Source organism: Nonomuraea sp. 10N515B, assembly GCF_052245915.1.
Classification (GTDB): Bacteria; Actinomycetota; Actinomycetes; order Streptosporangiales; family Streptosporangiaceae; genus Nonomuraea.
The window spans coordinates 1-105,512 of record NZ_JBQQBQ010000035.1; the positions used below are offsets into that span (position 1 = coordinate 1).

General features: G+C 68.9%; 101 protein-coding genes. 61 read left to right on the forward strand and 40 right to left on the reverse strand.

What is annotated here, in order from left to right; all coding sequences use genetic code 11:
- Nucleotides 1-398: 398 nt before the first annotated feature.
- Both ACTWQA_RS37555 and ACTWQA_RS37560 read right to left on the reverse strand, forming a co-directional pair.
- The gene (locus tag ACTWQA_RS37555; protein ID WP_443163699.1) at nucleotides 399-1,655 is read right to left on the reverse strand and encodes an AAA family ATPase; all 1,257 of its coding nucleotides are present in this window, start codon (nucleotides 1,653-1,655) and stop codon (nucleotides 399-401) included.
- A complete protein-coding gene (locus ACTWQA_RS37560; protein WP_443163700.1) occupies nucleotides 1,652-3,238 on the reverse strand; it encodes a hypothetical protein in 1,587 nt (528 codons plus the stop codon). The genes ACTWQA_RS37555 and ACTWQA_RS37560 overlap by 4 nt, the downstream gene beginning before the upstream one ends.
- Nucleotides 3,239-3,489: 251 nt before the next feature.
- On the opposite strand from ACTWQA_RS37560, the gene ACTWQA_RS37565 reads away from it, so the two are divergent.
- From ACTWQA_RS37565 to ACTWQA_RS37585, 5 genes are all read left to right on the forward strand, one after another.
- Complete coding sequence (locus tag ACTWQA_RS37565; RefSeq protein WP_443163701.1) at nucleotides 3,490-3,735, forward strand: hypothetical protein; 246 nt, start codon at nucleotides 3,490-3,492, stop codon at nucleotides 3,733-3,735.
- Between the two features lie 35 nt (nucleotides 3,736-3,770).
- The gene (locus tag ACTWQA_RS37570) at nucleotides 3,771-4,019 is read left to right on the forward strand and encodes a hypothetical protein (protein WP_443163789.1); all 249 of its coding nucleotides are present in this window, start codon (nucleotides 3,771-3,773) and stop codon (nucleotides 4,017-4,019) included.
- A gap of 70 nt (nucleotides 4,020-4,089) precedes the next feature.
- The gene (locus ACTWQA_RS37575; RefSeq protein WP_443163702.1) at nucleotides 4,090-4,224 is read left to right on the forward strand and encodes a hypothetical protein; all 135 of its coding nucleotides are present in this window, start codon (nucleotides 4,090-4,092) and stop codon (nucleotides 4,222-4,224) included.
- Between the two features lie 483 nt (nucleotides 4,225-4,707).
- Complete coding sequence (locus ACTWQA_RS37580) at nucleotides 4,708-5,073, forward strand: type II toxin-antitoxin system RelE/ParE family toxin (protein ID WP_443163703.1); 366 nt, start codon at nucleotides 4,708-4,710, stop codon at nucleotides 5,071-5,073.
- A complete protein-coding gene (locus ACTWQA_RS37585; RefSeq protein WP_443163704.1) occupies nucleotides 5,070-5,387 on the forward strand; it encodes a helix-turn-helix domain-containing protein in 318 nt (105 codons plus the stop codon). The genes ACTWQA_RS37580 and ACTWQA_RS37585 overlap by 4 nt, the downstream gene beginning before the upstream one ends.
- A gap of 104 nt (nucleotides 5,388-5,491) precedes the next feature.
- On the opposite strand, the gene ACTWQA_RS37590 is transcribed toward ACTWQA_RS37585, so the two are convergent.
- Both ACTWQA_RS37590 and ACTWQA_RS37595 read right to left on the reverse strand, forming a co-directional pair.
- On the reverse strand, nucleotides 5,492-5,812 hold the full coding sequence (locus ACTWQA_RS37590) for a DUF6247 family protein (RefSeq protein ID WP_443163705.1): 321 nt from the start codon (nucleotides 5,810-5,812) through the stop codon (nucleotides 5,492-5,494).
- Between the two features lie 151 nt (nucleotides 5,813-5,963).
- The gene (locus ACTWQA_RS37595) at nucleotides 5,964-6,737 is read right to left on the reverse strand and encodes a hypothetical protein (RefSeq protein ID WP_443163706.1); all 774 of its coding nucleotides are present in this window, start codon (nucleotides 6,735-6,737) and stop codon (nucleotides 5,964-5,966) included.
- A 283-nt stretch (nucleotides 6,738-7,020) separates the two neighbouring features.
- On the opposite strand from ACTWQA_RS37595, the gene ACTWQA_RS37600 reads away from it, so the two are divergent.
- The 3 genes from ACTWQA_RS37600 to ACTWQA_RS37610 all read left to right on the forward strand — a co-directional run bounded on the left by ACTWQA_RS37600 (nucleotide 7,021) and on the right by ACTWQA_RS37610 (nucleotide 13,011).
- A complete protein-coding gene (locus ACTWQA_RS37600; RefSeq protein WP_443163707.1) occupies nucleotides 7,021-8,778 on the forward strand; it encodes an RNA ligase family protein in 1,758 nt (585 codons plus the stop codon).
- A complete protein-coding gene (locus ACTWQA_RS37605; protein ID WP_443163708.1) occupies nucleotides 8,778-11,585 on the forward strand; it encodes a poly(A) polymerase in 2,808 nt (935 codons plus the stop codon). Before ACTWQA_RS37600 ends, ACTWQA_RS37605 begins: the two co-directional genes overlap by 1 nt.
- Nucleotides 11,586-12,237: 652 nt before the next feature.
- Entirely contained in the window at nucleotides 12,238-13,011 is a 774-nt protein-coding gene (locus tag ACTWQA_RS37610; protein WP_443163709.1) for a hypothetical protein, read from the forward strand.
- A gap of 143 nt (nucleotides 13,012-13,154) precedes the next feature.
- Here ACTWQA_RS37610 and ACTWQA_RS37615 read toward each other — a convergent pair whose 3' ends face one another.
- From ACTWQA_RS37615 to ACTWQA_RS37635, 5 genes are all read right to left on the reverse strand, one after another.
- Nucleotides 13,155-13,796 (reverse strand): nucleotidyl transferase AbiEii/AbiGii toxin family protein, encoded by a 642-nt coding sequence (locus ACTWQA_RS37615; protein WP_443163710.1) that lies wholly within the window; start codon nucleotides 13,794-13,796, stop codon nucleotides 13,155-13,157.
- Entirely contained in the window at nucleotides 13,796-14,116 is a 321-nt protein-coding gene (locus ACTWQA_RS37620) for a hypothetical protein (RefSeq protein WP_443163711.1), read from the reverse strand. Before ACTWQA_RS37620 ends, ACTWQA_RS37615 begins: the two co-directional genes overlap by 1 nt.
- Nucleotides 14,117-14,429: 313 nt before the next feature.
- Nucleotides 14,430-15,593, reverse strand: a complete 1,164-nt coding sequence (locus tag ACTWQA_RS37625) for a trypsin-like serine peptidase (RefSeq protein WP_443163712.1) — start codon at nucleotides 15,591-15,593, stop codon at nucleotides 14,430-14,432.
- Nucleotides 15,594-15,802: 209 nt separating this feature from the next.
- Nucleotides 15,803-16,990, reverse strand: coding sequence for a trypsin-like serine peptidase (locus ACTWQA_RS37630; RefSeq protein WP_443163713.1), 1,188 nt, complete (start codon nucleotides 16,988-16,990; stop codon nucleotides 15,803-15,805).
- Between the two features lie 283 nt (nucleotides 16,991-17,273).
- Complete coding sequence (locus ACTWQA_RS37635; RefSeq protein ID WP_443163714.1) at nucleotides 17,274-18,395, reverse strand: trypsin-like serine peptidase; 1,122 nt, start codon at nucleotides 18,393-18,395, stop codon at nucleotides 17,274-17,276.
- 284 nt (nucleotides 18,396-18,679) lie between these two features.
- On the opposite strand from ACTWQA_RS37635, the gene ACTWQA_RS37640 reads away from it, so the two are divergent.
- From ACTWQA_RS37640 to ACTWQA_RS37665, 6 genes are all read left to right on the forward strand, one after another.
- Nucleotides 18,680-20,122, forward strand: coding sequence for an acetyl-CoA synthetase (locus ACTWQA_RS37640; RefSeq protein ID WP_443163715.1), 1,443 nt, complete (start codon nucleotides 18,680-18,682; stop codon nucleotides 20,120-20,122).
- 95 nt (nucleotides 20,123-20,217) lie between these two features.
- Complete coding sequence (locus ACTWQA_RS37645) at nucleotides 20,218-20,472, forward strand: hypothetical protein (protein ID WP_443163716.1); 255 nt, start codon at nucleotides 20,218-20,220, stop codon at nucleotides 20,470-20,472.
- The gene (locus tag ACTWQA_RS37650; protein ID WP_443163717.1) at nucleotides 20,459-20,884 is read left to right on the forward strand and encodes a type II toxin-antitoxin system VapC family toxin; all 426 of its coding nucleotides are present in this window, start codon (nucleotides 20,459-20,461) and stop codon (nucleotides 20,882-20,884) included. Before ACTWQA_RS37645 ends, ACTWQA_RS37650 begins: the two co-directional genes overlap by 14 nt.
- A 46-nt stretch (nucleotides 20,885-20,930) precedes the next feature.
- Nucleotides 20,931-21,827, forward strand: a complete 897-nt coding sequence (locus ACTWQA_RS37655) for a hypothetical protein (RefSeq protein WP_443163718.1) — start codon at nucleotides 20,931-20,933, stop codon at nucleotides 21,825-21,827.
- Nucleotides 21,828-21,860: 33 nt separating this feature from the next.
- Nucleotides 21,861-22,817, forward strand: coding sequence for a zinc-binding dehydrogenase (locus tag ACTWQA_RS37660; RefSeq protein ID WP_443163719.1), 957 nt, complete (start codon nucleotides 21,861-21,863; stop codon nucleotides 22,815-22,817).
- Between the two features lie 74 nt (nucleotides 22,818-22,891).
- Complete coding sequence (locus tag ACTWQA_RS37665) at nucleotides 22,892-23,743, forward strand: oxygenase MpaB family protein (RefSeq protein ID WP_443163720.1); 852 nt, start codon at nucleotides 22,892-22,894, stop codon at nucleotides 23,741-23,743.
- A gap of 14 nt (nucleotides 23,744-23,757) precedes the next feature.
- On the opposite strand, the gene ACTWQA_RS37670 is transcribed toward ACTWQA_RS37665, so the two are convergent.
- The 6 genes from ACTWQA_RS37670 to ACTWQA_RS37695 form a co-directional block, all read right to left on the reverse strand.
- Complete coding sequence (locus ACTWQA_RS37670; protein ID WP_443163721.1) at nucleotides 23,758-24,498, reverse strand: helix-turn-helix transcriptional regulator; 741 nt, start codon at nucleotides 24,496-24,498, stop codon at nucleotides 23,758-23,760.
- A complete protein-coding gene (locus tag ACTWQA_RS37675) occupies nucleotides 24,495-25,298 on the reverse strand; it encodes a DUF4097 family beta strand repeat-containing protein (RefSeq protein WP_305916791.1) in 804 nt (267 codons plus the stop codon). The genes ACTWQA_RS37670 and ACTWQA_RS37675 overlap by 4 nt, the downstream gene beginning before the upstream one ends.
- A gap of 90 nt (nucleotides 25,299-25,388) precedes the next feature.
- Nucleotides 25,389-25,568, reverse strand: a complete 180-nt coding sequence (locus ACTWQA_RS37680) for a DUF6104 family protein (RefSeq protein WP_305916790.1) — start codon at nucleotides 25,566-25,568, stop codon at nucleotides 25,389-25,391.
- A gap of 10 nt (nucleotides 25,569-25,578) precedes the next feature.
- Nucleotides 25,579-26,811 (reverse strand): Fic family protein, encoded by a 1,233-nt coding sequence (locus ACTWQA_RS37685; RefSeq protein ID WP_443163722.1) that lies wholly within the window; start codon nucleotides 26,809-26,811, stop codon nucleotides 25,579-25,581.
- A 166-nt stretch (nucleotides 26,812-26,977) separates the two neighbouring features.
- Nucleotides 26,978-30,616 (reverse strand): multifunctional oxoglutarate decarboxylase/oxoglutarate dehydrogenase thiamine pyrophosphate-binding subunit/dihydrolipoyllysine-residue succinyltransferase subunit, encoded by a 3,639-nt coding sequence (locus ACTWQA_RS37690; protein WP_443163723.1) that lies wholly within the window; start codon nucleotides 30,614-30,616, stop codon nucleotides 26,978-26,980.
- 204 nt (nucleotides 30,617-30,820) lie between these two features.
- Nucleotides 30,821-31,465 carry a B3/B4 domain-containing protein gene (locus tag ACTWQA_RS37695; RefSeq protein ID WP_443163724.1) on the reverse strand — a complete coding sequence of 215 codons (645 nt, stop codon included), beginning with the start codon at nucleotides 31,463-31,465 and terminating at the stop codon, nucleotides 30,821-30,823.
- Nucleotides 31,466-31,541: 76 nt separating this feature from the next.
- On the opposite strand from ACTWQA_RS37695, the gene ACTWQA_RS37700 reads away from it, so the two are divergent.
- Together ACTWQA_RS37700 and ACTWQA_RS37705 are read left to right on the forward strand one after the other, a co-directional pair.
- Entirely contained in the window at nucleotides 31,542-32,108 is a 567-nt protein-coding gene (locus ACTWQA_RS37700) for a helix-turn-helix domain-containing protein (protein ID WP_443163725.1), read from the forward strand.
- Nucleotides 32,105-33,607, forward strand: a complete 1,503-nt coding sequence (locus ACTWQA_RS37705; RefSeq protein WP_443163726.1) for an MFS transporter — start codon at nucleotides 32,105-32,107, stop codon at nucleotides 33,605-33,607. The genes ACTWQA_RS37700 and ACTWQA_RS37705 overlap by 4 nt, the downstream gene beginning before the upstream one ends.
- Here the strand turns inward: ACTWQA_RS37705 and ACTWQA_RS37710 are convergent.
- The gene (locus tag ACTWQA_RS37710; RefSeq protein WP_443163727.1) at nucleotides 33,555-34,400 is read right to left on the reverse strand and encodes a glutathione S-transferase family protein; all 846 of its coding nucleotides are present in this window, start codon (nucleotides 34,398-34,400) and stop codon (nucleotides 33,555-33,557) included. The genes ACTWQA_RS37705 and ACTWQA_RS37710 overlap by 53 nt on opposite strands.
- 46 nt (nucleotides 34,401-34,446) lie before the next feature.
- Here ACTWQA_RS37710 and ACTWQA_RS37715 point away from each other — a divergent pair, with 46 nt between their 5' ends.
- From ACTWQA_RS37715 to ACTWQA_RS37750, 8 genes are all read left to right on the forward strand, one after another.
- A complete protein-coding gene (locus ACTWQA_RS37715) occupies nucleotides 34,447-35,511 on the forward strand; it encodes an MBL fold metallo-hydrolase (protein WP_443163728.1) in 1,065 nt (354 codons plus the stop codon).
- A 58-nt stretch (nucleotides 35,512-35,569) separates the two neighbouring features.
- Nucleotides 35,570-36,442, forward strand: a complete 873-nt coding sequence (locus tag ACTWQA_RS37720; RefSeq protein ID WP_443163729.1) for an SDR family oxidoreductase — start codon at nucleotides 35,570-35,572, stop codon at nucleotides 36,440-36,442.
- A 198-nt stretch (nucleotides 36,443-36,640) separates the two neighbouring features.
- A complete protein-coding gene (locus ACTWQA_RS37725; protein WP_443163730.1) occupies nucleotides 36,641-37,798 on the forward strand; it encodes an ROK family transcriptional regulator in 1,158 nt (385 codons plus the stop codon).
- Between the two features lie 17 nt (nucleotides 37,799-37,815).
- Nucleotides 37,816-39,300, forward strand: coding sequence for a sugar ABC transporter ATP-binding protein (locus tag ACTWQA_RS37730; RefSeq protein WP_443163731.1), 1,485 nt, complete (start codon nucleotides 37,816-37,818; stop codon nucleotides 39,298-39,300).
- On the forward strand, nucleotides 39,300-40,304 hold the full coding sequence (locus ACTWQA_RS37735; protein ID WP_305916779.1) for an ABC transporter permease: 1,005 nt from the start codon (nucleotides 39,300-39,302) through the stop codon (nucleotides 40,302-40,304). Before ACTWQA_RS37730 ends, ACTWQA_RS37735 begins: the two co-directional genes overlap by 1 nt.
- Complete coding sequence (locus ACTWQA_RS37740; protein WP_443163732.1) at nucleotides 40,301-41,347, forward strand: ABC transporter substrate-binding protein; 1,047 nt, start codon at nucleotides 40,301-40,303, stop codon at nucleotides 41,345-41,347. The genes ACTWQA_RS37735 and ACTWQA_RS37740 overlap by 4 nt, the downstream gene beginning before the upstream one ends.
- A gap of 11 nt (nucleotides 41,348-41,358) precedes the next feature.
- A complete protein-coding gene (locus ACTWQA_RS37745; protein WP_443163733.1) occupies nucleotides 41,359-42,516 on the forward strand; it encodes a Gfo/Idh/MocA family protein in 1,158 nt (385 codons plus the stop codon).
- Nucleotides 42,517-42,519: 3 nt separating this feature from the next.
- Nucleotides 42,520-43,524: a sugar phosphate isomerase/epimerase family protein gene (locus ACTWQA_RS37750; protein ID WP_443163734.1), complete on the forward strand. Its 1,005-nt coding sequence runs from the start codon at nucleotides 42,520-42,522 to the stop codon at nucleotides 43,522-43,524.
- Nucleotides 43,525-43,587: 63 nt separating this feature from the next.
- On the opposite strand, the gene ACTWQA_RS37755 is transcribed toward ACTWQA_RS37750, so the two are convergent.
- Genes ACTWQA_RS37755 through ACTWQA_RS37765 form a run of 3 tightly spaced genes read right to left on the reverse strand, consistent with a single transcriptional unit; the run spans nucleotide 43,588 to nucleotide 45,371 of the window.
- Nucleotides 43,588-44,676: a Zn-dependent alcohol dehydrogenase gene (locus tag ACTWQA_RS37755; protein WP_443163735.1), complete on the reverse strand. Its 1,089-nt coding sequence runs from the start codon at nucleotides 44,674-44,676 to the stop codon at nucleotides 43,588-43,590.
- 54 nt (nucleotides 44,677-44,730) lie between these two features.
- Nucleotides 44,731-44,922 (reverse strand): ferredoxin, encoded by a 192-nt coding sequence (locus ACTWQA_RS37760; RefSeq protein ID WP_305916774.1) that lies wholly within the window; start codon nucleotides 44,920-44,922, stop codon nucleotides 44,731-44,733.
- Nucleotides 44,919-45,371 (reverse strand): pyridoxamine 5'-phosphate oxidase family protein, encoded by a 453-nt coding sequence (locus ACTWQA_RS37765; RefSeq protein WP_443163736.1) that lies wholly within the window; start codon nucleotides 45,369-45,371, stop codon nucleotides 44,919-44,921. Before ACTWQA_RS37765 ends, ACTWQA_RS37760 begins: the two co-directional genes overlap by 4 nt.
- 79 nt (nucleotides 45,372-45,450) lie before the next feature.
- Here ACTWQA_RS37765 and ACTWQA_RS37770 point away from each other — a divergent pair, with 79 nt between their 5' ends.
- Nucleotides 45,451-46,086 (forward strand): class I SAM-dependent methyltransferase, encoded by a 636-nt coding sequence (locus tag ACTWQA_RS37770; protein WP_443163737.1) that lies wholly within the window; start codon nucleotides 45,451-45,453, stop codon nucleotides 46,084-46,086.
- Between the two features lie 205 nt (nucleotides 46,087-46,291).
- Here ACTWQA_RS37770 and ACTWQA_RS37775 read toward each other — a convergent pair whose 3' ends face one another.
- The 4 genes from ACTWQA_RS37775 to ACTWQA_RS37790 are packed head-to-tail and all read right to left on the reverse strand — an operon-like array spanning nucleotide 46,292 to nucleotide 50,442.
- Nucleotides 46,292-47,485 (reverse strand): DUF1702 family protein, encoded by a 1,194-nt coding sequence (locus ACTWQA_RS37775; protein ID WP_443163738.1) that lies wholly within the window; start codon nucleotides 47,483-47,485, stop codon nucleotides 46,292-46,294.
- Entirely contained in the window at nucleotides 47,439-48,488 is a 1,050-nt protein-coding gene (locus tag ACTWQA_RS37780; protein WP_443163739.1) for a prenyltransferase, read from the reverse strand. The genes ACTWQA_RS37775 and ACTWQA_RS37780 overlap by 47 nt, the downstream gene beginning before the upstream one ends.
- Nucleotides 48,485-49,195, reverse strand: coding sequence for a class I SAM-dependent methyltransferase (locus tag ACTWQA_RS37785; RefSeq protein ID WP_443163740.1), 711 nt, complete (start codon nucleotides 49,193-49,195; stop codon nucleotides 48,485-48,487). The genes ACTWQA_RS37780 and ACTWQA_RS37785 overlap by 4 nt, the downstream gene beginning before the upstream one ends.
- Nucleotides 49,195-50,442: a glycosyltransferase family 4 protein gene (locus ACTWQA_RS37790; RefSeq protein ID WP_305916821.1), complete on the reverse strand. Its 1,248-nt coding sequence runs from the start codon at nucleotides 50,440-50,442 to the stop codon at nucleotides 49,195-49,197. The genes ACTWQA_RS37785 and ACTWQA_RS37790 overlap by 1 nt, the downstream gene beginning before the upstream one ends.
- A 232-nt stretch (nucleotides 50,443-50,674) precedes the next feature.
- Between ACTWQA_RS37790 and ACTWQA_RS37795 the strand changes: the two genes are divergently transcribed.
- A complete protein-coding gene (locus tag ACTWQA_RS37795) occupies nucleotides 50,675-51,703 on the forward strand; it encodes a GDP-mannose 4,6-dehydratase (RefSeq protein ID WP_443163741.1) in 1,029 nt (342 codons plus the stop codon).
- A gap of 35 nt (nucleotides 51,704-51,738) precedes the next feature.
- Nucleotides 51,739-51,987: a hypothetical protein gene (locus ACTWQA_RS37800; RefSeq protein WP_443163742.1), complete on the forward strand. Its 249-nt coding sequence runs from the start codon at nucleotides 51,739-51,741 to the stop codon at nucleotides 51,985-51,987.
- 107 nt (nucleotides 51,988-52,094) lie between these two features.
- On the opposite strand, the gene ACTWQA_RS37805 is transcribed toward ACTWQA_RS37800, so the two are convergent.
- The gene (locus tag ACTWQA_RS37805) at nucleotides 52,095-52,925 is read right to left on the reverse strand and encodes an AraC family transcriptional regulator (protein WP_443163743.1); all 831 of its coding nucleotides are present in this window, start codon (nucleotides 52,923-52,925) and stop codon (nucleotides 52,095-52,097) included.
- Nucleotides 52,926-52,986: 61 nt separating this feature from the next.
- On the opposite strand from ACTWQA_RS37805, the gene ACTWQA_RS37810 reads away from it, so the two are divergent.
- The 4 genes from ACTWQA_RS37810 to ACTWQA_RS37825 all read left to right on the forward strand — a co-directional run bounded on the left by ACTWQA_RS37810 (nucleotide 52,987) and on the right by ACTWQA_RS37825 (nucleotide 55,772).
- The gene (locus tag ACTWQA_RS37810) at nucleotides 52,987-53,568 is read left to right on the forward strand and encodes a helix-turn-helix domain-containing protein (RefSeq protein ID WP_443163744.1); all 582 of its coding nucleotides are present in this window, start codon (nucleotides 52,987-52,989) and stop codon (nucleotides 53,566-53,568) included.
- On the forward strand, nucleotides 53,561-54,397 hold the full coding sequence (locus ACTWQA_RS37815; RefSeq protein ID WP_443163745.1) for an SRPBCC family protein: 837 nt from the start codon (nucleotides 53,561-53,563) through the stop codon (nucleotides 54,395-54,397). The genes ACTWQA_RS37810 and ACTWQA_RS37815 overlap by 8 nt, the downstream gene beginning before the upstream one ends.
- Before the next feature lie 62 nt (nucleotides 54,398-54,459).
- Complete coding sequence (locus ACTWQA_RS37820) at nucleotides 54,460-54,870, forward strand: DUF2000 family protein (protein WP_443163746.1); 411 nt, start codon at nucleotides 54,460-54,462, stop codon at nucleotides 54,868-54,870.
- 194 nt (nucleotides 54,871-55,064) lie between these two features.
- Nucleotides 55,065-55,772, forward strand: a complete 708-nt coding sequence (locus ACTWQA_RS37825; protein ID WP_443163747.1) for a DUF559 domain-containing protein — start codon at nucleotides 55,065-55,067, stop codon at nucleotides 55,770-55,772.
- A 117-nt stretch (nucleotides 55,773-55,889) separates the two neighbouring features.
- Here ACTWQA_RS37825 and ACTWQA_RS37830 read toward each other — a convergent pair whose 3' ends face one another.
- The gene (locus ACTWQA_RS37830) at nucleotides 55,890-57,083 is read right to left on the reverse strand and encodes a cytochrome P450 (RefSeq protein ID WP_443163748.1); all 1,194 of its coding nucleotides are present in this window, start codon (nucleotides 57,081-57,083) and stop codon (nucleotides 55,890-55,892) included.
- Between the two features lie 353 nt (nucleotides 57,084-57,436).
- On the opposite strand from ACTWQA_RS37830, the gene ACTWQA_RS37835 reads away from it, so the two are divergent.
- The 8 genes from ACTWQA_RS37835 (at nucleotide 57,437) to ACTWQA_RS37870 (ending at nucleotide 65,498) form a co-directional block, all read left to right on the forward strand.
- Complete coding sequence (locus ACTWQA_RS37835) at nucleotides 57,437-58,282, forward strand: fumarylacetoacetate hydrolase family protein (protein WP_443163749.1); 846 nt, start codon at nucleotides 57,437-57,439, stop codon at nucleotides 58,280-58,282.
- Entirely contained in the window at nucleotides 58,279-59,580 is a 1,302-nt protein-coding gene (locus ACTWQA_RS37840; RefSeq protein WP_443163750.1) for an L-fuconate dehydratase, read from the forward strand. Before ACTWQA_RS37835 ends, ACTWQA_RS37840 begins: the two co-directional genes overlap by 4 nt.
- Nucleotides 59,577-60,311, forward strand: coding sequence for an SDR family NAD(P)-dependent oxidoreductase (locus ACTWQA_RS37845; RefSeq protein WP_443163751.1), 735 nt, complete (start codon nucleotides 59,577-59,579; stop codon nucleotides 60,309-60,311). The genes ACTWQA_RS37840 and ACTWQA_RS37845 overlap by 4 nt, the downstream gene beginning before the upstream one ends.
- Before the next feature lie 15 nt (nucleotides 60,312-60,326).
- Nucleotides 60,327-61,352, forward strand: a complete 1,026-nt coding sequence (locus ACTWQA_RS37850) for a sugar ABC transporter substrate-binding protein (RefSeq protein WP_443163752.1) — start codon at nucleotides 60,327-60,329, stop codon at nucleotides 61,350-61,352.
- On the forward strand, nucleotides 61,352-62,833 hold the full coding sequence (locus ACTWQA_RS37855; RefSeq protein WP_443163753.1) for a sugar ABC transporter ATP-binding protein: 1,482 nt from the start codon (nucleotides 61,352-61,354) through the stop codon (nucleotides 62,831-62,833). The genes ACTWQA_RS37850 and ACTWQA_RS37855 overlap by 1 nt, the downstream gene beginning before the upstream one ends.
- Before the next feature lie 5 nt (nucleotides 62,834-62,838).
- Complete coding sequence (locus tag ACTWQA_RS37860) at nucleotides 62,839-63,819, forward strand: ABC transporter permease (protein ID WP_443163754.1); 981 nt, start codon at nucleotides 62,839-62,841, stop codon at nucleotides 63,817-63,819.
- Entirely contained in the window at nucleotides 63,816-64,748 is a 933-nt protein-coding gene (locus ACTWQA_RS37865; protein WP_443163755.1) for an aldo/keto reductase, read from the forward strand. The genes ACTWQA_RS37860 and ACTWQA_RS37865 overlap by 4 nt, the downstream gene beginning before the upstream one ends.
- Before the next feature lie 153 nt (nucleotides 64,749-64,901).
- A complete protein-coding gene (locus tag ACTWQA_RS37870; RefSeq protein WP_443163756.1) occupies nucleotides 64,902-65,498 on the forward strand; it encodes a superoxide dismutase family protein in 597 nt (198 codons plus the stop codon).
- A gap of 199 nt (nucleotides 65,499-65,697) precedes the next feature.
- Here the strand turns inward: ACTWQA_RS37870 and ACTWQA_RS37875 are convergent, their stop codons facing one another.
- From ACTWQA_RS37875 to ACTWQA_RS37910, 8 genes are all read right to left on the reverse strand, one after another.
- Nucleotides 65,698-66,156, reverse strand: a complete 459-nt coding sequence (locus ACTWQA_RS37875; RefSeq protein ID WP_443163757.1) for a GNAT family N-acetyltransferase — start codon at nucleotides 66,154-66,156, stop codon at nucleotides 65,698-65,700.
- A 14-nt stretch (nucleotides 66,157-66,170) separates the two neighbouring features.
- On the reverse strand, nucleotides 66,171-66,431 hold the full coding sequence (locus ACTWQA_RS37880; RefSeq protein WP_443163758.1) for a DUF4143 domain-containing protein: 261 nt from the start codon (nucleotides 66,429-66,431) through the stop codon (nucleotides 66,171-66,173).
- Between the two features lie 48 nt (nucleotides 66,432-66,479).
- The gene (locus tag ACTWQA_RS37885) at nucleotides 66,480-67,451 is read right to left on the reverse strand and encodes a DNA polymerase ligase N-terminal domain-containing protein (RefSeq protein ID WP_443163759.1); all 972 of its coding nucleotides are present in this window, start codon (nucleotides 67,449-67,451) and stop codon (nucleotides 66,480-66,482) included.
- 47 nt (nucleotides 67,452-67,498) lie between these two features.
- Nucleotides 67,499-68,179 (reverse strand): FadR/GntR family transcriptional regulator, encoded by a 681-nt coding sequence (locus tag ACTWQA_RS37890; RefSeq protein WP_327589124.1) that lies wholly within the window; start codon nucleotides 68,177-68,179, stop codon nucleotides 67,499-67,501.
- Between the two features lie 25 nt (nucleotides 68,180-68,204).
- A complete protein-coding gene (locus tag ACTWQA_RS37895) occupies nucleotides 68,205-69,242 on the reverse strand; it encodes an MBL fold metallo-hydrolase (RefSeq protein ID WP_443163760.1) in 1,038 nt (345 codons plus the stop codon).
- 33 nt (nucleotides 69,243-69,275) lie between these two features.
- Complete coding sequence (locus ACTWQA_RS37900) at nucleotides 69,276-70,391, reverse strand: steroid 3-ketoacyl-CoA thiolase (RefSeq protein ID WP_443163761.1); 1,116 nt, start codon at nucleotides 70,389-70,391, stop codon at nucleotides 69,276-69,278.
- Nucleotides 70,392-70,444: 53 nt separating this feature from the next.
- Nucleotides 70,445-71,440, reverse strand: coding sequence for a sigma-70 family RNA polymerase sigma factor (locus ACTWQA_RS37905; RefSeq protein ID WP_443163762.1), 996 nt, complete (start codon nucleotides 71,438-71,440; stop codon nucleotides 70,445-70,447).
- Nucleotides 71,441-71,696: 256 nt separating this feature from the next.
- Nucleotides 71,697-72,638: an NADP-dependent oxidoreductase gene (locus tag ACTWQA_RS37910; RefSeq protein WP_443163790.1), complete on the reverse strand. Its 942-nt coding sequence runs from the start codon at nucleotides 72,636-72,638 to the stop codon at nucleotides 71,697-71,699.
- A 77-nt stretch (nucleotides 72,639-72,715) separates the two neighbouring features.
- Here ACTWQA_RS37910 and ACTWQA_RS37915 point away from each other — a divergent pair, with 77 nt between their 5' ends.
- From ACTWQA_RS37915 to ACTWQA_RS37925, 3 genes are all read left to right on the forward strand, one after another.
- Complete coding sequence (locus ACTWQA_RS37915) at nucleotides 72,716-73,678, forward strand: GlxA family transcriptional regulator (RefSeq protein ID WP_443163763.1); 963 nt, start codon at nucleotides 72,716-72,718, stop codon at nucleotides 73,676-73,678.
- Nucleotides 73,679-73,773: 95 nt separating this feature from the next.
- A complete protein-coding gene (locus ACTWQA_RS37920; protein ID WP_327589128.1) occupies nucleotides 73,774-74,268 on the forward strand; it encodes a SigE family RNA polymerase sigma factor in 495 nt (164 codons plus the stop codon).
- Nucleotides 74,265-75,485, forward strand: coding sequence for a hypothetical protein (locus tag ACTWQA_RS37925; protein WP_443163764.1), 1,221 nt, complete (start codon nucleotides 74,265-74,267; stop codon nucleotides 75,483-75,485). The genes ACTWQA_RS37920 and ACTWQA_RS37925 overlap by 4 nt, the downstream gene beginning before the upstream one ends.
- Before the next feature lie 54 nt (nucleotides 75,486-75,539).
- Here ACTWQA_RS37925 and ACTWQA_RS37930 read toward each other — a convergent pair whose 3' ends face one another.
- Nucleotides 75,540-76,193: a TetR family transcriptional regulator gene (locus ACTWQA_RS37930; RefSeq protein WP_443163765.1), complete on the reverse strand. Its 654-nt coding sequence runs from the start codon at nucleotides 76,191-76,193 to the stop codon at nucleotides 75,540-75,542.
- 187 nt (nucleotides 76,194-76,380) lie between these two features.
- On the opposite strand from ACTWQA_RS37930, the gene ACTWQA_RS37935 reads away from it, so the two are divergent.
- Genes ACTWQA_RS37935 through ACTWQA_RS37960 form a run of 6 tightly spaced genes read left to right on the forward strand, consistent with a single transcriptional unit; the run spans nucleotide 76,381 to nucleotide 82,648 of the window.
- Nucleotides 76,381-77,994, forward strand: coding sequence for an AMP-binding protein (locus tag ACTWQA_RS37935; protein ID WP_443163766.1), 1,614 nt, complete (start codon nucleotides 76,381-76,383; stop codon nucleotides 77,992-77,994).
- Complete coding sequence (locus tag ACTWQA_RS37940) at nucleotides 77,994-79,019, forward strand: acyl-CoA dehydrogenase family protein (RefSeq protein WP_443163767.1); 1,026 nt, start codon at nucleotides 77,994-77,996, stop codon at nucleotides 79,017-79,019. Before ACTWQA_RS37935 ends, ACTWQA_RS37940 begins: the two co-directional genes overlap by 1 nt.
- Nucleotides 79,019-80,173: an acyl-CoA dehydrogenase family protein gene (locus tag ACTWQA_RS37945; RefSeq protein ID WP_443163768.1), complete on the forward strand. Its 1,155-nt coding sequence runs from the start codon at nucleotides 79,019-79,021 to the stop codon at nucleotides 80,171-80,173. Before ACTWQA_RS37940 ends, ACTWQA_RS37945 begins: the two co-directional genes overlap by 1 nt.
- Nucleotides 80,170-81,087 (forward strand): bifunctional MaoC family dehydratase N-terminal/OB-fold nucleic acid binding domain-containing protein, encoded by a 918-nt coding sequence (locus ACTWQA_RS37950; RefSeq protein ID WP_443163769.1) that lies wholly within the window; start codon nucleotides 80,170-80,172, stop codon nucleotides 81,085-81,087. Before ACTWQA_RS37945 ends, ACTWQA_RS37950 begins: the two co-directional genes overlap by 4 nt.
- Nucleotides 81,084-81,485 carry a MaoC family dehydratase gene (locus tag ACTWQA_RS37955; RefSeq protein ID WP_305916736.1) on the forward strand — a complete coding sequence of 134 codons (402 nt, stop codon included), beginning with the start codon at nucleotides 81,084-81,086 and terminating at the stop codon, nucleotides 81,483-81,485. Before ACTWQA_RS37950 ends, ACTWQA_RS37955 begins: the two co-directional genes overlap by 4 nt.
- Complete coding sequence (locus ACTWQA_RS37960; protein WP_443163770.1) at nucleotides 81,482-82,648, forward strand: lipid-transfer protein; 1,167 nt, start codon at nucleotides 81,482-81,484, stop codon at nucleotides 82,646-82,648. The genes ACTWQA_RS37955 and ACTWQA_RS37960 overlap by 4 nt, the downstream gene beginning before the upstream one ends.
- A gap of 83 nt (nucleotides 82,649-82,731) precedes the next feature.
- Here the strand turns inward: ACTWQA_RS37960 and ACTWQA_RS37965 are convergent, their stop codons facing one another.
- Entirely contained in the window at nucleotides 82,732-83,205 is a 474-nt protein-coding gene (locus ACTWQA_RS37965; protein ID WP_443163771.1) for a carboxymuconolactone decarboxylase family protein, read from the reverse strand.
- A 138-nt stretch (nucleotides 83,206-83,343) separates the two neighbouring features.
- Between ACTWQA_RS37965 and ACTWQA_RS37970 the strand changes: the two genes are divergently transcribed.
- Nucleotides 83,344-84,231: a sigma-70 family RNA polymerase sigma factor gene (locus tag ACTWQA_RS37970; protein ID WP_443163772.1), complete on the forward strand. Its 888-nt coding sequence runs from the start codon at nucleotides 83,344-83,346 to the stop codon at nucleotides 84,229-84,231.
- On the opposite strand, the gene ACTWQA_RS37975 is transcribed toward ACTWQA_RS37970, so the two are convergent.
- Nucleotides 84,228-85,775: a hypothetical protein gene (locus tag ACTWQA_RS37975; protein ID WP_443163773.1), complete on the reverse strand. Its 1,548-nt coding sequence runs from the start codon at nucleotides 85,773-85,775 to the stop codon at nucleotides 84,228-84,230. The two genes, ACTWQA_RS37970 and ACTWQA_RS37975, sit on opposite strands and share 4 nt — an antisense overlap.
- A gap of 264 nt (nucleotides 85,776-86,039) precedes the next feature.
- On the opposite strand from ACTWQA_RS37975, the gene ACTWQA_RS37980 reads away from it, so the two are divergent.
- Genes ACTWQA_RS37980 through ACTWQA_RS38000 form a run of 5 tightly spaced genes read left to right on the forward strand, consistent with a single transcriptional unit; the run spans nucleotide 86,040 to nucleotide 89,933 of the window.
- Nucleotides 86,040-87,098 (forward strand): ABC transporter ATP-binding protein, encoded by a 1,059-nt coding sequence (locus tag ACTWQA_RS37980; protein WP_443163774.1) that lies wholly within the window; start codon nucleotides 86,040-86,042, stop codon nucleotides 87,096-87,098.
- Nucleotides 87,091-87,771, forward strand: a complete 681-nt coding sequence (locus ACTWQA_RS37985) for an ABC transporter permease (RefSeq protein ID WP_443163775.1) — start codon at nucleotides 87,091-87,093, stop codon at nucleotides 87,769-87,771. The genes ACTWQA_RS37980 and ACTWQA_RS37985 overlap by 8 nt, the downstream gene beginning before the upstream one ends.
- Nucleotides 87,768-88,460, forward strand: coding sequence for an ABC transporter permease (locus ACTWQA_RS37990; RefSeq protein WP_443163776.1), 693 nt, complete (start codon nucleotides 87,768-87,770; stop codon nucleotides 88,458-88,460). Before ACTWQA_RS37985 ends, ACTWQA_RS37990 begins: the two co-directional genes overlap by 4 nt.
- Nucleotides 88,461-88,498: 38 nt before the next feature.
- Nucleotides 88,499-89,431 carry an ABC transporter substrate-binding protein gene (locus ACTWQA_RS37995; RefSeq protein ID WP_443163777.1) on the forward strand — a complete coding sequence of 311 codons (933 nt, stop codon included), beginning with the start codon at nucleotides 88,499-88,501 and terminating at the stop codon, nucleotides 89,429-89,431.
- A gap of 19 nt (nucleotides 89,432-89,450) precedes the next feature.
- Nucleotides 89,451-89,933 (forward strand): flavin reductase family protein, encoded by a 483-nt coding sequence (locus tag ACTWQA_RS38000; protein ID WP_327589143.1) that lies wholly within the window; start codon nucleotides 89,451-89,453, stop codon nucleotides 89,931-89,933.
- Here ACTWQA_RS38000 and ACTWQA_RS38005 read toward each other — a convergent pair.
- Nucleotides 89,912-90,418 carry an SDR family NAD(P)-dependent oxidoreductase gene (locus tag ACTWQA_RS38005; protein ID WP_443163778.1) on the reverse strand — a complete coding sequence of 169 codons (507 nt, stop codon included), beginning with the start codon at nucleotides 90,416-90,418 and terminating at the stop codon, nucleotides 89,912-89,914. The genes ACTWQA_RS38000 and ACTWQA_RS38005 overlap by 22 nt on opposite strands.
- Before the next feature lie 155 nt (nucleotides 90,419-90,573).
- On the opposite strand from ACTWQA_RS38005, the gene ACTWQA_RS38010 reads away from it, so the two are divergent.
- Together ACTWQA_RS38010 and ACTWQA_RS38015 are read left to right on the forward strand one after the other, a co-directional pair.
- The gene (locus ACTWQA_RS38010) at nucleotides 90,574-93,279 is read left to right on the forward strand and encodes a helix-turn-helix transcriptional regulator (RefSeq protein ID WP_443163779.1); all 2,706 of its coding nucleotides are present in this window, start codon (nucleotides 90,574-90,576) and stop codon (nucleotides 93,277-93,279) included.
- Nucleotides 93,280-93,365: 86 nt separating this feature from the next.
- A complete protein-coding gene (locus ACTWQA_RS38015) occupies nucleotides 93,366-95,186 on the forward strand; it encodes a DJ-1/PfpI family protein (protein ID WP_443163780.1) in 1,821 nt (606 codons plus the stop codon).
- Nucleotides 95,187-95,237: 51 nt separating this feature from the next.
- On the opposite strand, the gene ACTWQA_RS38020 is transcribed toward ACTWQA_RS38015, so the two are convergent.
- Nucleotides 95,238-96,215, reverse strand: a complete 978-nt coding sequence (locus tag ACTWQA_RS38020; protein ID WP_443163781.1) for a helix-turn-helix transcriptional regulator — start codon at nucleotides 96,213-96,215, stop codon at nucleotides 95,238-95,240.
- An 85-nt stretch (nucleotides 96,216-96,300) separates the two neighbouring features.
- On the opposite strand from ACTWQA_RS38020, the gene ACTWQA_RS38025 reads away from it, so the two are divergent.
- Entirely contained in the window at nucleotides 96,301-97,035 is a 735-nt protein-coding gene (locus ACTWQA_RS38025) for an SDR family oxidoreductase (protein ID WP_443163782.1), read from the forward strand.
- 111 nt (nucleotides 97,036-97,146) lie between these two features.
- Here ACTWQA_RS38025 and sppA read toward each other — a convergent pair whose 3' ends face one another.
- Nucleotides 97,147-98,844 (reverse strand): signal peptide peptidase SppA, encoded by a 1,698-nt coding sequence (gene sppA / locus ACTWQA_RS38030; RefSeq protein WP_443163783.1) that lies wholly within the window; start codon nucleotides 98,842-98,844, stop codon nucleotides 97,147-97,149.
- Between the two features lie 85 nt (nucleotides 98,845-98,929).
- On the opposite strand from sppA, the gene ACTWQA_RS38035 reads away from it, so the two are divergent.
- Entirely contained in the window at nucleotides 98,930-100,369 is a 1,440-nt protein-coding gene (locus tag ACTWQA_RS38035; protein ID WP_443163784.1) for an ATP-binding protein, read from the forward strand.
- Nucleotides 100,370-100,589: 220 nt separating this feature from the next.
- Here the strand turns inward: ACTWQA_RS38035 and ACTWQA_RS38040 are convergent, their stop codons facing one another.
- Nucleotides 100,590-100,943, reverse strand: coding sequence for a hypothetical protein (locus tag ACTWQA_RS38040; protein WP_443163785.1), 354 nt, complete (start codon nucleotides 100,941-100,943; stop codon nucleotides 100,590-100,592).
- A 221-nt stretch (nucleotides 100,944-101,164) separates the two neighbouring features.
- Between ACTWQA_RS38040 and ACTWQA_RS38045 the strand changes: the two genes are divergently transcribed.
- The 3 genes from ACTWQA_RS38045 to ACTWQA_RS38055 all read left to right on the forward strand — a co-directional run.
- Nucleotides 101,165-101,995: a helix-turn-helix domain-containing protein gene (locus ACTWQA_RS38045; protein WP_443163786.1), complete on the forward strand. Its 831-nt coding sequence runs from the start codon at nucleotides 101,165-101,167 to the stop codon at nucleotides 101,993-101,995.
- Nucleotides 101,985-102,203, forward strand: a complete 219-nt coding sequence (locus ACTWQA_RS38050) for a DUF397 domain-containing protein (RefSeq protein WP_443163787.1) — start codon at nucleotides 101,985-101,987, stop codon at nucleotides 102,201-102,203. The genes ACTWQA_RS38045 and ACTWQA_RS38050 overlap by 11 nt, the downstream gene beginning before the upstream one ends.
- 1,173 nt (nucleotides 102,204-103,376) lie before the next feature.
- The coding region (locus ACTWQA_RS38055; protein ID WP_443163788.1) for a DNRLRE domain-containing protein at nucleotides 103,377-105,512 on the forward strand (2,136 nt) is incomplete at its 3' end.

A 105,512-nucleotide genomic window follows, 5' to 3' on the forward strand; every position in this document is an offset into this window, starting at 1 on the left:
CGGGGACTGCTTGGGGTCCTGCTGTGGTCCTGCCACCTGCTCCAACCTCTTCCAACGGGTGATCAAACTACCCGCGGCTGATAGGTGTTTCGGACCGGGACTGGTTCATTAGCTCTGACGCGGATGGGATCGGCCTGCGACGACCGTGAGCTCCGAATACAGGTAGCGGGCCGATGGTATTTCCATAGAGGTACACCTGGCCGACGGTGCCGGTTTGCTGGCGCGGCTGCGGGCCGAGGAGGAAGCCGCCGAGGCGGCGTTGGCGGTGGTTCGCCACCGTATCGAGATCGCCGAGCGGCTGATGGCTGCGGCGGCGTGGCGGCGGTCACTACCGCCACTACCGCTGCTGGAACAGCGGGCTGCTGAGCCGGCGGGGCCATTTCATGCCAGCGCAGTCTTCAGGTCGAAGGGCGCCATCGTGTTTGCTCTCCGAGCGGAAGCCCATCGCCGGCGCAAACGATCTCCTCGACCTTGCTCCTGGAGATCGCCGGAATCAGTGATGAGCCGTCATCGCTCCGCTCGCACACGATGAGTTCCTCCGGCTTGAGTCGGTCGGCCAGCGCCGGCGAATGAGTGGCGATGATGAACTGCGTCTTCTCACCCGCCTCCCGCACCCGCTCGACCAGCAGTTCCAACGCCTGCGGGTGCAGCCCGTGATCGATCTCCTCGACGCAGGTCAACGCGGGGGGATGCGGGTCGTGCAGCATGGCGAGCAGCCCCAGTAGCCGGATAGTTCCGTAGGAGGCATCCGGCAGTGGCGTCGGCTCACGCAATCCCCGCTCCCGCAGCGTCCCCAGAACAGTGGACCCGACGTGGTCGAATTCGATGGCCTCCAGCTGGGGCAGCACCTCGGCCGCATCGTCCTGCAGTCGCTGCCACAGGTCTGGCTCGTTGGCGCTCAGCCAGAGGAGAAAGGTCGGCAGGTTGGAGGCGTCACTCGCGATGCCCTCCCCGATTCTCATCGGCGCCCGAGTGGGTCTCGCCGCCGCGTGAACATCCACCTCGAAGATCCGAAAACTACCGAGCAGACCGGAGACCTGAGCCGTGATCGGCCCGAACCTCTCATCACTGAGTCTGGGCAGCGTGGACAGCCCGCTGCTCAGCGCCTGGAGGCCGATCCCAGAGTCTTCGGACTTTCCGGTAAGCGGCGCAGAAGTGTCGGAAGGATCCATGGCACGGGTGGTCGCCGACTTGTCCCGCACCGTGATCGTCCGTAGCCGATGCCGTCCCGTGCTGGATTGAAAGATCTCTTCTCGGGCGAGCGGCGTTCCGATGATCCGCAGGTCGTATTCGTCTTGCCGCTCTCCGGGCTCGGGCGACCACGATCCCTTGATCCCGATCCGGATATGCCCAGACGGTACGGTGCCGCCGTGGAACACGAGACGTTCGAATCCACCGCGCTCGTCCAACGCCGGGACGAGATCCGTACGCACGATGTCGGCCAGAAACCGGAATACTTCCAGCACATTCGTCTTACCCGCGCCGTTCGGCCCAACGAGCACGTTGACGGGGCCGAGCGGAAGAGTGACCTGCCGCAGGCTGCGGAAGTTCTCCACCTCCAGAGAGAACAACCGATGATCCGCCACGGTGCTCACCTGCTCCACATCACGCTCGACTTCGCCAGCGGCAACAAGGCTACGCGCGATCATCGTCATTCGCTTCGTGCTGCTCCTCTAAAACCGCAAGCTTGCAGGGTGTCGTCGAGCTGCTGTACATGTGCGTTACCCGCCCATGGCTCGAGACGGGCTCGGGCTCGAAGGAGCTGATCGGTCAGCCGAGCCGAACTGTGTTGTGACGCTATGCCAGCGGCCTCCGTAAGTCTGGCGGCGGCCTCGGGGATCTCCTTGGCGAGAGTCAATGCGCTGGCATACGAGACAAGCGCAAACCCGCGATCCATCTTGAACTGCGGGCCGAGCCCGGCCAAGCATTGCTGAGCCGCCGTGACGGCGGGTCCTGCCTGTCGTAGCTGGACCAGCGCCGAGGCTGCCCTGCACTCCACCGCCGAAGGCGAGATCCAGTACAGGAACGCCGGCTCGCCGTCCTTTGATGTATCGGCAAAGGACACCGCGGTGTGATGCGCGCGGGCGAAACTCGCCACGTCGCCTGCGGTGGCATGCGCCTTGGACAGCGCCGAGTCGCACATGGCCCGCAACAACTTGCTTGGAGAGCGGGTGGCCCAGCTTTGCGCGGCGAAGGCATGGTCCAGAGCAGTGGCGGGTCGCCGTTGATAGACGGCCATAGCACCCAACCAGCAATGGAGGTAGCTGACCAGGGTGGGATCGCCTAGCTCGAGCGCCGCCCGCAGTCCATCGTGCATGGCGTGCTCGGCTGCCCCGTAGTCGAGGAGGTCGTAGGCAAGATATCCGGCCAGCTGTGACATCTGCGCATACGCGGCCAGCATCCGATCGTGCAGCGCTGGGGGCATCGACTCTCGGGAGAGGACCTGTGCGAGCACTGTCCGCTGTCCGTTCACCACCGGCAGCAGCGCCGCCGGCCCATGCTCGTCATCGGCTTGGCGTGCGCGCAAGGTGAGCTTCTCGAACGTGCGCGCAGTCGCCTCATCCACTCGCCATGTGCTGCGCAGGACCCCGGCCAGGCGTTCTTCCTCATCCGGGGTCAGGACGCGCAGAAGGTCCAGTGCCCGGGCGCCGCCGAGCACCAGGGCCAGTTCGAAGAGCAGCTCGCGTCGCTTCACGTCGGTCTCCTCGGCGCCGATGGTGCGCAGCAGGTGCACACACGCCGGAGCGTCCGGGAGCAACCTGTCAGCGGGCGCGGCTGCTGCGCTCGCCTCTATGGTGACACGGCTTGCCGTCTTCAGGGATGGAGGCCGGTTGGCGTCCCGATCTCGGAAGTCTGCTCTGTCGATCAGCTCACGGTCGGTGCTTCGATACGACCCGAAGACCTCATCGCTGATCAAGCTCCGAGCAGCGGTCTGGTAAATCTCCGCCAGCATGACCAGGAGACGTGCAGGCGGCCGCCGACCGGTTTCCGGCCAGGCCTCGAAATCGTAGAGCCGCGCCTCTCGCAAGGAGGCTGTGCCCGCAGGGTCGGCGTCGTTCACCATGGCCACCACATCGGAGGCAGTGCGGCCGTGCGCCAGCCGGCAAAGCCGTAACGGGCTGGCCGCATGAGTGAGCTCGAGAACAGTGGCGATCTGATCCCATGTGAAGCCCTTGGCGCGCAACTGCTTGCTCCAGGAGCGAGCCCACAGCAGCACTCGGCGGCCCTCGCCGGACATCACGCACCCCCTGTCACCTGGGATTGCGTACGCATTGTATATCCGTCATGACACTCTGATCACTCTGATCGCGGCTATAGGGAGGTCAATGCGGGACAGAGGCAGATTCTCCCAGGTCAGCGCCTATAGCGAGCGGGGCGATGATCGAACGCGAGATGGAGATCCACACGGAATGCGTTCACCGGCACCGTACATATGGCGGACCACCACGGGCCGCATCCCCGTTGTCACACGTCCACGGAGGAATCCCCATGCTCGACACCACCACGCCCGCCGTCGTGTGCGTCCCCAGACAACGCGAACCTTGCTCCGTTCAGCGCGAACTCATCGACGCGATGATCGACCTGCACCCTGGCGGGCTGATCTGGCGGCGCACGTTCGCCGGCATCCCTGACCAGATCCCCCATGCTCGCCACTTCGCCCGCTACCTCCTGGCCGACTCCCCCTGCCGCAACGACGCCGAGCTCATCGTCGCCGAGCTCGCCACCAAGCCCTGAAGCACACAAGCAGCGGCAGCCCAAACGGCACGTTCATCGTCGAACTCGCGCGTACTACCACCACCGTCACCGTCGCGGTCTACGACTGCGGCTGGGGAGGCGTCCCCCGCTTCGGCTTGTCGCGGCGGACCAGCGCTCGCCATGGCCGGGGACTCTCCATCGTCGCCGCGATCGCTGACCAGGTCGGGTACGAAGGCGACGACCAGGTGGGCCACAAGGTCTGGGCGGTGATCCACACCTTGCTGACCCCGCTGGCCGTAGTTCGCCAGGCGGACATTCGATAGATCCGCTTTCTTGGCCGCTTTTACCCTGAGGCGAATCAAGCGTTCGTCGGGGGAGGGCCGCCCTATCAGCGTGGGCGGCCACACCCTGGAGTACATCGACCGCAGCCTACTGACCAAAGTCTCCACACCGACCGGCCCCAGCATCAGCTTCGCCTACGACGCCGCGGAGCTGATCATGCGTGCTCATCGTCCCGGGCAGCCTTGAACCTGCCAGCGCCCGATGGAGGTACGGGATCGGGCAGAGTGGAGAATGGCCACGTGTCTACGTTCAGGACGACTATGTGTCCACCGACCTTCGGCCAAATGTCCACGATCATGGCGTCCAAGTGACCACGTCAGCTCCGGAAGTCGTCAGCTGACCATCGACCTGCACCCCGGCGGCCCGACCTGGCGGCGTACCTTCACCAGCACCCTTGGCCAGATCCCCCACGCTCGCCACTTCGCCAGCCCCCCGCTGGCCGACTCCCCCTGCCGCGACGACGCCAAACTCATCGTCGCGGAGCTCGCCATCAAACCCTGAAGTACACAAGCAGTGGCAGCTCAAACGGTACGTTCATCGTCGAGCTCTCGCGTACGACCAGGCGTTCCTGGGCGGCCTGGTTGTCCGCGGTCTGTCCGGCGTGCTGATGGTGACCTCCGACTGCACAAGAGAAGCCTGCAGATGTATACCGTCCGCTATACTCAGCGTGTGGCCTCGGAAGAGTGGGACATCTACATCGTCGATGAGGTGCGCGACTGGATCGAAAAACTGGACGAGGCAACTTATACGCGCGTCGTGCAGGCGATCGACGCGCTAGCCGAAGGCGGGCCAGGGCTGGGGCGACCCCTGGTCGATACGATCACCGCCTCGCGGATCCAGAACTTGAAGGAGCTCCGTCCCGGCACGGTGCGCATTTTGTTCACCTTTGACCCGTGGCGATCCAGTATCTTGCTGGTCGCCGGAGACAAGGCGGGACTGTGGAACGGCTGGTACAGGGAGGCCATTCCACTCGCCGAGCAGCGGTATGAGATCTACTTGAAGGAACGTCGAGCGGAGGAGGAGGGTCGATCATGACCAGCTATGTGCGCTGGAAGGATATTCGCGCCGAATATGTCAGCCGCGCCGGCGGTGAGGAGGCCGTGGAGGCTGGCAAGCAGGAACTCCTGGCCCAGGTTCGAGGACACCGGCTCGCTGAGATCCGCCGTAGCCGGGGGCTGACCCAGCGGGATCTGGCAGAGCGTATGGGAGTTACTAAGGGTCGCATTTCACAGATCGAGCAAGGCAAGATCTCAGGTCAAGATGTCCTGGCGCGCTATGCCGTCGCCCTTGGCGGTCGTCTCCACCAATCGATCTACTTCGATGATGGTGACATCGCGGCCATCGCCTAAGTCCCTTTTTCGTACACCTCCATCAGCGCGGCGAACCCGCTTTCGGTGAGGCTGTCCACCTACTCCTCCGGCGATCTTGCTGCCGAGGATGATCGTGAAGGCCACTACTCGGCAACCTCGTAACCACGTTCGCGTGCAACGTCGGCAAGGCTGCGCCCCGTGGGCCGTTCGCCGTTGCGCAGGCGCTCGACAGTCTCTAGGACGTGGTGCCAGTCATCACGGTCGCGGTTGGCCACGATCGCTGTACGCCACCACCGGGCGAGGAACTCATCCAGGGCAGCCATGGGCACGATAGGAGCGCTGGTCAGCTCCGCGTACTCGGCATCGAATTCAGCGATGTCGTCAGGATGGAACAGGGCTGTCCGGACGCCGGTGAAGGTTTTGTCTGGCATGTGCGGGGCGGGGGCGAGTGGCTGTGCGCTCATGCTGCGGTTCCCTTCAAGTTGGGACCCTTGCCAAGCCAGGTGCGGGCGGTCATGCGGTCCACTCCAGCGCGGCGGGCCATGGTGGCGATCCCTCGATCAGAGCATGTACGAAGTGGCTCCTGCCGCGTGATCCGTTAACCAGGCGACCGGCCTACAGGATGCCGGGCGGCTCCTCGAAATCCGGATGGCATGATGTGAGGAAGGCGAAGGCGGCGGTGGCGTCCTTGGTCCGGTAGAAGTCGACCATCGTGGCGTTGAACTCGGCTCGCCGCGCCGCCGGGACACTGATGGCGTCGATTCCGTGCGCCATCAGGTGCCCGTTCATCATGGTCCGGCCGGTCCGCTTGTTGCTCTCGAAATAGAACAGATGCAGGGCGGCGAATAGAAAATATGCCGTGGCCTGCTCGAAGGGAGATTCGATCTCTGCCAGGATGGCCTCCACTCCACGCGAGAAGATGCGGCGCAGGTTTTCGCCACCTTGCTCCGTCGGCGGTGGCATGTAGCGGCCGTATTCTCCCAGATTGACGCCGGGCGTGAGAGTGAGCGGACCTTCGCCTCGGAAATGCCCCACCTCGAGTGCCTCGCCCTGAGCGATGATCTGCTGGAATCCATCCGAAGTCGGCTTGTCCAGCTTGAACTCCCCGCACTTCACCACTCTGGCGAGTTCTCGTGCGGACTCGGCAAGATTGACCACCTGACGCTCATCGCTGAGTTTTCGCCCACCCACCGTGATGCCGTCCATGAGGGTCTGCACTTCCGGGTAAGTGAAAGGGTTACCCTCCAGAACCGCGGCGTCCCATACGAAACCCGGAAGGGCATGCTGATATCGCCAGACGGCGCGCTCAATCGTGTGCACCCCTACGTCTTGTCTTATGGATGCGCGGTCCCAGTGAAATCCCAAGACCTCTGCCAGCTCGCCTGCCATCGCTACTCCCAGAGTCGACGCGGGATCGGATGGCCTCGCTTGCGCCCCACCCGAGCCAAGGCGCCCAGCCTTTCACGCTCCCTCGGTGATGAAGGCTAGACCGTGTCCTTTCACGATCACGGCTTCCTTGGTAGGGAATCGGCCCTGTGGCCGGGTACGGGGTGGAGCCGCCTGGGCAGCGAGTAGGCGATTCGCCACGACGCGGCCGTCTGATTATTCGATGGAACGACCCTCCAGGCCGCTCGTACAGTGATGCGACCAAGCGTTCGGCGGGGGAGGGATCATGCGCGTGCACTATCCGCGTACCCCTCACCTCCCCTGGTCGCCTGGCGCGACACCGGACGACGTGCGAGCGGGTGACCTGTCCGGGCTGCGCGGGCGAGAGGTCGTGGTCACCGAGAAGCTCGATGGGGAGAACACCACCCTGTACGCCGACGGTCTGCATGCGCGGTCGCTGGACTCCGGGCACCATCCTTCCCGGACATGGATCAAGCAGCTGCAAGGGCGGGTCGGGGTGAGGATCCCGGTGGGGTGGCGGGTGTGCGGGGAGAACCTGTTCGCGCGGCACTCCATCGCCTACCAGGAGTTGGAAAGCTGGTTCTACGGGTTCTCCATCTGGGAGGGGGACCGCTGTCTGGACTGGGACCGTACGGTGGCCTTCCTGCGGGACCTCGGAGTTCCGGCGCCGCCGGTGTTGTGGCGCGGCGTCTTTGATGAGCGGGTGCTGCGGGCGCTTCGACTGGACACGGAGCGGCAGGAAGGGTACGTCGTCCGGACAGTTGAAGGGTTCGGGCGGGCGGAGTTCGGCGGGCGGGTGGCCAAGTGGGTGCGTCCGGCGCACGTGCGGACTGACACCCATTGGATGCACGCCGCCGTTGTGACGAATGGCCTACGGCCGGCCGCGGCACTGTGGGCGGTGCGGTCGGGGGCGGATGTCGATGTCCCTGAGTTGCTGGCCGCGGTGGGTATCGCGGTCGAACGCCCGGACGGAGGTGGGGCGGCGGGCATCCGTGTGGAAGATCCCGCCCACGCCGAGGTTGTGGGCAGGCTCGACCTGATCGGGCGGTACGGGGATGCGCGGCTCGCGGGTGTGCTGGCCACCGTGCTGAACACCATGCCCCGTGCCTGGCTGGCGGCTCGGTTGGCGGGGCCGCTGGGCATGGCGCTGGCGCGGCGGGTCGCGGACCTGGTCGGGCTGCACGCCGGCCTGCACCGGCCGTATCCGGATGAGGATCGGCGTGCCGGGCTCGTACGCATGGCGTCCGCCGTCGATCTGGGAGTGCTGCATGCCGTCGCGGCGGCCGTGCTGGTGGGCCGTACAGACGATGCGGATCGTACGGGCGACCAGGCGCTCGAGCAGGTCGAATGGTCGGCGATGCACGCTGAGGACGCCGGGTTGCTCGAGCCGGAGCCGTTGGAGCCGTTGCGGGCAGGCCTGCGAGAGGCCCTCGCCGGCCTCGGCGCGGAGGTGGTGGACCGGTGCTGGGCTGAGGCGCGTGATGCCTATGCGCGGGGGCGAATTACCACGGTCGATGAGGCCGTGGCGGCGACCTGGCGGTGGCGCTCCGGGCGTTTCCCCCAGCTGGTGCACCTGGTCGGGCCGTCGGGCAGCGGAAAGAGCACGTTCGCGGCGAGTCTGCCCGGCATTGACGTGCATCTATCGCTGGACGACCTGCGCCAGGCCCGGGGCTCGCGGGCGGACCAGCGGGCCAACCAGCAGGTGCTGGCGGAGGGCCTGGACCGGCTCGACGCCGCGCTGTCCGCCGGCGGCACCGTGGTGTGGGATGCGACGTCGCTCAATCAGCACCAGCGCTCCCTGGTGCACGCCGTGGCGCGCCGCCGCGACGCGCTGACGACGCACGCCATCATGGTGGTGGAGGAGGACGAGCTGCACCGGCGCAACACTCGCCGAGCGCACCCGGTGCCGCCGCAGGTGCTCACGGCGCAGGTGCGCCGGTTCGTCCCGCCGTACCCCGGCCAGGCCCACCGCACCTGGTACGTCGGGGCGTCCGGAACCATCGAGGATCGGGGCGGAGCGTGATGCGTACCAGCGAGGAGATCTATCACCGGGTCCGCTGGGACCCGCGGTTCGACCCTTCGCGCTTCGTCCTGGGGGTCGGCCAGCGGGGTGCCGCTCCCAAGCGTGTCCCGCTGCCCGCGTTCGTCCCGGGCGGCGAGATCCCCTGGCATCGGGTGCTGTTCGTGGAGGCGGACGGCGAGGTGGTGTGGGACCGGGCCAGCGGGCTGGACCGTGTCGACGCCTGCGACGCCGGCCGGGTGCGGGAGCCGCGTCGCCTGCGGGCGCCGTTCTTCACGGCCCGGACGCCGCACATCTGGGACGATGGCTGGCGCCCCGGCTCCGGTGGTGCGGTGGCTGCCGCCAAGGCCGTACGGGTCCTGACATGGAACACGCTCTGGGACCGCTACGACAGCGAACGCATCGACACCGCCCGCCGCCGGCCCCTGCTGCTGGCGGCCCTGGAGGAGGCCGACGCGGACATCATCGCGCTGCAAGAGGTCGAGCCCGCGCTGATGTCCATGCTCCTGTCCACCCCGTGGGTACGCGCCCGCTACGCCATCGGCACCGACCCCGACGGCGAGGACGTCGACGCCAGTGGGCTGTTGCTGCTCAGCCGGTTGCCCGTACGGGAGGCGGCCTGGCACGTGCTCGGGCCGTACAAGGCGGTGGCCGCCATCGTCGTGGACACCGCCGAAGGTCCGCTCACGGTCGCCGTCACTCACCTGACCAGCGACCATGCCGACGACGGTCAGGTCAGGCGGCAGGCGGAGATGGCGCAGCTCGCCGAGGGCCTGGCGGGCGTCGAAGGCGACCTGATCTTGGTGGGGGACTTCAACGACGGTACGGATGCGCCCGCGTCCGTGCTCGGGCTCCGGGACGCCTGGACGGAAGCCCACGGATCCGACCAGAGCCCCACCTTCGACCCACACGCCAACCCGCTGGCGGCACTCTCGTCCCTGTCCGGGCGGGCCACGCGGCTGGACCGCATCCTGCTACGCGGGCGACCACGGGTGATCTCGGCGACCCTGCGAGGCAACACACCGACCCCGGAAGGGCTGTACATCTCGGACCACTACGGGGTAGAGGCTGTCCTCGATCTCTCGCCGTCTGACCTCGCCGGGGTGCTCGACGTGCCGCCGACTGCGCGTACGGCCGTCGCCTGGGTGCCGCCGCAGGAGTTGTGGCCGCCGATTCAGCAGGTTCGCCGGGAGCACGATCCGCAGTTCCACCGCTGGCCGCCGCATGTCAACCTCGTCTTCGGCTTCGTACCGGAGTCGGACTTCGAGTCGGCCGCGCCGCTGCTGGCCGCGGCGGCCGCCGAGATCGAGCCCTTCACCGTACGGCTGGAAGGGGTGCGTACCTTCCAGCATCGAGGCGACGTGACCGTCTGGCTCGACCCCGCCGCCGCAGGCCCGGCGCCTTGGACTCGCCTGCATCAAACGCTGGAGCGGAGCTTTCCCCGCTGCAAGGGACGAGCGGAGGGTTTCACTCCGCACCTGACGCTGGGCCGAGCCAAACATCGGCAAGACCTGGCTGTCCGGCTCGACGGGATGACCGCACAGGTCGGTGACCTGGTGGTCCTGTCCCGCCGCGCGGACGAGCCCATGCGCCCACGTGCTCTGATCGCCCTGGGAACCGGGGAGGTCCGCTGGCTGGATGAGACCGCGAGCGAGGAGGCGAAGCGGGCGCTCGAGCCCGATACACCCGAACAGGCGCAGCGGGAAGCCTTGGCCGGACAGGTTGCGCGGTGCTTGGTGGAGGCGCTGCGTCCAGGGGTCGTGCACCTTGCCGGATCCCGTGGCATGGGCTGCGAACTCCCGGCGGCGGACCTGGACCTGGTGGCCGCGCTGCCGGGTGAAACGGACATGGCGGAGGTCGAGGCGCGGGTACGGGCGGCCCTGCCCGACGCCGCCCTGGTGCGGCAGGTGATCGGCGCCAGGATGCCGGGCCTGCGACTACGCGTGGCCGACTTGGACGTCGACCTGGCCGTGGTCGCCACCGGGCCGCTCCATCCTTCGCAGGCACTGGCCCGCCGGGCCGAGTTGGGCCAGGCGGCCGCGATCGCCCTGAGCGCGGTCAGCGATGCGGACGCTATACGCGCCGCCGTCGGCGCCGAGCACTCTCGTTTCGCCCGGCTGGCCAGGCAGGTGAAGGCATGGGCGAGGGCGCGCGGCCTGGACTCGGCTCCGTTCGGCGGACTGCCCGGCCTTGCCTGGACGGTGCTGGCGGCACGCACCGTCCTCGAAAGCGGCGACCTGCCCGCCGACCGGCTGCTGGGGCACTTCTTCAGTACGTGGGCCGCACGGAACTGGCGAGATCCGGTCACCCTCTCGCCCGCCGTCGTCTCGGCGGACCCGGCCCCGATGACGGTGATGACACCAAGCGACCCCATGCGTAACTGCGCGCGCCAGGTCTCCGCTGGCGGCCTGGACCTGCTCACGCAGGAGCTGTACCGGGCATGGGAGCTCACGGAGAACGCCCGTTCCGATGAACTGCTCGCCCCGCCTTCCCTCCACCGCCGCCACGCCGCATGGGCCGTGCTGACAGTGCGCGCTGAACCTGCCGTGGAGTTCGACACGGCGGTCGGTCGGGTCCGGGGCCGCATGCTGGAGCTGATCAACGCCTTGGAGGAGGCGGGAGTGCCAGATGTGCACGCCTGGCCACGCCCATTCGAGACGGGGCCGGGATCAGCTCGGTACGCCATCGGACTGGGGCGTACGCCGCTGGAGGCCGCCCGGCTCGCCGAGATCACCGGCAGGTGGGGAAGAGGGTTGTCCGGGGTCACGATCGAGCGGGCCGAAGGGGGCGCGGTACCCAGCCTCGCCTGACAAGGGCGGATTTCCTCGAGATCTACTGGAGGTGAAGATCACGAGGCAGCCTGCCGATGACGAACTCCCGGAACGCCTCGGCGACCGCTTGGGAGGTCGGGTACGAAGGTCATGACGAGGCTGGCCACAACATCTGGGACGGGATCCAGGAGGTCGACAGGCTGATCGTGACCAGAGAGCCACCTGTGCCTCCTTCGGAGAAAATGTTGAGAACATGACGGAGAAATTGTCGAGTAGAGCTGGGCGTTGTGGCTGTGCACGGTGCTCGCCAAACAGGCGGAGACTACCTTTGGCCAGGCAGCTGGCGGGGCGCCTCGGTGCCGCGTACACCACGCTGGATCGCGGAGAGGACTGCGATGCCGCTCAGCGAGATCCCCGCACGTATCTCGGAGAACTGGGTACGCCTCTTGAGGGGTGCGCCAGACGGCCTTCACGCCGCCCTCGCTGGACGGCCACGGTTACTCACGCTAGCTACCGTCTGACCTTGACCGATCCTTGATGAATGGACACAGTTGATCCTTACGAGGAGGCCGTGATCGTGAAAGGACACGGTCTAGCCTTCATCACCGAGGGAGCGTGAAAGGCTGGGCGCCTTGGCTCGGGTGGGGCGCAAACGAGGCCATCCGATCCCGCGTCGACTCTGGGAGTAGCGATGGCAGGCGAGCTGGCAGAGGTCTTGGGATTTCACTGGGACCGCGCATCCATAAGACAAGACGTAGGGGTGCACACGATTGAGCGCGCCGTCTGGCGATATCAGCATGCCCTTCCGGGTTTCGTATGGGACGCCGCGGTTCTGGAGGGTAACCCTTTCACTTACCCGGAAGTGCAGACCCTCATGGACGGCATCACGGTGGGTGGGCGGAAACTCAGCGATGAGCGTCAGGTGGTCAATCTTGCCGAGTCCGCACGAGAACTCGCCAGAGTGGTGAAGTGCGGGGAGTTCAGGCTGGACAAGCCGACTTCGGATGGATTCCAGCAGATCATCGCTCAGGGCGAGGCACTCGAGGTGGGGCATTTCCGAGGCGAAGGTCCGCTCACTCTCACGCCCGGCGTCAATCTGGGAGAATACGGCCGCTACATGCCACCGCCGACGGAGCAAGGTGGCGAAAACCTGCGCCGCATCTTCTCGCGTGGAGTGGAGGCCATCCTGGCAGAGATCGAGTCTCCCTTCGAGCAGGCCATAGCGTATTTTCTGTTCGCCGCCCTGCATCTGTTCTATTTCGACGGCAACAAGCGAACCGGCCGGACCATGATGAACGGGCACCTGATGGCGCACGGAATCGACGCCATCAGTGTCCCGGCGGCGCGGCGGGCCGAGTTCAACGCCATGATGGTCGACTTCTATCGGACCAAGGACGCCACCGCCGCCTTCGCCTTCCTGACATCATGCCATCCGGATTTCGAGGAGCCGCCTGGCGTCCTATAGGTCGGTCGCCTGGTTGGATCCAGATTCGCCCTTCGGGCGCGCTCGCGTGGATGAGAATTGGCGCAGAGGGCTCGGCCGCCTTGGCTCGTGGAGACCGTTGGCTAGATTGACGCTGGAGCCCTCACCTGCGGGTTCGCCTGAGGCTAGCCTTGCGCCAGACTTGTGCGCCAGTCGTTGAATCGCGAGCGGAGCGTGTGCACCTCGGAAGCTGTCAGGCCATAGGCGAGGAACTCACTGTCCGGGTAGAGGCTCAGAGCTGAGAGCATCTGCGCGAATACGGCGCGGTCGAAGCCCAGGTCGCGGGCCGCAGCGAGGTCGAGCAGCTCATCGCGGCTGAACCGACCACTGATGATCAACGCGTCGACGTCGATGAAATCCCGGACTTCCGCCCGGGTGAACAAAGCTTCGACCTTGCCGCCCGCGACATCGTTGAGGTGGACGACCGGGCCGATCTCCATAGTGACCGGTGGGTGAGCCCGCAGGTCGGTGGCCAACTCGACCTTGCTGGTGCGACTGATGGCGGGGTCGGAGACGCTTAGCCTGACGAATTGAGGGCTGTCGAGGTCGACTTTGACTGTCAGGCCTTGAGAGGTGTAGGCGGTGCAGACCTTTGTAACGCCCTCCGCGAAGTCGTCGCGGAGGCTGGACGTGAACAGGTCGATATCTTCGCTGGGCCGTTGGAGCACACCATGGGCCTGCACGGCGTATCCGCCGGCCAGGGCGAATCCGTGATCTGCGGCCGCTGCCAGGGCGATGCTGGCCAGGCGATGGTGGAATTCGTCCATCAGGCGGCTTGGCGTCGGAGCTCGGGAAAGCGGTCGAGCCACAGGGCCTGAACCCGCGGAGGCAGGACCAGCTCGGGCCAGAGTCTCCGCAGGAGTGCGGCGTTAAGGAAACGCTGCAAGTCGTCAGGCGTGGCACTCTCCCGGATCACACGCATGTACAACAGCCGCGCGTCGGCAATCTGATCCAAGTCGTAGCTGCGCTCCGGCCCCCAGTCGAGATGCCGGGGAAGCGTGATGACGCCCGTGGTTGGTCCGGTGAGCTCTTCCAACGTGGCGGGAACCACGTATGGCCGGAGTGCCCCGTATCCTCTGCCGTCCATGTCTCCAGTGTGACCGATGTAGTGCTTACTGCGCAGGCCGATCTTGCCGCTGTCTGCGACATGAGGTATCGAGCAGCGGTAAAGCCCATTTAACCAGGCGAGTATGTGCTGCCGGGGGCTAGTCGACAGGCAAGGGGATACTAGATCTACGACGGTTCAGGAGCGGGGAGCGCGGGGCGGAGCCCCCTTGGGAAGCGTGGTCTGGAGCTCCCCGAGGCGCGAAGCGCCCCTGGCGGAAGGCCTTGCAGTGGGGGAAGCCAAGGCGAGGGCCCGGCCTGTGCCGCCGGGCCCTCGCCTTTTCCCCTGGCAGGGCTTACTTGTACAGTTCGCCGTTCGGGCCGACGATCTTGCCGGACCACACGTTCTTGGCAGCGTTGTACACCGCAGCCGTGTCGCCGTCGAAGTACGGCGACGTGATGTAGTCCACGCGGTCGTTCCCGTCCTGGTCGGCGAAGGTGCTGGTCACGCCGTTGACGTAGCCCAGGCGCTTGCCGTTGCTGTAGTTCAGGAGCCACGAGCCGCCGTCGAAACCGGGGGTCACGGCGCACTTGAGGCCGATGTGCTCCTCGATCTTGAGCCACGGGGCGCCGACCATCTTGGCGGTGGTCTTGCCGTAGCAGTGCTTCGGCGTCACGCCGCTGTACGGCTTGTCGCCGTCGGGCTGCGGGGCCGCCGGGTAGCCGAAGGCGCGGACGGCCTTGCCGGTGGGCTGGTTCCAGGCGAAGCCCTGGCCGCCGACGTTGTCGCCGAGGCGCCCTGCGTCCTTCGACAGCAGGATGTAGTAGTGGCCGTCCCAGCGGCGCTTGGGGCCGGTGAAGCGCTCGAAGTCCCTGCGGTCCACCTGCTTGACGCCGTTGAAGAGGATGCCGTTGTAGACGGCGACGAACGCGTAGTCGCGGTCGTAGTCCTCATAGACGTCGAAGTCGTAGTGCGTGAAGGCCTGCTTGCCCACGTAGATGCCCCACGGGGCCCTGCCCTTGTAGTAGCCGGGCACGAAGACCCAGTTGTCCAGGAGCGCCGTGTCCTTGTCCGTGTCGTACACGCAGTGGCCCGCGGTGGCGACCAGGTTGCGGTAGTTCGACTGGATGGAGGTGGCCGAGCACCAGCGGAACTTGCCGGAGGCGTCGACGAAGAAGACCTTGCCGATGCTCTTCGGCAGGTTGACGTTCTGGGCCCGAGCGGTGGACTTCGTCTCACCGGTCGGGGCCGTGGTGCCGGGCCGGCCGTCGGGGTCGGCGCTGCCCTTGGAGACGACCTTCCGCACCTCGTTCGAGTCCCAGGTGTACTGCGTCGCGGCGCGAAGAGCGGCGCCGTTCGACGCCAGCCAGAAGGAGGCGACGGAGGCGGCTTCGGACGTGTTGCGGGCCATGGGGTCATGGGCGACGTCAGGCTCGGCCTGCGCGGTGCCGGTCAGACCGGCCGCGAGCAGACCGGTGACCAGAACGGCACCACCGGTGGGAAGAAGGATTCGCTTCAAGGTAACTCCAGGTTGCGCTGACCTGGGGCGTCTCATGCACCCCAAACCTCAGCAAAGCGCGAGCAAACAGTCAGCGGGGAACTTACTACCTTGACTCTGGTCATGTGAATTTCCGGTCGGGGCTGTCATCGTTCCAAACACCCGTCGTGACCGTTCTGAGATCAAGGTCTGGGCTGATCACGTGCAGTGACCGAGCCGTTGCGTATGACTTAGGTCACATTTCCCGGAGTGGACTGTGCGGCGGCGCGTCGGTAGACCTCGCCCGTGACGCTGTCGAAGTGCGGGGAGGACACCGCGTCGTACAGGCCCTTGGCGTCCCTGTTCCAGGTCAGGCTGTTGACGCCGTTCAGGCTGCCGATCCTGCGGTCCTTGTCGTAGCCGATCACCCATGGGCCGCCGCTCGCGCCGGGGCTGAAGTCGCAGGCTTGGAGCTGCACGCCCTTCTGCAGGTCGAGGCTGGGGGCCACGGTCCAGCGGGTCGGGCCCTCGCGGCACACGCGCAGCTTCGTGCCGTCGTAGGGGTGGGTGCCGTCGGGCTGGGCGCCGGCGGGATAGCCGAACGCGGCCACCGTGTACGTGGCCGGCTTCTTGTTCAGCTCGAGCCCCAGGCCGCCCACGTTGTCCTGGAGCCTGCCCACGTCCTCCATCACGTATTGGCCGTTCTTGGCCGCCCAGGTGAAGCCGCGGTGCACGGTCACGAACGCGTAGTCGAAGTCGTAGTCGCCCTTGCCCGCCCAGTCCTCGTGCATGTTGATCGACGAGCCCACGTAGATGCCGGCCGGCGTCTCGCCGTTGGGGCCGGGGTTAGGGACGAAGATCCAGTATTCGGACGGCTTGGCCTGCCGCGGGTCGTACGCGCAGTGCCCGGCGGTGGAGACCACGCTGCGGTTCTTGGCCGCGACCGCGCTGGCGGAGCACCAGTATTCCTTCTCCCCGAACTTGAAGTAGACCTTGCCCATGGTGCTGGCGACCTTGCTCTTGCGCGGCATCGCGGGCGCGGCGGCCTGTGCGGCGGAGGTGCGCTTGGCGGACACGGCGAGCGGCGCGGCGGGGCCGGCGGCGGACGCGGCGGCGGAGCTGGTCGGGGAGGCGGCGGCGCCCGGCGTGGCGGGGCTGTAGCTGTCGGCCTTCTTGAGCCTGTCCGGCTTCCAGTAGTCGGCGACCCTCTGGACGTCCGCCGCGGTCTTGGCCAGCGGGACGGAGGAGACGGCGGCGGTGGGTGCGGCCCCGGCGGACGCGGCCCCGGCAGACGTGGCCCCGGCGGACGCGGCCCCGGCAGACGTGGCCCCGACGGACGCGGCGGCGGGCCCCGCGTGGGCGGCTCCCGTGAAGGCAGGCAGCGTCAGCAGCGCGCTGCTCAGCGCAGCCGCCACCACGTGCCTTGCCCGGGAGATCATCGAATACCTTTCTTTGGGGCCGTAAGGGTGGATTTTTCCAGATGTACAGAGGGTATTGCAGCTCGGATAGAGATTCGTTACCTGATCTAGGGTCCCTTGTGAACTATAAGCACTCCGTCAGCGGACCACTCAGGATACCACCAAATGATCAGCAAAGACGATCATCGCCGCAGGTCAACAGGGGTGAGAGCGGAGCTCGAATTGCTCATGGAATGGCCGGGGAACCGCGAAGGGGAAGGCCCCGGGATCCCGTACGGGACCCGGGGCCCAGGGTGCCAACTCGTCACGGCATGTTGCCGGTCCACCGGTTGGCGGCGGCCTTGTAGACCTTGTACGTGTCGCCGTTGAAGTAAGGCGACGAGATGTGGTCGTAGCGGTCGTTGCCGTCGGTGTCCCACGCGACGCTGTTCACGCCGACGAGGTAGCCGGTGCGCGACGCGCTCTTGTAGTTGTAGAGGAACGGTCCGCCGCTGGCTCCGGCGGTGAAGGAGCACTTGAACCCGATGTGCTCCTGCAGGTTGTACTTCCTGGCCTCGGGCATCGGCTTGGTCTTGCCGTAGCAGAACTTCATCGTGCGGCCGGTGTACGGCTTGTCGCCGTCGGGGTGCTCGCCTGCCGGGTAGCCGAAGGAGAACACGTTCAGCTTGGTGCTCCGGTTCCAGGTGAAGCCCTGGCCGCCGACGTTGTCACCGAGCCGGCCGGCGTTCTTGACCGTCCACTGCCACCGGCCGTTGACCTTCTCCCACTTGACCTTGATGCCGTTGTAGACGTTGACGAACGCGTAGTCGAAGTCGTAGTCCTCCTTCACCACGAAGTCGTCGTGCGCGTTGAACGTCTTGGCGGCGTAAATGCCGTAGGGCGCCTTGCCCTCCCAGACCTTGTCGCCGTCCCAGTACGACGGAATGAAGATCCAGTTGTCGTAGAAGGTGTTCTTGCTGGTGTCGTACACGCAGTGGCCGGAGGTCGCCACGAGGTTGCGGTACTTGCTCTGCACCGAGCTGGCCGAGCAGTAACGCCAGTTCTTCGGGTTACGCGGGTCGGCCTTCGGCAGCGTGAAGAAAACGCGGCCGACGGTGTTCGGCAGGTTGACGTGCTTGCTCTTCTTGGCCTTCGTCTTCTCCTCGCCGATCGGCGGCACGGAGCCGGGAGGGCCGTCGGGGGTGTCGTTGCTGCCCTTGACGCCCTTCGAGGACAGGTCCAGGCCGTCGTCGTGGTCGGAGGCCAGCTTGATGCGGTCGGGCGTCCAGAACTGGATCGCCTGCTCTGCGGGGGTGGCGGCGTTCTTGGAGATCACGTCGGAGGGTGCCGTCGCGCTCGCCGCGGCGCCGCTAAGGGGTCCCGCGGCCAGCCCGATGGCCATGAGGCCGGCCAGTGGGATCGCGATGCGCCTTGCTCGGGAAAACATGGAGCTCCTCTCAGTTCTCGGCGGCCCAGAGCGGGGTACTGCGCCCCGGTGGGCCAGGAAAACGATCGGAACGTTAATGAATGGCGCGAGCGGGCGGCCAGGAAACGACGTGAAAAAGCATGGCCCGGTTCCATTCCGTTATAGAAATAGCGAAATCGCATGTATGACGAGAAAGCATTTCCGCAGGTCGCAGCGGGTGCGAAATCGCCCTATGTAACAGTGGTAACGCTAATTATCAAAGGCCACTTCTTATCTACCGAATGTTGTTCTGGTTGAATGGAGTCATGGATCCACGCACCCCCTGTCTCATCGGCATCGCGCAACGCACCATTCGCGAGCAGCCCGGTCCTGAGCCGCTCGACCTGTGGGAGGCGGTCGCCCGCGCGGCCGCCGCCGACGCCCGGCTTCCCGTGGAGCGGCTCGACTCGATCCAGATCGTTTACAGCGACTCCTGGCAGTACGACTCACCGGTCGGCCGCCTCGCCGAGCGCCTCGGCACCACGCCCCGCCACCGGGCGTACTCCAAGGTCAGCGGTACGGCTCCGCAGCTGCTCATCGGGGCGGCGGCGGCCGGGATCGCGGCGGGGGAGTTCGACTCGGCGCTCGTGGCGGGGGCCGAGGCGCTGGCCACGCGGCGGGCGTACCGGCTGGCGGGCGAGCACGTGCCGTGGAGCCATCCTGCCGACCCCAAGCCGCCTTACGGGTGGGAGCGCCCGCCGCATCCCGCCGAGCTGGCGCACGGGCTGTTCCTGCCGGTGCACACGTACGCGATCATGGAGACGGCGCGGCGGGCGGCGCTCCGGATCTCCATCGAGGAGGAGATGCGCGACCGGGGGCGGATGATGGCGCCGATGACCGAGGTGGCCGCCGCGAACCCGCACGCGTGGCGCCGGACCGTCCGCACGCCGTCGGAGCTCGCGCGCGGCGATCGTTTCGTCGGCTGGCCCTACACCAGGAGCACCGTGGCCGTGCTGGAAGTGGACCAGGCGGCGGCGGTCGTCCTGGCCAGCACGCGGCTGGCCGACCGGCTCGGCGTGCCCACGGAGCAGCGGGTGTATCTGCGGGGGTGGGCGTACGGGGAGGACACGTGGGAGGTGGCCGCGCGGCCCGTGCTCGGCGCCTCCCAGGCCATCCCGCGGGTCGCGGAGGCCGCCTTCGAGCGGGCGGGGCTGGGGCTCGGCGATATGGATGCGATCGACCTCTATAGCTGCTTCGCGATCGCGTTGCGGCAGGCGTGCGACGCGATAGGGCTCGATCCGCTGGAGCGGCGCGGGCTGACGGTGACCGGTGGGCTGCCGTACGCGGGCGGGCCGGCCAGCGACTACGTCCTGCACTCGACCGCCACGATGGCGGGGCTGCTGCGGGCGCAGTCGGGGCACGGGCTGGTGACCGGGGTGGGGATGCACCTGACCAAGCACACGTACGCGGTGTGGTCGAGCGAGCCGGGCGGGCGGCTGGGGGACGCGGCGCCGGTGTTCGTGGCCAAGGGGGTGCCGATCGTGGGCGCCTACGAGGGGCCGGCCGTGGTCGCGGGGTACACGGTGGCGCACGGGCGGGACGGCGGTGCCGAGAGGGGGATCTTCGTGGTGGATCTGCCTGGTGGTGGCGGGCGGGCGCATGCGGTGGTGGAGCGGTCTGAGCTGCTGGCGGATGCCGAGGGCCGGGAGTTGGTGGGGGAGGAGGTGCGGCTGACGACGGACGGGAAGGTCAATGTGGCTGCGTGGTGACGTAAAGTAGTCGTCAATCGAGTGACTGTTCGGCTACGCTCCGGGTTGACATTTTGATGTCACGCGCGGACGCTGGAGTCATGCGGAGGACAACGGTGCGCATCGACGAGCAGCTCCTCAACGAGGCGAAGGCGTACGCGGCGCGAAAAGGACGCAGTCTCAACTCAGTGATGGAGGACGCCTTGCGGCAACTCATTCACCGCTCCGCCGATGTCGCGGAACGGCCCCCGATCAACCTCCCGCTCTCCGGGGACCCCCACGGTCCGAAGCTGATCTGGGCCGAGCTCAAGGAGCTCGACGACCAGGACTTCGTCGAGCATGTGCTGGGGGCCGGCCATGAGGATGCTTGACACGAACGTGTTCGTCAACGCACAGCGGCGGGATGCCGATCATCACGAGCAGTGCCTTGCCGTGGTCACGGAGCTCCTGCAGGGTGATGAGGCCTATGCCGTCAGCGACTTCGCGCTCAACGGCTTCATTCGCGTGGCCACCAATCCGCGCATTCCCGCTGCCACTTCGTTCGACGAAGCGCGGAAGTTCGCCGACACCGTCCGGCATCAGCCACACGCCGTCGTGGTGCACGCCGGTCCGCGCCACTGGGAGATCTTCGTCAAGCTGTGCCGCAAGGCCGACGCGCGCGGCAAGCTCATCCCTGACGCCTACCTCGCCGCACTAGCCATCGAGCACGGTTGTGAATTCGTAACCTGCGACAAGGACTTCGCCAGGTTCGAGGGCTTGCGCTGGCGGTCGCCGCTCAACTGAACTGGAGACGAGGGGCGCAAGCCGCACTACTCGGCAAGGAACGCCGGTGGTTGACCAGTTCGACGTCATCGAGGCGGGCCAGAGCGGCCGCCGCCGGTGGATCGGGCTGGTCGTCGTGGTGGCGGTCCTGGCCGTCCCCGTCATCGGCCTGATCGCCAGCCGGGACCCCGAGCCGCTCCTCCCGACTCAACCCACCCCCGAGCCGATCAGGTCCCTGACCAGGCTCGACAGTCCGCCGAACGTCCTTCAAGTCCCGTCCAGGGCGGCCAAGGGCGGCGACGAGGTCATCGAGGTGGTGTTCCCGCACGGGGTCCGGGCCGAAGTGCGTTACCCGGCCGAGTTGGAGCTGGCCGGGATGGGGTCGCGGCCGTTCCAAGGTGTGTGGATCGACGGGAGCTACCGGCAGTTAGTGGCTCCCTACGGCGGGGAAGTCGAGATCACCCGGGGTGGGCAGCCGATCAGGAACTACGCGTCCAACGTCACGCTCTGGCCGCGCCAGGCGGGCAGCGGCTCCAATGGGCAGGTGCTGCTGTTCGCGTTCGAGAAGTGGCGGATGGCGATGTACGACCGAGCGCAGGGGCTGGCCTTCGAACAGCGGCTCGCCGTCGCGCGGAGCCTGAAAGGGACGGTGACCAAGGGCGGCTATCTGGTGTTGTCGGCCGGCGGGACGGTGCGGCTGGCCGAACCGGGCGAGACCGCTCAGGGAGATCCGGTCGGGCCGCAGCTGTGGTTCGGCGGCGGGGCGAGCGAGATGATCGCGCTCGTGCCCACCCCCGGATGCGCGAAGAAGTCCAGGGTGCCCAACGTGATCGATGGGCGTGGGCGGCCGGCCGAGTCGGTCTGCCGGGGCGACGTGCTGGTCGCCGTCACAGGGCCGGCCCGGTTCAGGCAGATGGCGATCGAGGGGATTCGGGTCACGGTAAAGGGACGGCCCTCCCAGTAAGGCGCGGCCACGTTCGCTTAGTAAGGTGCGGCCATGTTCGCCGTAACCGCCACACAGACCGATCCCGACAACCCGCTCGCCGGACTCACGCTCGGGGAGCACCCGGAGCCCAAGGCACCGGACGGATGGACGACCGTCTCCGTGCGGGCGGCCGCGCTCAACCACCACGACCTGTGGACGCTCAAAGGCGTCGGCATCAAGCAGGACCGGCTGCCGATCGTGCTCGGCTGCGACGCCGCCGGGGTGGACGAGGACGGCAACGAGGTCATCGTGCACTCCGTGATCGGCACGGGCGCGGACGAGACGCTCGATCCCAAGCGCACGCTGCTGTCGGAGGTGTACGACGGCACCTTCGCCGAGCGGGTGGCCGTGCCGCGCCGCAACCTCGTGCCCAAGCCGTCCGCGCTCAGCTTCGAGGAGGCCGCGTGCCTGCCGACGGCGTGGCTGACCGCGTACCGCATGTTGTTCGACAAGGCCGGCCTTGAGCCGGGCTCCACCGTGCTGGTGCAGGGCGCCGGCGGGGGCGTCGCCACCGCGCTGATCGCGCTCGGCCGGGCCGGCGGCTACCGGGTCTGGGCCACCAGCCGCTCAGAGGGCAAACGCGATCGTGCGCTCCAGCTCGGCGCCGACCAGGCGTTCGAGACCGGCGCGCGGCTGCCCGAGCGGGTGGACGCGGTCATGGAGACCGTCGGCCAGGCCACCTGGGACCACTCGCTCAGGTCGCTCAAGCCCGGCGGGCGCATCGTCGTCAGCGGCGCCACCAGCGGCGCGGTCCCGTCCGCAGACCTCAACCGGGTCTTCTTCCTGCAGCTGTCGGTGGTCGGGTCCACGATGGGGACGCGTGACCAGCTCCAGCGCCTGGCCGTGTTCCTGGAGCAGACCGGGCTGCGGCCCCAGATCGACCGGACGCTGCCGCTCGCGCAGGCGCGGGACGGGTTCGCCGCGATGGAGGAAGGGGAGATCTTCGGAAAGATCGTTTTCGCGGTGTGAATAAGTGAAGGGTTACTTCTGGCCTCCTGGGTGATAGAAGGAAATGAGGTTGGATCAACCGGGAGGCCGCCATCATGGACGTTGAGCCCTTCGGCCCGGGTTCGATGCACTGGGACACTGCGGGCGAATACCGGAATCTGCTGGTCGCCGGAAGCGCGCTGGTGCTGCAGACGATGCATCCGGCGGTCGGCGCGGCCGTGGCCGAGCACTCCACCTACAAGGACGACCCGTGGGGGCGGCTCACTCGCACGCTGGAGTCCGTGCAGAAATGGGTGTACGGCGACGGGCCGGCCGAGGGCGAGCGGCTCCGGCGGATGCACAGCACGATCGGCGGCGTGGACGAGCAGGGCCGGCCCTACCACGCGCTGAACGGCGAGGCGTGGGCGTGGGTGCACCTGTCGTTGTTCGAGCGCTTCATCGCGCTCAACCGCTCTTTCGGCACGCCCCTCACCGTTGCGCAGGAACGCCGCTTCTACGCCGAGTCGCGGCAGCTCGGGGCCATCCTGAAGGTGCCCGAGCGGGAGATGCCGGCCGACCTGGACGCGTTCTGGCAGTACTTCGACGACATGGTGGCCAACCGGCTGGAGGCCCACCCGACCGCGCTGGAGGTGTTGTCGGTCCTGCGCGGCACCCCGGCGCCTCCAGGGCTGCCCAGGCCGCTGCGCCGGCTCTGGACGCCTGTGGGGGTGGGGTCGGGGGAGTTCAACCACTTCGTGACCGTCGGCACCCTGCCGCCGGCCGTACGCGCGAAGCTGGGGCTGCGATGGACGGCCCGGGAGGAGCGGCGGCTGCGGCATCTCGGGCACGCGGTGGCGGTGCTGACGCCGCGCCTGCCCGAACGCCTGCGCTATATGCCGATCGCCTACCACGCGCGCAAGGCCGCGCGGATCTCCCGCCGCCTTGAGCGCCAGCTCCGCTCCGCGTAGCGCGCGGGGTCAGGTCAGGGCTCGAGGATGTCGCGGATGCGGCGGCCGGCGTCGTCGAGCGTCTGACGCAGCTCGGCCAGCATCTCCGGCGTCAGCCGGGCCTGCGAGGCCTCCTGCCGGGCCTGGGCGACGAAGTCGGCCAGCAGCTCGCCCAGCTCGGCATCGAGATCGGCGCGGCTGGGCGCCTCGCCGCCGAGTGTGGCCCAGACCTCCGTCCAGATCCTGCGCCACTCGCCGGCCAGCCGCTCACCCTGCCCCTGCCACTGGTAGGCGTGCTCGGTCCACTGCCGCTTCTGCTGCTCCCGCAGCCGCTTGAGGTCCTCCTTCTGCTGCTGCCTGAGCCGCCTGTTGTCCTCTTTGGCGCCGGTGCGCACGTCCTTGGCCATCCGCGTCAGCTCGTCGCGCAGGGACCTGACCGTGTCGCGGACGTCCTCCTTGACCTCGCGGGCGATGTCGCGAACCGAGGCGGAGATCTCCTGCTCCAGGTCGTCGAGCTCGTCGAGGCGGGCGTTCAGCTCGTCGCGGCCCTTGTCGGCGATCGAGAACACCTTCTTGCCCGCGACCACCTCATGCGTCACCAGGCCCTCCTCCTCCAGGCGGGCAAGGCGCGGGTAGATCGTGCCGGGAGAGGGCGAGTAGACGCCGAGGAAGCGGTCCTGGAGCAGCCTGATCACCTCGTAACCGTGGCGCGGGCTCTCCTCCAGCAGCTTGAGCAGGTACAGCCGGAGCCGGCCGTGACCGAATACAGGGCTCATTCCTTCTCTCCCTTGAGCAGCGTGACCTCACCGGAGACCGTGATCGCCGACACCGAGGCCATGCCGCCGCCCAGCCGCCCCGACATCGTTTTCGTGCCTGGGCTGCTCATGGTGGACAATTCCTCGAACGTGCTCACGAGCCTGCCGGACGTGGAACGCACCCTGACGTCCGCGTCCGCGTTCTCTGGCAGTCTGACCAGGATGTCACCGGAGACGCTGTTGAGCGTGACATGACCCGTGGGTTGCAGCGCGAGATCCGCGGTGATGCGGCCGGAGACGGTGTTCGCCCGCAGCCGGCGCGGCGTGCCGTCGGCCACGGTCAGATCTCCTGAGACGCTCTTGAACGCCAGATCGCCGGCCATCGCCCGGCTTTCGACCGCGCCCGAGACGGTCGTGGCGCTGACGTCGCCGCTGACCCCGTCCAGCACGATCTCCGCGCTCACGCTCCTCACCTGGGTCATCTTCTCGAACCCGGCCACCACGGCGGGCGCGGACACCACCCCGGCGTTGACGCTACAGCCCTTCGGCACAGTGATCGTCAGGACCGTCCTGCGCCGGTCGCGCCGCAGCCAGCCGAGCAGGCCGTCCCAGGTGAGGTCCTTGTACGCGACGATGAGCTCCTTGGCGTCCTCGTCATAGGTCACCATCAGCGGCGAGGCCGACTCGAACTCGGCGACCTCCAGAGTGGGCGGGCCCTCGCTGGCCAGCACGTCCAGCCGCCCGGCGACGATCCGCACGTCGAGCGACTCCACTGGGCCGAACGTCAGCTGTTCCGGTGCCTCGATCGTCCACTGCTGCATGATCCCCGCCCTCCTGGCGACACATCCCTATGTAAGACACGATATGTCGCGTCTAGCCAAAACTCAAGATGTATCGCGTCTATCGCGGGGTTACTCGTCGTCCTCGTCGTCGAGCCGCGCCAGCCACGTGGCCAGCCGCTCGACCGGGATCTCGAACTCGGGGTTGAGGTCCACGAACTCGCGCAGCCGCTCACCCAGCCACAGCAGGCTGACCTCTTCCTCGCCCCGCCGTTCGACCAGCTCCTCGATCCCCCGATCGGTGAAGTACATCGTGCTCCATTCAGTCCGTACGCAGCCGTGACGCCAGGTCGCCGACCGGTATCCAGGCATCGGCGCGCCCTCGTCTGACTTTAGTGAGTAGCCCGCGGTGCTCCAGCTCGCGCAGGTCGGTTCTGGCCGTCTGGAGCACGATTTGGTGGCCGGCGGCGTGGGAAGCCACGGTGTACTCGGCACTCGGATGGTCCGCGGCATGCGCCAGAAGGGCGATCTGGCGGGCGTTGAAGGCCTCCTTGCGGGCGCGGGCCAGATAGGCCTGGACCTCGCGGGTCTCGGCGATCTTTTTGTCGAGGTAGGCATGCAGGTCGTCGATGGCGCGGCGTAGGACGTCGAGCTGGTGGATGACGAAGTAGGTGAGGTCGTTCTCGTCCTGCTCGACGTGCAGGAAGCTGCGGCCGTAGCGGGCGGGTGAGTTCTTCAGGATCCGGGAGATCGAGATGAACTCGGTGAGCCAATAGCCCTGGTTGAGCATCGACCAGTAGAACAGCGCGCGTGCCGTCCTCCCGTTGCCGTCTTCGAACGGATGGTCGTAGGCCAGCATGAAATGCACCGCCACAGCCCTGATCACCGGAGGCACGTACGTGGTGCGCGAGTTGCCGTTGGCGAAGTCGCACAATCGTTGAATCCGCTCCGGCAGTTCCTCGGCGGGGGGAGGCTCGTGCAGGATCTCGCCGTAGGTGTCGGCGACCACGACTCGTTTCTCGCCCGGCAGCTGAAAGCGACCCGCGGCGGCCGGATTGTGCAGGGTGCCTTCGGTGACCATGCGCTGGATGTCGCAGATGAGAGCAGGCGTCAGGGGCTCGTTGCGCAGCTCGCCCATGCGGCGCATGACGAGGTAGTTGTTGCGGATCATGAGCTCGTCGACCGTCTGCGGCTTGCGGCCACTGCGCAGCATGTCCTTGGCGACCATGTACGTGGTCGCGGCACCTTCGAGCTGGCTGGACGTGATGGCCTCTTCGATCAGTGAGCTGATGAGATAGCGGTCGCGGGTCAGCGGGTTGGCAACGGGCTCCGGCGTGCCGATCCGGCCGCTCAGGTCGCGGTTGAGCGCCTCCAGGCCCCGTAGCACCTCATCCGGCAGTGCGTAGGTGAAGGGCGCGCCGGCCGAGTCCGCCAGGGGGAGATCCCGTCGCATGCCGAGCCGTGCCATCTTGAGGCCGAGCCACCACTGCTTGTGTGTCAGACCGGTCGGCGGCGTGCGACGGCGAACCTCGTCCCAGGGCAGGTAGCGCTCCATGGAATCGACTGCTGACAGCAGCCAGAGACTGTCGGCTTCGAGCCAAAGCTCCCGCCACGGTGGCGGTTTCTGAGGCTGGCGCACAGACCACCTACTAAAATTGGCAGTTGTTAGCTGCTAATTAGCTGCTAACAACTGCCAATTTAGCAGTTGGCTGTCTGGCTCGTCAGCCGTACACCTGCTGGAGGATCTCCTGCAGCTCGGTGTCGTGGCCGTGGTGCGAGCCCGTCGCCGGTGAGCTGTTGGGCGTGCGCGACACCCGCCGCACCGGCCGGCCGCCCAGCGTCTGCGGGTCCTCGGCCAGCTTCAGCGTCAGGTAGGGCCACGGCCCCATGTTGGCCGGCTCGTCCTGCGCCCAGATCAGCTCCACCTGCGCGCCGTAGCGGCCCAGCTCGGCCTGCAGCTCCTCCGCCGGGAACGGGTAGAGCCGCTCCAGCCGGACGAGGGCGACGTCGTCGCGGCCCGTCTTGTCACGCTGCGCGGCCAGCTCGTAGTAGAGCTTGCCGGAGGTGAGGACGACCTTGGTCACCTTGGCCGGGTCGACGGTGGTGTCGCCGAGGACCGGCTGGAAGGTGCCCGAGGTGAAGTCGGACGCCTTGGAGGTGGCCGCCTTGTGGCGCAGCAGCCACTTCGGCGTGAAGACCACCAGCGGCTTGTGCCGGTTGGACTCCACCTGCCAGCGCAGCAGGTGGAAGTAGTTGGCCGGCGTGGTGGGCTGCGCGACCGTCATGTTGTCGAGCGCGCAGACCTGCAGGAACCGCTCGATGCGGGCCGAGGAGTGGTCGGGGCCCTGGCCCTCGAAGCCGTGCGGCAGCAGCAGCACGACCGAGGACTTCTGCCCCCACTTCTGCTCGCCCGACGAGATGAACTCGTCGATGATCGTCTGGGCGCCGTTGACGAAGTCGCCGAACTGCGCCTCCCAGAGGACCAGGGCGTCCGGGCGGACGACGCTGTAGCCGTATTCGAAGCCGAGCGCCGCGAACTCGCTGAGCAGCGAGTCGTAGACGTAGAGCTTCGTGGTGCCCTGGTTGAACGCCTTCAGCGGGGTGTGGTCGGCGCCGGTCATCCGGTCCACCAGCACCGCGTGGCGCTGGGTGAACGTGCCGCGCCGCGAGTCCTGGCCGACCAGCCGCACCGGGTGGCCGTCCATCAGCAGCGAGCCGAACGCCAGCGTCTCGCCCATCGCCCAGTCGATCGCGTCCTGCTCGACCATCTGGCCGCGGCGCTGCAGCACCGGCGCCAGGCGCGGGTGCGGCGTGAAGCCATCGGGCAGGTTGAGCTGGGTGTCGACGATGCGCTTGAGCGTCTCGTCGCTGATCGCGGTCGGCGTGTCGTCGTGCGACCACTTGACGACCTCGGTCGGCGGCACCCGCATCGCGGCCGCCTCCGCCGGCTTCTTGGCCGCCTCGCGGACCTCGGTGAACGCCTGCTCCAGCTTGGCCTGGTAGTCGCGCAGCGCGGACTCGGCCTCCTCGACCGTGATGTCGCCCCGGCCGATCAGCGCCTCGGTGTAGAGCTTGCGGGTCGAGCGCTTGGCGTCGATGAGGTCGTACATCAGCGGCTGGGTGAAGGCGGGGTTGTCGCCCTCGTTGTGGCCGCGGCGGCGGTAGCAGATCAGGTCGATGACCACGTCCTTGCGGAACGCCTGGCGGTATTCGTAGGCCAGCCGGCCCACGCGGACCACCTGCTCGGGGTCGTCGCCGTTGACGTGGAAGATCGGCGCCTGGATCATCCGCGCCACGTCGGTGGCGTAGACCGACGAGCGGGACGAGGCGGGCGAGGTCGTGAAGCCGACCTGGTTGTTGACCACCACGTGCACGGTGCCGCCGGTGCGGTAGCCGCGCAGCTGCGACAGGTTGAGCGTCTCGGCCACGACGCCCTGGCCGGCGAAGGCCGCGTCGCCGTGGATGAGCACGGGCAGGACGGTGAAGCCCTCCTCACCGCGCTCGATGAGGTCCTGCTTGGCGCGGACGACGCCCTCGAGCACCGGGTCGACCGCCTCCAGGTGGGAGGGGTTGGCGACCACGGACGCGGAGATCGTGTTGCCGCTCGGCGAGGTGAACTCGCCGGTCGCGCCGAGGTGATACTTCACGTCACCGGAGCCGTGCGCGGTGCGCGGGTCGATGTTGCCCTCGAACTCGCCGAAGATCTGGGCGTAGGACTTGCCCACGATGTTGGCCAGCACGTTGAGCCGGCCGCGGTGGGCCATGCCCATGACGACCTCGTCGAGGCCCTCGTCGGCGGCGTCGCTGATCACCGAGTCGAGCAGCGGGATCAGGGACTCGCCGCCCTCCAGCGAGAAGCGCTTCTGGCCGACGAACTTCGTCTGCAGGAACGTCTCGAACGCCTCGGCGGTGTTGAGCCGCGAGAGGATGTTGAGCTGCTCGTCACGCTCGGGCGACTTGTGCGCCTTTTCCACCCGCGCCTGGATCCAGGCCCGCTCTTCGGGGTTCTGGATGTGCATGTACTCGATGCCGACCGTGCGGCAGTAGGAGTCACGCAGCACGCCCAGGATGTCACGCAGCTTCATCAGCGGCTTGCCGCCGAAGCCGCCGGTGGCGAACTCGCGCTCCAGGTCCCACAGCGTCAGGCCGTGCGACTGGATATCGAGGTCGGGGTGCTTGCGCTGCTTGTACTCCAGCGGGTCGGTCTCGGCCATGAGGTGGCCGCGCACCCGGTAGGCGTGGATCAGCTCGATCACGCGGGCTGACTTGGCCACGTCGTCGTCGTGGGTGGCGGAGATGTCCTGGACCCAGCGGACCGGCTCGTAGGGGATCCGCAGCGCCTCGAAGATCTCGTCGTAGAAGCCGTCCTCGCCGAGCAGCAGCCGGTGGATCTGGCGCAGGAAGTCGCCCGACTGGGCGCCCTGGATGATCCGGTGGTCGTAGGTGCTGGTCAGCGTCATGACCTTGGAGACGGCCAGCCGCGACAGCGTGTCGGGCGAGGCGCCCTGGTATTCGGCCGGGTATTCCATCGCGCCGACGCCGATGATCGTGCCCTGCCCCGGCATCAGACGGGGCACCGAGTGCACCGTGCCAATGGTGCCCGGGTTGGTCAGCGAGATCGTGGTGCCGGCGAAGTCGTCGACGCCCAGCTTGCCCGCGCGGGCCTTGCGGACGACGTCCTCGTAGGCCATCCAGAACTGCCGGAAGTCCATCTCCTCGGCGCCCTTGATCGAGGGCACGAGGAGCTGGCGCTCGCCGTTGCTCTTCTGCACGTCGATCGCCAGACCGAAGCCCACGTGCGCGGGCTTGACCAGCGTCGGCTTGCCGTCGACCTCCGCGAAGGAGTAGTTCATCTCCGGCATGGCCTTCAGCGCCTTGACGATCGCGAAACCGATCAGGTGCGTGAAGGAGACCTTGCCGCCACGACCCCGCTTGAGGTGATTGTTGATCACAATGCGGTTGTCGATGAGCAGCTTCGCCGGGATGGCTCGCACACTCGTCGCGGTCGGCACCGACAGCGACAGGTCCATGTTGGCCGCCGTGCGGGCCGCGGCGCCGCGCAGCTTGACCTCTTCGGCGTCCTTGGGGACCGGAGTGGCAGGCTGCTTCGGCTTCTCGGCCGCCGGTGGCGCCTTGGGGGGCGCCGGGGTGGGAGCGGGGGCGGTCACAGTGCCGTTCGCCGCTTCTTTGACCGGGGTACGGCCCGGTCCGTAATCAGGGTTGTAGTCAGCGAAGAAGTTCCACCAGGCCTTGTCGACCGACTCGGGGTCCTGGAGGTACTTCTGATAGAGCTCGTCGACAAGCCACTCGTTCTGTCCAAAGCTTGCCAGCGGGTTTGCCCGCGACGACTCAGACGACACGGCGGAAATCGCCCTCTTCCGCAGATCGGCGTTGATGTTAGAGAACCTGTCCAAGGCTACTCGCCCGGACCGGCAGCATGCGCCCGGGAGCCCGTGCCGCCTCGCACGATCCTCTCAAGACCGCGCAAAGAGGTCACGACCCCCTCGTCAATCCAGGTGGTGCCGCGTTTGTTGCTGTTTGGTATCAACACTAGGACATCGGGTTTATTTCCCACTGGACAGCAGTCTGCTAGCGATCCGCACCCCAGGGGACAACTGGGACAGAAGATCGGCGAGCTCCTCGCCGGCCTCCTTGAGCTCCTCCACCGACATCGGCTCCAGCCGCTCCAGCAGGAAGATCGCGTTCGTGGTCTCCTCGGTGAGGCGCGTGCGCACCACCTGACGCCAGTTCCAGCGGCGGCAGGTGACGCCGACGTCGTCGCGCCAGATCACCTCGCCCGGCTCCGGCGTGCCGAGGGCCTCCTCCGACGCCTCGTCGCCGGCGGCCCTGACCAGTCGCGCCGGGCCGACGTATCGGTCGAGGTCCTCGCCGCCGATTGGCAGCGCGTGCTTCACACTGATCGAGTTGTACGCGTCCACGGCCCGGTTGATCTCCGGCAGCGGCATGCGCCGGGTGAGGGCGTCGACCGAGGGCCGGGTCCGCTGCGGCTTGGCCCCGAACGCGCGGTAGGCCTCCTTCCACGCCTCGATCTTCACGCTCTGCACCTCGCACTCGGAGGCCGCCGCCAGCCAGGCGCGGGAGCGGTCGTCGGTCGGCCCGTTGTGGAGCCCGTGCGCGGTCATGACCAGGACCGCGAAGTCGGGACGTAGTTCGAAGACGGCGTCGTCCACCCAGATGTCATCAAGCACGCCGCTCAGTTTATGAGCCCGGCAGTATCGCCAAATTCTCTTTGCAAAATTGTCTTTGCGGTCTAGGGTTGGCGTTGTGGAGGAGCAATACAAGATCAGTGATCCGCAAGTGCTCAAGGTGGTCGCCCACCCGCTGCGGGTGCGCCTGCTCGGCCTGCTGCGCACCGACGGCCCGGCCACGGCCAGCGAGCTGGGCCGCAAGGTCGGCGAGAGCTCCGGCTCGACCAGCTACCACCTGCGCGAGCTGTTCAAATACGGCTTCATCGAGGAGGACGACGAGCAGCGCGACGGGCGCGAGCGGCGCTGGCGCTCCCGCCACCGCTACACCTCGTGGGATGCCGTCGAGATGTCCGGCACCGCCGAGGGGCGCGAGGCCGTCAGGATCATGCACCTGCGCCAGGTCGAGATGGTGGGGCGGGTGATGGAGGAGTTCGACCTCGCCGACTGGCCGCGCGAGTGGGTGGACGCCTCAGGAATGAGCGACTACATCCTCCAGATGCCGCCGGCCGCGTTGCGCGAGTTCCACGACAAGGCCGAGGCGCTGCTGCTCGACCTGGCCGCCCGATATGCCGACGACCCCGAGGCCAGGCTGGTCCACGTCTGGATGGGGTCCGTTCCGCGCACACGACAGGAGGACCCGTGACCGCTCCCCGCGTTAAATGGTCGCGCTCACTTGGCCCTCGCTGGTCACGCAAGCTACCGCTCTCGGGCCTGAACGTTCGCCGCTCCGTCTTACGCCGCTACCTGCTCGTCTGCTTCCTCACCTGGCTGCCCCTCGGGCTCATGATGGCCTCCATGGTGCTGCTGCTGGCCGGGAGAGGTCTCAGCCTGGCGCAGATCGGCCTGGTGGTGACCGTGTTCTCGATCGTCACCGTCGGTCTGGAGCTGCCGACCGGTGGGCTGGCCGACGTCGTGGGGCGGCGTGTGGTGCTGGCCGCCTCCGCCGCGTTCCTGGCCGTGGCTCTCGTGCTCATGAGCGTGGCCACGACGTTCTGGATGTTCCTGGTGAGCGGCGTGCTCAAGGGCGTCGCCAGGGCGTTGTCCAGCGGACCCGCCACCTCCTGGTACGTCGACACGCTGCACAGGATCGAAGGGCCCGGCGCCGACCTCAAGCCTGGGCTGGCCCGGGGCGGCGCGGTGGAATCGGTGTCGCTGGCCGCCGGCGTGCTCGCCGGTGGCGCCCTGCCGCTCCTGGTGCCGCCTGAGCTGATGTTCCCGTTGGCGGCGCCGAGCCTGGTGGGCGCACTGGCCGCCGCTGTCCTGCTGGTCGTGGTGCTGCTCGCGCTGCCTGAGCCGGGACGCGGGTCGCGTGGTGGTGCGTTGACCGAGCCGGGACGCGGGTCGCGTGGCGGTGCGTTGACCGAGCCGGGACGCGGGTCGCCTGCCGGAGCGCTGAGCGAGCCGGGGGGCGGGGCGCCTGCCGGAGCGCTGACCGAGACCGCGCGCGCCCGCCGATCGCTTCGCGGGGTGCTGCGCGAGGTGCCCGCCACGGTCGTCTCCGGCGTGCAGCTGGCGGCCCGAGGCCCTGTGCTGCGCCGCATCATGCTCGCGTCGGCCGGCTGCGGCGTGATGCTCATGTCCATCGAGCTGCTCACCCCGGGCCGCCTGGCCGAGCTGGCCGGCACCGCGGAGCGGGGCAGCATGGCGTACGCCGCGGTCGCCGCGCTCGGGTTCGCGGGCAGCGCCGCGGGCAGCGCACTCGCACCCCGCGTGGCACGGCTGGTCGGCGGCTCGGCCAAGGGCGCAATCGCGGGTGTCGTTCTGGCCGCACTATCGGTCGGCGCGCTGGCCGCGACGGCCGGGCTCGGCGGCGCGGCCGGGCTGCTGACGGCCGGGGTGGCCTACGTCGTGCTGTTCGTCGGGCACTCCGTGGCCGGACTGCTGTGCCTGGAGATGACGCACAACGCGGTCACCGCCGCCGAGCGCACCACCGTGTCCTCGACGGCCTCGCTGGCCCTGCAGTCCGGCGGGATCCTAGGCAACCTGACGCTCGGCGCCCTGGCCGCGCAGGCGGGCGTGGCCGCCTCCTGGGCCGTCGCCGCGACCGTGATGCTGGCCTCGGCCCTGCTGTTCGTCCGGATGCCGGGGCCTACAGGCTCCAGTCGAGCTCCGGCCCCACTGGCACGATCTGGGTCGGATTGATGTTCGGCTGGGTGATGTAGTAATGACGCTTGATCTGGTCGAAGTCGGTGGTCTCGCGGAAGGCCGGGATGGCGTAGAGCCTGCGCGCGTACGCCCACAGGGCCGGATAGTCGATCAGCCGCCGGACCGAGCACTTGAAGTGCGCGTAGTAGACGCTGTCGAACCTGGCCAGCGTCGTGTAGAGGCGCACGTCGCTGTCGGTGAGGGTGTCGAAGAGGTAGTCCGACTCCGCCAGGCGCACCTCGAGGAAGTCGAGCGTGGTGAAGACCCGCGACACCGCCTCCTCGTACGCCTGCTGGTCACGGGCGAAGCCCGCCTCGTACACCGCGTTGTTGAGGCCGTGGTAGAGGCGGTCGTTCATGATGTCGATGTCGGGACGCAGGCGCTCGGGATAGAGGTTGGGGACGGTGCCCCATGACGTCTCCAGATCGAGGGTGATCTGCGGGAAGTCGTTGGTGACGATGCGCTTGTCCCGGGTGTCCCAGACGCAGGGGACGGTGTAGCGGCCCGTGTAGCCGGGGTCGGTCGCGTGATAGAGCTCCGACAGGTACTCCGGGTCGCCACCGGGGATGCGCCAGCCCTTCTCGTCCCTGATGGGGTCGACGATCGTGACGTCCAGCAGGTCCTCCAGGCCCAGCAGTTTCCGTACGATCAGCACGCGTTGCGCCCACGGGCAGGCGTAGGAGGCGTAGACCCGGTACCGGCCGGGTTCGGGAGGGCCGATCCGTTCCGTGAAGCGGTTCGGCTGCCGGACGAAGCGGCCATCGCCTGAAATCTCGCGGCTCAGCTTCATGGCTCCCAGTAGAACACGATTCGGATCCAGAACTATATTCGGGTATGTGTCGAAATTCGTGGTGACCCCTGCCAGCATGGCGCAGCGGGAAGCGTGGACCGGCGGGACGATCCCGGACGTCGAGCAAGTGCGCCCGGGACTGTGGTCCATCCCGGTGCCGATCCCGGTCAACCCGCTGCGGTACGTGCTGGTCTACGCCCTGGAGTTGCCCGGCGGCGTGGCCGTCATCGACGCCGGGTGGAACACCGACGAGGCGTACGAGGCGCTCGTCGCCGGCCTGGGCGTGGCCGGGTACACGATCAACGACGTCCAGGCCGTGCTCGTCACCCACATCCATCCCGATCACTACGGCCTGGCCGGGCGCGTCCGCGAGGCGTCGGGCGCCTGGATCGGCCTGCACCCGGCCGACGCGCGCCTGGTCCGCGAGCGTTACGACGACGCGGCCATCGACTCCCTGGTCCAGCGCGAGCGCGCGCTGCTGGCCCGCTGTGGGGTGCCGCCGCTGACGCTGGACGAGCTGGCCGGCGCGTCGATGATGATCAGGCACATGGTCTCCATGGCTACGCCCGACCGGCTGGTGGAGGATGGCGACGAGCTCGGCCTGCCCGGCTGGGACCTGCGGGCGGTCTGGACGCCCGGCCACTCGCCGGGGCATCTGTGCTTCGTCTCGCCCGAGCGCAGGCTGCTGTTCTCCGGCGACCACGTGCTGGCCAAGATCACGCCGATCGTGGCCGTGCACCCGCAGTCCGGGCCCAACCCGCTGGCCGACTACCTCGACGCGCTGGCGGCCGTGCGCAAGCTGGACGTCGAGGAGGTGCTGCCCGCGCACGAGTACCGGTTCCTGGAACTGGCCGAGCGGGTGGACCACGTGCTGGCGCACCACGACGGGCGGCTGGCCGAGATCGAGCGGGTCGTCGCCGGCGGCGACGGCGTGACGTGCTGGGACGTGGCGACCCGGCTGAGCTGGTCGCGGCCGTGGGAGACGATCCCGCCGTTCATGCGGCGCGCGGCCAACAACGAGACCCTCGCCCACCTGGTCTGGCTTTCGGCCAAGGGGCGCGTGGTGCGGGTCCCCGGCGATCCGGAACGGTGGCGCCCCGCTGATCGGTAGGCCCGAGCCGAGTTATGGTACTCGTACTAGAACGTTGTTCTCCTGCGCTGGAGGTTCGATGCTTCGGTTCGATGACAGAGTCGCGATCGTCACGGGGGCCGGGCACGGTCTCGGCAGGGCGCACGCGCTCCTGCTGGCCGAGCGGGGCGCCAAGGTCGTGGTCAACGACCTCGGGGGCGCGCTCGACGGCACGGGCGCCTCGACCGGGCCCGCCGCCGAGGTAGTGGCGCTCATCACGAAGAACGGCGGGCAGGCCGTCGCCAACGCCGACAACGTCGCCACGCCGGACGGCGCCAGGGCCGTCGTGCAGGCCGCGGTGGACGCGTTCGGCACGGTCGACATCGTCGTCAACAACGCGGGGATCCTGCGGGACAAGTCGTTCGGGAAGATGACGGTCGAGGAGTTCGACGCCGTCATGGCGGTGCACGTGCGCGGGTCCTACCTGGTCAGCCAGGCCGCCTATCCGATCATGAAGGCGGCCGGCTACGGGCGCGTGGTCAACACCTCCAGCCCGGCCGGGCTGTTCGGCAACTTCGGGCAGGCCAACTACTCCACGGCCAAGATGGGACTGGTCGGGCTGACCAAGACGCTCGGGATCGAGGGCGCGCGCAACGGCATCAAGGCCAACGCCATCGCGCCCGTGGCCTGGACCAGGATGACCGAGTCGCTGCTGCCGGCCGAGTTCGAGGCCAAGTTCACGCCGGAGCGGGTGAGCGCGCTGGTGGCGTACCTGGTGCATGAGTCGTGCGAGGTCAGCGGCGAGGTGTTCACCGTCGGCGGGGGCCGGGTGGCGCGGGTGTTCGTGGCCGAGGGGCCGGGGTGGAAGGACGACGACATCACGCCGGAGTCGGTCGCGGGCAACTGGGAGTCGATCATGGCCGAGCAGCCGTACGTGCTGACGGCCGGAGACTCGATGAAGGCGATGATCTGACGCCCTACGCCGTCGTGGTGCGGCCCGGTTGTGGTGCGGGCGCCGGTTCTCGTTGTAGGCGGGGGCCGGCGTTCGCGTGTGGGGCAGATCCCGAAATATCCCGGCTGATCGGCCTTTGTTCGATCTGCGGCAGAAGTTGGCGGAGTTTGGTCGATCCTCACTCTTGAATTGCCGCATCTGTGATCATATTGTCGCGACATGACCCCTCTGCCGGGCTCCGCCGGAGATGTGCTGACACTGATCAGCGCCGGTTCGGCGACGACCCGTTCCGATCTTGCGAGGCTCACCGGTCTGGCCAGGTCCACGATCTCCCAGCGCGTGGACGCGCTGATCGAGCGAGGCCTGGTGGAGGAGACCGAGAGCGGCGAGTCCACCGGTGGCCGGCCGCCGCGGCAGTTGCGCCTGCACACCGAGGACCACGCGTTCGCGGGCGTCGACCTGGGCGCCACCCACTGCCGGGTGGCGCTGATGGACATCTCCGGCAACGTGCTCGCCGAGTGCGAGGACTCACTGCTGATCGGTGAGGGCCCCGAGAAGGTGCTCGCCCACGTGGACCAGCGGCTCGACCGGCTGCTCGGCCAGGCCGGGCGGCCGCGGGCGGTGTTGCGCGCGGTCGGGATCGGGGTGCCCGGGCCGGTGGAGTTCGCCACCGGGCGGCCGAACAATCCGCCGATCATGCCGGGCTGGAACGACTACCCCGTCCCTGATTACTTCGACGGCGTGAACGTGCTGGTCGACAACGACGTCAACGTGATGGCGCTGGGCGAGCACCGCAACGCCTTCGCCGGCATCAACCACCTGCTGTTCGTCAAGGTCGGCACCGGCATCGGCTGCGGCATCGTGGCCGACGGCAAGCTGCACAGGGGCGCCCAGGGCTCGGCCGGCGACATCGGGCACATCAGGGTCAGCGGCCACGAGGACGCCGGCTGCCGGTGCGGCAACAGCGCGTGCCTGGAGGCCGTGGCCGGCGGCGCCGCGATCGCCCGGCGGCTGACCGAGCTGGGCCTCGCGGCCGAGACCGGCGCCGACGTCGTGGCGCTCGTGCAGTCGGGCAACACGCAGGCGCTGCGCCTGGTCAGGGAGGCGGGCCGGCTCATCGGCGAGGTGCTGGCGAGCCTGGTCAACTTCTTCAACCCCGAGGTCATCGTCATCGGCGGCGCGCTGTCGCGGGTGCACGAGCATCTGCTGGCCGGCATCAGGGAGACGGTCTATCGGCGGTCGCTCCCGCTGGCCACGCACCATCTGTCGATCACGCCGAGCCGTACGGGGATCAACGCGGCCGCGCTCGGGGCGGGGCTGCTCGCCATCGAGCACTACCTGTCACCGGACAACATCAACCGCATCGTCAACGCATAGAGGATTGGGACCTCCCGATGCTGGTCATGAAGGGCATCGTCAAACAGTTCCCCGGCGTGCGCGCGCTGGACGGCGTCGATCTCGACGTGCGAGCGGGCGAGGTGCACTGCCTGCTCGGCCAGAACGGCGCCGGCAAGTCCACCCTGATCAAGGTCCTGGCCGGCGTGCATCAGCCGGACCAGGGCACCATCGTCTTCAACGGCGACCAGGTGCGGCCGAGCAGCCCCATCGACGCCATCAAGCTCGGCTTCGCCACCATCTACCAGGAGCTGGACCTGGTCGACGGGCTCAGCGTGGCGGAGAACATCTTCCTCGGCCACGAGCACGGCCGCTTCGGCTTCGTCAACCGGCCGGCGGCCAGGAAGGCCGCCCGCGAGGTGCTGGAACGGCTCGGCCACCCGGAGATCCGGCCGTCGACCGAGGTCGGGCGGTTATCACCGGCGGCGAAACAGGTCGTCTCGATGGCCAGGGCGCTCTCCCACGACGCCCGCCTGATCATCATGGACGAGCCGTCCGCCGCACTCGCCCACGACGAGGTCGCGAACCTCTTCCGCATCATCCGCGAGCTCACCGCCCAAGGCGTGGCCGTGGTCTACATCTCGCACCGCCTGGAGGAGATCCGCGAGATCGGCGACCGGGTCACCGTCCTGAAGGACGGCCGCACGGTGGCCGTCGGCCTGCCGGCCCGCGACACCCCCACCACCCAGATCGTCTCCCTCATGACCGGCAGGAACGTCGAATACGTCTTCCCGCCCCGCGGTGGCCGCACGCTGGGGGAGGAGGTGCTCCGGGTCGAGGGCCTGACCGCGCCGGGCGTCTTCCGCGACGTGTCGTTCTCCGTACGCGCGGGCGAGATCGTCGGGCTGGCCGGCCTGGTCGGCTCGGGCCGCTCGGAGATCCTCGAGGCGGTGTACGGGGCCCGCCCGGCCGCCGGCCGCGTCCTGCTCGAAGGGCGGCCGGTGCGCCGCGGCGTCGTCGGCACCGTCCGGCACGGCATGGGCCTGGCCCCCGAGGAACGCAAGGCCCAGGCTCTGATCCTCGACCAGAGTGTTACCGCCAACATCACGCTGGGCACCCTGCCGGGGTTCGCGAAGTTCGGCTGGATCGATCGCAAACGCGAGCGGAGCGAGGCCAAGCGGCTGTCAGAAATGCTGGACATCCGGCCGCCCGACCCCGAACGCCCGATCAGGAACCTGTCGGGCGGCAACCAGCAGAAGGCCGTGCTCGCCCGCTGGCTGCTCGGCGGCCGCAAGCTGCTCCTGCTCGACGAGCCCACCAGAGGCGTGGACGTGGGCGCCAGGGCTGAGCTGTACGCGGTCATCCACGACCTGGCCGAGCGGGGCATCGGCGTGCTGCTGGTCTCCAGCGAGGTGCCGGAGGTGCTGGGCCTCGCCGACCGGGTGCTGGTGCTGCGCGAGGGGACGGTGATCCACCAGGGTGACGCGGCGGACCTGGACGAGCATCGCGTACTCGACATGATCATGAATGGGAGGGCGGCCTGATGAGCGAGCCCACAACGAAGGGGCCTGTCGCCGGATCGGCCGTAGCTTCGGTGAGCCGCTTCGGTCTCGGTGAGATGCGACATCTCGGCCTGCTGGCGGCGCTGGCGATCCTGGTGGTGGTCGGCCTGGTCACCAGGCCGGACAACTTCGCCACCGCGTCCAACCTGGTCAGCATCCTGTCGCTGGCCGCCACGATCGGCGTGATCACGGTCGGGGCCACGTTCGTGATCATCGGTGGCGGCATCGACCTGTCGGTGGGCGCCGTCATGGCGCTCGCCTCGGTCTGGGCCACCACCTTGGCCACGCAGTCGTACGGGCCCTGGGTCATGGCCATGTGCGCGATCCTCGTCGGCACCGGCGCGGGGCTGGTCAACGGGTTGCTGATCTCGTACGGGCGATTGGTGCCGTTCATCGCCACGCTCGCCATGCTGGTGGCCGCCCGAGGGCTGGCGCAGCGCATGTCCGACCGCAAGACGCAGCTCATCCAGCCGGAGAACTCCGCCCTCGTGGACCTGTCGACCCAGCGGTTGCTCGGCGTCCCGCTGCTGGTCTACATCTTCGCCCTGGTCGTGGTGCTGGGTTGGATCATGCTCAACCGCACGACGTTCGGGCGGCGGACGTACGCGGTCGGCGGCAACCCCGAGGCGGCCCGGCTGGCCGGCATCGACGTCCGCAGGCACACGATGCTGCTCTACGCCTTGTCCGGGCTGTGCTGTGGCATCGCCGCCATTCTGATCATGGCGAGGACCACGACAGGCTCGTCCACCCACGGCGACCTGTACGAGCTCGACGCCATCGCCGCCGTGATCATCGGTGGCACGTTGCTCACCGGGGGGCGGGGGACGATCGTGGGCTCGATCCTGGGCCTGCTGATCTTCACCCTCATCACCAACCTGTTCATCCTCAACGGCCTCAACACCAGCGACCAGCTGATCGCCAAGGGCCTGATCATCGTCATCGCCGTCCTTCTCCAGCGGCGGAACTTGAAGGAGAGAGCACCATGAGTGAGAACGTCGCGCGCAGGGGATTCCTCGTCGGCGGGGCCGTGCTCCTGGCGGCCGGCTGCACCAGCAACGAGCCGGCGGCCGCGCCCACCACCGCGGCCCCCGCCCCGGCCCCCGCGGCCAGCGGCAACGACCAGCCGGGGACGAAGGTCACCATCGGCTTCTCCGCGCCGGCCGCCGACCACGGATGGATCGCGGCGATCGCGAAGAACGCCGAGGCCACCGCGAAGCAGTATTCCGACATCGACTTCAAGCCCGTCGAGCCCACCAACGACATCAACCAGCAGATCTCGGCCGTCGAGTCGTTGATCGCGGCCAAGGTCAACGCGCTGGTCATCCTGCCGAACGACGGTCAGCAGCTGAACCAGGTCGCGCTGCAGGCCACGGAGGCGGGCATCCCGGTGATCAACCTCGACCGGATTTTCCCCGACAAATTGGCATATCGGACCTGGGTCGGCGGCGACAACTACGGCATGGGCGTCGCGGCCGGGCACTTCATCGGCAAGCAGCTCAAGGACAAGGGCGTGGCGAACCCCGTGATCGTCGAGATCCAGGGCATCGCCACCTTGCCGCTGACGCAGGACCGCAGCAAGGGCTTCGCCGACGCGCTGAAGACGTACGGGTTCAGCGTCACGGCCAAGCAGGACGCCAAGTTCACGGTCGAGACCGGCAACCAGGTGGCCACGTCGCTGCTCCAGGCGCACAAGAAGATCGACGCGCTCTGGAACCACGACGACGACCAGGGCGTCGGCGTGCTCGCCGCGATCAGGGAGGCCAGCCGCGACGAGTTCATCATGGTCGGCGGGGCGGGCTCGCTCAACGCGATGAAGGAGATCCAGTCGGGCTCGTCGGTGCTGCAGGCCACCGTCACCTACAGCCCGACCATGGCCTCCTCGGCGATCAAACTGGCCCGCTTGATCGCGCAGGGGAAGGGCATGAGTGATCTGGTGGAAAACCAGGTGCCACAGTCCATCACGCTCGCATCGGAGACCATCACCAAGGATAACGTCGAGAAGTACCTGGCACTTGGCTTCGAATCCTGATCGGGGGTTGCATGTCACACAAGACCACCATCGGCGTGGGAATGGTCGGCTACGCGTTCATGGGCCGCGTCCACTCACAGGCCTGGCGCAGCGTGGGGGCCTTCTTCGACCTGCCGCTCGCGCCGCGCATGGCGGTGCTGGCCGGCAGGTCGAAGGAACGCACCGAGGCGGCCGCCGCGCAGCTCGGCTGGGACGCCGTAGAGACGGACTGGAGAGAGCTGATCAAGCGCGACGACGTGCAGATCGTCGACATCTGCACGCCCGGCGACTCGCACGCCGAGATCGCCATCGCCGCGCTGGCCGCCGGCAAGCACGTGATCTGTGAGAAGCCGCTGGCCAACACCGTCGACGAGGCCGAGGCCATGGTGCGCGCCGCCGCCGCGGCGCCGGCTTCGGTCAAGAGCATGGTGGCCTTCAACTACCGGCGGGTGCCCGCGGTCGCGCTCGCCCGCCGGTTCGTGGAGGAGGGCCGGCTCGGCGAGATCAGGCACGTGCGGGCGCAATACCTGCAGGACTGGATCGTCGATCCGGAGTTCCCGCTGGTGTGGCGGCTCCAGAAGGACAAGGCCGGGGCCGGGGCGCTCGGCGACATCGGCTCGCACATCGTGGACGCGGCCGAGTTCGTCAGCGGGCAGCACATCGTGGGTGTGTCCGGGCTGATGGAGACCTTCATCAAGGAACGTCCGCTGGCGGGCGAGTCGGCCGGGCTGGGCGCCTCCCGTACGGACGCGATGGGCGAGGTCACCGTCGATGACGCCGCGTTGTTCTTCGGCCGGATGTCGGGCGGGGCGCTGGCCTCGTTCGAGGCCACGCGGTTCGCCACCGGCCGCAAGAACGCCATGCGCATCGAGATCAACGGTCAGCTCGGCAGCCTGGCCTTCGACTTCGAGGCCATGAACGAGCTGTGGTTCAGCTCCGGTGGCGGCGGCTTCGAGCGGATCCTGGTCACCGAGCCCGATCACCCCTACGTGGGCGCCTGGTGGCCGCCCGGGCACGGGCTCGGCTACGAGCACACCTTCACCCACGAGATCAAGGACTTCCTGGAGGCGATCGCCACCGGAGCCGACCCGTCGCCGTCGTTCGCGGACGGTCTGCGGGTGCAGCGGGTCCTGGAGGCGGTAGAGCGGAGCGCGGCTGACGGCAGCCGCTACACGAACGTGGAGGATTGACTCATGCGACCAGTCACACTGTTCACCGGACAGTGGGCCGACCTGCCGTTCGAGGAGGTCTGCCGGCTGGCGGCCGAATGGGGCTACGACGGGCTCGAGATCGCCTGCTCCGGCGACCACTTCGACGTGGGCCAGGCCATGGCGGACCCGTCGTACGTGGAGCAGAAGCACGCCCAGCTCGACAAGCACGGCCTCAAGGTGTGGACGATCTCCAACCACCTGGTCGGGCAGGCCGTCTGCGACCACCCGATCGACGAGCGGCACAAGGGCATCCTGCCCGCCCGCATCTGGGGCGACGGCGAGCCCGAGGGCGTGCGGCAGCGTGCCGCCGAGGAGATGAAGAACACCGCCAGGGCCGCGTCGCTGCTGGGCGTGGACACGGTCGTGGGCTTCACCGGCTCGTCCATCTGGCACACGGTCGCCATGTTCCCGCCCGTGCCCGCCTCGGCGATCGAGGCGGGCTACCAGGACTTCGCCGACCGGTGGAACCCGATCCTCGACGTCTTCGACGAGGTCGGCGTACGTTTCGCGCACGAGGTCCACCCGAGCGAGATCGCCTACGACTACCACACGACCGTGCGCACCCTGGAGGCCATCGACCACCGGCTGGCGTTCGGGCTCAACTGGGACCCCTCGCACATGGTCTGGCAGGACCTGGACCCGGTGGGCTTCATCCTGGACTTCAAGGACCGCATCTACCACGTGGACTGCAAGGACACGCGCATGCGCGTCGGCGACGGCCGCCGCGGCCGCCTGTCCTCTCACCTGCCGTGGGCCGACATGCGCCGCGGCTGGGACTTCGTCTCGACCGGACGCGGCGACGTGCCGTGGGAGGACTGCTTCCGCGCCCTCAACTCGATCGGGTACGAAGGCCCGATCTCGATCGAGTGGGAGGACGCGGGCATGGACCGGCTGGACGGCGCGAAGGAGGCGCTGGGCTACATCCGCACGCTCAACTCCATCACCCCGCCCACCACGGCCTTCGACGCCGCCTTCTCCACGACGTAGGGAGCCGCAAAGGAAGGCGCCGGAACGCTCGCTGTTCCGGCGCCTTTCCTTGGAAGGTACGTCTCAGTCCATGAGGACGATCTGGCGCAGGACCTCCCCGGCCCGCAGGGCCGCCACCGCGTCGTTCAGGTCGGCGAGGCGGATGCGGGCGCTGATCATCGACTCGAGGTCCAGCTGGCCGGCCTTGTGGAGCTTGGCGAAGTACGGGAAGTCGTGCCGCACGTCCGCCTCGCCGTACAGGCTGGACAGCAGGTTCTTGCCCTCGAACAGCAGGCTGAACGCCGAGATCGACACCATGTCGTCCATCGCGCCCGCGCCGACCACGATGACGTCGCCGCCCTGCCGGGTGATCTGCCACGCGCTCTGGATGGTGGCCGACTTGCCGACCACCTCGAAGCCGTAGTCGAAGCCCGAGCCGCCGGTGAGCTCGTTGAGCGCGTCAGGCACCTGCTCGGGCGCGACCGCGTGCGTCGCCCCGACCTTCTTGGCCAGCTCGTGCTTGGACTCCAGCGGGTCCACCGCGAGGATCACCCTGGCGCCGGAGACGCGGGCGCCCTGGATGACCGACAGGCCCACGCCGCCGCAGCCGATCACCGCCACCGTGGACCCCGGGCGTACCTTCGCGGTGTTGAGCGCGGCGCCCACGCCGGTCGTGATGCCGCAGCCGATCAGGGCCGCCGCCTCCCACGACACGTCCGGGTCGATCTTGATCGCGCCCTGCCAGGGCACGACGATCTCCTCGGCCCACGTGCCGCAGCCCGCCATCCCGAACGCCGTCGCCCCGTCGCCGCCGAAGCGGAAGTTGCCCTTGGTGAAGCCCTCGATCACGTACTTCATGCACAGGTACGGCTGGCCGCCCAGGCACAGGTCGCACTCCTGGCAGGCTGGCCGCCAGTTGATCACCACGTGGTCGCCGGGCTGCAGGGAGGTGACGTGCTCGCCCACCTCGACCACCTCGCCCGACCCCTCGTGGCCGGGGACGAGCGGCACGGGCTGCGGCAGCACGCCCGACATGGCCGACAGGTCCGAATGGCAGACACCGGTGGCCTTGATCCGCACGCGGACGTCCGTCGGGCCCACCGGGGCCAGCGTGACGTCGTCGCGGATCTCGAGCTTGTCGTTGCCTACGGCGTGCAGGATCGCGGCGCGCATGGGGGGTTCCTCCTCCGGCTCGAAGGCTGGGTCCTCGAGGGGGTCCTCGAGGGGCTATTCCTCGATGGACAGAGCGGCTTTGGGGCAGGACCTGACCGCGTGGCGGACGCGGTCCTGCAGCTCGGGGGGTGGTTCTGGAAGAAGGATGTGCAGCTGGTCGTCGTCGTCCACGTCGAACACCTCCGGCGCGAGGCCCATGCACACAGCGTTGGCCTCGCAGACCAGCTCGTCGACCTTGACCTTCATGAAAGCCTCCTGTGGTCCCATGAGACCACTTTGGTGCGCTCGACGACGTACGCAACCCGCTTGCGCCCGGTCTGCTCCACGTACGGGTTCAGCAGCTCGTCCGGCACCCCGGGAGTCATCCTGCGGGCGACCATCATCCCGATGGCCATGACGCCGTCCCGGTCGGCGATCGGCTCGGCCTTGCCGTACACCAGGACGCCGCGCAGTTGGTCGTAGTCGTCACCGGTCTCGATCAAGCAGCTTACCCGCGGGTCGCGGGCCAGGTTGCGGGCCTTCTGCGCCTTCGCGTACGTCCAGAAGGCGATCCGCCCGGCGTCGAGGCCGTAGAACATGGTGACCAGGTGCGGTGTGCCATCCGGGTTGATGGTGGCCAGTTGCAGCTTGCGTGAGCTCTCCAGGAAGGCGGCGACGTCGTCGTCCGACATCGCGATGCGAGCGCGCTGGTTCACGTGCCAAGTAGAACAGGTTCCAGAAGTGGGCTGCAAGAGTTCCCCGGAATGTTGTTCGGTTCGGCTAGGGTTCCGTCGTATGACGATGCCGTCAGCGCTGCTCTACGCAGCGAAGCATGCCAAGGGGTTCATGCCGGACAACGAGGGGCTGGCGCTGTTCGCGGCAGCCTGCCAGTACGGCAAGCTCGGGCCCATCTGCGAGATCGGCACCTACTGCGGCAAGTCCGCGATCTACCTCGGCGCGGCCGCCAGGGAGGCGCGCTCCGTGGTGGTCACCGTGGACCACCACCGTGGCTCCGAGGAGATCCAGCCGGGGTGGGCGCATCACGATCCGACGCTGATGGACATCCGGTTCGGGAAGATGGACTCGCTGCCGACCTTCCGCGCCACGATCGCCGCGGCGGGTCTCGAGGACGAGGTGATCGCCATCGTCGGCAAGTCGGAACGGGTGGCCGGGCTCTGGAACACGCCGCTGGGCATGCTGTTCATCGACGGCGGGCACTCCGAGGAGCCGGTCACCCGCGACTACGAGGGCTGGGCGCCGCACATCATGGCGGGTGGGGCGCTGATCTTCCACGACGTCTACCCCGACCCGGCCGAGGGCGGTCAGGCGCCTTACCGGGTCTATCGGCGGGCGCTGGAGTCCGGGGCGTTCGGTGAGGTGTCCGCCGAGGGCTCGCTCCGCGTGCTGGAACGCGTCGGTCCCGGCATCTAGCCGACCTACCGGCCGGCCCCTGCATTCCGCCCGTCCCGTGACTGGCCTGCGCTCCTTCGCCGCCCTCCGCACTTCGGCGGAGGTCCTTTGAGAGGAGAGCCGAGGCCGGCGGAGGTCCCGTGGGTGGCCGGAGTGCCGGCGGAGGTCCCTTGGGTGGGCGGAGTGCCGGCGGAGGTCCCTTGGGTGGGCGGAGTGCCGGCGGAGGTCACTTTGGGAGGGGCACAGGGCCGGCGGTCGTCTGGACGGTGTGGCGGCGGGTCCAGGAGTGCCGGGTCTGGGACTGCCAGCGGCGGAAGTCCTCGTGCGTACGGGCCTGGTGCCCGAGCGCGATGAGCGCCCGGTCGGTCCAGGCGGCCGCCTCCTCCGGCTCGGCCCCCGCCAGGATCGACGCGGCCTGCGCCGTGTGATCCGGCACCATCCCCGACCGCAGCCGGGCGGCCACGGCGAACGCGCACCCCTGTGCCAGATGGGCGCGGAACCCGTCGGCCCCGGCGTGCTCAGTCAGCCACCACAGCTCGTCGGCCTCGGCGCCGCCCGTGTACGCGGCCGCGAACCCGACCCCGCTCCACAGGTCGGCCCGCCGCACCGCGGGAAAGCCTGCGATCCTGGCCGCGACGTCGTCGGGCGAGGCGCAGTCGTGGTACCAGAGCAGCCGCCCCAGTCCCTGGTCGAACACGGCGCAGTGGGCTCGGCTGAACAGGTCGGGCATGGTCCGCTCGCCGATCATGCGATCGGCCCTGGCCAGACTCCACTGGAAGCCGAACCCGTCCACTGCCAGCCACCGCAGCAGCGGATGGGCCTGCCGGGCGCCCCGCATGGGACGCAGGCGCACCATCGCGTACCCGCGGCCGGCGCCGACGTGGGCGGCGTGCCGGTGGTGCTGGGCGGGGCCGGCCAGTAGCTCGTGAAGGCGCCGGCCCCGGGTCAAGGTGAGCAGGTCGAGGACGGTGCAGGCGGCCGCCGCCCCTTCGTAGCCGAAGGGCCGCTGCTCAGCCGGGATCTCCTCGACCTTCTCTACTTCTTTCGACATCATCGCGTTAAAACCGAAAACGTAGGATTTTTCGGCTTTCGCGAAGACCGTCCGACAAGCTCCGTGTCTGATCCGGAACCTGCGCCGGCTCAGATCGCACTCCAGCGGATCCTTGATCAGGAACCTCCGCAGCCCCGTCGCCGCGGTCGGCGTCGGCTCGGTCCCCGCCTGGTCCAAGAACGATGTTGTGCCCGTGTCGCCCACGCTTCCCCCGAAGACGCCTCGTACGGCCACTACGAAGCTAGTGACCCCATTGCGCCCGTCATCGGCGACGCACCGGATTTCCCCGGCAAAGAACCGGCAAAAGGCCTTGCGGCGCCGGTCAGTGGACCTGCGGGGGCAGCAGCGGGGCCGAACAGCCGCACACATCGGGGTCGAACACCGACGTTCCCGCGATGTCGCGGAACAGCCCGGCTCCGGGGGACGACTCCATCAACGCGTCCGCCGCCAGGACCACGGCCGCGGCCGTGTAGCCGGAGCGCTCGTACGGAAAGTGCTTGCGGTTGGCGAACTGCCACCCCGTCCAGTACGAGCCGTCCTCGTGCCGCAGATGTTGCACGTCGGCGAACAGCCGGACCGCCCGCTCCCGATCCCCGAGCGCGTCCAGCGCCAGCACCAGCTCGCACGTCTCGGCCCCGGTCACCCACGGCTGGTCGGACACGCACCTGATGCCGAGCCCCGGCACCACGAACGTCGCCCACTCCCGCTCCAGCAGCTCGTACGCCTGCTGCCCGCGTACCGCGCCGCCGAGCACCGGGTAGTACCAGTCCATCGAGAAACGGCTCTTGTCGGCGAACGCCTCGGGATGCGCCGTCAGCACGTGCGCCAGCCGGTCGGCGGCCAGCTCCCAGTGCGGCTGAGGGTCGCCCAGGTGGTCGGCCAGCCGCACGCCGCACCGCAGCCCCTGGTGGATCGAGGAGCACCCGGTGAGCAGCGCGTAGGCGGCGTCTCTGCCCTGCGCGTCCCGCTCCCAGACGATCTCGCCCCGCTCCGTCTGGAGCCCGGCCACGTAGTCGAGCGCGGCCTTGACCATGGGCCAGCTGTCCTCGGTGAAGCCCTGGTCGCCGGTGACGAGATGGTGGTGCCAGAGGCCGACGGCGATGTAGGCGGCGTGGTTGCTCTCCCCGCCCAGCTCCGTCGGGACGCCGTCGACCAGCTTCATCGGCCAGGAACCGTCGGCGCGCTGGTGACGGGCCAGGTACGCGTACCCGCGCCGGACCGGCTCGTCGAGGCCCGCGACGGACATCGCCATCAGGCACTCGATGTGGTTCCACGCGTCGACGTGGCCCTCCGGCCACGGGACGCCGCCGTCCTCCTGCTGCATCGCCGCGATGCTCTCGGCCGTCCGCACGACCTCGGCGTGGGAGATCATGGCTTCCGGACGTACAGGACCACGCTCTTGCCGATGATCGGATTGAGCACGGCCTCGGCGATCCTGGTCGCGGCGGGGCGCTTCATGATGTCCCAGACCAGCAGCTCGTGGTATGCCTTCGCGATCGGGTGGTCGTCGTTGTTGACGCCGACCGCGCACTTGATCCACCAGTAGGGGGCGTGCAGCCCGTGAGCGTGGTGGTGCGGGCCGATCTCGAAGCCGGTGGACTTCAGCTTGGCCGACAGCTCCGCCAGCGTGTAGATCCGCACGTGCCCGCCGGGGGCGGTGTGGTAGTCCTCGTCCAGCGCCCAGCAGATCCGCTCAGGCAGGAAGCTCGGGACGGTGATCGCGGCCGTGCCGCCGGGCTTGAGCACGCGGAAGATCTCCCGCATGGCCGTCATGTCATCCGGGATGTGCTCCAGCACCTCGGCCGCGATGACCCGGTCGAAGGCGCCGTCCTCGAACGGCATGTCGAGCGCCGTGCCCTGGACGGTCTGGCCGGTGCCCCCGGGCGGCACCTCGCCGGCCTTGTCCATCGCCGCGAACATGCTCGCCACGTTGTCCAGCTCCGACTGGTCCATGTCGAACGCGATCACGTCCGCCCCGCGGCGCAGCACCTCGAAGGCGTGCCGGCCGCCCCCGCAGCCCAGGTCCAGCACGCGCGTGCCGGGGCCGACGGGAAGCCGGGCGAAGTCGACAGTCAGCACTATTTCTCCTTGTGGGCCTGGATGGCCTCGCGGTACGCCTCGACGGTCTTCTTGGCCACGACGTGCCAGGTATAGCGCTCCATGACGCGGTCGTATCCCGCCTGGCCCACCCGCTCGCGCTCCTCGGGCGAGTCGTGCAGGCGGCGCAGCACCGCGGCCAGCTCCTCCGGGTCGCCCGGCGGCACCTGGACGGCCGCGTCGCCCACGACCTCGGGCAGCGCGCCCGTGCGGCTGGCCACCAAGGGCGTGCCGCAGGCCATGTGCTCGACGGCGGGCAGGGAGAAGCCCTCGTACAGCGAGGGCACGACCGAGATCTCCGAGGTGGCGATCAGCTCGCCCAGCTCCTCGTCGGTGATGCCGTGCACGAACCGCACCCGGTCCTGCAGCGACAGCTCCTGCACGAGCTGCTCGGTGGGGCCGCCCGGGGTGGGCTTGCTGACCACGGTGAGATGCACGTCGCGCTCGGTGGCCAGCTTGGCCACGGCGCGCAGGAGCGTCGAGACGCCCTTCATGGGGGAGTCGGCGCTGGCCACGGCCACGATCGAGCCCTTGCGCCTGGGCTTGCCGGGACGCGGGTGGAAGTAGCGGGTGTCCACGCCGAGGGGGATCAGCCGCATGTTGGCCTGCGGGACGTTGAAGTCGCGGTGGATGTCGGCCAGGGAGGACTCGCTGACGGTCAGGATCGGGCTGAGCCGGGGCGCGACGCGCGACTGCATCTTCACGAACCCGTACCAGCGGCGCATGGTCAGCCGCTTCGCGCCGGTGGCGGCCTCGAGCTCGATGCGCCGGTCCACGCTGATCGGGTGGTGGATGGTGCCGACCACGGGGAAGAGCTTCTGGATGCCGAGCAGGCCGTAGCCGAGGGTCTGGTTGTCCTGCACGACGTCGAAGTCGCCCACCCGCTTCTTCAGCTCGCGGTAGGCGCGCAGCGTGAACGTCAGGGGCTCGGGGAACCCGGCCGTCCACATCGTGCCGACCTCGAGCCAGTCGATCCAGTCGCGGTATTCGTGCAGCTTGGGCGTTCTGAACGGATCCTCGTCGCGGTAGAGGTCGAGGCTGGGCACCTCGCGCAGGATGACGCCCTCGTCCAGCTCGGGGTAAGGCTGGCCGGAGAACACCTCGACGTGGTGTCCGAGCGCGACCAGCTCGCGGCTCAGGTGGCGAAGATAGACACCCTGCCCGCCACAGGTGGGCTTGCTGCGGTAGGACAGCAGCGCGATCCGTAGCCTTCGCTCCGGCACGGACACCCCTTTCACCGCCGATTAGATCATGAATGATGACCTTAGCCCGAGAAGGCTACCATTCGGTAGGTCGTCTGGAATTGTTCACAACGGCTTCCACAGGCCGTGCGAACTGCGACGTTACTGTAACCGAGCGTGGTTCGGTGGAACACGTTCTAGGGGGCTTGATGCTCTTTCCAGGCGCTTAGCTGTACATTCCCGTCACAAAGGGATGCGGTACCCGATCGTTGGAGGACCCTTGGCCAGGCGCGCTCTGATCACCGGCATCACCGGCCAGGATGGTTCCTACCTAGCGGAGCACCTGCTCGAGCAGGGGTACGAGGTCTGGGGGCTGGCCAGGGGGCAGGCGAACCCGCGGGTTTCGCGGATGCGCAAGCTGCTGTCCGACGTGCAAGTGGTGCGCGGTGATCTGCTGGACCAGGGGTCGCTGATCTCGGCCGTGGAACGGGTCCAGCCGGACGAGGTGTACAACCTGGGCGCGATTTCGTTCGTCCCCATGTCGTGGGAGCAGGCGGAGCTCACGGCCGAGGTGACCGGGATGGGCGTGCTGCGCATGCTCGAGGCGATCCGGGTGTGTTCGGGGGTGTCGCGGGGGGCTTCGGGTGGCCCGTACGGACAGATCCGCTTTTATCAGGCTTCCTCCTCTGAGATGTTCGGCCAGGTCAGCGAGACCCCGCAGACCGAGCGCACCGCCTTCCACCCGCGTTCCCCGTACGGCGTGGCGAAGGCCTATGGGCATTTCCTCACCCAGAACTATCGCGAGTCGTACGGCATGTTCGCCGTGTCCGGGATCCTGTTCAACCACGAGTCGCCGCGCCGCGGCGCCGAGTTCGTGACCAGGAAGGTGTCCCTCGGAGTGGCCAGGATCAAGCTCGGCCTGGCCACGGAGCTGCGGCTGGGCAACCTGGAGGCGCGGCGGGACTGGGGGTTTGCCGGGGACTACGTGAAGGCCATGCAGCTCATGCTCCGGGCCGGCACCCCCGAGGACTACGTGATCGGCACCGGGCGGATGAAGTCGGTCAGGGAACTGGTTGAGGCGGCGTTCAGCGCGGCGGGGCTGGATTGGGAGCGCTACGTGGTGACCGACCAGACGCTGCACCGGCCGGCGGAGGTGGACCTGCTGTGCGCGGATCCGAAGAAGGCGCGGTCGCAGCTGGGGTGGGAGCCGAAGGTGTCCTTTGATGAACTGGTCGCGATGATGGTCGAGTCGGATTTGCGGCTTCTGTCCGATGGCGGCGATCCCGACCAGGACAGTTCCTGGCCGTAACTGAGCTCAGGCATAGAGATCGCGATGCCCACGAGATGGATATTTCCGGCAGCCTCGGCCATGACACGTGCCTTCTCGTTGAATCCGGCTCCGCTGAAACACATCAGGCGGGTGTCTGCGACGTCGTACTTGCCGACCGCGGCGATGACGTCGCGGATGGTCCGGAGCCGGTCAATGTGCGCGGCTCCCATCACGTCATTCCACTTGGCCTCGCCGATCGCGAGGAGGCGTGGCTTTTCTCCGTCAGCGGCGGCAACTGCAACGTCCTGCAAGATCTAGGGTAAGAACGCCGGCGCCCGCGAACGGGTAGCGAGGACCAGCGCCGCCCCGGCGAAGGCCGGTGGTAGTGGCGCCCGTGCGAGTGCGCCGCCGTTACGGCGCGCACGGGCACCTACTGCGTGGTCACGGCTTGGCGGTAGGCGCCTGGGGTGAGGCCGAAGTACCGGGTGAACCAGCGGGTCAGGTGGCTTTGGTCGGCGAAGCCCGTCGCGTTGGCCGCTGCGCTGATGGGCGTTCCGGTCGCTATGAGATCGCGAGCCCTTCTGAGGCGTAGCTGGCGCTGGTAGTCGCTGGGTGGGAGGCCGTACTCGGCCTGGAAGGCGCGGTAGACCGTGTAGCGGCTGGTGTCGGTGGACCGGGCCAGATCGTCGATGGACAGGTCGTCCGTCATGCGGTCGTGTAGGAGCTGTCTGGCGTGCCGGGCGATGGCTGTCGACCTGCTGGGCTCGGCTGGGCTGGGGAGGGGCTTCGTCGCCGTCCGGTGGACTATGCGGGCGATCGTGGCCGTGAGGAGTTCGTCGCGGCGGAGGGCCGGGGCGCCCGGGTCCAGGAGGGCCACGTGGAGGGCGCGCAGGGTGGTCGCCAGGGCCGGGTCGGCGGCTACGGGCGCCGTGAAGAGGGGGAGGCCGGTGCGGTGGCCTGTCGCGTCTTGGAGGGCGTCGGCGACCAGGTCCGGGGCTATGTGGATCATCCGGTAGGTGAAGCCGAGGGCGTTCGCGGCGTGGCCGTCGTGGGGGTCGTCGGGGTTGAAGGCCATGACCATGCCCGCTGCGCTCGTGTGCGCCGAGCCCCGGCACGTGAACGACTGCGCCCCGGTCTCCGTCACGCCGAAGGAGTAGGTCTCGTGGCTGTGGCGGTGGTAGACGTGCCGCTCGAAGTGGGCGTGCATGGCCTCGATCGACCGATCCGGCGATCGCCAGTATCTGGACCAGTCATGCGGCATCCCTCCATTCTCTCGGACGCCATTGACAAAGAGGATTTTTACGTAAAGGATTGTTTTTGCGATGAGAGATGTCCTGTACCTGGAAGAGATCGAGCAGGCCGAGGCGCTGCTCAAGCCGCAGCGCGTGGAGGTGCTGCGGCAGCTGGCCGAGCCGCGCACGTGCTCGGAAGTCGCCGAGCGGCTCGGGCAGACGCCGCAGCGGGTCTACTACCACGTGAAACGGCTGGTCGAGGCGGGGTTGGTAGACCTGGTGTCCGAGCGCAAGGTGCGCGGGATCTCCGAGGGCATCTACCAGGCCGGCGCCCGCTCGTACTGGCTGTCGCCGCGCCTGGTCGGCCGGATCGGCGGATTGCGCCAGGCGCGGGACGAGCTGAGCCTCGGCTACCTGCTGGACCTCATGGAGGAAGTGCAGGCCGACATCGCGGCGCTCGACAGGACCGCGCCCGAGCTGCCGTCCATCGGCCTGTCCGGGGAGATCCACGTGCGTCCGGAGAACCGTCAGGAGTTCCTGAGCGAGCTCCAGACAATGCTGCAGGACCTGTTCACGCGGTACGGCGGGGCCGAGGGCGACGCCTTCAAGCTCGCCGTCGCCTGCTATCCGAAGCAAGTCGACGACTCGTCAGAAGGAGACGACCATGACTGAGCCCATGATCGTGCACGCCCGCGTCCAGGCGCCGCTCAAGGAGGTGCGGCAGGCGCTCACCGATCCGGCCGCGATGCGGATCTGGCTCGCCGAGCACGCCGAGGTGGAGCTGCCCGGCCGGTTCGGGTTCTGGGGGCGTACAACCCCTGAGGGGGATGCGCCGCACCAGCGGCTGCTGCACGCCGACGAGCGGACGGTGCGCTTCGCGTGGGTACTGGACGGCGAGGAGACGACCACCGAGTTCACGCTGGCGGAGGAGAGCGAGGACGTCACCGTCGTGACGCTGTCGCAGACGCACTTCGACTTCCAGGACGTGATCACGGACAAGAGCATCCGCGGCGTGCTGCAGACGTACTGGGCCCAGGCCCTGGCCAACCTGGCCGAGCACTTCGAAGGGCGCGAGCTCACGCCCAAGGTGGACTTCACCACTACGGAGATGCGAGTCGAGGTCACCATCGACGCCTCGCCGTCCGACGTGTTCGCCTCGATCACGGACTCGGAGGCGGTGACGAAGTGGTTCGGGTTCCCGATCGAGATCGAGCCGTTCGTGGGCGGGCGGTTCGCGATGGGCGGACTCGCCAACGACCCCAGCCCGGCGAAGGTGCTGGAGCTCGAGCCCGGTCGCAAGTTCTCCCTCGACTGGGGCGGCCCCGGGGTCGGGACGTGGGAGCTGGAGGGGTCCGAGGGGAAGACCCGGCTGACGCTGGTGCAGAGCGGGTTCGACACCCAGCGGCCGCCGTACGCGGCGTGGGGCGGCTTCCTGTCGGGCGTGTCCGAGCTCCGGCGCTATCACGAGGTGCCGGACTGGCGGCCGGCCATCACGGCATAGTCGACTTTTGCCCGCACGAGCGTTCAAGACGGGGCGAGGGTGGGGCGTGGAGACTTGCTGCCATGCGTTTCGACACCAAGATCGGCATCGTGGTCCGCGCGGATCTGGCCGCATGGCAGCAGCTCAACGTCACCGCCTTCCTGGCAAGTGCGGTCGCGGGCGGGGTTCCGGAAACCGTTGGGGAGCCGTACGAGGACGGGTCGGGCAACTCCTACCTGCCGATGTTCCGGCAGCCCGTGCTGGTTTACGTGGCGGGTCTGGAGGAGTTGCGGGTCGTGCGGGAGAAGGCGGTGGGGCGGGGGATGGATGTGGCCGTCTACATCGAGGAGATGTTCAAGACGGGGCACGACGCGGACAACCGGGCGGCTGTGCGGGCTGTGGAGGCCGATGAGCTGGGGTTGGTGGGGGTAGCCGTCCATGGGCCCAGAAACGGCGTCGACAAGGTCCTTAAGGGCCTCATGCTGCATCCTTGAGTCCGAGCCACGGTTCTCCACAGAATCCCGTTCGGCCCCGCCCCGGCGGGCTCCGCCCCGGCATCCTTCTCGCCGTGAACCCACGCCCTCGCCCGACAGCCCCCTTGATCGACCGTGCCAGGCGGATAACCCGCGCGGTCCCGCAGGCCGTCGTCTGTCGTCAGACGGCTGCCTGGATCTGGGGCCTGAACATCTTGCCCGCACCGCCGGACGATTGGCCGATCGAGCTGACCGCCCCCAGCCACCTGGCGGTTCCCGACTGCGTCACCTGCATTGCCCCCTTGCCCGATGAGGACATCACCAAGCACAAGGGTGTCCGCATCACGACCATGGAACGCACCGCCCTCGACTGCGCCCGCTGGTTGCCCCGCATGGAGGGCGTGGCGATCCTCGACCAATTCGCCAGGAAGGGAGTCGACCTCGAAGCGCTGTGGCACCGCCCGTTCAACTCCTGGCGCCTGCGCGACACCCTGAGCTTGGCCGACCCCGGAGCCGCCTCCCCCAGGGAGAGCTGGCTCCGCGTCATTCTCGTGGAGGGCGGCCTCCCCAGACCCGGCACCCAAGTCAGGGTCGACCTGGACGATGACAGGCACGTCTACCTCGACCTGGGCTGGGAGGACTTCAGAGTCGCCGTCGAATACGACGGCCAGGAACACCACACCTCGACCACCGATCAGCAACACGACGTCGACCGCCGCGAGGAGCTACGCCGGCGCGGCTGGCGGGTGATCGCCGTTCGGAGAGACGTCATTCCCGGCCAGATCGCCGACCTCCTCCACCACGTGGCCGACGCCCTGATCGAGCGCGGCTGGCAACCGGGCCCGGAAGGCACCACCCGCATCCTCCGCGGCATCCGCGCAGCCCGCCGCCAGTCCCGCTTCAGGTCGGTCGCTCGGTGGTGACGGGTTGGTTGGTCGCTCGGTGGTGACAGGTTGGTTGGTCAGCCGGCGATGACGGGTTGGTTGGTCAGCCGGCGGTGACGGGGTTGGTCGGTCAGGCGGGGGTGCTGGGTCGGTCGGTTAGCCGATGGTGATGGGTAGCTCCTTGATGCCGTTGATGAAGTTCGAGCGCAGGCGGCGGGCCGGGCCTGTTTGGCGCAGGCGCGGGCGGCGGCGGGCCAGTTGTTCGAACAGGACGCGGAGTTCCAGCTTGGCGAGGTGGTTACCCAGGCAGAAGTGGGCGCCGCCGCCGCCGAAGCCGATGTGCGGGTTGGGGTCGCGGCCGATGTCGAAGACCTCGGCGTCGGGGAAGACGGCGGTGTCGCGGTTGGCGGCGGCGTAGAAGACCACCACCTTGTCGTCGGCCTTGATCTGCTGCCCGCCCAGCTCCTGATCCTTCGTGGAGGTGCGGCGGAACAGGTTGACGGGGGAGATCCAGCGGACGATCTCGTCGGCGGCCGTCTTGGTCAGCGTGGGGTCGGCGACGAGGCGGTCCCACTGGTCCGGGTGCTCGAAGAGGGTGAGCATGCCGCCCGAGGCGGCGTTGCGGGTGGTCTCGTTGCCGGCGACCACCAGGAGGAGGATGAAGAGGTCGAATTCGTGCTCGTCGAGAGTTTCGCCGTTCTCATCCGGCTGCAGGAGTTTGGTGACGATGTCGTTCTTGGGGTTGGCCCTGCGCTGTGCCGCCAACTGATTGGCCCAGGCGTAGACCTCCATGGCGGCGGCGGAGCCCTCCTGGGGGTTGGCGGCGTAGTCGGGGTCCTGCGCGCCGATCATCCGGTTGGACCAGGCGAACACCTTGTCGCGGTCGGATACGGGCGCGCCGAGCAACTCGCAGATCACGTAGAGGGGCAGGGGCGCCGCGATTTCGGTGACGAAGTCGATCTCGCCCGTGCACTTGTCGAGGAGGTCGTCGCAGATGTCGCGGATGTGTTGTTCGAGGGCTCCAATGGTCCGGGGGGTGAAGCCCCGGTTGACCAGGGAACGGCGTCTGGTGTGCTCCGGCGGGTCCTGGTTGAGCATCATGAGCCGCTGGAGGGCGATCTGCTCCTCCGTCAGCTCCTCGATCAGGGCGAGCTTGCGGTGCGAGGAAAACAGGTCGGAGTGGCGTGAGACGTGGACGACGTCCTCGTAGCGGGTGACGGCCCAGAAACCGGGCTCGCCTTCGTGCCAGTGGACGGGAGAGTTCGCGCGCAGCCAGGCGAACTGGTCGTGCGGTGGTCCAGCGGTCGCGTAGCGGTCCCTGTCGACGAGGTCGATGTGCACCTGGGTCACCCTCTTGATCAAACGCTTGGTTACACCCGTACTGAAACGTGTTCTATTACGGTCCTGTACGGCCGTCAAGGAGAGTGAATGGTGGCCTGGCCGTTCCGCCTCGTGCTGTCGCCGCGCTGCGTGGCTCACCTGTGGCCTTGCTCGACCTCCGATGTCTCTTCCCGCGGACATTTCGGCAGCGTGGACGAGGTTCTCCGGACGGTTAACCCGGTTCACAGATCGGGCTTGGCTCTTTGCGAAGAATCTCCAGGTCACGGATCGGATGTTTCCCTCTTCTCACCCTTGACACATGCCGGTAGCTCACACGAGCATCTGGAGACGAGACATCCGATGTATATGATGAAGGATGCGGTGTGAAGCTGCTGCGAGTAGGACCTGTCGGACAGGAGCGGCCGGCCGTGCTGGATGACGCCGGCAACCTGCGCGACATAGGAGAGCCTGACATCGATGGCGCCTTTCTCGCCTCCGGGGGAGTGGCACGCGTCCGCGAGGCGCTCGAGCGCGGTGACCTGCCGGTCATCGATGTCGAGGGGCTGCGCGTCGGCGCACCGATCGCGCGACCGGGCAAGATCGTCTGCATCGGCCTGAACTACAGCGACCACGCCGCGGAATCAGGCTTGGAGGCGCCGGCGGAGCCGGTCGTGTTCATGAAGGCTCCCAACACCGTGATCGGCCCGTACGACGAGGTGCTCGTTCCGCGGGGGAGCGTGAAGACCGACTGGGAGGTCGAGCTGGCCGTGATCATCGGCCAGAAGGCCCGTTATCTCAGCAGCAAAGAGGAAGCGTTGGGTGTGATCGCCGGCTATGCGGTCGCCAACGACGTGTCCGAGCGCGAATTCCAGCTCGAGCGCGGCGGGCAGTGGGACAAAGGCAAGTCGTGCGAGACGTTCAACCCCCTCGGCCCCTGGCTGGTGACCGCCGACGAGGTCGGCGACCCGCAGAGCCTGTCGCTGCGCCTCTGGGTCAACGGCGAGCGCCGCCAGGACGGCGACACCAAGAACATGATCTTCGATGTGGCGGAGATCGTGCGTTACCTCAGCCAGTTCATGGTGCTGGAGCCGGGCGACGTCATCAATACGGGCACGCCGGCCGGTGTGGCCATGGGGATGCCTGGGCAGCCGTACCTGAAGGCCGGCGACGTGATGGAGCTGGAGATCGAGGGGCTGGGGCGGCAGCGGCAGACGGTGGGGCAGGCATGACCGGAGCAGGGGCGACATACAAGATCGTCGGGATGGAGACGCACGACGTGCGGTTCCCGACGTCGCGGCAGTTGGACGGGTCGGATGCGATGAATCCGGACCCTGACTACTCCGCCGCCTATGTCGTGATCAAGACCGATGACGGGTTCGAGGGGCACGGGTTCGCGTTCACCATCGGGCGCGGGAACGACATCCAGACGATCGCCATCAGCGCGCTCGAGCCGTACGTGCTGGGCAGGGACGTCGAGGATCTCGGCACCCTGTACAAGGACATGGTCAACGACTCGCAACTGCGCTGGCTGGGGCCGGAGAAGGGCGTCATGCACATGGCGATCTCCGCCGTGGTCAACGCCCTGTGGGATCTCAAGGCCAAGCGGGCGGGCAAGCCGTTGTGGCGACTCCTGTCTGAGATGTCCCCTGAGGAGATCGTCGATCTCATCGACTTCCGCTACCTGAGTGACGCGCTGACTCCGGACGAAGCCCTCCAAATCCTGAGAAATGCCGAAGACGGTAAGGAAGAGCGGATAAATCAGCTCATCGAGGTTGGTTACCCCGCTTACACGACCTCGCCGGGATGGCTCGGGTACGACGACGAGAAGTTGCGGCGGCTCTGCAAGGAGGCCCTGGAGCAGGGGTTCGGGCAGATCAAGCTCAAGGTCGGCGCGGACCTCGACGACGACCGGCGCCGTTTCCGGGTGGCCAGGGAGGTGTGCGGCCCCGATTTCCCGATCGCGATCGACGCCAACCAGCGCTGGGACGTCGGCTCGGGCATCGCGTGGATCAACGCGTTGCGTGAGTTCAACCCCCACTGGGTCGAGGAGCCGACCAGCCCCGACGACGTGCTCGGGCACGCCGCCATCGCCAAGGGCATCGAGCCCATCCCGGTGGCGACCGGCGAGCACGTGCAGAACCGCATTGTGTTCAAGCAACTGCTGCAGGCCAAGGCGATCTCCTACCTGCAGATCGACTCCGCCCGCGTCGGCGGGGTCAACGAGAACCTGGCGATCCTGCTGCTCGCGGCCAAGTTCGGAGTCCCGGTGTGCCCGCACGCGGGCGGCGTCGGGCTGTGCGAGTTGGTGCAGCACCTGTCGATGTTCGACTACGTGGCGATCACCGGGACCATGGAAGGCCGCGTGATCGAATACGTCGACCACCTGCATGAGCACTTCGTCGACCCGGTCGTGATCCGTGACGGCCGCTACGTCGCCCCGGCCGCGCCGGGCTTCAGCGCGGAGATGCACCCCGAGTCGATCGCCGCGCACACCTTCCCCGGCGGCGAGGTCTGGAGGGACGTGTGACGCTGAAAGCGATCGTGACCGGCGGCGGGTCCGGGATCGGACTGGCGGCTGCCACCTTGTTCGCCGAGCGCGGCATGAAGGTGGCCTGCCTGGACCTCACTCCGCCGGGCGAGCCGTTCATCGGGATCAAGGTGGACGTCACCGACGACGCCGCGGTGCGCGCCGCGGTGGCCGAGGCCGCCGACCGGCTCGGCGGCGTCGACGTGCTCGTCAACAACGCGGGCATCGGCGCGCAGGGCACCATCGAGGACAACTCGGACAGTGAGTGGCATCGGGTGTTCGACGTCAACGTGCTCGGCATGGTCCGGGTGGCGCGGGCGGTGCTGCCGTACCTCAGGAAGTCCCCCCATGCCGCCATCGTCAACACCTGCTCGATCGCCGCGACGGCGGGCCTGCCTCAGCGGGCCCTCTACAGCGCGACGAAGGGCGCGGTGTTGTCGCTGACGCTGGCGATGGCCGCGGACCACCTCCGCGAGGGCATCCGGGTCAACTGCGTCAATCCCGGGACCGCGGACACCCCGTGGGTCAGCAGACTGCTCGGCTCGGCCCCCGATCCGGAGGCGGAGCGGGCGGCACTCAACGCCAGGCAGCCGATGGGCCGCCTGGTCACCGCGGAAGAGGTCGCCGCGGCCATCGTCTACCTGGCCAGCCCCGAGGCCGGTGCGACCACCGGGACCGCGCTCGCGGTCGACGGCGGCATGCAGGGGCTCCGGCTCCGGCCAATCGATTAAGGAAGGTAACCCCCCATGAAGTTCGGACGGGTGATCGCAGGTGCGGCCCTACTAGCGGTCGTCACCGCTTGCGGCTCAGGGACGTCCACGACAGCAGCAGGAAGCGGCGGCGGCAAGGTCGGCATCGACCACCCCCGGGCCGACTCTGACTTCTGGAACTCCTACATCAAATACGTCCCCCAGAAGGCGGGCGAGCTCAAGGTGGACCTCATGCCCGCCACGAACTCGCAGAACGACGTGGCCAAGCTGGTCAACAACGTGCAGGCGTTGATCGGCCAGGGCGCCAAGGCGATCGTCATGGCCCCGCAGGACACCGGCGCCATCGCCAACACGCTGCAGCAGCTCGAGAACAAGAAGATCCCCGTCGTGACCGTCGACACGCGGCCGGACAAGGGCAAGGTCTTCATGGTCGTACGCGCCGACAACCGCGCATACGGGACCAAGGCCTGCGAGTTCCTCGGTGACAAGCTCGGCGGCAAGGGCAAGGTCGTCCAGCTCCAGGGCGCGCTCAGCTCGATCAACGGCCGTGACAGGTCCGAGGCGTTCCTGGAATGCATGAAGACCAAGTTCCCCGGGATCACGGTGTTCAGCGAGCCGACCGAGTGGGAGGGCAGCAAGGCCGCGTCCATGCTCCAGACCCGCCTGGAGCAGAACCCCGACATCAAGGGCATCTATATGCACGCCGGCGGCGTCCACCTGGCGCCGACGCTGCAGACACTCAAGCAGAAGGGGCTGCTCGTCCCGCCGGCCGACTCCAAGCACATCTTCGTGGTCTCCAACGACGGGATCCCGCAGGAGTACGAGGCGATCAGGAAGGGCGAGATCGACGCCACGGTGTCGCAGCCGGCCGACCTCTACGCCCAGTACGCGCTCTTCTACGCCAAGGCCGCGCTGGAGGGCAAGACGTTCAAGGCGGGCCCGACGGACCACGACAGCACGATCATCCAGCTTCCGAACGGCCTGGAGGACCAGCTCCCCGCGCCGCTTGTCACGAAGGACAACGTGGACGACAAGAGCCTCTGGGGTAACCAGGTCAAGTGATGAACATTCACGTTGAAGCCCGAAACGTCGTCAAGCGCTTCGGCCCCACCGTGGCGCTCAACGGCGCGAAGATCGCCATCGCCGAGGGCGAGACCCATGCGCTGGTCGGTCGCAACGGCGCGGGCAAGTCCACCCTGGTGTCGATCCTCACCGGGCTCCAGCAGGCTGACGAGGGCGAGGTGCTGTTCTCCGGACAGGCGGCGCCCGCCCTCGCCGACCGCGACGCCTGGCGGCAGCGTGTCGCCTGCGTCTACCAGAAGTCCACGATCATCCCGGCGCTGACGGTCGCGGAAAACCTCTTCCTCAACCGCCAGACGGACCGCCCCGGCCCGATCGCCTGGCGCGCGCTGCGAGCCAGGGCGCGCGAGCTGCTGGAAACGTATGAGGTGGACGTGGACGCGCAGGCGCTGGCCGGGGACCTGAGCGTGGAGCAGCGCCAGCTCGTGGAGATCGCTCGCGCGCTGTCGTTCGGGGCCAGGTTCATCATCCTCGACGAGCCCACCGCCCGGCTGGACGGGCCGGCCATCGAGCGGTTGTTCGCGCGCATGCGCTCGCTGCGCGAGCAGGGCGTCACGATGATGTACATCTCACATCACCTCGACGAGGTGTACGAGATCTGCCAGAGCGTCACGGTCTTCCGTGACGCCCGGCACATCGTGACCAGGCCGGTCGCCGACCTGCCGCACGACGAGCTGGTCGCCGCGATGACGGGGGAGGCCACGGCCGCGTACGCGTCCCGCTCCCGCACCCCCGGCGACCGGGTGGTGCTGTCGGGCGAGGGCCTGTCGCTGGCCGGCCGCTACGCAGATATTGATATTTCGGTTAAATCCGGCGAGGTCGTCGGCCTCGCCGGCTCCGCGAGCAGCGGCAAGGTCGGCCTGGCCGAGACCCTGGTCGGGCTGCGCAAGGCCGACGCGGGCACGGTCACGGTCAACGGCGCCCGGGTCAAGCCGGGCGATGTGCCGGCGGCCATGAAGGCCGGGCTCGGATTCGTGCCCGAGGATCGGCACCACGAGGGCTTCATCCCGCTCCTGTCCGTGGGGGAGAACGCCACGTTCCCGATCGCCCGCAAGCTGGGCCGCTACGGCATCGTCTCGCCGATGCGCCGCCGCGCCAAGGCCGAGCAGATGATCGGGACCTTGGACATCAAGACCGAAGGCCCCGATCAACCCGTCGGCGACCTGTCCGGGGGGAACGCGCAGAAAGTGGTGTTCGCGAGGGCGCTCGTGGACGATCCGACGGTGCTGGTCGTGATCAACCCGACCGCCGGCGTCGACGTCAAGGCCAAACAGGCCCTGCTCGGCGCCGTCGAGGACGCGGTCGAGAGGGGCGCGGGGGCGGTCGTGGTCTCCGATGAGCTCGACGACCTGCGGATCTGCGATCGCGTGCTGGTGATGTTCCACGGCAAGGTCGTGAAGGACGTGCCGCGTGGGTGGACCGACCACGAGCTCGTGGCCGTGATGGAAGGCATAGAAGATTGACCACTTTGACCGCACCGATTCCCCGGGTACGCCTGGCCAGGTTCCGTGACCTGACGCTCGTACCAGTGATCGCGATCCTGCTCGTCGTCGGCGCGATCCTGGACCCGACCTTCCTGACCGCGGGCAATCTGACGAACGTGCTGCAGCAGCAGTCGGCGATCTCGCTCCTCGTCCTGGCCGAGGCCATGATCCTGATCGCCGGAAAGTTCGACCTGTCGCTGGAGTCGACAGTCGGCACCGCGCCCGCGATCGCGGTGATGCTGCTGATCCCGGTGTCGGCCGGCGGGTTCGGCATCGGGCTGCCCGGCGCGCTGGCGATTCCGCTCGCGCTGCTGATCGGCGCGGCCATCGGCGCGTTCAACGGGTTTCTGATCATCAGGTTCCAGCTGTCGGCGTTCATCGTCACGCTGGCCATGCTGATCATCGTGCACGGCCTGCTGCAGGGGCCCACGGAGGGCAAGACGCTGTTCCAGCTGCCCGACTCGATCCTCTACCTGGGCAGCGCCACGTGGCTCGGCATGCCCGCGGCCATCTGGATCGCCGGGGTGCTGTTCGCGGCCGGCATCTTCGGCCTCGGCTACCTCAGGGTCGGCCGCGCCCTCTACGCCGTCGGCGGCAACACCGACGCCGCCCGCGCCGCCGGCATCCGGGTGGACCGGGTGCTCTACGGCGTGTTCATCGTGGGCGGCACGCTGGCCGCGCTGGCCGGAGTCCTGGAGACCGGGCGCCTCGGCGCGATCGGCAACAACATGGGCGTCGGCTGGATCTTCATGGTGTTCGCCGCGGCCGTCATCGGCGGCGTCAGCATGGACGGCGGCAAGGGCACGATCCTCGGCGCGCTCACCGGCGTGCTGGTGATCGGCCTCGTGCAGAACATCCTGACCCTCATCGGCGTCTCCGGCTTCTGGCAGCCGGTGATCTACGGCGGCATCATCCTCATCGCACTGATGATCAGCCGGATCGCGGGCGGAAAGGCACAAGATTGACGATCGAGCTGCCCAGATACGGGCTCGGCGGCGCGCCGCTGGGCAACCTCTTCCAGGAGGTGACGGACGAGCAGGCCCGCGCCACGGTGGACGCGGCGTGGGACAGCGGCGTGCGCTTGTTCGACACCGCGCCGCACTACGGGCTGGGCCTGTCTGAGCGGCGTCTGGGCACCGCGCTGGCCGGCCGCTCGGGCTACGTCCTGTCGACCAAGGTCGGCCGCCTGCTCGTCCCTTCTTCCGGCCCCGGCCGTGACCAAGAAGGCTTCGACGTGCCGGCCCAGCTGGAGCGGGTGTGGGACTTCTCACGCGATGGCGTACGCCGGTCGCTGGAGGAGTCCCTGGAACGGCTGGGCCTGCCTGCCGTCCACGTCGCGCTGATCCACGACCCGGACGATCACCTGGACCAGGCGATCGCCGAGGCGTACCCGGCGCTGGCCGAGCTACGGGCCGATGGTGGGGTGCAGGCGATCGGCGTCGGCATGAACCAGTGGCAGGCGCCGCTGCGCTTCGTCCAGGAGACCGACATCGACGTCGTCATGCTTGCCGGCCGCTACACGTTGCTCGACCAGTCCGGCCTCCCGTTGCTGGAGGAGTGCGTGAAACGCGGCGTCAGGGTGCTGGCGGCCGGCGTCTTCAACAGCGGCATCCTGGCCACGGACAAGCCGGCGGGCACGTACAACTACCAGCCGGCGCCGGCGGCGCTGGTGGAGCGGGCCACCAGGATCGCCGGGGTCTGCGAACGCCACGGCGTCTCGCTGCCTCAGGCCGCCATGGCCTTCCCCCTCCGCCACCCGGCCGTCGCGACCATCGTCCTGGGTGCTCGCACGCCGGACGAGGTCACCACCAACGCCGCCCTGTGGTCCCGGCCGGTGCCTGAGGAACTGTGGGAGGAGCTGGAGTCGAAGGGGCTTCTGTCCCAGGAGCGCTAGGCCTGCTCAGGCGTTTGGATTGGGGTTGGATGCTCGGTCCTGGTGCGTTGTTGGAGCGACCGATAACGCCCGCGGGTGTGCCTGCCACGAAAATGGGTACGCGGGTGGATTCTCGCTGGAACACAACGCACGGCAACCAGGTACGGGGGCGTCATGCCTGGAAAGATGCATTTGGCTCTAGCCGTCATGCTGGGCACGGGAACGGCAGGTCTCGCGGTCGCCGGGACAGCGGAGGTAAAGCTAGCGCAACCGGCGGCCGAGGCTGTCATCAAGAATGTCGACGGCAAGAGTGTCGGCTCACTCCGTGTGGACAGCGGGGATACCGGCACGTCCAAAATCACCGTTGCCGTCAGCGGCCTCCCCGCCGGGTATCACGGCTTTCACGTTCACACCAAGGGTGTCTGCGATCCCAGATCGACCGACCCCTCCACCGGCAGCCCGTTCTTCAGCGCGGGCGGTCACTTCGACCTCGGCTCCGGCAGCCACCCGGACCACTCCGGCGACCTGCCCGCCCTTCTCGTGAGCTCGGACGGCGCAGGCAACGCGACCACCGCCACCGACCGATTCCGAGTTGAGCAGCTCTTCGACGGCGACGGCAGCGCCATCATCATCCACGCCGGACGGGACAACCAGGCCAATATCCCGGACCGCTACCGCCAGACGAATGGCAAGGCCGGCCCCGATGACGAGACCCTCAAGACGGGGGACTCCGGCGGCCGCATCGCCTGCGGCGTGATCAAAGAACGCTAACGCCTCAGGTAGGCGGCCGAGGTGAGGCGGGACTGCATCGCCAGGGTGGCCCCCTTCAGGGTCTTCGCTGACGGCAGGGCCATTCGCGTGTGTGCGGGCGGGTGCCTTTCTGCATGCATCTGTGGGGCGCGCGCTGGTGGGTCCTATGAGCCCGGGCATTGGCGGCTTTAGAGGGTTGAGCGGTTGGTGGGTTGCCGGTTCAGGCAGGGACGAGGGCATAGTTGGCAATCCACAGGCCGGGGATCACCTCGACCTCTCCGGCCAGCACGAACCCGAGCCCCTCGTACAACCTCCGCGCGGGTGTGTTGTCCCGCCCGGTGGACACCACGACCCGCCGCCCCCCTGCCCGTACCAGGACATCCTTGACCAACGCCCGCCCGATGCCGCGTCGCACCGCTCTCGGATGCACGATGAGCCGGTTGACGTCCACCTCGGCGGCCGTCTCCTCCCACGCCACGGCCCCGGCCAGCCGCCCGTCCTCGTCCACGGCCCCGAGCCACTGCAACGGCTGCGCCCGCAGGTCGGCCAGGCTCTCGTGCAGCGGTGGGATGCGATCATCCTTGATGATCGCGGCCTCGACGGCGTACGCGGCCTTCTGCAGGGCGAGCAACTCGCCTCCGAGTGGCTCGGCGGCAGGCGAGATTTCGGTAATGAGCACCGGACGAGTATCTCTTAGCCGACCTCCCACAGCGCGCTCACGGGCATCGCCCGCATGCGGTCGCCGGAGGGCAGCGTCTGGGTGCCGGTATGGAGCACAAAGCCAGCGACGAAGTCGTCGCCCAGCCGTTCGGCGAGATGCCTCAGCCCGCGGAAATCCTCGGTGCGTACGGCTGACGCGGCCTTCACCTCGATGCCGACGACGCGCCCCCGCCGGTTCTCCAGCACCGCATCGACCTCGATACCGTCTTTCGTCCTGTAGTGATACAGCTCCACCCGCGTGATCGTGACGCGTTGGTCGCCGTGATCGTGACGCGTTGGTCGCTATGATCCTGGTGGCTTGGTCGCTGAGGCGGGGATGAACAGCCAGGACTTGGACGGGCCCGGTTCGTACGGTGAGTCCAGGCGTTTGGCCACCACCCCCGGCAGCCCCTGCTCGCGAGCCGCCTGCCGCACCGGCCCCGCCTCCCCGGGCCAGGACGGGGCGGTCTGCCAGTGGGCGCCCGACAACCCGAGGGCCTCCAGGGCCGCTCTCCGGGCCTCATACGGCTCCGCGACCAGCGAACGCCCGTCGTCGTACAGGAGGTCGTAGAAGACCAGGATCTCCGCGCCGCCGAGCGTGGCGAGCTCGCCGTCCAGCACCGCCGCGCGGCTGCCGAACGACTCCGCCAGCCCTCGCAGCCACGGATGCTCGCGGGCCGCGTCCGTGCGGCCGCCTTCGATGGGGACCAGGAGGCGGCGCCCGCCCCACGCGAACTCGAACGCGTACGCGTAGGCGTTCTTTGGCGGTTTCGCCCGCTCGGTCGGGAGCATGGGCTCCAGCGGTGGGAACGGGTCGTGGACGGGGCCGTCCATGCGGTGGATCATCCAGTTCTTGCCCCGCGTCTGGAACAGCACGAACCGGCCGGAGGCCCGCTTGCCGTGCAGGACGACCTTGACCTCGCGGTTCGACCACTTCTCGGTCTCGTAGGTGCCGGTGTCCCAGACGGTCATGGTGCCGCCGCCGTACTCGCCTCTGGGGATCTCGCCGTGGAAGGTGAGGTATTCCATCGGGTGGTCCTCGGTCTGTACGGCGAGGTGGTTGGTCTTCGGGTCGCCGGGCAGCCCTTTCGGGACGGCCCAGGAGACGAGGACGCCGTCGCGTTCCAGCCGCAGATCCCAGTGCAGCGACCGGGCGTGGTGCTCCTGGATGACGAACGCGTTGTTGTCGCCGGTGGGCGGGGCCTCGGCGGGGATGGGCTCAGGGGTGCGGGTGGGGTCGCGCTTGCTCCGGTATCGCTCAAGTTTGTCCGCCACGCCCTGGGTTCTACCCGCCGTCACTCTCCCTCACCATGAGGGGGTGATCAGTCCAGCTCCAGCGCCTTGCGCAGCCATGACTCCACGCCTGCCACGTGCACGGTCGCCCAGGAGCGGGCGACGTCGGCCTGGCGGGCCGCGATGGCCTCGTAGATCGCGGTGTGCTGCTCACGCGTCTTGTCCATCGCGCCCTCCTGGGTAAGCCCCCGCCAGATCCTGGCCCGAGTGGTCGGACCTGACAGGCTCTCGATGAACGAGCAAAGCACGCTGTTACCGGATCCCAGCGCGATCCGCTGGTGGAAACGCAGGTCGTTGGCCACGAGCTCCTCGATCGTGGGCTCGGCGGGCAGCGCCTCCAGGATCACCCGCAGCTCGTCGATCTCCTCCTCGCTCATCAGCTTGGTCGCCATCGCCGTCGCGGCCGGCTCCAGGATGCGGCGGACCTCGAAGAACTGCAGCACCGTGTCGTCGCGGTGCAGGTCGAGCACGAACGACATGGTGTCGAGGAGGAGCCGCGGCTCCAGGCTGGTGACGTAGGTGCCGTCGCCCTGGCGCACGTCCAGCACGTTGATCAGGGACAGCGCGCGCACGGCCTCGCGGAGCGAATTACGCGAAAGGCCGAGCCGCTCGGCCAGGTCGGCCTCCTTCGGCAGCCGGTCGCCCGGGGCCAGCTCCCCGGAGACGATCATCTGCTTGATCTTGTCGATGGCTGCGTCGGTGACCGCCACACTCTTCTCCCTAGACATCGGATGTCTATGAGTCTAGAGCCTGGAAACGGACTGGATCGACCCCATCGACCCCCGAGCTCCGCGGGATCCGCCGCACTCCGCCCCTGGCCTCCAGGGTGCGCAGGTGGGCCGCGGCCTCGCCGGCCGCCATGCCTCGCAGCATGGGGGACAACTCGCCCCACGGTCTGTTCCACGTCATCATCGCGGCGACCTCCCAAATGGTCAGCGGCTCCGGCCGCTGGACCAGGAGGGCGCGCAGCCGTGCGAGCTTCTCCTCGTGATGGTGGCGGATCTCGGCCGCGCGTGCGGCCACATCCTGAAATATCCACTCATGGGCGGGCAATGCGTCGAGCGGGCCCAGCTCGCCGACCCGGTCCAAAGACTCCAGGAAATCACCTAAAGGATCGACATCATCACGGTCATAGGGATAAATGCCGACGTGGGGGGTGATGTCGGGGAGGACGTGGTCACCGGTGAACAGCCGGTCGGCGTCCTCCAGGTGCAGGCAGATGTGCCCGGGGGTGTGGCCAGGGGTGTGCACGGCCCGTAGCTTGCGCCCCGGCAGGTCGACCAGGTCACCGTCACGGAGCTCGCGGTCGGGCAGGGCAGGGGGCGTCGGCCGGCTCACCGCCTCCTGGACCTCGCCCGGGTCGGCGCCCGCCCGCCTGAGCATGTCGGACTGGAAGCTCGCGTGCTCGCTCTCGGCCAGCTCGTGCATGAGCCTGACCAGGGCCGCGTCGCTCTCGTGCAGGGCGATCCAGGCGCCGGACACCTCCCTGACCTGCCCGGCGAGCCCGGCGTGGTCGGGATGGAAATGGGTGACGACCACCCCGCTCACCGCGCGCACGTCGATCCCGAGCGTCGCCAGGCCGCCGCTGAGCGCTTCCCACGCCTCCGGATGGTTCCACCCGGCGTCGACCAGCACCGGCCCCTTGGGCGACTCGATGGCGTAGACGAGCGTGTAGCCGAGCGGGTTGCCGGGGATCGGCACCGGCACGCTCCACACCCCGCCGCCGAGGTCCTGCGGGCGCTGCTGCGCGTACGGCCTGCGTCTGCTCTTCATCCATCCCCCGATCGAAAGGCGCCGAATTAGTGATCAGCTGATCCGCTCCAGGATCGTGGCTGTGGCCAGCGCGCCGCCCGCGCACATCGTGACCAGCGCGGTGGTGGAGTCCGAGCGCTCAAGCTCGTGCAGGGCCGTGGTGATCAGCCGGGCGCCCGTGGCGCCGACGGGATGGCCGAGCGCGATCGCGCCGCCGTTCACGTTCACCCGGTTGAGGTCGGGCTCGTGCACGCTCGCCCACGACAACACCACGGACGCGAACGCCTCGTTCACCTCGAACCTGTCGATGTCGCCGATCGTCATGCCGGCCGCGGCCAGCACCTTGGCGGTCGCGTCGACCGGCCCGTCCAGGTGGTAGTGCGGCTCGGCCCCGACCAGCGCCTGCGCCAGGATCCTGGCCCGGGGCCTCAACCCGTGCCGCCGCGCCGCCAGCTCGCTGGTCACCAGCACGGCCGCGGCGCCGTCGGAGATCTGCGAGGACGTGCCGGCGGTGTGCAGCGCGCCCTCCATCACCGGCTTGAGCTTGGCCAGCCCGTCCACGGTTGTCTCACGCAACCCCTGGTCCCTGCGTACGTCGCCGACCGGCACGATCTCCCGCTCGAACCGTCCGTCGGCCCACGCCTTGGCCGCCAGGTGTTGCGAGCGCGCCCCGAACCAGTCGAGCCGCTCACGCGTCAGCCCGCGCCGCCTCGCGATCCGCTCGGCCGCGGTGAACTGGTCGGGCAGGTCGATGCTCCAGTCGTCGGGCTTGGGCTTGGCGGGCCGCACGTTGCTGCCGAGCGGGGCCCGGCTCATCACCTCGACGCCGCATCCGACTCCGGCCTCGATCACGCCCGCGCTGATCATCGCCGCCGCCAGGTGCACGGCCTGCTGCGAGGACCCGCACTGCGCGTCCAGGGTGGTGACCCCCGCCTGGTAGGGCAGCCCGGCATAGAGCCACGCGTGCCGCCCGACATGCCCGCCCTGCTCGCCCGCCTGGGTCACGCACCCGGCGAACACCTGGTCGACGGCCGCCGGCTCGATCCCCGACCGCTGGATGAGCCCGTTGAGCGCGGTGGCCAGGATCTGCTGCGGCTTGAGCTCGGCCAGCCAGCCTGCCCGCTTGCCGATGGGGGTGCGAACGGCCTCGACGATCACAGGTGTGCCCATACGTCGCCTCCAGAACGAAGCTCTGGTAAGTGTCTTGGCGACTGTAACGCGTTCTACTTTGGCGTGGAAGCCTCGCTCTCCAAAGTCGAAGGAAGCCCGAAGGTCTCGAACAGCCTCTCCTCGTGGAACATGCCCACATGGCTGATGCTCTCCCCGGAGAACGTCAGCACCATGATGGCGAACTGGCGGTGGACGCCGTTCTCGCGCAGATACATGGCGAAGGCCGGCTGGCCGTTGGCGGCGATCGGGACCAGCTTGAGGTCGCCGGAGCGCTTGGCCGGGCACTGGTTCTTCGTGAGCTCGACGATCGTCTCCGGACCCTGGTACCACCCGATGAACGGCGGCATCTCCCAGATCGCGTCCTTGGTGAACAGGTCCACCAGGCTGTCGATGTCGTAGTCCTGGAACGCGGCGACGTAGCGATCCAGCTTGGCCTGCTGCTCCTCGCTCAGCGGCTCCACCGGGTCGTCCAGGCTCGGCGACACCTCGTTGAGCTGGGCCCGGGCCCGCTGCAGGATGCTGTTGACGGCCGCCGTGGACACGCCGACGGCCTCGGCCACCTCGGCGGCCTTCCACTTGAGCACGTCGCGCAGGATGAGCACCGCGCGCTGCCGGGGCGGCAGGTGCTGCAGCGCGGCGATCAACGCGAGCCTGATGCTCTCACGCGAGGTCACGATCGAGGCGGGGTCGTCGGCGCCCGCGCCGGCCAGCGCGTCGGGCACCGGCTCCAGCCACGGCACCTCGTTGTCCTGCACCAGGGGCGCCGTCGGCTCGGTGCTGGGCGCGCCCAGGCCGGTCGGCAGCGGTCGCCTGTTGCGGCTGTCCAGCGCGGTCAGGCACGCGGTGGTGGCGATGCGGTAGAGCCACGTACGCAGCGAGGAACGCCCCTCGAAGCCGTCGTAGCCCCGCCACGCGCGGAGGTAGGTCTCCTGGACGAGATCCTCGGCGTCGTGCACCGACCCCATCATGCGGTAGCAGTGCGCCAGCAACTCGCGCCGCATCGGATCGGCCAGCCGGAGGAAGTCCTCGTTGGTCGGCTTGTCGCTCATACCTCCCTGTATAGACCTCGGCACCGACAGACCGATGACTTTTTCCCCTCCGCCCGGTCAATTGAGGTGATCCCTGTAACGGAAGGCAAAGAAATCACCATGAAAACGGATCGTCGGGCTCCGTCACGCGGAGCACGGCCTCCTCCGGGAGCCGCGGGGGCGTCTCGGGGGAGGCTGTGAGGCGAGCCGTCCGAAAGGCCGAGGATCTTCCGTGGCGTCCCCGCGCGAGGGACGGGGACGCCACGGAACCTCGTGGTCAGTGGGGGACCGTGAGGACGATCTTGCCGGTGGTGCGGTTGGTCTCGCCGAGCTCATGCGCCTTGGCGGCATCCGCCAGCGGCAGCGCGGCCGCCACCTCCACCCGCAGCCGACCGGCCTCGACCAGCGCCGAGATCGCCCGCATCCCGGCCTGATCCGGTTCCACCAGCATGGTCTCCGACCGCAGGCCGAGATCCTTCGCCACGTCGTGCACACCCCGGTCGAACAACGAGAGCGCGAGCGAGACGATCGTGCCGCCCCTGCGCATGGTGCGCAGGGAGCGCGGCCCGTAGTCGCCGCAGATCGTGTCGAGCACCACGTCCACGTCCCGCACGATCTCCGAGAAGTCCTCGGTCCGGTAGTCAATGAGCTCGTCGGCGCCCAGGCCGCGCACGAAGTCGTGCTTGGCGGCGCTGGCCGTGCCGATCACGTAGGCCCCGCGGGCCTTGGCGATCTGCACCGCCAGATGCCCCACACCGCCGGCCGCGGCGTGTATGAGCACCCGCTGGCCGCCTTTCAGCCCGGCCACGTCCACGAGTCCCTGGTACGCGGTCAGCGCGGCCAGCGGGATCGCGGCCGCCTGCACGTGGTCGAGGGTGGTCGGCTTGCGGACGAAGTGCCGGGACGGCGCGGTCACGTACTCGGCGAAGGCCCCGTGCCCGTCCGGGTATTGCAGCATGCCGAACACCTCGTCGCCGGGCTTGTAGAGCGCCTGCCCGATCCCCGACGCCTCCACCACGCCCGAGACGTCGTAGCCGAGTATGAACGGCGGGGGTGTGCTCAGCAGCCCGCCGCTCTCGCGGGTCTTCCAGTCGGTCGGGTTGAGCCCGGCCGCCTCCACTCGTACCAGGACCTCGGTCGGGCCCGGCTCCGGCCTGTCCACCTCGACCATCTTCAGCACTTCCGGGCCGCCCAGGGCGTCCTGGCTGATCGCCTTCATCTTCATGCCGTCAAGCCTGCTCTGCACGTAGTCCGCCCGCGAGTGGCCCAAAGGTCATGATGTGTAAAAATCGGGCCATGCATCGTGTGGTCGTCCTTGCCGTTGACGGCGTGATCCCGTTCGAGCTGAGCGTGCCGTCCCGGATCTTCTGCGTGGCCAGGGGAGCCAGTGGCGAACCGCTTTACGAGGTCCTCACGTGCACGATCGACGGCAAGCCCGTCGCCACGGCCGCCGACTACTCCCTCGCCGTCGAGCACGACGCGGGCGCGCTGGCCGGCGCCGACACGGTGGTGGTGCCCGCGGCCGAGTGGTACGCGGAGATCACCGACAGGGAGTCACTGCCGGCCGGGCTGGCCGAGGCGCTGGCCCGGATACGGCCGGGGACGCGGGTGGTGTCCATCTGCATCGGCACGTACGTGCTGGCCGCCGCCGGCCTGCTCGACGGCCGCCCGGCCACTACGCACTGGCGGCACGCCAGCCGGTTCGCCACGCTGTTCCCCAAGGTGCGGATGGACGCGGACGTGCTGTTCGTGGACGACGGCGACGTGCTCACCTCGGCCGGGGCGTCGGCCGGTGTGGACCTGTGCCTGCATCTCGTCCGCCGCGATCACGGCAGCGAGATCGCCAACCAGGTCGCCAGGTTGTGCGTGGTCCCGCCATGGCGCGACGGTGGCCAAGCCCAGTACGTCGAGCAGCCCGTGCCCAACCCGACCGGCGCCGGCATCGCCCCCACCAGGGCCTGGGCTGTGGAACGCCTGGGCGCCCCGCTCCGGCTCGACGATCTGGCCGGGCACGCGGGCATGAGCCGGCGGACGTTCACCAGGCGCTTCCGGCAGGAGGTCGGGATGAGCCCCGGGCAGTGGCTGACGCAGCAGCGCATCGCGCTGGCCAGGCACCTGCTGGAGAGCAGCGACCTGCCCGTGGACCGCATCGCTGACCGCGCCGGCTTCGGCACCGCGGCCTCGCTCAGGCAACACCTCCAGGCGGCCCTCGGCGTCTCTCCCCACGCCTACCGCCGTACGTTCCGCGCGCTTGAGTAGTGCCTGCTCAGGCGCCCGGTCGGCGGTGCTCACCTGTCGGATGCAACACTTGCCGTCTCCGTTCCGTCTAGGTCGGGATGGAGGAGGATGCAGACGTGCAGGAAGATCCGCTGTTCGAGCAGTTCGTGGCCGAACGCGTGGACGGATTACTCCGCTACGGCTACGTACTGACGGGCAACCCGCACGACGCGGCCGACCTGGTGCAGGAGGCCCTGGTCCGGCTGCGCGGCTCGTGGTCACGGGTGCGCCGGAAGAACGCGCTGGACGGCTACGTCCGGACGACGATGACGCGCCTGCACATCAACGCCTGGCGGGTGCGCAGGCGCGAGCACATCACGGCCACGCCACCCGACAGCACTTATGAGGATGTCGCTTACGAGGGCTCCGGCCTCTGGGAGGTGCTGTCCAAGCTGCCGCGCCGTCAGCGTGCCGTGCTCGTGCTGCGGTACTACGAGCAGTTGACGGACGCCGAGATCGCAGACGTCCTCGGCGTCTCCCGCGGGACCGTACGCAGCCAGGCCTCCCGCGCCCTGGACAAACTCCGAGGCGACCTTCCCGGAATCGTGGAGAAGATGGGGTACGTCACGTGACCAACGACCTGGAGATGTCCCTGGCCGCCGAACTCGCCGCCGCGGCCCGCCACGCCCCCCGCCCCGCCGACGACCTGCTGGCGCGCGTCGAGGAAGGGCACCGCAGGCGGCGCCGGCACGGCGCGGCGGGGTTCGCCGCCGCGGCGGCCGTGGTCCTGTTGACCGCCGGCGCGCCGTTTGTGATCGACGCTGCGAGAGGAACGCCGGCGGCGACCCCGCCCGCCGTCGCCACCACCAAGGCGCCGGTCCAGGAGGCGGACCCGACGTACCCGCCGATCGAGAAAGTCTGGCCCGACGCCGTGCACGTCGTGCCCGCGAGGCTGCCGAACGGCAGGCCGTTCAGGCCGGAGGTGTTCCTCGACGACCACACCGTGCTGGTCCGTACGGAGAGGGACGGCCATGCCGACAAGATGGATGGCCTGTGGGCCTACGACGTCGAGGCACGGACGGCGCGGCTGCTCGTCCCGGTCACGCCGCCGCCCAAGACCGTCGGCACCGCGTCGTTCGTGCTGGCCGACCGCGATCGGCTGTACTGGTGGACGGTGCGCAAGCAGGAGCGCAAGCGGATCGTGGACATCTGGACCGCGCCCCGCGCCGGCGGCACGCAGCGCAGGCTGACCACGTTCGAGGGCGTGCCCGGCTACGGCGGCATCGACCTGGAGATCGTCGGCGACAAGGCGGTGTGGACGCTGTGGGGCAAGGGCGGCGTCTTCGAGATGCCGCTGTCGGGCGGCAAGCCCCGGCTGCTGCCCGGCACATCCGGGTACACGCTGATCGGCTGGCCCTGGGCCGCCACCCCGCGCTACGACCACAAGCAGCGGATCAACAAGCAGGTGATCTTCGGCGACCTGCTCAACATCGAGACGGGCAAGCGCAGCAAGGCCCCCGTCGAGCCGTTCGCCTCGTGTGGGATCAGCTGGTGCGTGAAGGACGGCACCCTGGTGGGCCGCGACGGCCGCACCCGGGACCTGCCCGGCATGCCAGACATCTTCCCACCGGCGTTTGATCGCTTCCTCACCCTGACCCAGAGCGGCAAGGGAGCCGAGCTGCGTGGCCAGGTGCTGTACGAGCTGGCCACGGGCCGGGGCGCCGATCTCGGGCTGCGGCCGACCAAGAAGGGGATGCCCACGGCGACGCTGGACTACCGGGCGCGCGGGCTGTTCTGGTACGGCCGGGACGGCAAGCAGGTGATCGTGAACCTGGGTGCCATCCGGTGATCGGACGCGCCGGGAGCGGAGCAGGTGACGGACTCTGGGGCCGACTCCTGATGGTCAGATGTCGGCCAGCAGCCGGGCGGCTGCGGTTTCGATGCGGCGCTGGATCTGGTCATAGGTGCGGCGGCCGCGCAGCATCTCCAGCAGTTCCTGCACCCACACGCTGGCCAGCGACCCCGCCAGATCGCGCTGCTCCTCGCTCGCCTGCTCGAGCGTCAGCCCCTCGGCCGAGACCCGCAGCAACAATCCGGTCATGCGGTCGCCGAACGGCGTCTGCACCTCCGCCATGATCAGGGAGCGGATGAGGGCGTCGGCCAGCTCGGGCTCGCGCATCAGACCGCGGGTGGCCCGCATCAGCACGTCCACCGCGCGGCTCGACGGCGTGGAGGCTCCCGGCGGCCGGCGCTCGATGCTGCTCTCCAGGAGGTCGATCTCCTCGCCGACCACCGCCACGACCAGGTCCATCTTCGAGGGGAAGTAGCGATAGAGCGTGCCAAGGGCGACGCCCGCGCGCTCGGCCACCGTGCGCATCTGCATGGCCTCGACCCCGCCGCGCGAGGCCAGGGCGGCCGCGGCCTGGACGATGCGCTTGCGGCGCTGGTGTTGGCTGCGCGTGCGGACGCTGTGCCCGCCCATCTGGGGCTCGCTTTCCATGGTCTCCTCAGTGCCGCTCGAGGAGGGCGTGGCGATGGTGTCATGCGAGGTACGCATAAGAACACGTTATCTGATTTCTTGAAACGGCGGCTTGTTACTCGCCAGTCACAAACAAGGCTTGTCGGGCCATGTCTACCGCGTTACAGGGAGGTGTCCAGAGTTATCGGCATAGACGGCCTCTGGACAGATATTAGAATCTGTTCTAGTTTCCGATTCGGCTGACCGAGCGCTTGGTGGAGGCGGCATGACCGCGAACACCCTCGCGGCCCTGCTTCTCGCACGGGCCGAGGACGATCGACCTGGGCTGATGTACGAGGACGCGGTGTGGTCGTGGCGCGCGCACGTCGCCGCCTGCCGGGCGGCCGGGGCCTGGTTGTCCGGGCGCGGCAGGGGGCTGCACGTGGGCGTGCTGAGCGAGAACGTTCCAGAGCTGGTCTTCCTGCTGGGCGGGGCGGCACTGGACGGCCACGTGGTCGTGGCGCTGAACCCCACACGCTCGCCTGACGAGCTGATCCGCGACGCCCGCACCACCGACGTCGAGCTGCTCCTGTGGGACGGCCCGCATGAGGAGGCGGCCCGGCTGGTGTCCGAGGCGCTGAGCGGCGTGGACTCCATGCCCTTGGCCGGCATCGGATCGCCGGCAGAGGCCGCCACGGACGGATCAGGAGAACCGCCGGCGCCTGAGGACCTCGTGATGCTGATCTTCACCTCCGGCACCTCCCGCCGCCCGCGTGCCGTGCGGATCACCCAGCGGAAGATCGCCGTGCCGGGGACGAGCCTCGGGGCGCTGCTCACGGCCGAAGACGTCGTGTACTGCTCGATGCCACTGTTCCACTCCGGCGCCCTGATGGCCGCCTACGCCCCCGCCGTCGCGTCGGGCGCGGCGCTGGCGCTGCGGCGGCGCTTCTCGGCCTCAGGGCTGCTGCCCGACGTGCGGCGGTACGGGGCCACGTACCTGCACTACGTCGGCAAGGCGCTCTCCTACGTCCTGGCCACCCCCGAGCGCCCGGACGACGCCGACAACCCGCTCAAGATCGCATTCGGGAACGAGGGGAGCGCGGTCGCGATCAGGCGGTTCGGGGCACGGTTCGGGTGTCACGTGATCGACGCCTTCGGCTCCACGGAGACGGCGATCTCGCTCAGCCCCGACCCCTCGGGCCCGCCCGGCTGCCTCGGCAGGCTGCCCGAAGGCGTCGCGATCCTCGACCCCTTCACCGGGCGGCCCTGCCCGCCCGGCCGCGTCGAGGACGGCCGCCTGCTCAACCCGGACGAGGCGGTCGGCGAGCTGGTCAACACGACGGGGCTGGGCCTGTTCGAGGGCTACTACAACGACCCGGACGCCGACGCCGAGCGGGTCAGGGACGGCGCGTTCTGGTCGGGCGACCTGGCGTACATGGACGCGGACGGGTACGTGTTCTTCGCCGGGCGCGGCACCGAGCGGCTGCGCGTGGACGGCGAGAACCTGGCCGTCGCGCCTATTGAGACCGCGTTACGGGAGTTCGCCGGGGTGGTCGAGGCGGCCGTGTACCCGGTGCCCGATGCGGCGGCCGGCGACCAGGTCATGGCGGCGCTCGTGCTGGAGGGGGACTTCGACCCGGAGGCGTTCACCGCGTTCCTCGCCTCCCGGCGGGATCTGGGCGCCAAGTCCTTACCCCGCTATATCCGCGTTTCTGATCACCTGCCCCAGACGTCCTCCCACAAGGTCGTCAAGCGGGTTCTGGCCCGGGAGGGCTGGCGTACCGGCGACCCGGTCTGGTGGCGTACGCCTGCCGGGCTGCGTCCCCTGACCGACGCGGACGCCAAGGGCATCGAGGAGGAGTTCGTACGGCACGGCAGGCAACACCTCTTGGAGACGTAGTGGATTTCAACCTGGACGAAACACAGCAGGACTTGAAGAAGCTGGCCGCCGAGATCCTCGCCAGGGAAGGCGACGAGGAGCGGCTGTGGCAGGCCGGGCTGATGAGTGTGTGCGTGCCGGAGGAGGCGGGCGGCGCCGGGCTCGGACCGGTGGAGATGGCCGTGGTGCTGCGGGAAGTGGGGGCGCGGGCGGCGGCGGTCCCGGCCCTCTCGACGCTGGCGAGCACGCTGGCCCTGGCCCGATACGGCACCCTCGACCAGCAACGACGCTTCAGCGGCACGAGCGGCGAGGGTGGCGCGGCGGCTGGAGCCCGGGCCGGGCGCGCGGGCCGGATGGCGCTCGCGTTGCGGGAGCCGGGCCGCGCCCTGGCCGAGCCGCCTTCGACGGTCGCGCGGCCGTCGGGTGACGGCTGGGCGTTGACCGGGCGCAAGGTCTCCGTGCTCCACCCCGCGTCCGCAGTGCTGGTCAGCGCCGATGAGGGCCTGTTCCTGATCGAGGAGCCGGCGACGACGGCGGAGTTCACGTCCACCGGCGAGCCCGCCGCGACGGTCGTGCTCGAGGACACCCCCGCCGAGCGGCTGGCGGGACCGGAGGCGGTCACCGGCGTCCGGCAGCTCTTCACCGCCGCGGTCGCCGCGCAGGCCAGTGGCGTGCTGGCCGGGGCCCTGGAGTTGACCACCTCCTACATCAGGACCAGGAAGCAGTTCGGCCGGGCGCTGGCCGAGTTCCAGGCCGTGACCATGCAGATCGCCGACGTCTACATCGCGGGCCGGGCACTGGACGTGGCGATGTGGTCGGCGGTTTGGCGGCTGGGCGAGGGCCTGCCGGCCGAGCAGGACCTGGCGCTGGCCGCGTACCACGTCAGTGCGGCCGTCAAGGCCCTCTACACCTGCCAGCACCTGCACGGCGGCCTCGGGCTCGACGTGACGTACCCGCTCCACCGCTACTTCGCCCAGGCCAAGCACCTGTCCCACCTGCTCGGCGGCGCCGACGCCCAGCTGGACCTGATCGGAGCGCTCGTCTGATGCTGATCGACCTGACCCCCGAGCAACGCAGGCTCCGCGACGAGCTACGCGAGTACTTTCAGGGTTGTCTCACCGACGAGGACCGCAGGAAGATCACCGAGGACCCGTTCGGCGAGGCGTACATGGAGCACTGCCGCCGCCTGGGCCGCGACGGCAAACTCGGCCTCGGCTGGCCCGAGCAGTACGGCGGCGGTGGCTACGGCCCGCTCGAGCAGCAGATCTTCGCCAACGAGATCGCCCGGGCAGGCGTCCCGTATCCGATCATCACGGTCCAGACCGTCGGCCCCACGCTCATGCAGTACGGCACCCAGGAGCAGAAGGACCTCTTCCTGCCGCGCATCCTCGCCGGCGAATGCCACTTCGCCATCGGCTACAGCGAGCCCGAGGCCGGCACCGACCTGGCGTCCCTGCGCACCACGGCGGTGCTCGACGGCGACCACTACGTCGTCAACGGCCAGAAGATCTTCACCAGCGGCGCACACTACGCCCAGTACATCTGGCTGGCCGCCCGGACGAACCCCGAGGCCAAGAAGCACAAGGGCATCACCATGATGATCGCCTCCACGGACGACCCCGGCTTCTCGTGGACCCCGATCGTGACCATGGACGGGCGCCACCACACCAACTCCACCTACTACAGCGACGTCCGCGTGCCGGTGAACATGGTGGTCGGCGAGGTGGACCGCGGCTGGGACCTGATCGTCAACCAGCTCAACCACGAACGGGTCACCCTCGGCCCGGCCGGGAACATCGGCCAGACCTACGACCGCTTCCTCGCCTGGGCCAGGCGCACCGGCCTGGTGGACAACCCGGACGTACGGCGGGCGCTGGCCGCGGTGTGGGTGGCGTTGCGGACGAACGAGCTGCTCAATTGGCAGGTGGCCGCGAACATGGACCTCGGCTGGCTGGGCGCGCCCGACGCGTCGGCCACCAAGATCTACGGCTCCGAGCGCATGCAGGAGGTCGGCAGGATCATCGCCGACGTCCTGGCCAGATACGGCGACCCGAGCGACCCGGAGACGGCCGAGCTGCTCGAACGCAACGACCACGGGGTGAAGGGCGCCGTGGTGCTGACGTTCGGCGGCGGGGTCAACGAGGTGCAGCGGGAGCTGATCGCGATGCTCGGCCTGGGCCTGCCGAGGCCGCCGCGATGAGCGAGACGAAGCCGATGACGGACGAGGAGCTGCACGACCTCGCGGACAAGCAGGCGGCGCTGGGGGAGGTGCGCGGCACGCCGGCGCCCGACCCGGTGAACATCCCCATGATCAGGCACTGGCTGGCCGCCATGGGCGACGAGAATCCGGCCTACTTGGACAAGGGCGTCGCCCCGCCCGCGATGGCCCAGGTGTGGACCATGCAAGGGCAGCGCGCGGGGGCCAAGGACCGCTCGCCGGTGGACGACATGATGACGGCGCTCAACGCCGGCGGCTACACGGGCGTGGTGGCGACCAACTGCGAGCAGACCTACCACCGCTACGCCCGCCTGGGCGAGCGCCTCACCCCCGCGACGAGGTTCGCGGGCCTGGCGGGGCCCAAGAAGACCGCTCTGGGTGTGGGGTACTTCGCCACCTGGAACGTCACCTGGTACGCCGAGGACGACGAGCCGGTGGCGGACATGCTCTTCCGTGTCCTGAAATTTCGCCCGCCCGCCCCCAAAGCCTCAAAAGAGCCCTATCCGCTCCAGCCCGCGATCAACCAGGACACCGCGTTCTTCTGGGAAGGCGTGAAGAAGGGCGAGCTACGCATCCAGAGCTGCGCCGACTGCGGCCTGCTGCGCCACCCGCCGGGCCCGCTGTGCCCCCACTGCCGCTCGGCCGGCCGCTCCTACACGGTCGCGAGCGGCGCAGGGACCCTCTACAGCTACGTCGTGCACCACCATCCTCCGGTGCCGGGCCGCGAGACCCCGTTCGTGGTGGGCGTGGTGGAGCTGCCGGAGGGCGTACGGATCGTCGGGAACGTCGTGGACTGCCCCCTGGAGGAGGTGCGGATCGGCATGCCGTTGCGCGTGACGTATCGCCCGATGGACGACGAGCTCGTCCTGCCGATGTGGACACCGGGGGAGCCATGACCGAGACAGGAGCCGTGCTGCCGGAGCTGTCCATCGACCTCACGCCCACCGTGGTCGTCTCCACGGCCCTGGCCACCATGGACTTCACGCCCGTGCACCACGACACCCAACTCGCCCGCGCCCAGGGCTCGAAGGACATCTTCCTCAACATCCTGACCACCATGGGCCTGGTCGAGCGCTATGTCACCGACTGGGCGGGCCCGGAGGCCGTCATCAAGCGGATCAACGTCAAGCTGGGCGTCCCGGCGTACGCGGGGGACCGCCTCAGCTTCAACGGGACCGTCGTGTCGCGCCAGGACGGCCAGGTCACGGTGGAGGTGCGCGGCAAGGTCAGCCTCGGCGACCACGCCACCGGCACGGTAACCCTCATGTTTCCCGAGGAGAACGCACCTTGTTGAGCGGACGCACCGCCATCGCCGGCATCGGCGCCACGGAGTTCAGCAAGAAGTCCGGGCGATCCGAGCTGCGGCTGGCCGCCGAGGCCGTGTTGTCCGCCCTGGACGACGCCGGGCTGTCGCCGGGTGAGGTGGACGGCATGGTGACCTACAGCCAGGACTCCAACCAGGAGATCGCCGTCGCCAGGGAGGTGGGGATCGGCGACCTGACCTTCTTCTCCCGCGTCGAGTACGGCGGCGGCGCGGCCTGCGGCACGGTGGCGCACGCCGCCATGGCCGTGGCCACGGGGATGGCGCGGACGGTGGTCTGCTACCGGGCGTTCAACGAGCGCTCCGGCCGCCGCTTCGGCCAGCCGAACGCCCGCCTGACCGGCGAGCCGACCTCCCAGGGCCTGGAGATGAGCTGGCACGTGCCCTTCGGGCTGATGACGCCGGCGGCCTGGGTGGCCATGTTCGCGCGCCGCTACATGCATGCCTACAACGCGACCTCGGAGGACTTCGGCCGGGTGGCCGTGGCCATGCGCAGGCACGCGGCCACCAACCCGGCCGCCTGGTTCTACCAGCGGCCCATCACGCTGGAGGAGCACCAGGCGTCCAGGTGGATCGTGGAGCCGCTGCACCTGCTCGACTGCTGTCAGGAGAGCGACGGCGCGGTGGCCCTGGTCGTGACCTCGGCCGAGCGTGCCCGGGACCTGCGCAGGTCACCCGCGATGATCACGGCCGCCGCGCAGGGCTCCGGAGCCGGCCAGATGATGATGACCAGCTATTACCGCGATGACATGAGCGGCCTGCCGGAAATGTCCGTCGTCGGCCGCCGGCTCTGGGAGATGTCCGGGATGTCGCCGCGGGACATCCACACCGCCATCCTCTACGACCACTTCACCCCGTTCGTCCTGGCTCAGCTGGAGGAGCTGGGGTTCTGCGGCCGGGGCGAGGCGCCGGACTTCCTCCGGGACGGCACCATCGAACTGGACGGCCGCCTGCCCGTCAATCCGCACGGAGGCCAGCTGGGGGAGGCGTACATCCATGGCATGAACGGCATCGCCGAAGCCGTCCGCCAGATCCGCGGCACAGCGGCCAACCAACTCCCGGGCGTACGAAACGTCCTGGTCACCGCCGGAACCGGCGTACCGACCAGCGGCCTGATCCTCTCCTCCGACTCGTAGACCCGCCGGGCGACGGGCAGGTGGGCGGGCTGCCCGTCCCGGGCCTCCTGGGACGAAGGGGCAGGCGCTTCACTTCGCCGCGGTCACCCCCACTGGCCGACCTGGTAGTCCCCGGCGGGCTGCTGGGTGATGACGTTCAGGCGGTTGTAGGCGTTGATGACGGCGATGAGGGCCACCAGGGCGGCGAGCTGGTCCTCGTCGTAGTGCTTGGCGGCGTTCGCCCATGCCTCGTCTGTGACGCCACCGGCGGCGTCGGCGATGCGGGTGCCCTGCTCGGCCAGCTCCAGGGCGGCACGCTCGGCCTCGGTGAACACCGTGGCCTCCCGCCAGGCCGCGACCAGGTTCAGGCGCACCGAGGTTTCGCCGGCGTGCGCGGCTTCCTTGGTGTGCCCGTCGATGCAGACGGCGCAGCCGTTGATCTGGCTGGCGCGGATCTTCACCAATTCCTGGGTCGCGGCCGGCAGCGTCGAGTCCTGCACGACCTTGCCTGCCGAGCCGAGGTACTTCATGACCTTGGGCGTGACAGAGTTGCCGAAGTAGTTCACGCGGGCTTCCATGGTCGTCTCCTTGCGTGTTTCGCTGTTACACCGCATTGACGGAACAGCTCGGCAAGAGGTGACAGGAGGCGACTGTGATGTGCGTCTCTCTGCCCGTGCGGCACCGCTATGACGCGACGGCGAGGGAGAATGTGACCGATGAACGACAACGATGGGGTGACCGGCGTCTTCGAGGCGCACCGTGATCATTTGCGGGCGGTGGCGTACCGGATGCTCGGCTCGCTGAGCGAGGCCGATGACGCGGTGCAGGAGACCTGGCTCCGGCTCAGCCGCACCGACACCAGCGACGTGGAGAACATGGGCGGCTGGCTCACCACGGTCGTGGGCCGCGTCTGCCTCAACATGCTGCGCTCCCGCCGCACGCGTGGTGAGGAGCCCTTGGAGACGCGCATGCCGGATCCGGTGGTGAGCACCGTCGACGGCGCCGACCCCGAGCACGAGGCGCTCCTGTCCGACTCGGTGGGCCTGGCGCTGCTCGTGGTGCTCCAGACGCTCGATCCGGCGGAGCGGCTGGCGTTCGTGCTGCACGACATGTTCGCCGTGCCCTTCGACGAGATCGCCCCCATCGTGGACCGCACCCCGGCCGCGACCCGTCAGCTTGCCAGCCGCGCCCGGCGCCGGGTGCGCGGCGCGGCCGCGGAGCCGGACCCGGACCTGTCGCGGCAGCGCAAGGTGGTGGACGCCTTCATGACGGCCGCGCGGGCCGGCGACTTCGACGCCCTGGTCGCGGTGCTGGACCCGGACATCGTCCTGCGTGTGGACCAGGGCGCCTTGCCGAGCGGCCGCTGGCTGGAGCTCCACGGGGCCCTGGCGGTGGCCAAGCAGGCGCTCATGTTCCAGCGGATGGCCCAGATTGCTCAGCCGGTCCTGGTCAACGGCGTACCCGGTCTGATCAACACGGCCGGCGGCAAGGTGGTGTCGGTCGGGGCCTTCACCATCGCAGGCGGCAAGGTCGTGGCCTTTGACATCCTCGCCGACGTGGACCGCCTGAGCACGCTCGACCTGACGGCGGTCGAGCGGCCTTAGGGATCGACGAACATCGGCACGGAGAAGAACACGATCATCGCGATCGCCACGCAGATCAGGAAGCCGATCAGCTCCCAGGCCCAGTCGTAGTGGCGTTCCCCGCGGCGGCGCGCCTTCTCCGGCCGGGGTTTGTCCGGACGGCGCTTGGGGACGGGCCTGGCCCGGACCGGACGAGGGGCGAGCAAGGACTCCTTCGGCTCCGCGGCCGGCTCGTCCTCCCAGGGCAGCGGCATCCGGTACACCGGCTCCATGGGCTTGGGACGCGGCTTGAACAGCGGCGCCGTGTCGTCGCCCATCAGGTCCTCGGGCTCCGGCTGGAGCGGGCGGGGCGGGCCCTTGTGGACCAGCACGTCCTCGGCCGGGGACGGCTGCGACCGACGCGCCGGCCTGGGCCTGCGTAATTCCCTGCGTCCCTCGCCCCTGGACGGCAACGGGTCACGGCCGGGTGCCGGCAGGTCGGGGCGCGCCTCGCCGCTCGGCGCGAGCAGGTCGCCCGCCTCGGACGGCGGCCGGAGCGGCGTCTCGCTGGGCAGGAGCACGTCGCCCGTCGCGAACGGCTCGGGCGAGTTCTTCGGCAGGAGCACGTCCCCCGTGGCGAACGGCTCCGACTCGTCCGCCGGCGCCGCCATGAAGAACGGCCGCTCCTCGAAAGGACGGGAGGAGTCCAGGGCGCCCAGCGGATCCCTGAGCGGGCGGGAGAGGCCGGGCGGCGGGCCCAGCGGATCCCTGAGCGGGCGGCCGAGGCTGGGCGGCGGGCGCAGCGGGTCGCGGACCTTGGGCATCGGGGCCGTGGTCGCCTCGTGGTGGGAGACCCGGGACGGCGCCGGAGGCGTCAGCAGCTCTTTGGGGAAGATCAATGTGCTGGTCGCCGGGTCGGCGTCGGACAGCGGCTGCGGCCACATCGGTGGGCTGGGCCAGCGCGGCTTCACGAACAACGGCGCGGGCGTGGCCGTACGCGAGCCGGCGAAGTGGATGCGCAGCGCCCCGGGCGGCTGTGGCCACGGCAGGCGGCCGAGCACGTCACGCAGCGGCGCGACCCCCAACGCGCCGTAGACGTCGGCGATCGGCTTGGGCACGCGTACCCTGGTGGAGGCCAGCGCCGCACCGAGAGCCTGCCGGAACCGATGCCCCGCGCCCACGGCCAGCTCCTCTGCCGTGTCGGGCGCGACATCGAGCACCCAGGCCAGCTCGGCCTTGCTCAGCCCGCAGACCGCGCAGAGCACCAGCACCTCCCGCTGGTGCGGCCGCAACTCCCGCAGGCTGCGCTCGACGAGCGACGTGGCCGGATCGATGAGCGGGTCCACCAGGGGCGGCGCGTAGACGACGTCCCGCCGGTGGATCTGGCGGCGAGCGAAGGCGTAGAGAGCGGCACGGGGCGGCTCCGCGGCGGGCACGCCGGAGAGCACCGACATCAGGACGTCGGACGCGGAGCCGAGGTCGCCGAGCTGGTCAGCGCAGTACGCGAACAGCCCGGCGGCATGACGGTCGTAGAGCTCTGCGATCAGTTCTGCGCGTGGGCGCTGATCGGTGAGCGGCTGGGACACGGGGCCGGATCCTCTTGCTCGGTGCGGACGCTGAGGGTGTGGTGAGGGGTGCGCGTCAGGTGATTGTGGAGGTAATCATGCCAACACAGACCGGTCCGGCGCACTACCAGATCCAGATTTAAGTAAATATGCCTGGTCAGTGAAACGCTTAAGCCAGGCCCAAGGGGACAGAGCGGGCTGGATCGCCGTAGTCTGTGGGTCCAAGAGATCATGCGGCGGTCGTGGCAGGGGGGCCGCGGCCCTGCCCAGAGCGAGAGGTCACGCGTGATCACATTCGACGCTGTCACCAAACGCTACCCGGACGGCACGGTCGCCGTGGATCGCCTCAGCCTGGAGGCGCCCACCGGCGAGATCACGGTGCTCGTCGGCCCCTCCGGCTGTGGGAAGACGACGTCGCTTCGGATGATCAACCGCATGATCGACGCCTCCGAGGGCCGGATCCTCCTCGACGGTGAGCCCGTGCAGGGCATCGACCCGCCGACGCTGCGGCGCGGCATCGGGTACGTCATCCAGCAGGCAGGGCTGTTCCCGCACCGGAAGATCGTCGACAACATCGCCACCGTCCCCTACCTGCTCGGCTGGGACAAGAAGAAGGCCCGCGCGCGGGCCATGGAGCTGCTGGAGCGCGTCGGCCTGGACCCGGCGCTGGCCGGCCGTTACCCGTTCCAGCTGTCCGGCGGGCAGCAGCAGCGCGTGGGCGTGGCCAGGGCGCTGGCCGCCGATCCGCCGGTGCTGCTCATGGACGAGCCGTTCAGCGCCGTGGACCCCATCGTGCGCACCAGCCTGCAGGACGAGTTGCTCAGGCTCCAGGCGGAGCTCAACAAGACCATCGTCTTCGTCACGCACGACATCGACGAGGCGATCAAGCTCGGCGACCGCGTGGCCGTGTTGCGGGTGGGCGGCACGCTGGCGCAGCTCGCCGATCCCAAGACGCTGTTGTCGGAGCCGGCCGACGATTTCGTGCGCGAGTTCCTCGGGCACGACAGGGGGATCAGGCGGCTGCAGTTCATCTCCACCGAAGGGCTGCGGCTGCGTACCGATCTGACCGTCGAGGAGGGCGCCGAGCGCGGCACCTCCGAGCCCTGGCTGCTGGTGGTGGACGCCGAGGGCCGGCCGGCCGGCTGGGTCTCCGGGGCGCGGCCCGGCGAGCTGGAGCCGTACGGCACGTTCGTGCCGGGCCGTGACTCGATGCGCTCGGCGCTCGACGCGGCGCTGCTGTCGCCGTCCGGCTGCGCCGTGGCCGTGGACGAGCAGGGCAAGGTCGTCGGCGTCGCCACCAGGGAGACGCTCGATCAGGCGCTGGCGGAGGCGGCAGATGGGTGATGGTCCTCCCTCGATCTGGGAGTGGATCGCTCGCAACTGGGACACCGGGCGGGTCGACAGCATCAGGAACCTGCTCACCGACCACCTGACCATGTCGCTCGTGCCGATCCTGGTCGCGCTGGTCGTGGCGCTGCCGCTCGGCCTGGCCTGCGTGCGCTGGCGCTGGCTCTACCAGCCCACCGCGGGGCTCTTCAACGTCGTGTACGCCCTGCCGTCGCTGCCGGTCTTCATGTTGCTGATCTCGGTGACCGGGCTGTCGCAGACCACAGTGATCATCCCGCTGACCTTCTACGGCATGGCCGTGCTCATCCCGGCCGTGGTGGACGGGCTCGGCTCGGTGCCCGACCACGTCCGCCAGTCGGCGGTGGCGATGGGGTTCACGCCGCTGCGCCGCCTGCTGCTGGTCGAGCTGCCGATCGCGGTGCCGGTCGTGCTGGCCGGGCTGCGGGTGGTCGCGGTCTCCAGCATCAGCCTGGTCAGCGTGGGCGCGCTGATCGGGCAGGGCGGGCTCGGCGGATTGTTCACGCGGGCGTACCAGAACCCGTTCATGCCGCCGGTCATCGTCGGCATCGTGCTGATCGTGGCGCTGGCGCTGATCGCCGACGGGCTGATCGTGCTGGCGCAGCGGCTGCTCACCCCCTGGGTGCGGGTACGGAAGGGGCAGGCGTCGTGAGCTGGTTGACCGCCTTCTTCTCCTGGCTTGGGGAGTTCTTCGGGAATCCGGAGAACTGGTCCGGGTCCGGCGGCATCCCCATGCGGCTGCTGGAGCACCTGGAGTTCTCGGCTCTCGCCCTCGCCCTGGCGGCGCTGATCGCGGTGCCGATCGGCCTGCTGATCGGCCATACCGGCCGGGGCGAAGTGGTGGTCGTCGTCTCGGCGAACCTGGCCAGGGCGCTGCCCACGCTGGGCCTGCTGGTGATGTTCGTGCTGCTGCTCGGCGCGGCCTCGATCTGGCCGGTGATCATTCCGCTGGTGTTGCTGTCGGTGCCGCCGATCCTGGTGAACACCTTCGAGGGCATCAAGGGGGTCGACCCCGAGCTGCGGGACGCGGCGTACGGGATGGGGCTGCGGGGCGGTCAGGTGCTCATGCGGGTGCTGGTTCCGGTCGCGCTGCCGCTGATCCTGCTGGGCTGCCGGCTCTCGGCGATCCAGGTCGTCGCCACCACCACCGTTGCCGCGTACACGGGGCTGGGCGGCCTCGGGCGGTACGTGATCGACGGGTTCGCGACGAAGGATTACGCGAGCGTCGTCGGCGGTTCAGTACTGATTGTGCTGTTTGCGCTCGTGGTGCAGATCTTGTTCACGCTCGCCCAGAGGGTGACGGTCTCGCCGGGGGTGAGCCAGCGACTTAAGGTCCGATAGTCTCCTATATAACCTCCCGCTTAGAAGGGAAAAGCAAGATGAGACGCAAGTACGGCATCGCGGGGGTGCTGATCTCGGCGATGCTCGCGCTGGCCGCCTGCGGTGGCGGCGGCAGCACCGGCACCGGGGGCAACCCGCTCGACACCTCGAGCGCGGCTCCCAGCGGCTCGGCCTCAGGCGGGGGTGGTAAGGCCATCATCGGATCCGCCGACTTCGACGAGAACGTGCTGCTCGCGTCGATCTACGCCCAGGCGCTGCAGGCCAAGGGCGTGCAGGTCGAGGAGAAGCCGCGCATCGGGAGCCGGGAGGTGCTCTACGACCAGGTCAAGAGCGGCGGCCTGACCATCGTGCCCGAGTACAACGGCAACCTGCTGGCCTTCATCGACCAGCAGACCACGGCGGCCACCACCGATGAGGTCAACGCCGGGTTGAAGGAGAAGCTGCCTGCCGAGCTGGAGGTGCTGGACTCCTCGCCCGCCGAGGACAAGGACAGCCTGTCCATCACCAAGGACACCCAGACCAAGCAGTCGCTCAACACCATGGAAGACCTCGCCAAGGTCTCCAAGACCATGACCGTCGGCGGCCCGCCCGAGTTCAAGAAGCGGTGGGAGGCGCGGTTCAAGGAGGTCTACGGGATCGAGTTCAAGGCGTGGGAGCCCACGGGACCGACCACCCCTGACGCGATCAAGGACGGCACGATCCAGGTCGGCAACGTCTTCACCACTGACCCCAAGATGACGGCCAACAACCTGGTGCCCCTGCAGGACCCCAAGAACATCTTCCCCGCCCAGAACGTGACCCCGCTGCTCAACAAGGCGGCTGCCACCGACATGATCAGGACCACGCTGAACTCCATCTCGGCCAAGCTGACCACGCAGTCTCTGCTCGACATGATGCAGAAGATCTCCGTCAACAAGGACGAGCCCGCCACGGTGGCCAAGGAATGGCTGACCTCCAACGGCCTCGCCTGACCCCTTCGGAGCCCTGGCGGTGAGCGAGTTCACGGAGGCAATGGCCCAGCTCGCCGCCGGGGTCTCGGTCGTGACCGTCCGCGACGGACGGGACGACCTCGGGACGACGGTGTCCGCCCTGATGTCGGTCTCCCTCGAACCCCCGCTGGTGCTGGTCAGCCTGGCCAGCCGCAGTTACCTCAACGAGGTCCTGCTCCGCCAGGACCGCTGGGCCGCCTCCCTGCTGTCCTCCCGCCAGGCCGCCATCGCCAGCCGCTTCGCCACCCCCGGCCGGCCCAGCGCCCGGCTCCTGGTGGCCGGCATCCCCCACCACCGCGGGGCGCACACGGAGGCGCTGGTGGTGGAGGGTGGGGTGGCCGCCCTGGAGGCCGAGACCACCAAGGTGGTCGCGGCCGGCGACCACACGCTGTTCATCGCCTCCGTCCTGGCCGTCCCCTACGTCAACCCCGCACTCCAGCCGTTGGTACGGCTCCGCGGCCGCTACCGCCCGATGGGCACCTGACAAGCGACACACCACACGACGGCGGTGGCGACGTCCTCCTCACTGCCCGCGGCCACGGCGTCGATCCGCACGCCGGAGCCCGCGACGTCCAGCGCCACCCTGCGGGTCAGCTCGGCCACCGCGGTGTGCGCGCCGGCGGTCGCCGCCAGGTTGACGACGCGGCCGCCGTGCCGCATCGAGGGGACCTCGTACTTCATCGCCAGCGCCACCTCACCCACCTCGGCGTGGTTGAACGCGGCGTCGAGCCGGCCGAACGCGCCGAGCGTCTGCTCGACCAGCCGCCGCACCGACACCGGATTGGCGAGATCCGCCGGGACGGCGACGGCCTGGCCCCCCGCTGAGCCGATGTCCGCGGCCAGCGCCTCGAGAGCCTGACCGTCGCGGTCGGTGAGAACCACGCCGGCGCCGGCCCTGCTCAGGGCGCGGGACACCGCGGCGCCGATGGCGCTGCCCGCGCCGGTGACCAGGGCGGTGCGACCGCTCAACGCTCCGAGCGTCATGATGGCCTCGCACTCTGTGAATGTTCCTGTGAACGCGGTCGACGCTAGGGGCCAGGTCGCGCGGGCCGTATCAGTGAAGTCGCCGGTCTTCGGGGATCGCGCGCGTTGTCACCGGTGCGGCCGCTTTCTATGCTCGGCGTGTGCTGGGGAGAGACGCCGAGGCGAAGCTGCTCGAGTCGTTACTGCGGCACGCCGCCGAGGGACGCGGCGGCGGGGTCGTCCTGCACGGTGAGCCGGGCATCGGCAAGACCGCACTGTTGTCGTACGCCACTGAGCAGGCCGCCGGCTTCCAGGTGCTGCGCGCGGTCGGCGTCGAGCCGGAGGCCGATCTCGCCTACGCGATACTGCACCAGCTCCTGTTCCCCGTGCTCGGGTCGGTCGACGAGCTGCCCGGCCCGCAGGCGCAGGCCCTGCGGATCCTGTTCGGGCGTGCGCACGGCGCACCGCCCGACGCGTTCCTGGTGGCGCTGTCGACCCTGTCGCTGCTGTCCCTGCTGGCCGGCGAGAAGCCGGTGCTGTGCGTGGTCGACGACGCGCACTGGGCCGATCAACCGACGCTGAAGACCCTGGCGTTCGTCGCCCGCCGGCTGGACAACGAGCCCGTCGTGCTGGCGCTGGCCGCGCGTGCCGACGAGGGCCACGCCACCGACCTGCCCCACCTGCGCCGGGTCCCGCTCATGGGGCTCAACCCGTACGCGGCCAGGGCGCTGCTCGCCGAGCAGGCCGGCGGGCGGCGGCTGACCGACGGCGAGCAGAACCACCTGCTGGCCGCCACCGGCGGCAACCCCCTTGCCCTGCTGGAGCTGGCAGGAAAGGAGATGCCACCGGAGGGCACGCAGGAGCCGCCCGCGCTGACCGATGAGCTGCGGCGTTCGTTCCTGACCAAGATCCGGGCTGGGTACGCCGCCTCGTTGCCGCTGCTCCAGTTGATCGCCGCCGACGGCTCCGGCAGCGTCGAAACCATCGAGAAGGCGGCCGCGTCGCTGCGGATCGGCGCCGACCCGCTGCACCGCGCCGAGCTCGACGAGCTGCTGACGTACGACGGAGCCCGGCTGGTGTTCCGGCACCCGCTGATCCGTTCGGCGGTCTACCACAGCGCCTCGGCCGACCGGCGGGCCGCGCTCCATCGTGCCCTCGCCTCGGCCTTCGACACCCCGGCCGACCAGCACCGCCGTGCCTGGCACCTCGGGCAGGCCGCCGTCGGCCACGACGAGCAGGCCGCCGAGCACCTCGAGCGCTCCGCCGCGCAGGCGGCCCTGCTCGGCGGCCCCGCCGCGGCCATGGCCGCGTTGTCCCGGGCGGCCGAGCTCACCGCCGACGGTTCGCGCCGGGGGCGGCGGCTGTGGAACGCCGCGCTCGCCGCCATCGGAGGGGGATTCACCGCCGCGGCCGTGGAGCTGCTCGACCGCGCCGAGCGCGAGCCCCACCTGGAGGAGGGGGACCGCATCGCCCTGGCCGCGATCCGCGCCACCGTGGCGGAGTTCGCCGGCTCGCCCGAGGAGGCGATGGACCTCATCAAGCCGTGGATCCCGCGGGCGCTGCGGATCGACCGGCGCCTGTTCACCCCGACCGTCGCGATGTACGCCGACCTCGGTCTGCGCGTCAACCGGCCGCAGGCGTGGGCCGACCTCGCCGGCTGGCTCGACGGGATCACGCCGGTGCCGGACGATCCGCGGGACGCCGTGCTGGGGCTGCTGCGCAGTGCCTGCCTGGCTCGCGCCGGCCGCGATCCTGGACCGCGAGACTGGGCCGTGGTCGAGTCGCTGACAGATCCGGTCACGATGACCCTGGCCGGAGGGATCGCTCGCCAGCTCGGCGACTACGAGCTGAGCCGGCGCCTGCATCGCACGGCCGGGCAGCTGGCGCGCGCCAACGGATCACTCGGTGCGCTCGCCTGGAATCTGGAGTATCAGTCCGCCGACGAGATCGCGCGTGGCCGGTTCGGGCTCGCCGAGGCCTACGCCGAGGAGGGCCGCCAGTTCGCCGCCGAGGTCGGCCAGCCGAACACGGCCTGCCGCCACCAAGGGCTGCTGGCCTTGTGCGCGGCCATCCGGGGCCGGCCGGAAGCCGCGGAGCTGGCCACCGATGTGCTGGCCGAGGCGAGCGGCCGCAACCTGGCCGACGCCATGTCCTACGCCAGGCGGGCGCTCGGGCTCATCGACCTGGTCGCGGGCCGGCACCGCGAAGCCGCGCGGCACTTCGAGGCGGTCGGCGTCTGGGACGCCGACGTGCCCTCGGACCTGGCCATGGCCGTCGTTCCCGACCTCGTCGAGGCCCTGGTCAGAGCAGGCGAGCGCGACCGGGCCGCCGCGGCCACGGCCCGCTACGCCCGGTGGACCCAGCACGCCGCCGCGCCCGAGCCGGCCGCCCTCACGGCCCGCTGCCGGGCGCTGGTCTGCGCCGATGGCAGCGCCCACTATGCGGAAAGCCTGCGCCTGCACGCCAGGTCCGACGCTCCGCTCGAGCACGCCCGTACCGAGCTGCTGCTCGGCGAGCACCTGCGGCGGGACCGGCGGCGCTCCGAGGCGCAGCGGCACCTGCGCGGCGCCGCGGACGACTTCCGCCGCATCGGCGCACTCGCCTGGGCCCAACGCGCGCTGGGCGAGCTGCGCGCCACAGGGGAGTCGGCGCGCGCACCCGAGGCGGGCGTGCTGAGCACGCTCACCCCGCAGGAGCTACGCATCACGCTGGCCGTCGGCGAAGGGCTGACCAACGGGGAGATCGCCGCGCAGTTGTTCCTCAGCCCGCGGACCGTGGACTACCACCTGCGCAAAGTCTTCCAGAAGGCCGACATCACCTCGCGAGCCGAGCTCATGCGGCTGGTCCTGGCCGAACGCCCCGCCTGAAGGACCGGCGACTTCACTGATTCGGCGGCCACCCCTCGCTTCCTAGCGTTGGCGACGTCACATTCCGCACGTTAGGAGTCCCCGTCATGACGATCCAGCCCAGTAAGAGGCACGTGGCCGGCCGCTTCGTCTGGCACTACATCGAGATGGTCATCGCGATGAGCCTCGGGATGGTGCTGCTCGGTCCGGTGTGGGGCGCGGTCCTGCCGGACGCCATCACCCGGGTGGACGTCGGCACTTTGACCATGGCCGCCGACATGTCCATCGGCATGGCCGTCTGGATGCGGGTCCGCCGCCACACCTGGGCCGCCATCGCCGAGATGAGCCTGGCGATGGGCGTGCCGTTCCTCGTCCTGCTCGTCCCGTACTGGTTCGGCGCGCTGCCGGGCGACATGGTGATGTCGATCGGGCACGTGCTCATGTTCGTCTTCATGGCCCTCGCCATGCTGCGGCGGCGCCACGAGTACACGCACCATCAGCACCGGTTTCGCATCCCGCGCAAGTGGCTCGGGCGAGGGGCCGTCGTGCTGGTCGCGCTCCTGGTGCCCGGTGCGGTCTCCGCGGTGAACACCGTCGGGAAGTTCGGCGACCAGTACAAGGCACGCTCGGACACGGTGGCGGTCCAGCCTGTGCGGAAGGCCGCCGCCCACGACCCGGCCAAGCCCACGGTGGCCTTCCTGGTCAACGGCAGTGGCACCAACGTGGCCGACCTGCTCGGGCCGTACGAGGTGCTGGCGGGCACCGGGCGGGTGAACACCTACGTGGTCTCGTCCGGTCCTCGGCTGGTGCCCCTGACCGGTGGGCTGGACCTCGTACCGGACCTGACCTTCGACGAGCTGGCGCGGCTGCTGGGCGAGCGACGCGACACGCTCGACGCCGTGGTGATCCCCGCCCTGAACAAGACGGCTCCCGCGGAGGCCGGCTCCATCACCGCGTGGCTGCGTGAGCAGTCGGCGGCCGGCGCGATCACCGTCAGCGTCTGCAACGGGGCCCGTACGCTCGCGGCGACCGGGCTGCTGGACGGCAGGCCGGCGACCTCCCACTGGTGGCGGCTGCCCGGGCTGCGCGCCGACTTCGGCCAGGTCCAGTGGGTGAGCGGCCAGCGGTACGTGGACGACGGAAACGTGATCACCACCGCCGGTGTGCTGTCCGGTATCGAGGGCGCCCTGCGGATCATCGAACGGCTGCTCGACGTGGACACCGCGCACGAGGCGGCGCGGAAGGTCCACTGGCGCCACTACTCTCCCGGCGTCGCCGCGCGGATCCCCTCGTCCAGCTTCGAGGCCAAGGACGTGGCCGTCGTCTCCCTCACCTCCTCCTACCAGCCCGGGCCGTCGACCATCGGCGTGCGGCTCATCGAGGGCACCGGTGAGCTGGAGCTCGCCTCCGCGTTCATCACCTACACCGAGGAGTCCATGATCGGGCGCACCGTCGCGGTCGGCGACGGCGCGGTCCGCTCCAGGCACGGCCTGACCTTCGTCCCCCGCTCGACGGTCGCGGACGGCCTCGACCGCTTGCTCGTCCCCGGTGTGGACGCCGCACGGCGCCAGGCGGCGGGCACCGGGCCGTCGGCGGCCACCGGAGGGCTCCAGCCCGAGTACCTCCACGTCGGCGAGGAGTTCGCGTTCGATCCCGTGCTGCGGGACATCGCCCGCACCTACGACGTGCCGACGGCGCGGTGGGCGGCCAAGGCGCTGGAGTACCCGGTGCTCGACGTCAAGCTGACCGGTAGCGCCTGGCCGTGGGCGGCCACCATCGTTCTCGTGGTGCTCGCGCTGCTGGGCGCCGCTGTCGCCATCGCCGCCGGCATGGTGTTCCGCCGGATTCGCGCCAGGTCCCGTGCGGCCGGTCCGGGCCCGGAGCCGCACGACGCACCGGGCGCCGAGCTCGCGCACTGCGGGTCGTGAGCCTGATGTGGCCGGGAGGTGCGATGCCTCCCGGTCCTTTCCTGTTGTCCGTCAGCGCTCGGGAACGCCGCCAGGCGCGGCGGCGTCGCAGTGCCGCGCCACCTGCCGCAGCGCCTCCAGCAGCTCCGGGGGACCGTCCACGGTGAAGGGCAGCCCGAGTGCGGCGAGGTAGACGGCCAGCGTCAGTGGGGTGGCGGCGCCGATGTGCAGGAGGCACCGGTCGTCGTCGAGATGCTCCACCCGGGCCACCGGCGGCACCCGCTCGCTGACGGCCGCGAATGGTGCGTGCACGGTCGCGACGGTACGGCAGGGGCCAAGCGTCGAGGCCACGCCCTTGGTGACGAAGTCGATCGCGTCCCCCGGCGGCATCCAGCGGCCGGGAAAGGACGGCCCCATCGGGGTACGGGGCGTGAGCCGGTCGATGCGGAACGTGCGCCAGTCGTCGCGGCCGACGTCCCACGCCACCAGATACCAGCGACGCCCGGTCGACACCAGCCGGTGCGGCTCGGTGTCGCGCACGGTGGCGTTGCCGTCGTGGTCGCGGTAGTCGAACCGCAGTCGCCTCCGGTCCCGGCAGGCCGAAGCCAGCGTGGCCAGCACATCGGAGTCCACGGCCGGGCCGGTGCCCGCCGGCACGGGCACCGTGTACGCGGTCAGCGCGGCCAGGCGCGGGCGCAGCCGGGCGGGCAGCACCTGCTCGAGCTTGGCCAGTGCGCGCAGTGACGTCTCCTCGATCCCGCCCACCGTCTGGGCCGCCGCCGTACGCAGGCCGACCGCGACCGCCACGGCCTCCTCGTCGTCCAGCAGCAGGGGCGGCAGCCGGGCCCCGGGGCCCAGCCGGTAGCCGCCTGCCGTCCCGGAGGTGGCCGACACCGGGTAGCCGAGGTCGCGGAGGCGTTCGACGTCGGAGCGGATGGTCCTGGTGCTGACGCCGAGCCGGTCCGCCAGCTCAGGGCCCGGCCAGTCGGTGCGTGATTGGAGCAACGACAGCAGGCGCAACAGCCGCGCGGCGGGGTCTCTCGTGGTCACGGAATCCACCCTTTCTCACCTCGCGGAAGTTCTGCTTCCGCGACGGCTGCCATGGTGAGGGCTCCTGGAACAGAAAGGGACTTCCATGCATGCGGCAGCAGTGGTGACGGGTGGATCGCGTGGCATCGGCCGGGCCGTGGTGGAGCGGCTGGCCGGTGACGGCGCCACCGTCGTGTTCAGCTACGTCGCCGACGAGCGGGCGGCTCGGCAGGTGGAGGAGGTGTGCGGAGGGCGGGCGACGGCCGTACGCGCCGACGCGGCCGACCCTGATCAGGTGGAGCGGCTGTTCGCCACGGCGGACCAGGTGTTCGCCGGCCAGGCGGCGGGGCCGCTGTCGGTGCTGGTCAACAACGCGGGCGTGATCGACCACACGCCGATCGAGGAGCTGACCCAGGAGGTGTTCGAGCGGGTGATGGCGGTCAACGTACGCGGCGCGTTCTTCGCGGTGCAGGCGGCCGCCCGCAGGATGGCCGACGGCGGCCGGATCGTGACCGTCTCCTCCACCGGCACCGCCTGGCCCAGCGCGGGGGAGTCGGTCTACGCCGCGAGCAAGGCGGCGATCGAGCAGCTCACCCGGGTCGCCTCCCGCGAGCTGGGACAGCGCGGGATCACAGTCAACGCGGTCTCGCCCGGACCGACCGACACCGACCTGCTCCGCGCCAACGTCCCGCGGGAGACGGCGGCCACGGTCGCGCACATGACGGCCCTGGGCCGGATGGGCACGCCGGCGGACATCGCGGCTGTCGTGGCGCTGCTGGTGAGCTCAGACGCCGCCTGGCTGACCGGGCAGAACCTCACAGCCGACGGCGGCCTAGTATGACGACGTCAGGTGCCGCGCGGCCGGCTGAATCCGCTTCCGCCGGCTTCAGCGCCCGCTGGCGGATGGTGTGCCACCCGCCACCGTCAGGCCATGCTCCATCTGGTCACCTGGTCAGCGGATGATGTACCACTCGGGCAGGATCAGCGGGCCCGCGGCCGGGAGTCCCAGTTCGGCGGACAGACGGGCGAGGGGCCCCCAGGCATCCAAACGCACCCTGGCCAGCGCGGCCGACTTGTCCTCGCTGGACTCCGGCCCGCGCAGCCGCTCCAGCGGGTTGAGTCGCGGATACATGCGGACGGGCGCGTCCTCCGCGAGCCCGGCGCGCTTCCTGGCCAGCGCCAGCGCGTCCTCCAGCCCGCCCAGCTCGTCCACCAGCCCGCCAGACTGCGCGTCGGCGCCGGTCCACACCCGGCCGCGGGCCAGTTCGTGGGTTCGCTCGCGGGTCAGTTTGCGGCTTTCGGCGACCTTGGCCACGAAGTCGTCGTAGATCCGGTCGAGCCAGGCGTTGATCCGCTCCCACTGCTCGGGGGAGAAACTGCGGGACGTGGAGAACATCCCCGCGTTGGCCCCCTCCGCCACCATTTCCGAATTTATCCCCATTTTGCCGAGCAATTCGGAAAAAACGGGCTTGCCGCCGTACACGCCGATGGAGCCAGTCAGTGTGCCGGGCTGGGCCACGATCACGTCGGCGGCCATCGACACGAAGTAGCCGCCGGACGCCGCCAGGTCGCCCATGGAGACGATCACCGGCTTCACCTTGCGCGTCAGCGACACCTCGCGCCACACCGTGTCGGAGGCCACGTACGAGCCGCCGGGGCTGTCGACCCGGAAGACGACCGCCTTGATGTGCTCGTCGCGCCTTGCCGCCCGGAACGCGGCGCTGATCGTGTCGGAGCCCATCGCGCCGCCCCCGCCGAGCGGGCTCCGGCCGCTGCGCCCAGTCTTGATCATGCCGGTGCCGTGGACGAGCGCGATCCCGTCGGCCAGCGGGTGCGGCAACTTCCGCACGGCCGCGGCCCTGGCGTACCTGGACACGTACTGCAAGTGCGCCTCGCCGCCCGCGGCCTTCTTGACCTCGTCGTACACCTCGTCCCGGTACGCCAGCTCGTCGACCAGCCCGGCGTCCTTCGCCTCCGCGGCCGTGAACGGGCCCCGGTCGATCAGCTCCCGCACCTTGCCCGCGTCCAGCCTGCGGCCGTCGGCGATGCCGGCGATCATCGTCTCGGTGACCGATTCCACAATGCGGCCCATGGACTCGCGGTGCGCTTCGGTCATGTGGTCCTGGGTGAAGGTGTTGGGGGCGGTCTTGTACTCATGCCGCTGCCCGGCCTCGAACCCCACTCCCAGCTTCGTCAGCGCCCCCTTGAGGAAACGCTGCTCCAGCGCCACCCCGGTCAGCCCGACGTCGCCGCTCGGCTGCAGGCAGACGCGTTCGAACGCGCTGGCGAGGTAGTAGGGCACGGTGCCGCCGCCGAACTCGCCGAACGTCTCGGAGAACGCCACCGTCAGCTTGCCGGAGGCCCGGAACTGGATCACGGCCTGGCGCAGCTCCTGCACCATGGCCAGGCCCAGGGGGGCGGTCCCGATCTTCACGATCAGCGCCTTGACCCTGGAGTCCTGCCTGGCCCTGCGCAGCCCGGACAGGACGTCGGACAGGCGCGTCTTCCGCATGGACAGCACCGCGGCGAGCGGGTCCGTCGGCGGGCCTTCCGTAATGCCCTCGGTGAGATCGAGCTCCAGCACCAGCGGGGCGGTGCGCCGCTGGCGAAGCTTGTCGACGGTTTCGAAGATCGCCTTGCCTGCGTCCATAGAAGCCACCCTAAGCGACACATTTCGAAATGCCGCTTAGAACTATACAGCTAAGGTGTATAGGCCTTAGCTGTATAGTTCTACTGTGAATCCGGTGATCAAGCCCGACTACGTCTTCGATCGCGACGAGGAGTGGGCCGGCCTGGTGAGGTTCGCCACGTCGCCCAGCCCTGACGCGCGGCTCGGCATCGTGAGTGGCAGGCGCCGCCAGGGCAAGACGTTCCTTCTCGACGCCCTGGTCCAGGAATCCGGCGGGTTCATCTTCACCGGGCTGGAAGAGACGGAAGCCGAGGCGCTGGCCCGATTCGGTCAGAAATTGGCCGCACGGACGGGAGGCGGGCGTTATGCGTTCGCCAACTGGGACGAGGCGCTGGAGCGGCTGTTCGCCGTCGTCCAAGAGGGGATCATCGTGATCGACGAGTTCCCCTACCTGGCCAAGGCGTCCCCTTCGCTGCCCTCACTGATCCAGCACGCTCTCGACCCCAGCGGATACATTCGGCGCGGCAATGCTCGCTTGCTGCTGTGCGGCTCCGCCATGGGGGTGATGGGCAAGCTGCTGGCGGGCAACGCGCCGCTGCGCGGGCGGGCCAGCCTGGAAATGGTCGTCAAGCCGCTGGACTATCGGGCGTCGGCCGAGTTCTGGGGGATCGGCGATCCGCGCCTTGCGGTGCTGGTCCACTCCGTCGTGGGGGGCACGCCGGCGTACCGGCGCGAGTTCGTGGCCGGTGATGCTCCGGCATCGATGGAGGACTTCGACGCGTGGGTCCTGCGGACCGTGCTCAACCGGCAGATGCCGCTGTTCCGCGAGGCGCGGTATCTGCTGGCCGAGGAGACCGACATTCGCGACATGGCCTTGTATCACGCCGTGCTCGGCGCCATCGCCGCCGGGAACGCCACGCGGGGCGGGATCGCCAACCACATTGGCCGGAAATCTCCAGACATCGGGCATCCGCTGGCGGTGCTGGAGGACTCTCACCTGATCGCCCGTGAAGCCGACGCCTTCAGGAAGGGCAAATCCCTCTTCCGCATCTGCGAGCCCTTGATCGTCTTCTATGAGGCGGTGATGCGCAGCGAATGGCCCCGGCTGGAACGTGGCCGGTCCGAGGCCGCCTGGCGCGACTCCCGGGCCAGGTTCCTGTCACAGGTGGTCGGACCGCATTTCGAAGGACTGTGCAGGGAGTGGGCGATGCTCGCCGAGGCCGAGGTGTTCGGCGACTTCCCTGGTGAGGTGGCCGCCGGCACCGTCGCGGACGCGGTCAACAGGACGCAGATCGAGGTCGATGTGGCGGTTCTCGCCCCGGAGGAGCACGGCCGCCCGCGGCGCGTGCTGTCTCTCGGTGAGGTCAAGTGGGACAAGGTGATGACCTCAGGGCATGTGGACCGGTTGCGGCGAGCCCGCGACCTGCTGTCGGCCAAGGGCTACGACACCAGAGGCACGGTGCTCGCCTGCTATAGCGGCGCCGGGTTCCAGGCGGACATGCCAGGAGACGTTCGCTTGATCGGGTTGGAGCAGCTTTACGCGTGACTCCCAGCGCTTCAGGCCGCGCCCGGCAATCTCCTCGATGGGGAAAACCCTTTCTCGCGGCGGATTTCCTGCTCCAGGTGCTCGTAAAGCTCGGTCAGGGTCGCGCCGCACCGCACGTTGGAGAGTCCGCTGCGGCCGGGCGTCGGGACAGTCCGAATAGCGATGTAGCCGCCCCCAGCGCCCTCCAAGATTTCCCAACCAGGAAACCTCCTGACCGTCGTCACAGCGCCCGCCACCCTCGTACGACGCTGTGCAGGTAGATGGCCGCCTCCTCATGAGCGCCTACCGGAAATCGGGGATCGTCGGAACGACCGGCCGAATGCACCGCGTAGGCTCGACCGTCGTCGCCGTCTACGATCTCGACCTTCGCCCGGAATTCGCGGTTGCGGCCACGCACTTCCAGAGCCGGAGGCATGTGATGGAGATAGACGGGATTCCCCGCGCGCATGTTCAGGAGGATCACCTTAATTATGGTGGCGGAGATGTTCAGGGACGAAAGGGCGGTGCTGAGGAGGTCCAGGAGGGCCACGTCTCGTTCTGCACGATCCACAAGAACGTCATCGCTGGTCGTCACCCGTCTTTCCTTTCGTGGATTGGTTGGCGTCCAACAAGTGCAGAGTTTGTCCAGTTATGTGATGCTGAAACCTCGGCTATTTCCCTGGATAGGTATTCCAAGAATGCTCGCGCCCGGCTATTTTCGGCAGACGAGTGCGGTAACACCTTCGCGCAGTCTTGTTGTGGCCCTGTTGTGGCCCGCGACAACTCCTGTTTGCCCCCAGAACGAACGGAGTCGAGATGCCAGCCGAGCCGGACATTCCCGCTGAAGTGCCCCCAGAAGTAGCCTTCGGCCGCGAACTGCGTCGGCTGCGGCAGGCTCAGGGGTGGACTCTGGAGGCGTTCGGAAGTAGGGCCGGGTATTCAGGGACGATGATCGGCTACTTCGAGCTCGCGAAGCGTCCCGTACCCGAGGGCTTCGTTGCGGTTGCTGAAGAGGCGTTGGGGCTCAGCGGGGAGCTGGTGGCGCTCTGGAAGGAGATCAATCCCAAGCACACGCCCAAGTGGTTCAGGCAGTGGCCGAAGATCGAGAAGGCCGCTGTGGCCATCAGGACCTGGCAGCCTCTCGTGATGCCGGGTTTGCTTCAGACCGAGGGCTATGCGCGTGCCTTGCTGCTGGCCGAGCCGGGGGCGACGGATGAGCAAGTGGAGGAGATGGTGCGGGCGCGGCTGGAGCGGCAGGCCATTTTTGAGCGCCCGGCGCCGCCCATGTACGCGGCCGTCATCGACGAAGGGGTCCTGCGCCGCCCCATCGGCGGCGAGAAGGTCATGCGGGAGCAACTCGAACGCCTCTTGACCGCGATGGATCACCCGAAGATCACCATCCAGGTCGTCCCGGTCCACGTGGGTGCCACTCCGGGACTGCTGGGCGGTTTCGCCGTGGCTCAGCTTCCCCACGGGCCCGACACGGCTTACCTGGAGTCGGCCTCAAATGGACAGGTAACCGATCGCGTGGAAGAGGTCAGGGCGATTAGCCTGAGATATGACGCGATCCGTGCCTGGGCCCACCCCAAGCACGTCACCAAAGATGTGGTACGCGAGCTGGTGGAAAGGTTTGGCAATGAGCGATGAGGTGGCGGACGAGCTGGCCCGCGCCCACTGGCGCAAGGCCACGAAGTCCGGCTCGAACGGCGGCGACTGTCTGGAGGTCGCCCCGCTCTCCGGGGGACGTGTGGGCATCCGCGACTCGGAGGCGCCCGAGAAGCCTCCATTCGTCGTCCCTGGTGCCGTCTGGGACGCCTTCATTGATGGCGTGAAACAGGGCGAATTCGACTTCTAATTGATGGCACTCCGTCCCAGCCCGACGAGCCATGTGGGCGGCATTGCCGCAGCCCCAGACCGTCACCCCGCGGGACAAATTCCGCCAGAAGACGCCCGACACGTACGTTGGGGGGCCGGAATCCATGCCCGTCCTCGGTCGAGATGCCAGAGAACATCCTTCTGCTGCGCTGGCGGCAGCAGCCACCGTCCAGCAGCGCCCGGTAGCTCCGCTGGAGATCGCCGGCCGTGGAGACCCGTGTCGCCGGCCGCCCAGCCGGTGGACGCGTTGAGCTTGGTCACGTCGTCCGTCTTGGCGCCGGGTCCGGGCAGCAGTAGCTGGGTGCCGCCCGTGCGGGCCCTTGATTCTCGTCTCGTCGTGCCCGCAGAGGGCTGAGCGCGGGGCCGATCAATCACCTCATACGCCGCATGGAGGCGCACGGCAACGTCGTCGCCTTCCTCCGGCACGACCCCGACGCGGTCACGGTCGACGCCTTTTCCACCTCGAGCCTGCCCAGGCCGATCGTGGTGCTGACGCCCAACAGGAAGAGGGGCCGACCAGACCCAGCCACCCACCAAAGGGAGGTGACCTTGGTGGCTAACGCTGGACACAGTGTCCTCCCGAAGGGGTGCCACGAGGGCTTTCTCGAGCTAGCCCCGGGCTAGCCAGGATGGCGACGGTAGTCAAGATCGTCTGGAGGAAACTCGCGGCTCCGGGTCGGCTTGACGTGTCTTTCTTCAGGTCAGGGATGTGTTGGCCGGAGGTTTACGGACTGTGATGTTTTCTGTGAGTTTGCTGTGAATTGACTGTCGGAGTGTTGCCGGGTGCTTGTGATCACCTGCGGGTTTCACTCTGCGTTACCGCTGGCGTGGGTCGGCTGGGATCCCATCTTCGGATCGATCTTCGCAGCCGGGAGGGCTTGTCGCCCCTGCTTCAACAGTGTGTTCGGTCATTCGGGTAAGTCACCTTCCATTGGTCTTGACCGAATGTGCCGGTTTGTGACGTTATTTGGGTGTTTTGCTCTGAGGATCTTTTAGATCCTCCTTACCTGCGGCCCCGCAAGGGGTCGCGTGAGTGTGGAGTGTGCCCGTGTCGCAATTACCCCTCCCTCGACCGCAACCGGCTGGACGGCCCCGACTCCGGCGTCACGCACGGTTACGCCGATCCGTCACTCTGATCACTACCCTCGCCCTGGTGCTGTCGCTGGCCCCGGTGTCACCTGCCGTGGCGCAAACCGGCCCGGCCGGGCCCGGGTTGCTCTCCCAGGCGGTGAGCTGGCTGGCCGGGCAGGTGGCCGGCTGGTTCGCCGTCGAGCCGGAGGGCAAGACACCCCCGAGCGCCGGCAAGGTCACGCTGCCGGGCCGCGACACCCGCCCGGCGGCCGGGTGGCAGGCGGCCCCGCCCGGCAAACGCGTCAAGGAAGTTAGCGGCAAGCGGTGGCGGTACGGCACCGTGTATGAGCTGGATGATGGTCGTTCGCAGGCGGAGATCTCGACTCGGCCGGTGCATTATCAGGACGCCTCGGGCGCCTGGGAGAAGATCGACACGACCGTCGCGGCGGCCGAGGGGGACGGGTTCGTCCACGGCAACGACAAGGCCGGCTTCCAGGCCCGCTTCGGCGACAAAACCGACAAGCTGGTCCGGATCGGCGTCGGTAAGCGGCAGGTCACGTTCGGCCTGCCGGGTGAGGCGCGGCCGGTAGTCCCGAGGGTGGACGGCTCGACGGTCACCTACCCGGGCGTGTGGGACGGCGCCGACCTGGTCTACACCGTCACCGCCTCGGGGGTCACCGAGCACCTGCGGCTCACGAAAGCGCCCGCGACCGGGACGGTGTTCGCGTTCACCGTCAAGACCGGCGGCGGCCTGCAGGCGCGGCAGAACGCCGACGGGTCGATCGTCTTCACGGGTGAGGACGGGGATCGCGCGTTCACCATCCCGCGCCCGTTCATGATCGACGCTCAGTCGGATGCGGCCTCGCCGTTCGGCAAGCGCACCGGCGCCATCACCCAGGAGCTGACCTCGGGTCAGGGCGGTGAGGCGACGATCACGCTGAAGCCGGATGCGGCGTGGCTGGCCGCGCCGGAGCGGGCGTGGCCAGCCGTGATCGACCCCACTCTTAAGATCAACGACTGGGCGATCGACGTTTACGACAGCTACGTCAGCCAGGCCGCGGCCACCACCAACTATGCCGACTCCTGGAAGCTGCCGGTGGGCAAGACCTCTGCCGGGTTGAACCGGGCGCTGCTGTTCTTCGGGGCGCCTCCCGCGGACGTGCTGCCGATTGCCACCCAGATCGACCAGGCCAAGCTCGAGGTGTACTTCGACCAGGCGCTGGGTGAGAGCGCGGCGGTGACGCTGGCCGCCCACGAGATCACCGACGATTCCTGGACCTGGGACCCGCTCGGCACCACGTGGAACAACCAGCCGTCGTTCGCCTCGACCGCGGCTTCGACGGTGACCCGCCAGCCGGGGGAGTTGTCGCGCTGGCACGCCTTCGATGTGACCGCGATGGTCAACGGCTGGTACTCCAGCGTGGCGGCGCCGATGGCCGGCGTCTTGCTCAAGGCCGCCAACGAGGCCAGGACCGCCCCGGTGGGCGGGGTGGCCTATCACGCGATGGACGACTTCGGCGCGGTCGATCCGCTGACCGTGGACCCGGTTGCGCATCCGCGTCTGCTGGTGACGTTCGGCAAGCCGTCGGTGACGTTGGAGCAGCCGACGTTGGCCACCTCGGTGGGCGCGTCACTGTCCTGGAGCGCCTACGCAGACCCCACCCCGGGCGATGCCTCCGATGATCTGGTGGAGTACCGGCTGCGGCGCATCTGCCCGTCGGGCTGCCAGATCACCGCCAACACCACCGGCGGTGACGGGGACGACCTGGTGGTGACGCTGGGGCCGGAGGTCACCTCCTACGTCGACACCAGCAGCGGCGCCGACCCGTTCGATGCCGCCAACCCGGACTACGCCCACCAGGCGGACTACTGGGTGGAGGCGGTGCTGGCCAACGGGAAGGTGGTGCCCTCGCAGAGGGTGCGGGCGTTCCTGCCCAAGCCCGGCTACGTCACCAAGACCCTGTACGGCAGCGCCGACACCACCCTGTCGTCCGGGGAGCCGTCGGCCGGCCACGATGTGGTGGGCGGGCAGAAGCGGCTGCAGGTCGGCAACACCGCCACCACGCTGGCCAACACCCGCGCCGTGGTCACGTTCGGCGACTACACCGAGCAGATCCCGGCCGGCGCGCAGATTGCCGACGCGCGGTTGTCGCTGTGGCAGGCCACCGCCACCGGCACCGGCGCCTCCTTCACCGCCCACAAGCTCACCAATGCCTCC

Excerpts from the sequence above, each read along its gene's own strand:
- ACTWQA_RS37660 (WP_443163719.1), top strand. The coding sequence starts at position 21,861 with ATGTTCGCCGTAACCGCCACACAGACCGATCCCGACAACCCGCTCGCC.
- ACTWQA_RS37800 (WP_443163742.1), top strand. The coding sequence starts at position 51,739 with ATGGATATTTCCGGCAGCCTCGGCCATGACACGTGCCTTCTCGTTGAA.
- ACTWQA_RS37640 (WP_443163715.1), top strand. The coding sequence starts at position 18,680 with ATGGATCCACGCACCCCCTGTCTCATCGGCATCGCGCAACGCACCATT.
- ACTWQA_RS37965 (WP_443163771.1), bottom strand. The coding sequence starts at position 83,205 with ATGGAAGCCCGCGTGAACTACTTCGGCAACTCTGTCACGCCCAAGGTC.
- ACTWQA_RS38025 (WP_443163782.1), top strand. The coding sequence starts at position 96,301 with ATGCATGCGGCAGCAGTGGTGACGGGTGGATCGCGTGGCATCGGCCGG.
- ACTWQA_RS37605 (WP_443163708.1), top strand. The coding sequence starts at position 8,778 with ATGCGTACCAGCGAGGAGATCTATCACCGGGTCCGCTGGGACCCGCGG.
- ACTWQA_RS37955 (WP_305916736.1), top strand. The coding sequence starts at position 81,084 with ATGACCGAGACAGGAGCCGTGCTGCCGGAGCTGTCCATCGACCTCACG.
- ACTWQA_RS37685 (WP_443163722.1), bottom strand. The coding sequence starts at position 26,811 with ATGGAGCGCTACCTGCCCTGGGACGAGGTTCGCCGTCGCACGCCGCCG.
- ACTWQA_RS37620 (WP_443163711.1), bottom strand. The coding sequence starts at position 14,116 with ATGGACGGCAGAGGATACGGGGCACTCCGGCCATACGTGGTTCCCGCC.
- ACTWQA_RS37745 (WP_443163733.1), top strand. The coding sequence starts at position 41,359 with ATGTCACACAAGACCACCATCGGCGTGGGAATGGTCGGCTACGCGTTC.
- ACTWQA_RS37930 (WP_443163765.1), bottom strand. The coding sequence starts at position 76,193 with ATGCGTACCTCGCATGACACCATCGCCACGCCCTCCTCGAGCGGCACT.
- ACTWQA_RS37805 (WP_443163743.1), bottom strand. The coding sequence starts at position 52,925 with ATGCCGCATGACTGGTCCAGATACTGGCGATCGCCGGATCGGTCGATC.
- ACTWQA_RS37750 (WP_443163734.1), top strand. The coding sequence starts at position 42,520 with ATGCGACCAGTCACACTGTTCACCGGACAGTGGGCCGACCTGCCGTTC.
- ACTWQA_RS37935 (WP_443163766.1), top strand. The coding sequence starts at position 76,381 with ATGACCGCGAACACCCTCGCGGCCCTGCTTCTCGCACGGGCCGAGGAC.
- ACTWQA_RS37565 (WP_443163701.1), top strand. The coding sequence starts at position 3,490 with ATGCTCGACACCACCACGCCCGCCGTCGTGTGCGTCCCCAGACAACGC.
- ACTWQA_RS37995 (WP_443163777.1), top strand. The coding sequence starts at position 88,499 with ATGAGACGCAAGTACGGCATCGCGGGGGTGCTGATCTCGGCGATGCTC.
- ACTWQA_RS37950 (WP_443163769.1), top strand. The coding sequence starts at position 80,170 with ATGAGCGAGACGAAGCCGATGACGGACGAGGAGCTGCACGACCTCGCG.
- ACTWQA_RS37985 (WP_443163775.1), top strand. The coding sequence starts at position 87,091 with ATGGGTGATGGTCCTCCCTCGATCTGGGAGTGGATCGCTCGCAACTGG.
- ACTWQA_RS38015 (WP_443163780.1), top strand. The coding sequence starts at position 93,366 with ATGACGATCCAGCCCAGTAAGAGGCACGTGGCCGGCCGCTTCGTCTGG.
- ACTWQA_RS37615 (WP_443163710.1), bottom strand. The coding sequence starts at position 13,796 with ATGGACGAATTCCACCATCGCCTGGCCAGCATCGCCCTGGCAGCGGCC.
- ACTWQA_RS37610 (WP_443163709.1), top strand. The coding sequence starts at position 12,238 with ATGGCAGGCGAGCTGGCAGAGGTCTTGGGATTTCACTGGGACCGCGCA.
- ACTWQA_RS37770 (WP_443163737.1), top strand. The coding sequence starts at position 45,451 with ATGACGATGCCGTCAGCGCTGCTCTACGCAGCGAAGCATGCCAAGGGG.
- ACTWQA_RS37810 (WP_443163744.1), top strand. The coding sequence starts at position 52,987 with ATGAGAGATGTCCTGTACCTGGAAGAGATCGAGCAGGCCGAGGCGCTG.
- sppA (WP_443163783.1), bottom strand. The coding sequence starts at position 98,844 with ATGGACGCAGGCAAGGCGATCTTCGAAACCGTCGACAAGCTTCGCCAG.
- ACTWQA_RS37670 (WP_443163721.1), bottom strand. The coding sequence starts at position 24,498 with ATGAGCCCTGTATTCGGTCACGGCCGGCTCCGGCTGTACCTGCTCAAG.
- ACTWQA_RS38050 (WP_443163787.1), top strand. The coding sequence starts at position 101,985 with ATGAGCGATGAGGTGGCGGACGAGCTGGCCCGCGCCCACTGGCGCAAG.
- ACTWQA_RS37680 (WP_305916790.1), bottom strand. The coding sequence starts at position 25,568 with ATGTACTTCACCGATCGGGGGATCGAGGAGCTGGTCGAACGGCGGGGC.
- ACTWQA_RS37665 (WP_443163720.1), top strand. The coding sequence starts at position 22,892 with ATGGACGTTGAGCCCTTCGGCCCGGGTTCGATGCACTGGGACACTGCG.
- ACTWQA_RS38045 (WP_443163786.1), top strand. The coding sequence starts at position 101,165 with ATGCCAGCCGAGCCGGACATTCCCGCTGAAGTGCCCCCAGAAGTAGCC.
- ACTWQA_RS37735 (WP_305916779.1), top strand. The coding sequence starts at position 39,300 with ATGAGCGAGCCCACAACGAAGGGGCCTGTCGCCGGATCGGCCGTAGCT.
- ACTWQA_RS37650 (WP_443163717.1), top strand. The coding sequence starts at position 20,459 with ATGAGGATGCTTGACACGAACGTGTTCGTCAACGCACAGCGGCGGGAT.
- ACTWQA_RS37820 (WP_443163746.1), top strand. The coding sequence starts at position 54,460 with ATGCGTTTCGACACCAAGATCGGCATCGTGGTCCGCGCGGATCTGGCC.
- ACTWQA_RS37775 (WP_443163738.1), bottom strand. The coding sequence starts at position 47,485 with ATGTGTGCGGCTGTTCGGCCCCGCTGCTGCCCCCGCAGGTCCACTGAC.
- ACTWQA_RS37600 (WP_443163707.1), top strand. The coding sequence starts at position 7,021 with ATGCGCGTGCACTATCCGCGTACCCCTCACCTCCCCTGGTCGCCTGGC.
- ACTWQA_RS37590 (WP_443163705.1), bottom strand. The coding sequence starts at position 5,812 with ATGAGCGCACAGCCACTCGCCCCCGCCCCGCACATGCCAGACAAAACC.
- ACTWQA_RS37760 (WP_305916774.1), bottom strand. The coding sequence starts at position 44,922 with ATGAAGGTCAAGGTCGACGAGCTGGTCTGCGAGGCCAACGCTGTGTGC.
- ACTWQA_RS37915 (WP_443163763.1), top strand. The coding sequence starts at position 72,716 with ATGCATCGTGTGGTCGTCCTTGCCGTTGACGGCGTGATCCCGTTCGAG.
- ACTWQA_RS37630 (WP_443163713.1), bottom strand. The coding sequence starts at position 16,990 with ATGATCTCCCGGGCAAGGCACGTGGTGGCGGCTGCGCTGAGCAGCGCG.
- ACTWQA_RS37905 (WP_443163762.1), bottom strand. The coding sequence starts at position 71,440 with ATGAGCGACAAGCCGACCAACGAGGACTTCCTCCGGCTGGCCGATCCG.
- ACTWQA_RS37780 (WP_443163739.1), bottom strand. The coding sequence starts at position 48,488 with ATGATCTCCCACGCCGAGGTCGTGCGGACGGCCGAGAGCATCGCGGCG.
- ACTWQA_RS37675 (WP_305916791.1), bottom strand. The coding sequence starts at position 25,298 with ATGCAGCAGTGGACGATCGAGGCACCGGAACAGCTGACGTTCGGCCCA.
- ACTWQA_RS37555 (WP_443163699.1), bottom strand. The coding sequence starts at position 1,655 with ATGACGATGATCGCGCGTAGCCTTGTTGCCGCTGGCGAAGTCGAGCGT.
- ACTWQA_RS37815 (WP_443163745.1), top strand. The coding sequence starts at position 53,561 with ATGACTGAGCCCATGATCGTGCACGCCCGCGTCCAGGCGCCGCTCAAG.
- ACTWQA_RS37855 (WP_443163753.1), top strand. The coding sequence starts at position 61,352 with ATGAACATTCACGTTGAAGCCCGAAACGTCGTCAAGCGCTTCGGCCCC.
- ACTWQA_RS37900 (WP_443163761.1), bottom strand. The coding sequence starts at position 70,391 with ATGGGCACACCTGTGATCGTCGAGGCCGTTCGCACCCCCATCGGCAAG.
- ACTWQA_RS37740 (WP_443163732.1), top strand. The coding sequence starts at position 40,301 with ATGAGTGAGAACGTCGCGCGCAGGGGATTCCTCGTCGGCGGGGCCGTG.
- ACTWQA_RS37945 (WP_443163768.1), top strand. The coding sequence starts at position 79,019 with ATGCTGATCGACCTGACCCCCGAGCAACGCAGGCTCCGCGACGAGCTA.
- ACTWQA_RS37635 (WP_443163714.1), bottom strand. The coding sequence starts at position 18,395 with ATGTTTTCCCGAGCAAGGCGCATCGCGATCCCACTGGCCGGCCTCATG.
- ACTWQA_RS37910 (WP_443163790.1), bottom strand. The coding sequence starts at position 72,638 with ATGAAGGCGATCAGCCAGGACGCCCTGGGCGGCCCGGAAGTGCTGAAG.
- ACTWQA_RS37725 (WP_443163730.1), top strand. The coding sequence starts at position 36,641 with ATGACCCCTCTGCCGGGCTCCGCCGGAGATGTGCTGACACTGATCAGC.
- ACTWQA_RS37970 (WP_443163772.1), top strand. The coding sequence starts at position 83,344 with ATGAACGACAACGATGGGGTGACCGGCGTCTTCGAGGCGCACCGTGAT.
- ACTWQA_RS37840 (WP_443163750.1), top strand. The coding sequence starts at position 58,279 with ATGACCGGAGCAGGGGCGACATACAAGATCGTCGGGATGGAGACGCAC.
- ACTWQA_RS37710 (WP_443163727.1), bottom strand. The coding sequence starts at position 34,400 with ATGAAGCTGAGCCGCGAGATTTCAGGCGATGGCCGCTTCGTCCGGCAG.
- ACTWQA_RS37595 (WP_443163706.1), bottom strand. The coding sequence starts at position 6,737 with ATGGCAGGCGAGCTGGCAGAGGTCTTGGGATTTCACTGGGACCGCGCA.
- ACTWQA_RS37895 (WP_443163760.1), bottom strand. The coding sequence starts at position 69,242 with ATGAAGAGCAGACGCAGGCCGTACGCGCAGCAGCGCCCGCAGGACCTC.
- ACTWQA_RS37755 (WP_443163735.1), bottom strand. The coding sequence starts at position 44,676 with ATGCGCGCCGCGATCCTGCACGCCGTAGGCAACGACAAGCTCGAGATC.
- ACTWQA_RS37720 (WP_443163729.1), top strand. The coding sequence starts at position 35,570 with ATGCTTCGGTTCGATGACAGAGTCGCGATCGTCACGGGGGCCGGGCAC.
- ACTWQA_RS37850 (WP_443163752.1), top strand. The coding sequence starts at position 60,327 with ATGAAGTTCGGACGGGTGATCGCAGGTGCGGCCCTACTAGCGGTCGTC.
- ACTWQA_RS37730 (WP_443163731.1), top strand. The coding sequence starts at position 37,816 with ATGCTGGTCATGAAGGGCATCGTCAAACAGTTCCCCGGCGTGCGCGCG.
- ACTWQA_RS37560 (WP_443163700.1), bottom strand. The coding sequence starts at position 3,238 with ATGTCCGGCGAGGGCCGCCGAGTGCTGCTGTGGGCTCGCTCCTGGAGC.
- ACTWQA_RS37585 (WP_443163704.1), top strand. The coding sequence starts at position 5,070 with ATGACCAGCTATGTGCGCTGGAAGGATATTCGCGCCGAATATGTCAGC.
- ACTWQA_RS37870 (WP_443163756.1), top strand. The coding sequence starts at position 64,902 with ATGCCTGGAAAGATGCATTTGGCTCTAGCCGTCATGCTGGGCACGGGA.